This window comes from Ruegeria sp. B10, from assembly GCF_056539825.1.
On sequence record NZ_JBQFVP010000006.1, the window covers coordinates 114697 to 227347 of the forward strand.

General features: G+C 58.4%; 110 protein-coding genes and 1 tRNA gene (1 of these 111 cut by a window edge). 36 read left to right on the forward strand and 75 right to left on the reverse strand.

Annotated features, from left to right (window positions below):
• Positions 1 to 46: 46 nt before the first annotated feature.
• Positions 47 to 688, forward strand: coding sequence for a TetR family transcriptional regulator C-terminal domain-containing protein (locus tag ACR0J4_RS10030; protein WP_170642954.1), 642 nt, complete (start codon positions 47 to 49; stop codon positions 686 to 688).
• A gap of 232 nt (positions 689 to 920) precedes the next feature.
• Here the strand turns inward: ACR0J4_RS10030 and ACR0J4_RS10035 are convergent, their stop codons facing one another.
• The 3 genes from ACR0J4_RS10035 to ACR0J4_RS10045 form a co-directional block, all read right to left on the reverse strand.
• Positions 921 to 1628 carry an IS6 family transposase gene (locus ACR0J4_RS10035; protein ID WP_170642955.1) on the reverse strand — a complete coding sequence of 236 codons (708 nt, stop codon included), beginning with the start codon at positions 1626 to 1628 and terminating at the stop codon, positions 921 to 923.
• Between the two features lie 103 nt (positions 1629 to 1731).
• Positions 1732 to 3123, reverse strand: coding sequence for a SpoIIE family protein phosphatase (locus ACR0J4_RS10040; protein ID WP_480668468.1), 1392 nt, complete (start codon positions 3121 to 3123; stop codon positions 1732 to 1734).
• Positions 3124 to 3223: 100 nt separating this feature from the next.
• On the reverse strand, positions 3224 to 3601 hold the full coding sequence (locus tag ACR0J4_RS10045; RefSeq protein ID WP_170642957.1) for a hypothetical protein: 378 nt from the start codon (positions 3599 to 3601) through the stop codon (positions 3224 to 3226).
• Between the two features lie 120 nt (positions 3602 to 3721).
• Here ACR0J4_RS10045 and ACR0J4_RS10050 point away from each other — a divergent pair, with 120 nt between their 5' ends.
• From ACR0J4_RS10050 to ACR0J4_RS10060, 3 genes are read left to right on the forward strand one after another with little or no spacing between them, the layout of a single operon-like run.
• On the forward strand, positions 3722 to 4276 hold the full coding sequence (locus tag ACR0J4_RS10050; protein ID WP_170642958.1) for a SiaB family protein kinase: 555 nt from the start codon (positions 3722 to 3724) through the stop codon (positions 4274 to 4276).
• Positions 4277 to 4286: 10 nt separating this feature from the next.
• Positions 4287 to 4676, forward strand: a complete 390-nt coding sequence (locus ACR0J4_RS10055; protein ID WP_170642959.1) for a DUF1987 domain-containing protein — start codon at positions 4287 to 4289, stop codon at positions 4674 to 4676.
• A complete protein-coding gene (locus tag ACR0J4_RS10060) occupies positions 4673 to 5731 on the forward strand; it encodes an adenylate/guanylate cyclase domain-containing protein (RefSeq protein WP_170642960.1) in 1059 nt (352 codons plus the stop codon). The genes ACR0J4_RS10055 and ACR0J4_RS10060 overlap by 4 nt, the downstream gene beginning before the upstream one ends.
• 505 nt (positions 5732 to 6236) lie before the next feature.
• On the opposite strand, the gene ACR0J4_RS10065 is transcribed toward ACR0J4_RS10060, so the two are convergent.
• The 4 genes from ACR0J4_RS10065 to ACR0J4_RS10080 are packed head-to-tail and all read right to left on the reverse strand — an operon-like array spanning position 6237 to position 10318.
• Positions 6237 to 7148, reverse strand: coding sequence for a glycosyltransferase family 4 protein (locus ACR0J4_RS10065; protein ID WP_170642961.1), 912 nt, complete (start codon positions 7146 to 7148; stop codon positions 6237 to 6239).
• Between the two features lie 13 nt (positions 7149 to 7161).
• Positions 7162 to 8148 carry a glycosyltransferase family 2 protein gene (locus tag ACR0J4_RS10070; RefSeq protein ID WP_170556230.1) on the reverse strand — a complete coding sequence of 329 codons (987 nt, stop codon included), beginning with the start codon at positions 8146 to 8148 and terminating at the stop codon, positions 7162 to 7164.
• Between the two features lie 20 nt (positions 8149 to 8168).
• Entirely contained in the window at positions 8169 to 9083 is a 915-nt protein-coding gene (locus tag ACR0J4_RS10075) for a glycosyltransferase (protein ID WP_170556231.1), read from the reverse strand.
• Positions 9080 to 10318, reverse strand: a complete 1239-nt coding sequence (locus tag ACR0J4_RS10080; protein ID WP_170747318.1) for an oligosaccharide flippase family protein — start codon at positions 10316 to 10318, stop codon at positions 9080 to 9082. Before ACR0J4_RS10080 ends, ACR0J4_RS10075 begins: the two co-directional genes overlap by 4 nt.
• Positions 10319 to 10512: 194 nt before the next feature.
• Here ACR0J4_RS10080 and ACR0J4_RS10085 point away from each other — a divergent pair, with 194 nt between their 5' ends.
• Positions 10513 to 11742 carry a polysaccharide biosynthesis/export family protein gene (locus tag ACR0J4_RS10085; RefSeq protein ID WP_170556233.1) on the forward strand — a complete coding sequence of 410 codons (1230 nt, stop codon included), beginning with the start codon at positions 10513 to 10515 and terminating at the stop codon, positions 11740 to 11742.
• Between the two features lies 1 nt (position 11743).
• Here the strand turns inward: ACR0J4_RS10085 and ACR0J4_RS10090 are convergent, their stop codons facing one another.
• From ACR0J4_RS10090 to ACR0J4_RS10105, 4 genes are read right to left on the reverse strand one after another with little or no spacing between them, the layout of a single operon-like run.
• Positions 11744 to 14281, reverse strand: a complete 2538-nt coding sequence (locus ACR0J4_RS10090; protein ID WP_170642963.1) for an ATP-binding protein — start codon at positions 14279 to 14281, stop codon at positions 11744 to 11746.
• A 45-nt stretch (positions 14282 to 14326) separates the two neighbouring features.
• Positions 14327 to 14938, reverse strand: coding sequence for a putative pterin-binding protein (locus ACR0J4_RS10095; RefSeq protein WP_480668473.1), 612 nt, complete (start codon positions 14936 to 14938; stop codon positions 14327 to 14329).
• On the reverse strand, positions 14935 to 15816 hold the full coding sequence (locus ACR0J4_RS10100) for a UTP--glucose-1-phosphate uridylyltransferase (RefSeq protein ID WP_170556236.1): 882 nt from the start codon (positions 15814 to 15816) through the stop codon (positions 14935 to 14937). The genes ACR0J4_RS10095 and ACR0J4_RS10100 overlap by 4 nt, the downstream gene beginning before the upstream one ends.
• Positions 15817 to 15836: 20 nt before the next feature.
• Positions 15837 to 17210 (reverse strand): WecB/TagA/CpsF family glycosyltransferase, encoded by a 1374-nt coding sequence (locus ACR0J4_RS10105; RefSeq protein WP_170642964.1) that lies wholly within the window; start codon positions 17208 to 17210, stop codon positions 15837 to 15839.
• Between the two features lie 252 nt (positions 17211 to 17462).
• Between ACR0J4_RS10105 and ACR0J4_RS10110 the strand changes: the two genes are divergently transcribed.
• The 3 genes from ACR0J4_RS10110 to ACR0J4_RS10120 all read left to right on the forward strand — a co-directional run bounded on the left by ACR0J4_RS10110 (position 17463) and on the right by ACR0J4_RS10120 (position 20980).
• On the forward strand, positions 17463 to 18077 hold the full coding sequence (locus ACR0J4_RS10110; RefSeq protein ID WP_170642965.1) for a response regulator transcription factor: 615 nt from the start codon (positions 17463 to 17465) through the stop codon (positions 18075 to 18077).
• 267 nt (positions 18078 to 18344) lie between these two features.
• Positions 18345 to 19673 (forward strand): GumC domain-containing protein, encoded by a 1329-nt coding sequence (locus ACR0J4_RS10115; RefSeq protein WP_480668476.1) that lies wholly within the window; start codon positions 18345 to 18347, stop codon positions 19671 to 19673.
• Positions 19670 to 20980, forward strand: a complete 1311-nt coding sequence (locus tag ACR0J4_RS10120) for an O-antigen ligase domain-containing protein (protein WP_170642967.1) — start codon at positions 19670 to 19672, stop codon at positions 20978 to 20980. Before ACR0J4_RS10115 ends, ACR0J4_RS10120 begins: the two co-directional genes overlap by 4 nt.
• A gap of 444 nt (positions 20981 to 21424) precedes the next feature.
• Here ACR0J4_RS10120 and ACR0J4_RS10125 read toward each other — a convergent pair whose 3' ends face one another.
• The 5 genes from ACR0J4_RS10125 to ACR0J4_RS10145 form a co-directional block, all read right to left on the reverse strand.
• Entirely contained in the window at positions 21425 to 22315 is an 891-nt protein-coding gene (locus tag ACR0J4_RS10125) for a DUF2950 family protein (RefSeq protein ID WP_170642968.1), read from the reverse strand.
• A 1-nt stretch (position 22316) separates the two neighbouring features.
• Entirely contained in the window at positions 22317 to 23618 is a 1302-nt protein-coding gene (locus ACR0J4_RS10130) for a DUF3300 domain-containing protein (RefSeq protein WP_170642969.1), read from the reverse strand.
• A gap of 264 nt (positions 23619 to 23882) precedes the next feature.
• On the reverse strand, positions 23883 to 25361 hold the full coding sequence (gene terL / locus ACR0J4_RS10135) for a phage terminase large subunit (RefSeq protein ID WP_170642970.1): 1479 nt from the start codon (positions 25359 to 25361) through the stop codon (positions 23883 to 23885).
• Positions 25348 to 25779: a DUF5681 domain-containing protein gene (locus ACR0J4_RS10140; RefSeq protein ID WP_170642874.1), complete on the reverse strand. Its 432-nt coding sequence runs from the start codon at positions 25777 to 25779 to the stop codon at positions 25348 to 25350. Before ACR0J4_RS10140 ends, terL begins: the two co-directional genes overlap by 14 nt.
• Complete coding sequence (locus ACR0J4_RS10145) at positions 25772 to 27166, reverse strand: site-specific DNA-methyltransferase (protein ID WP_480668479.1); 1395 nt, start codon at positions 27164 to 27166, stop codon at positions 25772 to 25774. The genes ACR0J4_RS10140 and ACR0J4_RS10145 overlap by 8 nt, the downstream gene beginning before the upstream one ends.
• Before the next feature lie 448 nt (positions 27167 to 27614).
• Between ACR0J4_RS10145 and ACR0J4_RS10150 the strand changes: the two genes are divergently transcribed.
• The 3 genes from ACR0J4_RS10150 to ACR0J4_RS10160 are packed head-to-tail and all read left to right on the forward strand — an operon-like array spanning position 27615 to position 29934.
• Positions 27615 to 27845, forward strand: a complete 231-nt coding sequence (locus tag ACR0J4_RS10150) for a DUF3489 domain-containing protein (protein WP_170461155.1) — start codon at positions 27615 to 27617, stop codon at positions 27843 to 27845.
• Positions 27842 to 28258: a DUF2924 domain-containing protein gene (locus tag ACR0J4_RS10155; protein WP_170461153.1), complete on the forward strand. Its 417-nt coding sequence runs from the start codon at positions 27842 to 27844 to the stop codon at positions 28256 to 28258. Before ACR0J4_RS10150 ends, ACR0J4_RS10155 begins: the two co-directional genes overlap by 4 nt.
• Positions 28255 to 29934 (forward strand): recombinase family protein, encoded by a 1680-nt coding sequence (locus ACR0J4_RS10160; RefSeq protein ID WP_170642971.1) that lies wholly within the window; start codon positions 28255 to 28257, stop codon positions 29932 to 29934. The genes ACR0J4_RS10155 and ACR0J4_RS10160 overlap by 4 nt, the downstream gene beginning before the upstream one ends.
• 375 nt (positions 29935 to 30309) lie before the next feature.
• Here ACR0J4_RS10160 and ACR0J4_RS10165 read toward each other — a convergent pair.
• Positions 30310 to 30399, reverse strand: a tRNA-Ser gene (locus ACR0J4_RS10165).
• A gap of 202 nt (positions 30400 to 30601) precedes the next feature.
• On the opposite strand from ACR0J4_RS10165, the gene ACR0J4_RS10170 reads away from it, so the two are divergent.
• Genes ACR0J4_RS10170 through ACR0J4_RS10205 form a run of 8 tightly spaced genes read left to right on the forward strand, consistent with a single transcriptional unit; the run spans position 30602 to position 38185 of the window.
• Entirely contained in the window at positions 30602 to 31921 is a 1320-nt protein-coding gene (locus tag ACR0J4_RS10170) for an SPOR domain-containing protein (RefSeq protein ID WP_170642972.1), read from the forward strand.
• Between the two features lie 16 nt (positions 31922 to 31937).
• Positions 31938 to 33104, forward strand: coding sequence for a D-alanyl-D-alanine carboxypeptidase family protein (locus tag ACR0J4_RS10175; RefSeq protein ID WP_170642973.1), 1167 nt, complete (start codon positions 31938 to 31940; stop codon positions 33102 to 33104).
• On the forward strand, positions 33101 to 33727 hold the full coding sequence (gene tmk, locus ACR0J4_RS10180) for a dTMP kinase (RefSeq protein WP_170642974.1): 627 nt from the start codon (positions 33101 to 33103) through the stop codon (positions 33725 to 33727). The genes ACR0J4_RS10175 and tmk overlap by 4 nt, the downstream gene beginning before the upstream one ends.
• Positions 33728 to 33730: 3 nt before the next feature.
• On the forward strand, positions 33731 to 34852 hold the full coding sequence (locus ACR0J4_RS10185; protein ID WP_170642975.1) for a DNA polymerase III subunit delta': 1122 nt from the start codon (positions 33731 to 33733) through the stop codon (positions 34850 to 34852).
• Positions 34849 to 35655 carry a TatD family hydrolase gene (locus ACR0J4_RS10190; protein WP_170642976.1) on the forward strand — a complete coding sequence of 269 codons (807 nt, stop codon included), beginning with the start codon at positions 34849 to 34851 and terminating at the stop codon, positions 35653 to 35655. Before ACR0J4_RS10185 ends, ACR0J4_RS10190 begins: the two co-directional genes overlap by 4 nt.
• Positions 35652 to 36449, forward strand: a complete 798-nt coding sequence (locus ACR0J4_RS10195; RefSeq protein WP_170554385.1) for an MBL fold metallo-hydrolase — start codon at positions 35652 to 35654, stop codon at positions 36447 to 36449. Before ACR0J4_RS10190 ends, ACR0J4_RS10195 begins: the two co-directional genes overlap by 4 nt.
• Positions 36450 to 36494: 45 nt before the next feature.
• Positions 36495 to 37427: an AEC family transporter gene (locus ACR0J4_RS10200; protein WP_170642977.1), complete on the forward strand. Its 933-nt coding sequence runs from the start codon at positions 36495 to 36497 to the stop codon at positions 37425 to 37427.
• A gap of 8 nt (positions 37428 to 37435) precedes the next feature.
• On the forward strand, positions 37436 to 38185 hold the full coding sequence (locus tag ACR0J4_RS10205) for a CbiX/SirB N-terminal domain-containing protein (protein ID WP_480668484.1): 750 nt from the start codon (positions 37436 to 37438) through the stop codon (positions 38183 to 38185).
• A gap of 2 nt (positions 38186 to 38187) precedes the next feature.
• Here ACR0J4_RS10205 and ACR0J4_RS10210 read toward each other — a convergent pair whose 3' ends face one another.
• The 5 genes from ACR0J4_RS10210 to ACR0J4_RS10230 all read right to left on the reverse strand — a co-directional run bounded on the left by ACR0J4_RS10210 (position 38188) and on the right by ACR0J4_RS10230 (position 42547).
• Positions 38188 to 39180 (reverse strand): GGDEF domain-containing protein, encoded by a 993-nt coding sequence (locus ACR0J4_RS10210; RefSeq protein WP_170642978.1) that lies wholly within the window; start codon positions 39178 to 39180, stop codon positions 38188 to 38190.
• The gene (locus ACR0J4_RS10215; RefSeq protein ID WP_170642979.1) at positions 39177 to 39764 is read right to left on the reverse strand and encodes a heme NO-binding domain-containing protein; all 588 of its coding nucleotides are present in this window, start codon (positions 39762 to 39764) and stop codon (positions 39177 to 39179) included. Before ACR0J4_RS10215 ends, ACR0J4_RS10210 begins: the two co-directional genes overlap by 4 nt.
• A gap of 106 nt (positions 39765 to 39870) precedes the next feature.
• Entirely contained in the window at positions 39871 to 41430 is a 1560-nt protein-coding gene (locus ACR0J4_RS10220; RefSeq protein ID WP_170642980.1) for a trimethylamine methyltransferase family protein, read from the reverse strand.
• 122 nt (positions 41431 to 41552) lie between these two features.
• Complete coding sequence (locus tag ACR0J4_RS10225) at positions 41553 to 42245, reverse strand: HAD family hydrolase (protein ID WP_170554372.1); 693 nt, start codon at positions 42243 to 42245, stop codon at positions 41553 to 41555.
• 17 nt (positions 42246 to 42262) lie between these two features.
• Entirely contained in the window at positions 42263 to 42547 is a 285-nt protein-coding gene (locus ACR0J4_RS10230) for a DUF3572 domain-containing protein (RefSeq protein WP_170642981.1), read from the reverse strand.
• Between the two features lie 89 nt (positions 42548 to 42636).
• On the opposite strand from ACR0J4_RS10230, the gene ACR0J4_RS10235 reads away from it, so the two are divergent.
• Positions 42637 to 44034, forward strand: coding sequence for a diguanylate cyclase (locus ACR0J4_RS10235; protein WP_170642982.1), 1398 nt, complete (start codon positions 42637 to 42639; stop codon positions 44032 to 44034).
• A 5-nt stretch (positions 44035 to 44039) separates the two neighbouring features.
• Here ACR0J4_RS10235 and ACR0J4_RS10240 read toward each other — a convergent pair whose 3' ends face one another.
• From ACR0J4_RS10240 to ACR0J4_RS10255, 4 genes are read right to left on the reverse strand one after another with little or no spacing between them, the layout of a single operon-like run.
• A complete protein-coding gene (locus ACR0J4_RS10240) occupies positions 44040 to 44513 on the reverse strand; it encodes a periplasmic heavy metal sensor (RefSeq protein WP_170642983.1) in 474 nt (157 codons plus the stop codon).
• Positions 44510 to 44863 carry a hypothetical protein gene (locus ACR0J4_RS10245; RefSeq protein ID WP_170554357.1) on the reverse strand — a complete coding sequence of 118 codons (354 nt, stop codon included), beginning with the start codon at positions 44861 to 44863 and terminating at the stop codon, positions 44510 to 44512. Before ACR0J4_RS10245 ends, ACR0J4_RS10240 begins: the two co-directional genes overlap by 4 nt.
• Positions 44856 to 45470 (reverse strand): RNA polymerase sigma factor, encoded by a 615-nt coding sequence (locus ACR0J4_RS10250; RefSeq protein WP_480668489.1) that lies wholly within the window; start codon positions 45468 to 45470, stop codon positions 44856 to 44858. Before ACR0J4_RS10250 ends, ACR0J4_RS10245 begins: the two co-directional genes overlap by 8 nt.
• Positions 45471 to 45476: 6 nt before the next feature.
• Entirely contained in the window at positions 45477 to 45944 is a 468-nt protein-coding gene (locus tag ACR0J4_RS10255; RefSeq protein WP_170642985.1) for an EF-hand domain-containing protein, read from the reverse strand.
• Between the two features lie 213 nt (positions 45945 to 46157).
• On the opposite strand from ACR0J4_RS10255, the gene ACR0J4_RS10260 reads away from it, so the two are divergent.
• Both ACR0J4_RS10260 and ACR0J4_RS10265 read left to right on the forward strand, forming a co-directional pair.
• The gene (locus ACR0J4_RS10260) at positions 46158 to 46553 is read left to right on the forward strand and encodes a DUF983 domain-containing protein (RefSeq protein ID WP_170642986.1); all 396 of its coding nucleotides are present in this window, start codon (positions 46158 to 46160) and stop codon (positions 46551 to 46553) included.
• On the forward strand, positions 46514 to 47251 hold the full coding sequence (locus ACR0J4_RS10265) for an NUDIX hydrolase (RefSeq protein ID WP_170554351.1): 738 nt from the start codon (positions 46514 to 46516) through the stop codon (positions 47249 to 47251). Before ACR0J4_RS10260 ends, ACR0J4_RS10265 begins: the two co-directional genes overlap by 40 nt.
• 8 nt (positions 47252 to 47259) lie before the next feature.
• On the opposite strand, the gene ACR0J4_RS10270 is transcribed toward ACR0J4_RS10265, so the two are convergent.
• The 31 genes from ACR0J4_RS10270 to ACR0J4_RS10420 form a co-directional block, all read right to left on the reverse strand.
• The gene (locus tag ACR0J4_RS10270) at positions 47260 to 48927 is read right to left on the reverse strand and encodes a ribonuclease J (RefSeq protein WP_170642987.1); all 1668 of its coding nucleotides are present in this window, start codon (positions 48925 to 48927) and stop codon (positions 47260 to 47262) included.
• Positions 48924 to 49703, reverse strand: coding sequence for a type III pantothenate kinase (locus ACR0J4_RS10275; RefSeq protein WP_170642988.1), 780 nt, complete (start codon positions 49701 to 49703; stop codon positions 48924 to 48926). Before ACR0J4_RS10275 ends, ACR0J4_RS10270 begins: the two co-directional genes overlap by 4 nt.
• Positions 49704 to 49714: 11 nt before the next feature.
• Positions 49715 to 50464, reverse strand: coding sequence for a biotin--[acetyl-CoA-carboxylase] ligase (locus ACR0J4_RS10280; protein ID WP_170642989.1), 750 nt, complete (start codon positions 50462 to 50464; stop codon positions 49715 to 49717).
• A gap of 54 nt (positions 50465 to 50518) precedes the next feature.
• A complete protein-coding gene (gene nuoN, locus ACR0J4_RS10285; protein ID WP_170642990.1) occupies positions 50519 to 51961 on the reverse strand; it encodes an NADH-quinone oxidoreductase subunit NuoN in 1443 nt (480 codons plus the stop codon).
• A 15-nt stretch (positions 51962 to 51976) separates the two neighbouring features.
• On the reverse strand, positions 51977 to 53521 hold the full coding sequence (locus ACR0J4_RS10290; protein ID WP_170554341.1) for an NADH-quinone oxidoreductase subunit M: 1545 nt from the start codon (positions 53519 to 53521) through the stop codon (positions 51977 to 51979).
• Positions 53521 to 55701, reverse strand: a complete 2181-nt coding sequence (nuoL, locus tag ACR0J4_RS10295; protein WP_170554339.1) for an NADH-quinone oxidoreductase subunit L — start codon at positions 55699 to 55701, stop codon at positions 53521 to 53523. The genes ACR0J4_RS10290 and nuoL overlap by 1 nt, the downstream gene beginning before the upstream one ends.
• Before the next feature lie 7 nt (positions 55702 to 55708).
• A complete protein-coding gene (nuoK, locus tag ACR0J4_RS10300) occupies positions 55709 to 56014 on the reverse strand; it encodes an NADH-quinone oxidoreductase subunit NuoK (protein WP_005984024.1) in 306 nt (101 codons plus the stop codon).
• A gap of 4 nt (positions 56015 to 56018) precedes the next feature.
• Positions 56019 to 56621, reverse strand: coding sequence for an NADH-quinone oxidoreductase subunit J (locus ACR0J4_RS10305; protein WP_170642991.1), 603 nt, complete (start codon positions 56619 to 56621; stop codon positions 56019 to 56021).
• Positions 56618 to 57028 carry a carboxymuconolactone decarboxylase family protein gene (locus ACR0J4_RS10310; RefSeq protein ID WP_170642992.1) on the reverse strand — a complete coding sequence of 137 codons (411 nt, stop codon included), beginning with the start codon at positions 57026 to 57028 and terminating at the stop codon, positions 56618 to 56620. Before ACR0J4_RS10310 ends, ACR0J4_RS10305 begins: the two co-directional genes overlap by 4 nt.
• Positions 57025 to 57519, reverse strand: a complete 495-nt coding sequence (nuoI, locus tag ACR0J4_RS10315) for an NADH-quinone oxidoreductase subunit NuoI (protein WP_039524264.1) — start codon at positions 57517 to 57519, stop codon at positions 57025 to 57027. Before nuoI ends, ACR0J4_RS10310 begins: the two co-directional genes overlap by 4 nt.
• A 1-nt stretch (position 57520) precedes the next feature.
• Positions 57521 to 58558, reverse strand: coding sequence for an NADH-quinone oxidoreductase subunit NuoH (gene nuoH / locus ACR0J4_RS10320; RefSeq protein WP_170554334.1), 1038 nt, complete (start codon positions 58556 to 58558; stop codon positions 57521 to 57523).
• A 45-nt stretch (positions 58559 to 58603) separates the two neighbouring features.
• Complete coding sequence (gene nuoG / locus ACR0J4_RS10325) at positions 58604 to 60619, reverse strand: NADH-quinone oxidoreductase subunit NuoG (RefSeq protein ID WP_170747316.1); 2016 nt, start codon at positions 60617 to 60619, stop codon at positions 58604 to 58606.
• A gap of 2 nt (positions 60620 to 60621) precedes the next feature.
• A complete protein-coding gene (locus ACR0J4_RS10330) occupies positions 60622 to 61026 on the reverse strand; it encodes a DUF5333 domain-containing protein (protein ID WP_419738285.1) in 405 nt (134 codons plus the stop codon).
• A 98-nt stretch (positions 61027 to 61124) separates the two neighbouring features.
• Complete coding sequence (locus ACR0J4_RS10335; protein ID WP_170554328.1) at positions 61125 to 61469, reverse strand: hypothetical protein; 345 nt, start codon at positions 61467 to 61469, stop codon at positions 61125 to 61127.
• Between the two features lie 80 nt (positions 61470 to 61549).
• Positions 61550 to 62056, reverse strand: coding sequence for a DUF3291 domain-containing protein (locus tag ACR0J4_RS10340; protein ID WP_170554326.1), 507 nt, complete (start codon positions 62054 to 62056; stop codon positions 61550 to 61552).
• Positions 62053 to 63351 (reverse strand): NADH-quinone oxidoreductase subunit NuoF, encoded by a 1299-nt coding sequence (gene nuoF, locus ACR0J4_RS10345; RefSeq protein WP_170554324.1) that lies wholly within the window; start codon positions 63349 to 63351, stop codon positions 62053 to 62055. The genes ACR0J4_RS10340 and nuoF overlap by 4 nt, the downstream gene beginning before the upstream one ends.
• Before the next feature lie 12 nt (positions 63352 to 63363).
• Positions 63364 to 63585 (reverse strand): DUF5337 domain-containing protein, encoded by a 222-nt coding sequence (locus ACR0J4_RS10350; RefSeq protein ID WP_170467891.1) that lies wholly within the window; start codon positions 63583 to 63585, stop codon positions 63364 to 63366.
• Positions 63586 to 63611: 26 nt separating this feature from the next.
• Entirely contained in the window at positions 63612 to 64718 is a 1107-nt protein-coding gene (gene nuoE, locus ACR0J4_RS10355; protein WP_170554322.1) for an NADH-quinone oxidoreductase subunit NuoE, read from the reverse strand.
• A complete protein-coding gene (locus ACR0J4_RS10360; RefSeq protein WP_170642996.1) occupies positions 64718 to 65941 on the reverse strand; it encodes an NADH-quinone oxidoreductase subunit D in 1224 nt (407 codons plus the stop codon). The genes nuoE and ACR0J4_RS10360 overlap by 1 nt, the downstream gene beginning before the upstream one ends.
• Positions 65941 to 66063 carry a hypothetical protein gene (locus ACR0J4_RS10365; protein WP_419738290.1) on the reverse strand — a complete coding sequence of 41 codons (123 nt, stop codon included), beginning with the start codon at positions 66061 to 66063 and terminating at the stop codon, positions 65941 to 65943. The genes ACR0J4_RS10360 and ACR0J4_RS10365 overlap by 1 nt, the downstream gene beginning before the upstream one ends.
• Before the next feature lies 1 nt (position 66064).
• A complete protein-coding gene (locus ACR0J4_RS10370; protein ID WP_170461080.1) occupies positions 66065 to 66238 on the reverse strand; it encodes a hypothetical protein in 174 nt (57 codons plus the stop codon).
• Positions 66239 to 66241: 3 nt separating this feature from the next.
• Positions 66242 to 66844: an NADH-quinone oxidoreductase subunit C gene (locus tag ACR0J4_RS10375; RefSeq protein WP_170375126.1), complete on the reverse strand. Its 603-nt coding sequence runs from the start codon at positions 66842 to 66844 to the stop codon at positions 66242 to 66244.
• Positions 66845 to 66856: 12 nt separating this feature from the next.
• Positions 66857 to 67390: a NuoB/complex I 20 kDa subunit family protein gene (locus ACR0J4_RS10380; RefSeq protein WP_037307875.1), complete on the reverse strand. Its 534-nt coding sequence runs from the start codon at positions 67388 to 67390 to the stop codon at positions 66857 to 66859.
• Complete coding sequence (locus tag ACR0J4_RS10385; protein WP_170375125.1) at positions 67381 to 67746, reverse strand: NADH-quinone oxidoreductase subunit A; 366 nt, start codon at positions 67744 to 67746, stop codon at positions 67381 to 67383. The genes ACR0J4_RS10380 and ACR0J4_RS10385 overlap by 10 nt, the downstream gene beginning before the upstream one ends.
• Before the next feature lie 186 nt (positions 67747 to 67932).
• On the reverse strand, positions 67933 to 68721 hold the full coding sequence (locus ACR0J4_RS10390; protein ID WP_170554318.1) for a crotonase/enoyl-CoA hydratase family protein: 789 nt from the start codon (positions 68719 to 68721) through the stop codon (positions 67933 to 67935).
• Position 68722: 1 nt separating this feature from the next.
• Positions 68723 to 69574, reverse strand: a complete 852-nt coding sequence (locus ACR0J4_RS10395) for a hydroxymethylglutaryl-CoA lyase (protein WP_170554316.1) — start codon at positions 69572 to 69574, stop codon at positions 68723 to 68725.
• A gap of 79 nt (positions 69575 to 69653) precedes the next feature.
• Positions 69654 to 71582 (reverse strand): acetyl-CoA carboxylase biotin carboxylase subunit, encoded by a 1929-nt coding sequence (locus tag ACR0J4_RS10400; RefSeq protein ID WP_170642997.1) that lies wholly within the window; start codon positions 71580 to 71582, stop codon positions 69654 to 69656.
• Positions 71583 to 71592: 10 nt separating this feature from the next.
• On the reverse strand, positions 71593 to 72261 hold the full coding sequence (locus ACR0J4_RS10405; protein ID WP_170642998.1) for a hypothetical protein: 669 nt from the start codon (positions 72259 to 72261) through the stop codon (positions 71593 to 71595).
• A gap of 2 nt (positions 72262 to 72263) precedes the next feature.
• Positions 72264 to 73868, reverse strand: coding sequence for a carboxyl transferase domain-containing protein (locus ACR0J4_RS10410; RefSeq protein ID WP_170642999.1), 1605 nt, complete (start codon positions 73866 to 73868; stop codon positions 72264 to 72266).
• A complete protein-coding gene (locus tag ACR0J4_RS10415; protein ID WP_170643000.1) occupies positions 73865 to 74341 on the reverse strand; it encodes a hypothetical protein in 477 nt (158 codons plus the stop codon). The genes ACR0J4_RS10410 and ACR0J4_RS10415 overlap by 4 nt, the downstream gene beginning before the upstream one ends.
• Positions 74338 to 75864 (reverse strand): AMP-binding protein, encoded by a 1527-nt coding sequence (locus ACR0J4_RS10420; RefSeq protein ID WP_170643001.1) that lies wholly within the window; start codon positions 75862 to 75864, stop codon positions 74338 to 74340. Before ACR0J4_RS10420 ends, ACR0J4_RS10415 begins: the two co-directional genes overlap by 4 nt.
• 137 nt (positions 75865 to 76001) lie before the next feature.
• On the opposite strand from ACR0J4_RS10420, the gene ACR0J4_RS10425 reads away from it, so the two are divergent.
• Complete coding sequence (locus ACR0J4_RS10425; RefSeq protein ID WP_170375109.1) at positions 76002 to 76607, forward strand: OmpW/AlkL family protein; 606 nt, start codon at positions 76002 to 76004, stop codon at positions 76605 to 76607.
• Between the two features lie 48 nt (positions 76608 to 76655).
• On the opposite strand, the gene ACR0J4_RS10430 is transcribed toward ACR0J4_RS10425, so the two are convergent.
• The 3 genes from ACR0J4_RS10430 to ACR0J4_RS10440 form a co-directional block, all read right to left on the reverse strand.
• A complete protein-coding gene (locus ACR0J4_RS10430; RefSeq protein WP_170375107.1) occupies positions 76656 to 77822 on the reverse strand; it encodes an isovaleryl-CoA dehydrogenase in 1167 nt (388 codons plus the stop codon).
• Between the two features lie 170 nt (positions 77823 to 77992).
• The gene (locus ACR0J4_RS10435) at positions 77993 to 79183 is read right to left on the reverse strand and encodes a DegT/DnrJ/EryC1/StrS family aminotransferase (RefSeq protein WP_170643002.1); all 1191 of its coding nucleotides are present in this window, start codon (positions 79181 to 79183) and stop codon (positions 77993 to 77995) included.
• Positions 79184 to 79222: 39 nt separating this feature from the next.
• Complete coding sequence (locus ACR0J4_RS10440) at positions 79223 to 79894, reverse strand: HAD-IA family hydrolase (protein ID WP_170643003.1); 672 nt, start codon at positions 79892 to 79894, stop codon at positions 79223 to 79225.
• A gap of 134 nt (positions 79895 to 80028) precedes the next feature.
• On the opposite strand from ACR0J4_RS10440, the gene glmU reads away from it, so the two are divergent.
• Genes glmU through ACR0J4_RS10460 form a run of 4 tightly spaced genes read left to right on the forward strand, consistent with a single transcriptional unit; the run spans position 80029 to position 84436 of the window.
• Entirely contained in the window at positions 80029 to 81381 is a 1353-nt protein-coding gene (gene glmU, locus ACR0J4_RS10445; RefSeq protein ID WP_170643004.1) for a bifunctional UDP-N-acetylglucosamine diphosphorylase/glucosamine-1-phosphate N-acetyltransferase GlmU, read from the forward strand.
• Between the two features lie 4 nt (positions 81382 to 81385).
• Positions 81386 to 83209: a glutamine--fructose-6-phosphate transaminase (isomerizing) gene (gene glmS / locus ACR0J4_RS10450; protein ID WP_170643005.1), complete on the forward strand. Its 1824-nt coding sequence runs from the start codon at positions 81386 to 81388 to the stop codon at positions 83207 to 83209.
• A gap of 3 nt (positions 83210 to 83212) precedes the next feature.
• On the forward strand, positions 83213 to 83755 hold the full coding sequence (locus ACR0J4_RS10455; protein WP_170554295.1) for a pyridoxamine 5'-phosphate oxidase family protein: 543 nt from the start codon (positions 83213 to 83215) through the stop codon (positions 83753 to 83755).
• Between the two features lie 3 nt (positions 83756 to 83758).
• The gene (locus ACR0J4_RS10460) at positions 83759 to 84436 is read left to right on the forward strand and encodes a DNA alkylation repair protein (RefSeq protein ID WP_170375096.1); all 678 of its coding nucleotides are present in this window, start codon (positions 83759 to 83761) and stop codon (positions 84434 to 84436) included.
• Here ACR0J4_RS10460 and ACR0J4_RS10465 read toward each other — a convergent pair.
• Complete coding sequence (locus ACR0J4_RS10465) at positions 84433 to 84867, reverse strand: hypothetical protein (protein WP_170375094.1); 435 nt, start codon at positions 84865 to 84867, stop codon at positions 84433 to 84435. The genes ACR0J4_RS10460 and ACR0J4_RS10465 overlap by 4 nt on opposite strands.
• A 90-nt stretch (positions 84868 to 84957) precedes the next feature.
• Here ACR0J4_RS10465 and moaA point away from each other — a divergent pair, with 90 nt between their 5' ends.
• Together moaA and ACR0J4_RS10475 are read left to right on the forward strand one after the other, a co-directional pair.
• Positions 84958 to 85965: a GTP 3',8-cyclase MoaA gene (gene moaA, locus ACR0J4_RS10470; RefSeq protein WP_170747315.1), complete on the forward strand. Its 1008-nt coding sequence runs from the start codon at positions 84958 to 84960 to the stop codon at positions 85963 to 85965.
• 1 nt (position 85966) lies between these two features.
• Entirely contained in the window at positions 85967 to 87289 is a 1323-nt protein-coding gene (locus ACR0J4_RS10475; protein WP_170643007.1) for a 3-deoxy-D-manno-octulosonic acid transferase, read from the forward strand.
• Positions 87290 to 87331: 42 nt separating this feature from the next.
• Here ACR0J4_RS10475 and ACR0J4_RS10480 read toward each other — a convergent pair whose 3' ends face one another.
• The 4 genes from ACR0J4_RS10480 to ACR0J4_RS10495 are packed head-to-tail and all read right to left on the reverse strand — an operon-like array spanning position 87332 to position 92691.
• Complete coding sequence (locus tag ACR0J4_RS10480; protein ID WP_170637115.1) at positions 87332 to 88495, reverse strand: M20 aminoacylase family protein; 1164 nt, start codon at positions 88493 to 88495, stop codon at positions 87332 to 87334.
• A 19-nt stretch (positions 88496 to 88514) separates the two neighbouring features.
• Entirely contained in the window at positions 88515 to 89681 is a 1167-nt protein-coding gene (locus ACR0J4_RS10485) for a M20 aminoacylase family protein (RefSeq protein WP_170643008.1), read from the reverse strand.
• A 17-nt stretch (positions 89682 to 89698) separates the two neighbouring features.
• Entirely contained in the window at positions 89699 to 90865 is a 1167-nt protein-coding gene (argE, locus tag ACR0J4_RS10490; RefSeq protein WP_170643009.1) for an acetylornithine deacetylase, read from the reverse strand.
• 5 nt (positions 90866 to 90870) lie between these two features.
• Positions 90871 to 92691, reverse strand: coding sequence for an ABC transporter ATP-binding protein (locus ACR0J4_RS10495; RefSeq protein ID WP_170643010.1), 1821 nt, complete (start codon positions 92689 to 92691; stop codon positions 90871 to 90873).
• Positions 92692 to 92977: 286 nt separating this feature from the next.
• On the opposite strand from ACR0J4_RS10495, the gene ACR0J4_RS10500 reads away from it, so the two are divergent.
• From ACR0J4_RS10500 to ACR0J4_RS10510, 3 genes are all read left to right on the forward strand, one after another.
• A complete protein-coding gene (locus ACR0J4_RS10500) occupies positions 92978 to 94684 on the forward strand; it encodes a peptide ABC transporter substrate-binding protein (RefSeq protein WP_170375081.1) in 1707 nt (568 codons plus the stop codon).
• A 96-nt stretch (positions 94685 to 94780) separates the two neighbouring features.
• Entirely contained in the window at positions 94781 to 95788 is a 1008-nt protein-coding gene (locus ACR0J4_RS10505) for an ABC transporter permease (RefSeq protein ID WP_170375080.1), read from the forward strand.
• Positions 95781 to 96761, forward strand: a complete 981-nt coding sequence (locus ACR0J4_RS10510; RefSeq protein WP_170375078.1) for an ABC transporter permease — start codon at positions 95781 to 95783, stop codon at positions 96759 to 96761. The genes ACR0J4_RS10505 and ACR0J4_RS10510 overlap by 8 nt, the downstream gene beginning before the upstream one ends.
• A 6-nt stretch (positions 96762 to 96767) precedes the next feature.
• Here ACR0J4_RS10510 and ACR0J4_RS10515 read toward each other — a convergent pair whose 3' ends face one another.
• The 6 genes from ACR0J4_RS10515 to ACR0J4_RS10540 all read right to left on the reverse strand — a co-directional run bounded on the left by ACR0J4_RS10515 (position 96768) and on the right by ACR0J4_RS10540 (position 103494).
• Positions 96768 to 97904, reverse strand: coding sequence for an MFS transporter (locus ACR0J4_RS10515; RefSeq protein ID WP_170643011.1), 1137 nt, complete (start codon positions 97902 to 97904; stop codon positions 96768 to 96770).
• 72 nt (positions 97905 to 97976) lie between these two features.
• A complete protein-coding gene (locus ACR0J4_RS10520) occupies positions 97977 to 99254 on the reverse strand; it encodes a DUF3422 domain-containing protein (protein WP_170747314.1) in 1278 nt (425 codons plus the stop codon).
• Between the two features lie 107 nt (positions 99255 to 99361).
• Positions 99362 to 99718, reverse strand: a complete 357-nt coding sequence (locus tag ACR0J4_RS10525; RefSeq protein ID WP_170554273.1) for a VOC family protein — start codon at positions 99716 to 99718, stop codon at positions 99362 to 99364.
• 159 nt (positions 99719 to 99877) lie between these two features.
• Positions 99878 to 101329, reverse strand: a complete 1452-nt coding sequence (locus tag ACR0J4_RS10530; RefSeq protein ID WP_170375069.1) for an NAD(P)(+) transhydrogenase (Re/Si-specific) subunit beta — start codon at positions 101327 to 101329, stop codon at positions 99878 to 99880.
• Between the two features lie 13 nt (positions 101330 to 101342).
• Positions 101343 to 102914, reverse strand: coding sequence for a Re/Si-specific NAD(P)(+) transhydrogenase subunit alpha (locus tag ACR0J4_RS10535; RefSeq protein WP_170643013.1), 1572 nt, complete (start codon positions 102912 to 102914; stop codon positions 101343 to 101345).
• A 130-nt stretch (positions 102915 to 103044) separates the two neighbouring features.
• Entirely contained in the window at positions 103045 to 103494 is a 450-nt protein-coding gene (locus ACR0J4_RS10540) for a methyltransferase family protein (protein ID WP_170467948.1), read from the reverse strand.
• A 193-nt stretch (positions 103495 to 103687) separates the two neighbouring features.
• Here ACR0J4_RS10540 and kynU point away from each other — a divergent pair, with 193 nt between their 5' ends.
• A complete protein-coding gene (gene kynU, locus ACR0J4_RS10545; protein WP_170643014.1) occupies positions 103688 to 104881 on the forward strand; it encodes a kynureninase in 1194 nt (397 codons plus the stop codon).
• Here the strand turns inward: kynU and ACR0J4_RS10550 are convergent.
• The gene (locus ACR0J4_RS10550; RefSeq protein WP_170643015.1) at positions 104874 to 105452 is read right to left on the reverse strand and encodes a TetR/AcrR family transcriptional regulator; all 579 of its coding nucleotides are present in this window, start codon (positions 105450 to 105452) and stop codon (positions 104874 to 104876) included. The two genes, kynU and ACR0J4_RS10550, sit on opposite strands and share 8 nt — an antisense overlap.
• Before the next feature lie 97 nt (positions 105453 to 105549).
• On the opposite strand from ACR0J4_RS10550, the gene ACR0J4_RS10555 reads away from it, so the two are divergent.
• On the forward strand, positions 105550 to 106014 hold the full coding sequence (locus ACR0J4_RS10555) for a (2Fe-2S)-binding protein (RefSeq protein WP_170643016.1): 465 nt from the start codon (positions 105550 to 105552) through the stop codon (positions 106012 to 106014).
• 3 nt (positions 106015 to 106017) lie between these two features.
• Complete coding sequence (locus tag ACR0J4_RS10560; RefSeq protein ID WP_170643017.1) at positions 106018 to 108258, forward strand: molybdopterin cofactor-binding domain-containing protein; 2241 nt, start codon at positions 106018 to 106020, stop codon at positions 108256 to 108258.
• 53 nt (positions 108259 to 108311) lie between these two features.
• Here ACR0J4_RS10560 and ACR0J4_RS10565 read toward each other — a convergent pair whose 3' ends face one another.
• The 3 genes from ACR0J4_RS10565 to ACR0J4_RS10575 form a co-directional block, all read right to left on the reverse strand.
• A complete protein-coding gene (locus ACR0J4_RS10565) occupies positions 108312 to 109091 on the reverse strand; it encodes a gamma-glutamyl-gamma-aminobutyrate hydrolase family protein (protein WP_170643018.1) in 780 nt (259 codons plus the stop codon).
• A 230-nt stretch (positions 109092 to 109321) separates the two neighbouring features.
• A complete protein-coding gene (locus ACR0J4_RS10570) occupies positions 109322 to 109747 on the reverse strand; it encodes a GlcG/HbpS family heme-binding protein (protein WP_170483737.1) in 426 nt (141 codons plus the stop codon).
• Between the two features lie 82 nt (positions 109748 to 109829).
• Positions 109830 to 111965 (reverse strand): malate synthase G, encoded by a 2136-nt coding sequence (locus ACR0J4_RS10575; RefSeq protein WP_170643019.1) that lies wholly within the window; start codon positions 111963 to 111965, stop codon positions 109830 to 109832.
• A 207-nt stretch (positions 111966 to 112172) separates the two neighbouring features.
• Between ACR0J4_RS10575 and pepN the strand changes: the two genes are divergently transcribed.
• Positions 112173 to 112651: the start of an aminopeptidase N gene (gene pepN, locus ACR0J4_RS10580; protein WP_170747313.1), read on the forward strand. 2074 nt of this gene lie beyond the right edge of the window; 479 of the gene's 2553 nt are visible here — the first part of the coding sequence; its start codon is at positions 112173 to 112175; the stop codon falls past the right edge of the window.

The following is a 112651-nucleotide window of genomic DNA, read 5'->3' on the forward strand; positions in this document are numbered from 1 at the left end:
AGAAGGCACCGCAAGACACTGAAAACAAACAGAGCCGCCTGATCCAATGACTGGAAGACGACAAGAAATACGCGAGCGAAACCGCCTTTCCCTGATCGAGGCAGTACTCGACTCGGTCGCAGAAAAAGGGATTTCCGAGACCTCCGTCAGCGAAATCATTCAACGCGCCGAGTTGTCCCGTGGCATGATTCATCTTCATTTCGGTGGCAAGGACAACTTGGTTGACGAAGCCGCCCGCTACTCATCCGAACAATACTACAACGGAATTTATGACTTATTGGAAAAGACCGGGCAAACCGGACAGGAACATATTGAGATGATTGTTCGGGGCGACTTAAGTGAAACCATTCTCAATAAGAAAAACGTTTCCATTTGGTACGCGTTTCGAGGCGAGGCCCGAAACAGAGCAGCAATCGCTGCGTTTTCAGATACCCGCGACGCTAAGCTTCGGAACCTAGTTTTCAACGCTTTCGCTCGAATTGCGAAAGAAGCCGGAACCGAACACCCTAATCAAGTTGCTAGGGACGCTACACACGGCACACTCGCCATGCTGGAAGGCATGTGGACCGATTACCTACTCCACCCGAATTCATTTGACCGCGACGAAGCGATGAGAATTGTTTTTCGTTTTCTGCGGGCGATGTTCCCTAAGCATTTTGACCTGAGCGGCGCTTTGTTGTCTGAGTAAAGCTTGAGACAGGTTTCCTATCTGGCTGCTTTAGAAGTGGACAATACCCATCTTCCAGTCAACATGATATCAGCGCACATTGGACGCAAAAAGTACAATTGAAGAAGCTGCCAAGTGCTGTCAGAAAAATTCTGAACCAGTCTCAGTTTGCTGCGAAAACCGCGCACCTATCTGCTGCTGGTGCTGTCAGACAAATTCGAACCAGTCTCAGTTTGCCGCGGAAACCGCGAGCCTACCCGGAACAAAGTTGACGCCACTCGGCGAGAGCGGCGGTGCGTGTCAGCTTGAATGTATCTCTGCTGCTTAGCGATCTTTCCTGGTTGAAGTGGTTGTATACGGAGGAATGGACGGAAGCGAATTTCTGCAAACTTCGCATGCGCCTGAAACGCTGCATCGCGCGTTCGCGTCGTCGAAACGGCAGGTGCGAATTCTCGACTCGGTTGTTGAGCCACCTGCCCGTCTGTTGTTTTTCGAGCGCGCCCATTTCTCTGAGCGCAGCCTTGTAGGAAGCGAAGCGATCTGTGACGATCTCTTCTGCGCAACCATGTCTCTTCATCAGTTTCTTGAGAAATTTCAGTGCTGCAGCCTTGTTTCGGCGCTTGGTGACAACTGCTTCCAGCACTTCACCTTCGTGATCAACAGCCCGCCACAGATAATGTCGCTTGCCATTCACCTTTACGAAAACCTCGTCCACGTGCCACTTCCATCTGGAGAACGCACGCAGTTGCTGACAACGCTTTCGTCGGATTTCAGCTGCAAACATTGGACCAAACCTGTTCCACCAATATCGGACTGTTTCGTGGCTCACGTCGATGCCTCGCTCGTGCAACAGATCTTCGACATTCCGAAGCGAGAGCGGAAATCGGATGTACAGCATCACCGCAAGGCGGATGATCTCAGGGCTGGTTTTGAAGTACTTGAAGGAGGCAGGTCTGGTCATTCCTAAATGCTATGCAACCGCCCTGCCCCGCTCAAGCAAAGTTCTTCTGACAAGACCGTTATGACGATAGTCTGGCGACCCTAAGTTTGCCGCAAAAAAAGACTTAGTCTATTTTTGACACAGGGCGAAAAGCAATCACTGTCAAGTCATCCATACGCTCTTCATTCTTCATATAGTCTAGGAACGCAGCGTCGATGGCCTTTAAAAGCTCTTCCGAATTTGACCAACTATCTTGTTCAACTATCGCCATTAATCTTTGAATACCGAAGGCTAAACGCTTTTTGCCACCCAATTGGTCGATTAGACCATCAGTGGAGATAACCAGGTCTGTGGCTTTGTCCAATTGGATTTTGTGCTCGACGAACTCTGGTTCATTTGGGGTGTCCACATACCCAATGCTCTGTCTGTCACCCCGGACTCGATCGACTCCGGCCGTCGATTTAACCAACAAAGACATATGCGCCCCTGCAAACTTAGCTATCCCTTTGCTTGAATCGATCTGGCAAATAGCGGCGTCCATGCCGTCATTGGAAGTCGCGAATTTAGTGTCCTGATTTAGGAGCGCGCGGGTCAAGTCGCTCAGCTTCGATAAAGCCGAAGCGGGACTGAGCGTATCGTTTTCAAAGTAAAGCCGCTCGAGAGTTGCGATTGCCAGCATGGTCATGAAGCCACCGGGGACGCCGTGCCCAGTACAGTCAATTACGGCGAGCGTCGAAATCCGACCTTCGGATCTAACCCAGTAGATGTCCCCGCCAACTATATCGCGAGGTTCCCATTTGACCGCAAAATCTGCAAAGGCCGTCTGGCACAAACTTGTCGTAGGCAACAAACCTTGCTGAATCCGCGTGGCATAGTTTACACTATCGACGATCTGGCGGTGACCATCACGGATTGCATTTACGCGCTCGACCTCCCGATCCAGCATAGAGTTATAGCTTTGAACAACCTTGCCAATCTCATCTTCCGACTGGTATGGAACCGTCTGCGGGTCATCGTATAGCTCGAACCGTTCAATGGCTTTCAACATTTGGCTGAGAGGCCTGTTGATAAGCCATAGAAATGCAGCAGCGCCTGCTAAGATCAACGCGAATCCTCCGAGAATTCCCAGAAGAACCACAACTCCCACTTCTGTTTGTAGCTCGTTGTTCAGGATCTCCTGATCAATTCGCGCCAACATCGTAGTCGGCCCTGCAACCGTCGGAACGGAAACGATGATATCCAAACCAGATTTTTTTATCCGGTCACAACCTATGGCAGGCCAGGAAGCCAGTGTTTCTGAGCTTCGCTCTAGCTTCTGTTCAGCGCAAATTACGTAAGGAAAACCCGAATAGACGGCCAGCAGGCTCTTCGCTTGGGTAAGGTTCCCTGCTTCAACCAATTCAGCCAACGGGCGCGCAATACGATTGGCAATCGTTGCCATTTCCGCGGCAACCTGATCCGTTTGAGCTTGCCTTTTGAATTCATAGTAGAAAAGAAGCACAACGGCATTCAACATACCCCCAATCAGGAGGGTCGTCAGAATATGCTTTAGAAAAATTCGCCGCTTTACAAAGTTCCTGAGTTTACGCACTAAACGCCTCTACAGTGTTAGGCATCTAGTTTCCGATGTTCTTCATCGCGGCCTGAAGAGCGCCACGGTTATTTACGATCATCTGTACAACCTTGTAGTCACCTGAAACTTCACGCACCAAGAAGTCTGCGGTCACTGTGTCGCCGCCTTCAGTTATCATTTCAGAGCAGACGAAATAGTCATTTCCCGCAGGAATAACCATGGGGTGAACGTTTGCAGGGTATACGGTTTCAATCGCGTTGGTGGTCGTGTCCAGATAAGTGTAGGCACCGTCGACCATAACGCCATCGACATGCGCGATCATGGCGGATTGAAGCTTTGCCTTAACCTCAGTCGGAATGTCGGCCGCTGCAGCCGGACCGGACAATAGTATCACAGCGACCACACAAAATAGCCTAATCATGCTAACCTCCACACTAGTAATCCTGCATAATTGATACACTAAAAATGCATAAATGTGTATCTTATGATATTAAGGCCTGGATTGAACTTGGTGCTACCCAAGCATGATCAAGGGGAACAAATGCTTGCAAGCGAAGTCTACGAACTACGTGCCAACCTGCGCGGACAAGGCGTTGTTTTTGCCTACAGCGGGTATGTAACCGAGGGTATTCTTAGTGGTGTTGGCGATGCATTGAAGCAGAAGTTGGTGTCAGAAGATGCGGACACCAAAACGCTTCGCAGCGTATTCGCGGTGTTTGTAGAGCAAATGCAGAATATCATCAGATATTCGGTTGAACGGCTGCCTGCTGACGGTGAGGCTGAGGTGCTGGACATAAGTTACGGCATCCTGACCATCGGGAACGAAGCTGGCAACTATGTCGTTCATGCTGGGAATCTGATCCTCTTAAACGACGTCGATACCATGCGAAGCCGTCTCTCAGAACTGCGTGATATGAGTCGAGATGAACTCAAGGCCGCGTATAAGGACCAGCTCCGATCCGAAGCCGTCTCTGTCGGCAACAGCGCGGGCATCGGGTTAATCGAAATTGCGCGCCGAGCGTCAAGACCAATCGAGTTTGATTTTATGCGAATTGACGACAAGCACGCGTTTTTCGCACTCAAAGCAACGGTTTAAGAGGGGACTTATGCAAAATATTGAAATCCCGGCAACAAACCGTACTCCGACGGTGGCGTTTGATTTTGACGCGGGCCACCTCAGGCTGATTGGAGAGTCCTATCCAGAGGACGTTACGACCTTCTTCAACCCCTTGTTTGATGCTCTGAAAAGGTGGTTGTCAGAAGGTTCAAGTCGTGACTGTCGCTTTGATTTCGAACTCATTTATTTCAACTCCTCCAGCGCTAAGGCGATTATGATGCTAATGGAGCTTTTGGACTCCGCCGCAAAGGCGGGGAAAAACGTCGAAGTTTGCTGGTTTCATGATCCCGAAGACGAAACCATGGAAGAGCTTGGCGAAGAGTTTGGAGAAGATCTGAAGTACGCAAAATTCACGCTGAAGAAGTTGTTCGTTAGATGACCATCGACGATCTTTTCGCCCGAGAGAAAGAGGCTTTAGAAGTCGCGGAAGCAACTTTGAACCGCGGTCAATTCTCTAATTTAGAGACGCGTAACTCAATTAAAAACCTTATTGAAGAATACAGGAAACTGCTCCGAACTACGCGACGAATGATGCGATTGAGCGATCGTAACGAGCGGGAACTGAATGCATTGGCCGAAAATCAGCGCATCGCAACCGAGGAAGTTACCCGGAAAAACCAAGAGCTTGAGGCGTTGTCAGGAAAGCTCGCAAAATACCTATCGCCACAAGTCTATAATTCAATCTTTTCCGGTCGGCAGGAAGTTAAGCTCGCCAGTCAGCGGAAGAAACTGACAGTGTTTTTCTCGGACGTAGCTGGGTTCACAGAGCTCACAGATCAGATGGAGTCGGAGGACTTAACGCAACTTCTGAACAGTTACCTGACCGAGATGGCACAAGTCGCTCTGGCCCACGGCGCGACAATAGATAAATTCATCGGTGACGCGATCCTCGTCTTCTTTGGCGATCCAGAGACTAATGGGGTGCGGGAAGATGCCTTAGCGTGCGTGAGAATGGCAATCGCAATGCGAGACAGGCTGACCGAACTGCAAGCCGAATGGAGGCATCAGGGAATATGGCAACAGTTGCAATGTCGGATTGGTATCAACACAGGCTTCTGTACGGTGGGAAACTTTGGAAGTGAAGACCGTATGGACTACACCATTATTGGTGGGGCTGTGAACGTTGCCTCAAGGCTCGAGCACCATGCCGACGAAGGGGAGATTTTGATTTCTTACGAGACTTGGGCTCACGTCAACGAAGAAATAGAGACCGAAGAGGTTGGGCCCATCCGGGTTAAGGGGGTAGCTCAACCCGTCATTACGTATCGTGTCTTGGGTCGAAAGGGGGCGAAATCACGCCCCGAAGAGGTTACGTACAGGAAGCCGAACTTTCAGTTGTTTTTCGACCCAAACTCCATGACATCTGACGAGCGCGCCGAGAGCGCGGAAATATTGAAATCAGCGCTTGCATCAATCCGCGGCTACGATGCCTGAGATGTGAGTGGATTGGCTTAAAAGTTGCACCGATTATAACACTTCGAACCTCACGTACACAAAGCTTTTTGGGCCGCTGCAAGTTAGCATTGTGGAAACTTTCTAAAAAGAGACTTCCAATCAGCCATTTGGTAGTATGAGGACTCCCAAGTGATCGGCTTCAAATCGGTCAAGTTCTTAGTACGGATAAACTAAAATAGCTGATTGAACTCAGAGCCATCGTTCACCGCCGGGCAATAGGTTAAAGTCAACTGAGTGTCTGCATCGGGTTCGAAGCAGACGCACGACAAATTTGACTGAACGACCGCTAAGCGGACATAGCTGCCGTCCACTTAGCACAAGGCAATGACCGCTCGCAGTCCAAAGAGGGCACCAAAATGTACTGCGCTAAGTAAGCTCGCGCACAAAACGCAAAGCTGGACTCAGGCAATTTCTTTGAAATCACAATTGATTTTGCAGCGAATGGCTCGGCAAAAACGCAAAAGATCCAGTGTCAAATTTTGATTCAGCTGCTTTTCTCAATAGTGTTGGAAAACAGAAAATTATTGATCGCAAGTCGCCAATCATAAGGGTCAAGGTTGCAGAATGAAACTCTCGTATCTCCTTCACGGTCACGTAACCCATCAACTTTACTGGCGATCACATTGCGCTTCGCGGCAAGCGCTTCGTCCAGCACAAGTCCATAAGCCTCCCAACGCGAGGGAATCGCAATGATATCGACGGCTTGATAAGCCTTTGCTGGATCTTTGGCATGACCCCTAAATTCGATGCGCGGGTCACCCTCTGCCAACGCCTCAAGGTATGAACGCTGACCGCCTTCGCCAAAGATCAACAAGCGCGCCTCCGGCGTTCGGGTTGACCGAAAACCCTGGATCAGGATGTCGAACCCTTTCTGCTGTTCCAAACGCCCGATGGCACCAATTGTGGTCCTTGACTTGGGAGGTATCGCCTTTCGTGACAAGCGCTCAAGATCAACGGTTGGAGGAATGACGATCAGCTTTTCCGAAGTAGCCAGGCGTCGTTCCTTCATCCAGTCCGACTGCGCATGGCTGACCGCGACCACCTGATCGAAGAAGGAATAGATCACCCTCAGCATTGCAAAGAACCGACGTTTGTGTGGGACATTCAGAGTGGTGAATGCCCGGGTGTAACTGTGTTCGACATGGACCAGTCGAGTGTCCAGATGCATTGCGCGAAGCGCCGAGAACGCGGGTAAGCTTCTCCAGCTTGGTACGACGTGGGACACGATGACATCCGCATTCAGTTTGCCCCAAGAAAATGCAGTCCGTTTGACCTTCAACACCTTTTGATCGACCGTTTTGGACAGATCTGATTGCGCCAAAAGATGGTCGAGCATCCGCATCACGCCGCCCGCTGTCGTGTCGTCCACCAGGTGGAGTATCTTTTTCTGTTCCATGATGACGCCTCTCTCAGATCGATTGCAGTTTGGATTTCATTTGTCCCAGCCGGGTGATCGGGCCGGGTCCAAACGTTTTCAACACAAGGGCTGCGGCGAAAGTGCTGAACGATTTCATAGGTTCCTCAAACACTGGGCGGAGGCTTTCCTGGACGCTGCGTGCAAACAACTCCCAAGCTTTGTCCCGATCGAGGTTGGTGATAGCCCGCCGCGCCAGATAGCGCAGCTGATAAGCACGGGACGAGGGTTCGTGCCGGGCAAAGAATTCAGGGTTCAGCGGGCGCAGCTTCGCGACCATCCTCTCCCACGCTTCCAACTGGCGATCTAAAGCCGCCGAAAGCCCGCCTGCATTGATCCGGTAGTGGGTCAGCAGCCCCGGAACACCTTCGATCTGCCAATCGGTCTTCAACATCAGCCGCATCCAGCATTCGATATCTTCGGACTGCCGGAAGGTCTCATCGAAGACCCAATCCCGCTCGGTTTCAAAGCTCGGGCGGTAGGCCAAAGCCTCCAGCACTGTCTTTCGAACAACGGCCGCCGATCCGTTGCCGATCGGGTTGCGGTTCAGAACATGTGCTGCGGTCACATTCTTCAGGCGGGGTGCTTGTTTGATCCCCATCATGCACCCCGCTTCGTCGATCAAGGCACTGCCGGAGTAACTAACCCCCACGTCCGGTTCGGCCTTGAGATGGTGAACATGAGCCGCCAGCTTCTCGGGCATCCACAGATCGTCGGCGTCGCAAAAGCCGACTAATTTACCCCGCGCGGCAGCGATGCCGGTATTTCTGGCCCCCGCCAGCCCGCGATTGGCTTGCCCCACAAGTCGTACGCGCGGGTCGCATTGGTGCGTGCGGGCAATCCCGGCGGTCGCGTCCTGCGATCCGTCATCGACGATGATGATTTCGAAATCGTCATAGGTTTGCGCCTGCAACGAGGCGAGCGTTTCGGCCAAGGTTGCTTCGGCGTTGTAGGCGGGTACGACGATGGATGCTGTGGGCATGGTGATCTCCTTCAGAATTCTCATGAAAACAACGCGCGTTTGATCGCTTGCGGCAGGATCGGGGCCAGTGCGGCCCCTGCTGCGGTGGGCAGTCCTCGGCGCAGGGGCAGCAGGAAACTGCGCGCATGCAGACTCAAGCCTTTGCCTGTGTAAGACAGCGCCTGACCCTGATGCCCCAACCGCAACGCCCGGCGGGCGAGATAGCGCAGATAGACGGCCTCGGACGACCGCGACGGGAACACGCCATATGATGCGGCTGATTTGACCGCGTAGGCCCGCCCAGCGCGCATTGCGTTCAAGTCCGAGGACAAGCCCCCGACGCTGGTGCGATACCAGACTTGGAACTGATCGACCCCTTTGATGGTGAAACCTTCACCTGCGAGGCGGATCAACAGCTCCAAGTCTTCGTTGTGCACCGTGCTCGTGTCCAACCCGCCAACTGCGCGGAAGACTTCACGACGGATTGAAAGGTTGGACATGGTGCAGACAGGATTCTCAGCCAACAGGTCCTGAATGGTCAGCGTTGCACTTGGAACGGTCGAGCATGTCTGAGAATCTCCGGGCTGATCGGTGAAGAACCGGATTTGCCCAAAAACTGCATCCGTCGACGCGGGTTGGAAGGCTCCGTCTAGCTGCGCCAGCTTGTCCATGTGCCACAGATCATCCGCATCGCAGAACGCCAGTATGTCACCCCTGGCCAGCTCGGCACCATAGTTGCGAGCGGCACTTGGGCCATCGAAAGGGCTGCTCGCGACCCGGATACGGGGGTCTTGCGCGACGTGGTCCAGCACGATGGACAGGCACGCGCTTGAGGGACGGTCGCCAACGCAGATCGCCTCCCAATTCGTGAAGCTTTGTGTGCGAATGCTGGTCAGCGTGTCGACGATTGTGTCTGCGTCGGTGTGAAATGGTACGATGATGGCAAAGCGGGTCATTGGTAGCCGAACCTTTCTGTTGTTTTGTGATCCCGTGGCAACAACACCCAAGAGGCGGTCAGCATCAGGGTAGTACTGGTCAGCAGGTATCCGATCGCCACTGGCATCAGCCCGAACGGCGCCATGATCGCGGTGTTGAGGATCAGTGCGAATGCAAGGGCCGCGCTGACCCGCAGCTCGGTAATCGCGCGGTTTTCGGACCGCAGCCAGCCCGCCACGGCGGACCAGATGACGCTGGGCAACGCGGCAAGGCACAAGACCGAGACTACCGGCGAAATCTGTTGCCACTCGGCCCCCAGCAGCAGCGGCACATAGACCGGCGCAAGCGCCGCTTGCAGCAAAACCAGCGGGCTCAGCACCAGGAGGGACGTGCCGAGCCCGTGACGCAACGCCTTGGTTTTGTCCGGGGCTGCGCAAAGATGTGGGAAAAGAACGATTGAAAAGGCTTGCGTGAACGATGTCGCCAAGCCCAGCCCGGCGTTGAAAGCCATGAAATAGATGCCAAGACTCTCGGCCCCCAACATCGCGCCGACGACAAGCTTGTCGCCCTGCAGTCGCAGAACTTTGACGATCTCGACCCCCAGAACAGCCCAGCCGAAGCCAACAAAGGGGCGAAGGGCAGCAAATCCTTGTTTGGTGTCCGACGCCCAAGGGCGGAGGCGGCGCACTAGGACCAGCCAGATCGGTGCAGCCAGCAAGCGAGGCAGCACCAAAGCTAGCGGCGTGGCCCAGAGCAGCGCCAGTAGCGCCGCCATGACATTCGCTCCAACCACCTGCCCTCCGGCAATGGCGGCGGTCTGCTGCAGCTTGCCCTCACGCATCGCAAGCGAGGCCTGTACTAGACCGGCGGGCATGAACAGGTACTCTCCGGCCAGAATGGCGAGCAGCAGCGCCAGCATCTCGTGCCCTATCGCGTAGAGGAACGCAGCGATAGCCAGCTGCAGCGAAAACAGCGTCCCGCACCAGACCCAGAAAATACGATGCGCGGTGTTGCAGCGCTGTTCCAACTCGGCCTGCGGGGCTTGGATGATCCTCTGCCCCACACCGTTTTCGGTCAGCGCCTTGAGTATATCCCCCGCTGCAAGAGCAGCAGCAGCCAGACCGATCGCCTCGGGGCTGAGGCTGCGGGCCAAAACAACAACGACCACAAGACGCGACGCCTTTGCAGCCACTTCGGACACCGCATAGGCCAGCAAGTGCCGCAAGAAACCGGAATGTGCCAATCGCTGAGTCATGTCGTCAAATGTCCAAAACAGTGTTGGGATCAGTTCTAATTAGCCGCGACATCCCTGTCCCAGACGCGGGCGGACAGTTGGTCGAACCATCCGGTGAGCGACCTATCCGAATGGGATAAACGGCAATCCCGATGCCGGTCTGACGCACACCAAGACACTGCTGTAGTTGTGGACGCAGTTCAGGAGAGTTCAAAATGACACGACATTTCAAAGTATTGGTATTGGGAGCCGTCAGTGCGATTGCTCTGTCGGGTTGCAGCAGCATGAAAACCCCGCGCAACATCGAACCCGTCGCAAAAGGCGACAGTTATCAAGCGCAGTACCGTGCCCCCTCGCGGCGCCGGGCAAGTGGGCCCTTGCTGCAAGCGGAACATATGAATGGGCGCGCCTGTATGCCTCAGACCAGAGATCAGGGCGCAAGCGCCTTTGCCAAATGGTCTCAGCCCGTGCTTAGCGCTCTGCAGGGCGAAAAGCTTTCGCGCAATGACATGGTGCAGATCACCATCGACGGTGATGAGCTTCTCAGCGACACCTATGTTGTGTCCCGCGATGGCGATCTGAAGCTGCCCTACCTGCCGCCGGTGCGCGCGCAGGGCAGAACGACCGAGCAGGTGGAGCGGGATGTCGCCCGCGTTCTGGTGGCGGCGCAGTTCTACGACAACACCCCGCGTGTCACGGCGCGCATCAGCGATTTCGCCTCGGTCACTGTCGGCGTGAAAGGCGCAGTGTTCGAACCCCACTCGGTCGAGATCGGAGGCACTCCCGGCGACGCGCTGGATCGAGGGCGTCAGGGTGTGCTGGGGGCCTCGACCGAGGCGCGCAACTTGTCTGTCGCCATTCGCGCCGCCGGAGGGGTGCGCCCGGATGCGGATCTGTCAGCGGTCGAGCTGCACCGGCAAGGCACGATCTACCGGATGAACCTACGCGGCGTGTTCGAAGGTTCAGACCCGACCGACATCATGCTGCTGACCGGGGATCAGATCGTGGTCAACAGCCGAGGGTGTTTCCAGGATGATCTGATGCGTCCCAGCCCGATCAGCCCGCCCGGCGTGACGCTTTATATGTCCAACCTTACGCAACCTGCCACAGGTAACGCAGAGTCGGCCATCGGACGCGACGTACGTGAAGTTCCTTATGGCACGCGCTACCTGCAGGCCGTAGTCGATACCAATTGCGTCGGCGGGGCCAAGACGACCAACGCCAATCGCAGTGCGGTCCTGTTCACCCGCAACCCGATGACCGGGAACTCGATCGTCATTGAACGCAATATCGAAAAGCTGCTGCGACGTGGGGATCGGGATGACTATGACCCCTATGTTCTGCCGGGTGATGCGATTGCCTGCTACGACAGCAAAGTGACCGGCTTGACCGAGGTCGCCCGCGCGGTTGGTATCGTCGGCGCAGCGGCACTGCTAGCCCCCTAAATCAATCCCGAGCGGGCGATGCTTTCGCCCGCTCCCAAGCGGTAGAAACTGCGGCGAGTTTGTCAGTGATGTCTTTGTGTTCTTTGACCGCAGTCTCTACTGCAATTAAAGCCTCTCGAAACTCTTCCGCGCCGAAGGTCGCTGCACTGCCAGCCAGTTTGTGACAAACCTGAGCGACTTGGGTCAAATCTGACTGGTCAAAAGCCCCGGTTTCGAGCTGTTCAGCGAACTCATCCCCTTCGGCAATAAACTTGGCATACAGACGGGCAAAGACCTCGGCCCCGAGGCTGTCTTTCAGGTCCGCCAACGGGTCAGGCTGCGTGCTTTGCAAAACCCGCGCTTCGGTGCGCGTAACTACCGAAAGCGCCTTGCGCAGGGCGTCAAGCGAGATCGGTTTGCCAATGAAAGCCGTCATACCGGCGGCGCGAAAGGTCTCGACCGCGTCTGGCAGGACATTGGCCGACACCGCGATAATCGGTACATCTGCCGACCGCCCCTGACCGTTACGAATATGGCGGACGGCGGTTGGCCCATCCATCACCGGCATGCTGATATCCATCAGGATCGCGTCGAACCTCTGACTGCTGGCCTTGTCGACGCCAACCTTCCCGTTCTCCGCCGTAGTTACACGGTGACCGTCCAACGCCAGCATGTTGCAGATGACCTCGAGGTTGATCTCGTTGTCTTCGACCACCAACAAGCTCAGCGGGAGAGCGGTCTCGGTATTGATCTGAGCAGCTTCTAGCAGTTGGTCGCGCGCTGACGGCTGTAACGGTATCCGCAGCCAAAAAACGCTTCCTTCGCCCAATGTGCTTTCCGCCCCGACCTCGCCCTCCATGGCCTGCGCGAACCTACGGGCAATTCCCAGGCCAAGCCCAGTTCCTCCGACCGTGCGACCGATAGAGGGATCGCTGGTGTAGAAGTCATCAAAAATGGCGTCGATCTCATCATCGGCGATGCCAACCCCGGTGTCGATCACACGCACTTCGAAGACATGTGCCTTACTCTGATCTGCCGGTTCACATCTTTCGACCTCGATCGACACACGGCCATTTTCGGTAAACTTGATTGCATTACCGACAAGGTTCAACAGAATTTGCCGCAACCTTTGCGCATCAGTCGCGACATGCGGATAGGCACCTCCTACCCATTGCCACGAGATTGAGTTGCCGCGCGAGGCCGCATTGCCGCTTTGACCATCCACCAGGTCCTGCAGCATCGCGTTCAGGTCGGTTGGCTCGTGCGCGATTGACAGCTTGCCGGCCTCGAACCGAGCAATATCCAGCACCGCATCCACATGATTTTGCAGAACCTGGCCCGATATCTCCATGTTGCGGACAAACTGAGACTGCTGTTTAGTCGTGCGTGTATTCTTGAGAAGGGTGAGGTTGCCCAGCAGCCCGTTTAACGGGGTTCTGATCTCATGGCTCATTACAGTCAGAAAATCCGACTTGGCCTTTTCCCCGGCAAGGGCACGGTCGCGGGCCGAGACAAGCTCTTTCTGATCCGCAACGCTTTGTGAGATATCGCGGACGAAACCGATTACGATTTCCTCGTCTCCGGCCTGGGCGGATTGCAACGCAAGTTCGACGGGAAAGACCTCACCATTCTTGCGCATCGCCTCAAGCTGGACGCGACCTTTGCCGACGACGTGGCGGTCTCCTCCGCTCTGCATCCGCTCCATGCCTTGGTTGTGGGCCTCGCGTAGATGCGAAGGCACAATCAATTCACCGATCGAATGCCCTTTGGCCTCTGCCTCGGAATACCCGAAAATTGCTTGTGCAGCCGCGTTGAACTCCAGCACTGTGCCGGCGGCGTTCACCACGATCACGGCATCCAATGAGGTCGAAAGGATCGTATTCATGCGTTGGTTTGCCTGCTGAATCGCCTGCCCCCGCCGATCAGCTTTGCGGTTGACCACCAAGAGGTATGCGCTGACCGCAGTCAGCGTCAGAAATAACCCACCGGACAAAACGGCCAGTTGAAACAGGCTGAGCGCGGTTTCCTCACGGCGCTGATCCGACTGGCTTGCAAAGTACGAGATCGCCGAGAGCGAAAGTTCGCGCACCCGCGGAGCGATCCCCTGCGCACCGTCATAGAGATTTGACAGCCCAGCAATCAGGCCTGGGTCCTCAGCGTCGATTGTAGGCACCGAGGCCTTCAGATAGGCGGAGACGTCGTTCAGAGGTTCAGCGAATTTCGGGTCACTTCGCAGCGTTTCAAACAAACGCGAGGTGTCAAGAATGTCGATACGACTATACAAAAGATCGAAACGGCGGCGGACAAGGTCCAGGTTTTCAAGACTTGGCCCAGCATCCGATACACCCGCCTCAAGCGCGTTGAGGTAGAACAGGAACTCGACCTCGACCTGCGTTAGCGTCCATTGCACGTTATCTGTCCGAGCTGACTGCCGGTCGCGCAGGTCGGATATCACCTTGGCGGACAGCAACAAAACCAAAGCAAGGGCACCCAGAACGGCGATGCCGATGAGCCCGAAAGCCCACCGGCGCCGCGAGTGGTTTTGGAAATTTCTTGTCAATGTCTGGCCCGTATCGCCCACTTCATACCGAATTGTAACCCCACGCTATTTAACGATTTCCAACCTGTCGAGTTGCCAAATACTGCGAGAGTAAATCACCTCTGTCTGGTACTTGGTATCACTGTCATAGGGATATACGATCCAAAGCGGACCTTTCTGTCGCCGGGACATCGCTGCACCGTCCATCTCATAGGCGACAATCGGGTCCTTTGCCGAGATCGACTCCACAGGGATCTCAACCGCGTAGTCGTTGATCGCCGTCGCCCGGATCGTCTCGCCCTCTGCTCCGATCCGTTCCAGCAAGACAGACAGGGGCACGCCAACAAAGCTGGTCTCGCCTTCAGTCCAGATCGTCGATGTTTCAAAACTTCGCTGCGGCATCGCCTTCAACATTTCCATATCGAACTGCGCCGCCCCGTCGGGCCCGGTCTGTGCGGTATTGCCAGAAATGGTCAGCACGACCTCTCCTGCCGGGGTCGCCAAATCTTCGGCTTTCGCAGACGTCAGGCAAAAAGTGAACACCGCTGTGAGGATCGCAAAAACCAGACGCATCTTAGTCTCCATTCCTTTGGCCTTAAGAAACCAGAAAGTGGTCCACAGCGACAGATGGGCATGGGGATACGCGCCTATCCGAAAGGATAGGTGCGCAGGTCTCATGCGGCTGCAGACAGCAGGTTCATGCGCTGATGCAACATGGATTTGAACCCCTCCCGCAACTCCACACGTTGCAACGCAAAGACGGTGGTTGCTTCAAGATAACCGGCGACCGACCCACAATCGAAGCGCTCTCCCTCAAACGCGAACCCGTGGCATCCGGTCCTTTCGATATCCGCCGCAATCGCATCGGTCAGTTGGATCTCCTTGCCCACGCCGGGTACTAATCCTTCCAGCTGATCGAAAATCGACGGGTGCAGCAGATACCGCCCGACAATGCCAAACTCTGACGGAGCCTGATCGGACGAGGGCTTTTCGACCAACCCTTTCAGATGCTGCACCTGCCCTGTCCTATGCTTGATATCGACCACGCCGTAGGCACTAATCCGGTCGTATGGAACCTCTTCGGTCGCGATCATGTGTCTGCCTTCAAAGTTCTGGACCATTTGCGCCAGGACCGGACGCTGCGCATGGATCACATCATCTGGCAGGATCACCGCGAAGGGTTCATCACCGACAATGTCACGTGCCAGAGAGACTGCGTGGCCCAGACCGCGCGGGCTGTCTTGTTGGACAAAACTGCATGTCTCATCCTCAAGGTTCGTGCTGCGCAAACGGTTCAGCAGGGTGGTTTTGCCGCCATCCTTCAGTTTGCGCTCAAGCCCCGAGTTCCGCCCGAAATACGTCTCCAGCGCGGATTGGCCGGTTGAGGTGATGAAGATGAATTCATCAATCCCGGCGGCACGGGCCTCGTCCACCGCATATTGGATCAAGGGACGGTCGATCAGCGGCAACATCTCCTTGGTCACCGATTTGGTGGCGGGCAAAAACCTTGTGCCCAGACCCGCGACCGGGAATACAGCTTTGCGAATACGTGTCATTTCAATGCTCCTAGGTTTGATCAGTAAGCACCGCGACCCGACACGACGGCACGTGCGGTCAATGCGATGAGGATGAGATTCAAAAGGGGCGAGCGGGAGCGGACATAGGCCGTATCCAGCTCAATCATGCGGTCAAAACCGATGCCTGCACGGCCCGAAACCTGCCAGAGGCCCGTGATACCGGGACGCACCTGAAGGCGCTCAAGTGCTTGTTCGGGATAGGCTGCAACCTCTTCAGGCAAAGCCGGGCGCGGGCCGACCAGCGACATATCCCCTTTCAGCACGTTGAAGATTTGCGGCAGTTCATCCAGCGAGCACCGGCGCAGAGCTTTCCCGACACGGGTGATGCGTGGATCATTTTTGGCTTTGAAGCACACGCCCTCACGATCTGACTGGGTGAGCAGATCCGCACGCCGCGCTTCGGCGTCCTGCGTCATCGAGCGGAACTTGTACATCGTAAAGGGCACGCCGTTTCGACCGATCCGTGTCTGCCGAAAAAAGGCGGGGCCGCGACTGTCCAATCGCACCAATGCGGCGATTACGGCCATGGGCAGGGCCAGAAGAGACAGCGCGACCACCGCCAAAGTGAGGTCCAGCAGGCGACATGCTGAGATCTTGGGAACAGAATTGTGCGCGGCACGCCCAAGGAATTCGAAATTGCCCAATAGATATCTGCGGGCCATGCGACGGGGCTCCATCGCCAACCGCCATGCCCACTCCATCCGGAAGCGCCGAACAATGCGCGGTGCCCGGCGCACGTTGCCAGCCAGGAAATCAAACAAAGCACCCACGCCCAGCGCGATACAAGGATCAAGCCGGTGGCGGTTCTGCGTGATCCACAGCTCCTGCAGCGGGACGCCCATCGCGACCAACAGGATGTCCGCGCCGGACTGGTTGATATCGTCGATCGCCTCATCAACCCGCGCGGCCCCCGCGTAGCCATCGCGGGTACCAGCCACGGCCAAATCGGGGAACATGTGCTGCAACCGCGCCGCCGCTGCCTGAGCTGTTCCGGGACGTCCCCCCAACAGGTAGACCGACTGCCCAAGGCACGCCGCGCGTTTCAGCAGTTTGGGCACAAAGTCCGTACCGTTCAGGTTCTCGGCCAACGGGACGCCTTGCAACTTTGCCGCGACCTCTACTCCAATACCGTCAGGTAGGATCATATCTGCCCGGGCCAATGCTGCTCGATAGGTATGGTTACGGGCCCGTATGTTTGCGCAATGTGCGTTCAGGAAAAATACCGTCCGGCGCGTCCCATCCAGCAGTTTTGAGATCACCTGTCCGGATTGGGCATTCACAATTGGCAAACCCAAAATCTCGGTCTTTTTCAGAGGTGGTATGGGTGTTGGCTGCGCGCCTTTGTAAATATCTTGGACTGACAGGAACTGCATGGAACTCTCCGATCAACGATGACAATCTGTGGCTTCAGACTGCCAATGTGATCCTGCAACCGATAGGCGAGCATCCGGAGAGGGATCGGAGAATAGGTCTATTCAAGCGACCCCGCAGCACATAGCGTGGTGGAAACGGCCCGCTGACCTATCCGATTGGATATTCACCTGTCCGTCAGGAAGGCTTCATGCCATGGGTTCAATGATTTATTAACGCATTTGGGTGTGGTTGGGGGCAGACGGAGATTTGAGATGAAAGTTCTTATTGCTGACGACCACGAGCTTATTTTGGACACGCTCGTTGCCTTCATAGATGCCGCAGGCGGGATCGAGGTAGAGACCGCGCCGGATTTCCCGGGCGCGAAGACTCTGATTGAGAACGACGGAGCCTTTGATCTGGTCCTTCTGGACCTGAACATGCCCGGCATGAACGGGTTGGCCGGACTTGAAACCTGCATCGCTTTGGACGGTGCCCAGCATGTGGCCTTGTTTACCGGCGACACCTCGCGCGATCTGGCGCAACGCGCGCTGGAACTTGGCGCGGCCGGTTTCGTCCCAAAGACTCTACCTGCCAAATCCCTGGTTAACGCGATCCGCTTTATGGCGATGGGCGAGCAATACCTTCCTGCGGGTTTCATGAACGTGGAGCAGCCAGAAGACTCCCACCCTATGGCTCAAAAACTCACAGAGCGAGAGCGGCAAGTCCTCAAAGGGCTGACTGAGGGCAAATCCAACAAGGAAATCGCCCGCGATCTGGATCTGTCAGAGCCGACGATCAAACTGCATATGAAGACTTTGTACCGCAAAGTTGGTGTCAGCAATCGAACCCAGGCCGCCTTGGCCGCGCGCGAGGCGGGGTTGTTCTAAGCGTGACTATCCAAAGGGATAGGGGGCGCTCCCAATCCCCTCGGCCCCTAGCCTGCTGAGCGAATGATCAGCGATCAGATGCGGTATATCACCCTTGCAAGAAAGGGTTTTTCCATGCCGCAACAGATTTCGAACTCCTCTGATTCCACGCGCGACATGCAATTTCTGCATTGGGTGCGCATTTCCCGATCCAATTTTAGAACGCTGGGGTGGCGTCGCATCTTAAAGGGTGGGCGCCTTAGCGATCTAGGCCGCCTGCCCCGTTACGTGGCACTGTTCCTTCTGGGTGCGAGTTGCATCTGGGCCCCGATCAGCGGATATCTGGCAACCGCGCCAGTCAAATACACCTCACACGCATCGCTTATCCTGCCAGGGTCTGGCGCTTCGGCGTCGGTGAACCTGGCCGATATCGGTCAGGCATCCTCATACGCGAATTCTGCCTTTGCCAACGGTTCGATCAGCCCGACCGAGACGTATAAACGTTTGTTGTCGGCCGATCGCATCCTCGATGCGGCAGCCAAGGCGGTAGAGGCTGACCGAGATGCGTTTGGCAAGCCGCGGGTTCAACTGGTCGATCAAACCAGCCTGATCCATATCGAGCTTCGAGCGGCCTCTCCGGCTGACGCTCAGCAATATGGTGACGCCCTAGTGGCGGCTTTTTTCGCCGAAATTGACGCTCTGCGCGCCGATGAAATTGCCACCCGTGAGGCCAGCAATACGGGCGCGATCGAAGACTACACGCGCGCAATTCAGGCCACACGGGCCGAAATCAAACAGCTGCAGTCGCAAAGCGGCCTAGTATCAGTCGCGCAATACCAAGAGCAGGTCGCTGCAAATGACCGTGCAAAGCAGGAGTTGCGTACGCAGGAGAGCGAGCTGGCACGCCAATCGGAACGTGTCGCCGCGCTTCAAGTCGCGTTGGATCTGCCCTCTGATGCAGCGGCGGCAACGCTGAAACTCTATGCTGATGCGCAGTACCTATCGTTGCTTGAGGACGTGTCGGCGGGGGCTGCAAAGCTGGCGCAAGCTGACGCGACCTATGGATCGCGCCATCCGATCTACGTGAATGCCCAAAACGACTATGAAGGGGCGCGTTCAGTTGCGTTACAACGCGCGACGCAGGTGACGGGCTTGACGGCCGAGCAGCTCGGTGGACTGGATCGCGCGCCGGAAGGGCAACGGGCGCAGTTGCTCAGCGAGTTGGTGCGCGAGGATGCCTTGCGTGCGGGATTGGAAGAACATTTCGCGACGCTGCGCGCACAAGTTCGTCTGGAAACTCTGCGCTTGTCAGACCTCGCCCCCATCGCCGCTGAATTGGAGGACCGGCAGAGAGATTTCGCAGTGGCAGAAGCCGTGTTCGCCTCTGCCATCGCTCGGTCCGAGTCGAAAAAAACCGATGTCTACGCCTCCTACCCGTTGATCCAAATGTTGGAAAACCCGTCGCTTCCGACCCGCCCGACTTCACCGAACAAGAAGATCTCGATTGCCGCCGGGATCGCCGCAAGCTTTATGCTGCTAATGGGTTTGGTGCTGGCATGGGTCCGGAACCCGCTGATCTCAAAGCTGCTGAAAGACCAGAGAGAGGCCGCAGTTTGACGCGTGTAGCCCCTCAAACCCCGGTCGAAAAGATCGTCTGGTACACGCTGATCTGGACTTGGCCGTTCTACGGGCTCGGTGCGCTCTATGTTGTCGGTCCAGTGCTGGGTTGGATGTTGGCTGCGATGGCCGGATTGTCACTTTACCTTGGCCCGGCGATCCGCTCGGACATGCGCGCAACCGGCCCCGTCCCCGCCTTGGTCTGGATCTGGAGCGTTGGCATGCTGGTTATGCTGGTCTCACTTTGGGCAGGCCACGCGGATTGGAACCTCGGCACCATCAAAACGATCAAGTCGAGCATCGGTTGGGCCAAGGGTTGGGCGCTGATCCCGTTGTTTATCCTTGCCGGGTCGGTCTTGCCCATCCGACGCGAGGTGCTAGTCAGAGGACAATGCGTACTGGGCCTTTGGACCTTGTGCCTTCTGCCGTTGCTAGTCGTCGCCCCCTATGCCGGACTGCCGCATCTGCTTTTTACGTCTCCGTTGAAAGCAGTTGGCGGCCCAGGGCCTGAGTATTTCTCGGTCTACCTGTACACAATCGACCCGGCCAGCAGCACGCCGCGTTGGCAGTTCTTTGCGCCCTGGTCACCATTTGCGTCCCTGTTGGGCGTCTGCATGGTCTTGTTTGCTCTCGAAGAAAAGCACCACACATGGAAATTCATCGGCTTGGCCGCCGGAGTTTTGATGATCCTGATGTCGAAGTCCCGCATGGGCTTGGTCGGATTGGTGGTCTGCTCACTGTCACCCCGCCTATTGCCACTTGTCGCCCGCAGCTTGGGGTGGATTCTAATGTCTGCAGTCACCACCACCGTAGCCGTTTGGGGCGCAGTCTTTGTCGAATTCGGCAACCGAGCACTTTACAGCTTCAAATCCGCGCGCGCCGATAGTACCCGCGTACGCGAAACTCTGCAGCGTATCGCGTATGAGCGGTGGCAATCGGATGCGATGGTTTTCGGGCACGGCACAATCAGACCCGGAGCGCATCTCGTTGAGTACATGCCGATCGGCAGCCATCACACCTGGTACGGGTTGCTATTCGTCAAAGGGCTGGCCGGATTTGCCGCGTTCCTCATCCCTTTCCTCGTTCATTTCTGGGTCGTCACCTTGGACGCCATAAAGTCGGAACGCGGGAGGCTACCGCTCGGGCTGTTGCTCACTGTTCTCCTGCTGACTTTTGGAGAGAACGTCGAAATCCAAACCTATCTCCTCTGGCCGACCTTACTGATGCTCGGATTGCATTTGCGAGAGGTCAAATCAGTGTGTCTGGGAAGCGGATTCGCCGCTAGGATTGTTGCGATACCAGCGTAGTGTCAGACGTCATTCTTTTGGGTTGGTTCAATTACCACTCTCGAGAACGAATGGTAGAGATTTTCAGGTGAAGACTTTCATGTCTTTTTTCGGTGAACTTGCTGTCGATCTGAAATCTGCATCTCAAAGTTCATCAACGACAGTTTGGTTCTTCAGCCAACTACTGAGATCGGATATCTGGTAGTCTGCTTTGGGCTCAAAGCGGTCATTCGGTAATTTCAGATGAAACACCGCTCTGCGAACTACCCGATCATTCAGTTTAAACGTGTTAAGGCCGAAGAATGGATCAAACCGTAAGATGGGCAATTTGCTCGCAGTCACAATGTGTGTTGCAACAGCGATCCAAGCTGAATCTGTAACCATCGAACTAAAGCTTGTTACACGAAGTGCAATTAGTGGCCTCAGCAAAGCAGCAGAGCTTAAACGCCACTATCAATCCAAACATTACTCGACCGGTGACCAATTGGTGTCTGGATCATAGGCAGTAATTTCAGCGGCAATACTGAGTGTTTCCGGGCCAAAATCTGCCTCGTAGACTATGCCGTTTTCGCCTACCAGAAAAGAATAGATGCCTGTTTCTCCGTAATCTGCCGGTATTGCGAGTAAGGCATGTCCTGCAACGAAGAAATCCCCGACGAAATAGGTGTAGGCGCCCCCCGGAGCGTTAGGGCCCTGCTCTTGCAGGATTGTGTAATAATAGCCAAGAAACGGTTCGGCTTCATAGTCAGCCTGACCATCACTCCAGCCCGAAGCTGCGGCGCGGGCGAGCGCTGCGCCGACAAAGCTGTCTTTACCAGGCCAGAAGAGTCCGTTTTGCTCTTCGGGATCAGAAATGATCGTCTGAGCGAATTCCATAACGCCATCCCCGTTATGGTCCACAAGCCGGAATGCTGCCTGAAGGTCAACATAGGCCTCAAGCAATTCGATCACTTCCAACTCATTCAAGCCAATTTCGCGGGCTGAAAGTTCCTCGATCCCAGCCTCCAGGTCAAAGCGCCAACCGTCCTCTTTACGCAGAATTGGGATAGGAAAAGGCCAACCGTCTTCACCCAGAAGAAGTACAACGCCATCGTCCTCAGGCCGGAAACGATACCCCTCGGCATACATGCCAAGCACTTCCTGCCTTCTTTCTTGATCTTTCGCCGGATCACCCGTTCCAACCAGATCCTCGGCTTCAGGCCCGAAAATTTCGATCAGCTTGCTTTGATCATTAGCCTTCAACGCATCAACAAAAGCATCCAGTGCGATTTGCGGCGTATCAAAGCTGGCTCCGTCAGAGAAGGCCGGGCTTGAAGTCCCGGAGAGCAACAAAATTGTAAATACTAATCTACGCATCTTACCGTCTCCGCGCGCCTTTAGCGGCGTGTCCACGCTTGGACGCGCTTTGAGTTCTGCTACCGGACGCTTTTTTCTCCATCACTTGCCCTTTGGATGCCCTAGGCTTGCCTTGTGTCGATGCGGCTTTCTTCGCCTGCGGCTTTTTAGAGGTCTGCGGTCGTTGTGCGACTGGCTTTTTCGTTGCATCTGGACGTTTGGTACGATCAATGGCCTGTTGCTTTGCTGCGGCCTTGTCCCGATTAGCGTCGCCCCGGTTCGCTAAAGCCCCGCCTGCTACAGCCCCAGCACTGGCACCAACCACAGCTGCGGCCGCCCCGCGGTCCCGGCTAATATCTGCAGCGCCAGATTCTCGGCTCAACTTTGCACGCAGTTCATCTGTGCGACCATCAGGACGGTTAACCGGCAAGTCGCCACGACCACCTTCAGGTCTTTTATGGTCCGCTATTTTCTTCCGGGCCTCCTGTTGCCGGTCAGGATCGGGGTTCCATCCGATATCCGTTCGGTCACCTAAATCTATATCATTGCCGATATTGACGTTGCCATCGACGTCTATTTCGATGTTTGGATTTCTATAAATCGGACCACCGCCCCAACCACCGCAATTTCTGCACCCCCAGTAGTCGTACCAATCATCGTCGTCGTCAAAAATTTCGTCGATCAAGGCAACAGCACCAAAAGTCAGTAGTGCCGCGCCCACAACATCCCCGGTTGACGGGCCAGTATAAACTGTCTCGGGATTGTATTGTGGGACGTATACCGTTTCGGGTTCTGTCGGTGCAATTACTACTGTGTCGTCATCAGACACTTCGACAGTTTGCTCGGGACCTGAAACAAGTGCGCCGCTGTCAATTGCCTGATCCCGCATGACCTGTACCGCATCCATCACATCATCGGACTGAGCCAACATGGCTGTGCCGACTGTCTCGGTCCAGTCGATATGGGTGGCCATCTGACCAACAACTTCGGGAAAAGCCGTCGCCAACACGCTGACAGAAGGATCCCATCCCATTGCTTCGATTTCCGGCTCAAGTTCAACGGTGTCGCGGTCGGCGTTATCCAGCAAATACCGTTCAGCCTTAACAATTTCCAATGGCTGGGTGGCCGCGACAAATATCTGTATGAGTAACGTGTCGGGATACAGAGCAACCGGGGCGACCAATGTCTGCAACTCAGCGTCAGTTAGCAAGCTGGACGAGGTCGCTGAGTTATCGTCTTTTGCCGCTAAATCCTCGGACGACTCTTGCGCTAACGCGAAAGTAGATACGCAAATACCCAATGCAATTAAAGGAAACCTAAACATATTGCGATCCTTCGATTTCTTAAAGGATCACCTAAGACTGCGATTCTGGCAACCGATCAGTCAAATAGACGGTTGTGGGATAATAGTGGCCCCCAAACCAAGTTTGAGCGAGTGTTCGCTTTGGGCTCGAAGCAGTCATCCGACAGCTTTAGTCAAAGGACTGTTTTGCGGATGCAAGCGGTCATTGGGGCCGCTTGCGGGATAGATAGAGGTAACCAACTTTGAAGCAGGGCTCGATGCGTCTTAAAGCTCAACTCCGAGATTCTACCGCCGTCTGATCCGCTCGCGACGGCGCTCGCGACGTTCGATGTTTATCTGATGATCATGGCCTAGCGCCCGATAAAACCCCACTCCCTTGGACCAGTTCACAAAGTGGGCAAAGCTGTCGACCTGATCGTCGTTGCGTCCGCGTGGAAAGGATTGAAGCTCTCGTTTGAATACCGGCAGCCAGGGTGCATCTGCAGGTAGATAAACCTTGCCCTCTTCGACAGGACCGCAAGCGGACTGGAACCGGGTTTCCTTGTCCTTGTCGGGTTTAATGCGTTCGTAGCGCCGACGGTCATCACGAAACAGCTCGTCCAAAAGAGGTTTGCCTGAGGCCGCATCTTCGATCAGGACACGATCGGGATCCCAACGGCCGACAAGTTGCAGTGCCTTGGCTTTTAGGTCTGGGTAGTCTACCTGCCCGCGCCAGACGTCGATAAGATACCACGCATTTTCGCGGAACCCCCAGGTTGTACAGACAGAGAAATCAGACCGGGGGTCTGCCGACATGCCCGTATCCCAGCTCTGAACCACCAGTTGGAACCAGCGGCGATCTTCGATGGTCTCGTAGGTGCCAAACCACTCCCAGCGCAAGGGCGACCCGTCGGGAGCAATGGGGTTCTGCTGATACTGGCAATTGAACACGGCCGCGCCCATTTCGCGACGCTTGGTATCCAGCGTTTGCTGATCCAAACGGGACGGGCACAGGAGATCACCCGGTTTGCGGCGCATGACCCTTCCACGCCCAAGAGGAACCACCTCATGGTCTTCGGCGATGGCAGGCAGATTCAGATGCCGATAGGTCCCGCGTTCGAGCAGATAACCCGGCGGATCCATCTCGTGCAACCGTTGCGCAACCATAACCACGCGCCCTTCGGCCGGATTGTCGAAGCGCGACAACAAGGTCCCCTCAATGAACTCCTGCGCCTTGACCAGCTCGGCTTCGGAGCCGGCATCTCCGGCTTTCAGCAGGTCATCGATGATGATGTAGTCAGCGCCATGACCGGTGACAGAACTTCCAATGGAGACAGCCTTACGGCTGCCTCCCTTTGTGGTGCGGATTTCTTCTGAGGTGTTGCCCTTTCTAGCCAAGACCGTTTCAGGGAACATTTCCCGGTACCAGCGCGCAGACATGATCCGACGACAATCTTCGGAATGTTTGCGCGCCAGATCCAACCCATAGCTGGCAACGATGATCTTGGCGCTGGGGTTATGACCGAGAAGATAAGCGACATATGCAACGGCCACGGTGACCGATTTCAGGCACCGGGGCGGAATGTTGATAATCAACCGCTTGTTCTCGCCGACGCGTACGTTGTCCAACTCATGGCACATAGCACGCACATGCCAGGCCGGATCAAAGCCGCGGTCAACCCCCTGGTGCAGCGTGCCAAACACACGCCACACGAAGGGAAAGAAATTGTCCCGGCAAACCTCGCGAGCGGCTTGCACGACGATTTTTGGATCAGGAGTCGTCATCTTCCGCCTCCTCGTTTGCCAGATCACCGTCACCGTCCAGTTGGCTGGAAAAGAAATCCCGGAGGATGTCGTAGTCGACAGCGTCCGGCTCAACCGCACGGACGCTTTCTTGCGCGTCCAATTCACTTGCGTTGAACAGATCTGTGTCCAGCTTAAGCAGCGCCATCAACAACTTCGTGTCGCCCTTCAACGCGCCTGCCGTGAACCGCTTGGCAATTGCCTCCGCCTTGGAAATCCGGATTTCGTGGCTGCCTTCGCGAACCGTAATCTTGGTTTCCAATTCGCGTTTCAAGCTGGCATTCACCCCTTTGGCACCTTTCGGCCGCCCTTTCGGATTGCCAGAGCGGCCTTTCTTGAACCGGGTCGCTTTGGGCGGTTTGCCGTAGCCCACTTCGTAATCTTTCGTATCGTCAGACATGATCCGCCTCCTGCTTCGAGGTGGTGTCGCTGGCCGCAGAACGCGCATGGAACGTCAGGCCTGTCACCGCATGCACGGCGTTCTCACCAGTCATCTCCTGCCAACGTCGGATAGCGACATCGACATAAACCGGGTCGAGCTCAATCAGCCGCGCCCGGCGCCCGGTTTTCTCAGCCGCCAGCAAAGTCGCGCCGGACCCGCCAAAGGCGTCCAGCACGACGTCGCCGCGGTGGCTCACATCCATGATGGCATCTGCAACCAGAGCTGTCGGCTTCACCGTGGGATGATCCGCGAGATCCGCCTCGCGCCCTGCCCCAAAGCTGTTCACACCGGCGTAATCCCAGACGTTGGTCCGGTTGCGCCCGTGTTTGCCCAGCTCGACGTTGTTGATGTGCGGCGCACCAGGCTTCTTGAAAATGCAAATCAGCTCATGCTTTGAGCGATAAAGGCTGCCCATGCCTCCGTTCGTCTTGTTCCAGACGCAGAGATTGATGAGGTCCAATCCAGCTGCTTTGCCCGCCGTAATCAGTTCTTCGATATGACGCCAATCCATGCAGATCATCGCGATGCCTCCGTCCGGCAGGCAGTCAAACAAACGATTAATCACGCTTGTGAGAAAGCCACGGAATTCGCTGTCCGACATTTCTCCTGACGCCATGGCAAACTCGCGGTGTTCGGCGCTATTGCCGGACCGCACATGCCCATTGACCGGCACGTTGTAAGGCGGATCGGAGAAGACTATCTGCGGGGTCTCGCCTTCCAGCAAGGTGTCGTAGCTCTGGGCTTGAAGGGCGTCCCCGCAGAAAATGCGATGATCTCCGAGAACCCAGAGGTCGCCCGGCTCCGTGACTACGGGTGCCGCAGGGTCCGGCGTCTCAACAGTTTCCGCTACAGATTCCGTCACCTCACCGACGCTGTCGACAATGATGTCGATCTCCGGTGTTTCGAACCCTGTGATGTCCAGATCAAAGTTCAACTCGCCATCAAGGCTGAGGTCCATCAGCTCGGCAAATTCGATCTGCAACGCCGCTTCATTCCAGTCCGACAATTCCGCCAGCTTATTGTCCGCAATGCGCAGAGCGCGCACTTCCGCTTCTGACAAATGATCCGCGACAACAGTCGGCACGGACGTCAACCCCAGGGCCTTGGCGGCTTCATAGCGGCCATGACCCGCGATGATTGTGCCCGAACCATCCAACAGGATCGGAGTGACAAAGCCAAACTGGGCCACCGATGCTTTCAGTTTGTCGACATTCTTGGCCGCGTGCACGCGGTTGTTGTTGGCGTAGGGCTTGATCTGGCTGATCTGGGATTGGATAACTTTTTCGGCCATCCAGATAGGCGTATTGGACGCCCGAACGTCGCTGTGTGTGTTTTTGGCAGGCATAACCGCCTCCTTTTGCGTGACGCCGCGCGGACGTCGAGATGGAGGGATCGCGCTGGAAAATCGGAGAGAGCACAAATCGCAACTCCCCGGACCAATTGATCCGAGACGTTGCTCCTTTGAATGCTCTCTGCGGAAACCTGTGTTTCCAATGAGTGCTGCCTGCGGGAGCAGTTTCCCGCCCTGATAGTCCGGGCGATTAGGTCGAATGTAGGTGCCATCAATACGAGACGCAACCCCCCAAACTAAAAGTAACCAATTAAGATTGTTGACGAATAATCGGGGGTACGGCAGCAACGCCCGGCATAACACAGCCCTCTTCGGATAGCCCAAGAAAGAGCTGGACTGTTGCCGTCAACCACGCATCACTGAACCCACGCCCGAGCCATTCGGGCGCTCCTCGGTACCGGGGTTCGGCATCTCGCTGACCCAAGATCAGAGGAGACAGTTAATGTCCAAACGGAAGCAAACCAAAATTGACAAGGTTCAAGCTTTGTTGCGTCGCCCGAGCGGCGCCAGCCTTGAGGCGCTCTGCAAAGCAACGGGGTGGCAGCCTCATTCGGTCCGAGCGGCTCTAAGCGGCCTGCGGAAAAAAGGCGTCACAATTGAAAGGCGGGCATCCGACAAACCAAATGGAGCATCCACATATCATCTGGCGGCGGGAACTGGAGAAGTGTCATGACCAAGACGAGCGATGTTGCCGATCTCGCCGCCATGGGTCGATCGGATCTGGTCACGCTTTGGCAGCAACTGTTTGATCAGCCCGCCCCCGCCATGCTCAGCCAACCCTTCCTGCGCCGTTTTATCGCCTTTGAGATGCAGTCCCGCCGTCATGGCGGGCTACCCCGGCAGGTCAAAGCAACGCTGGAAAAGGGTTCCGAGAAAAAACCCCGGCCAGCCTGCCCTGCTCTTAAACCCGGCGGGCGCCTTCTGCGCGAGTGGAATAGCGTGACCCATGTGGTCGACGTTACAGAAGACGGCTTCACTTGGAACGGTCGGTCCTATCGCTCACTCTCGGCCATCGCCCGAAAAATTACCGGCGCGCATTGGTCAGGGCCGCGTTTCTTCGGGCTCTCCGGAAAGATCGCTAAATGAGCCCGCGCCGTAAAATCCGATGCGCCATCTATACGCGCAAGTCGTCAGAGGATGGGTTGGACCAGGACTTCAATTCACTAGATGCGCAATATGAAGCCTGCGCGGCCTATGTCGCCAGCCAGCGACATGAAGGCTGGACCCTACTGCCCGGGCGCTACGATGACGGTGGCCTGTCGGGCGGCACCCTAGAGCGCCCCGCCCTTCAGCGCCTTCTTGAAGAGATCGATGCCGGGCGTATTGACATGGTGGTGGTCTACAAGATTGACCGGCTGACCCGGTCGCTTGCCGACTTCTCGCAGCTGGTCGAACGGCTGGAAAAGGCGAACTGTTCTTTTGTGTCCGTCACACAAGCATTCAATACCTCCTCATCCATGGGTCGGTTGACCCTGAATGTGCTGTTGTCCTTTGCTCAGTTTGAACGGGAAGTCACCGCCGAACGTATTCGCGACAAGATTGCAGCGTCGAAGAAGAAGGGGCTTTGGATGGGTGGCAACCTGCCTCTGGGCTATGATCGCCACCCCGATCCGAAGGCAAGAACGCTGGTGGTGAATGAAGAGGAGGCCAGAACGGTCCGGCATCTCTTTGGGCTTTATGACGAGCTTGGTTGCCTGCGCAAAGTAGAAGAACGGGCAAAGGCAGAAGACCTGCGGTCAAAACGGGTTGTTCGGACAGATGGCAGTGTGAAGGGGGATTGTCCGCTGTCACGGGGTCAAATCTATTACCTGCTGCGCAATCCGGTCTATCTCGGAAAAATCCGCCACAAGGATAAGATCTGGGACGGACAACATCCGGCGATCATCGATCAGGACATCTGGGACCGGGTGCAGGAAAAAATGCGACAGGCCTCCAACCGCTCGCGGGCACGCGGCGACTCCGATGCGCGCCAACACTCCACTGACCCCGGGGCCTGGCTCACCGGTCTGCTGTATGACGAAACTGGTGATCGGTTGACGCCGACCCACACCACGCGCAAAGGCCGACGGTTGCGCTACTATATCTCCAATCGACTGATCTCAGGCGGCAAGGATATCTCTGGCTGGCGACTGCCCGGCCCTGCGCTGGAAAACGCGGTCATTGATGTCATCGTCAGACATTTGCAAGACGCCGCCGCGGCGCACCAAATACTGGCGCAGCCGGAGGCCGGGTCAGCCGAGGCAGTTCAGACTTCAGTTGCGGATTTAGTAACCCGGCTTCTAGGCCATGGCTGTCAGATCGGCGCTGCTCTTCTGGCCAAAGGCAAACTTGCACGAGGACAGATCGACCTCGAATTTAACCCCAAAACTCTGGCAAGCGTACTTGGCATCGCGGCCGATCATCTGCACCCGGATCTCACCCACGTCACCGCATCTTTCGATCTGCGCCGCCGCGGCGTCGAGGCCAAGGTCATCGCCGGAGACATGGCACCCCAACCTGATCCCCACCTCCGGTCCATGCTGATCCGCGCACATGGCTGGGCTCGTGATCTGAAGGCCGGAGTTCAACTGATGGAGATTGCCCGCCGCGAAAGCGTCCCTGACGCCTTCATCCGCACCCGTGCTCAGCTCGCCTTTCTCTCACCAAAAATTCAAACGGCGATTCTCGACGGGACCCAGCCGCCCGAACTCACACTCAAGCGTCTGGTCAGCGTGACCCACCCACTTGAATGGTCCGAACAGGAACGCCTGTTCGGCTTCTGACATCTCCAGCTCCTGCGTCCCTGATAAAGGGCTCACCCTCCCTGATACGGCGGAACAACTCCCTGTTCCCGCGATAAAATTCCCTGTTCCACCTTTTAGGGAATTTGCAGCATAAACCTCTGAAAAACATACAGTTCTGATAGGAGAAATGACGGAAATCAGTCCCGGTTTGCGAAAATTCCCTGTAAATTGCAGGTTATCAGGGAAATCCAGCCCAAAGCGACCCCGCTAAAATGCGACACTGAGACTTGGGCCTGAATTGCGCTCTGAGTGTACGGTCTGCTTCGTCTCTGATTGAAAGCGCATGCGCCAACTCGCGGGAATTGCGGCACAATTCCGGGTCAGAAAACACAACTGAAGTGAGACAGGTATGAGTGGCGGGGAGACAGGGATTCGAACCCTGGGGACGCTCTCACGCCCAACGGTTTTCAAGACCGCCGCATTCGACCACTCTGCCACCTCCCCGTCGAAAGCAGGGTCTAAGGCCAACTGAAATCAGAGGCAAGTCGAAATCGGGAAATCTTGCCGAAGCCCAACCAGCGGACTTTCCATAGAACCATACCCACGTTATGATCCGCATGAAAGACCGCAGCAGACTGGCGCGAAGAACCGGCTGGCTGACGGTGGGGCTCGGGGAACGAGGCCCCTTCAGGCAAGGGATGACAAAATGAAGCGAGCGACTGAGATCCGCCCAGGGCCAAAACGGCTGGCGTGCTTGGCTGTAGCCTTGGTGGTGTTGTCGGGTTGTGAGGAAACGCTGGCAACCGCAGAAAAACCCGACGAAAATACCAGCAAGAACGAACTTTTCCCGCAATCCTCCGGCGACGCACAGCGCGATGTCGAGGCACCGGACGTGTTCCAATTGACCGAGGCCGGACTGTGGGACGGCCGCCCCTCGCTGGGCGGGATCTGGGTGGCTCACCCGGATGTGACTCAGCCCGAGCGGGTGATCATCAAGAATGCCTCGAACAACAAATCCGTAACCGGCGCTTTGTTCCGACGTGAACGCAACCTGCCCGGCCCCGCCTTGCAAGTGTCATCTGCAGCGGCGGAGCAATTGGGTATCCTTGCTGGCGCGCCAACCAAGATCAACGTGGTGGCCCTGCGGCGAGAAACCGTTGAGGTGGCGCCGCCCGAACCCGAGGTCGCTGACGTCGAGACCGCCCCGGAAGCAAGCACCGAGACCGCCGCCGCCGGTGACGTGGCCGAGGTTGATGCATCCGAAGCCACCTCTGGTACGGAAAAACCGGCTAAGCGCAAATGGTGGCAGAAAAAAGCCCCTGCCGCAGCGGCGACTGCAGGCGCTGTGGGCGCAGCCGCTGTTGCCTCAGACGCAGCCGAAGAGGGGGCCGAGGCCGCCATAACTAGTGACGTGGCCGAAGTTGATGTGCCCGAAGCTACCTCCGAGACGAAAAAACCGGCCAAGCGCAAATGGTGGCAGAAGAAAGAACCCACCGCCGCGGCGACCGCAGGCGCTGTAGGCGCAGCCGCTGTTGCCTCGGACGCAGCCGTGGATGGCGCCGAGGCCGCCGTCGAGGCCACCGAAGAGATATCGGCGGCCAGCACGTCTCCGGCTTTGACCGATGCACCGGTGGTTGCGCCTGCGGAAAAACCGACCAAGCGCAAGTGGTGGCAGAAAAAAGATCCCAACGCGATCACCGAAACTACGCTTGACCCGATCGAAGGGGCCGCAGCCGCTATCGACGCCGCAGAGCCGACGCCTGTCGCCGCGACGGCCGCCACGACATCTTCACTTTCGAAACCCTTTGTTCAGGTTGGTACGTTTGGTGTTCAGTCCAATGCAAACAGCGCCGCCGCCAAGATCCGCAGAAACGGCATGTCGGCCGAGGTGCGAGAGTTAAAGACCGAAGACAACACCGTCTGGCGCGTGCTGGTCGGACCCGCCGCCACTCGCGCCGAGCGCAAGGCCATCCAGAACGACGTGAAAGATCTGGGCTTTGGCGATGCGTTCACTGTGGCCAACTAAGAACAGGAGACACCTTATGCTATCCGCATTGCGAACATCCGTTTTCACCCTCGGGATAGCTGTTCTGGCCCTGCCCGCCCACGCGTTCGACACCTCGGCGCGCGCGGCATATGTAATGGATCAGACCACAGGTACCGTGCTTCTTTCCAAAGACGCCGATCAGCCGCTTCCGCCCGCATCCATGTCCAAGCTCATGACGCTATATGTCGCGTTCGAAGCGCTACGTGATGGGCGTTTGACGCTGCAGGAAACCCTGCCTGTCTCGGAACATGCCATGAGCTATGGCGGCTCGACCATGTTCCTGAACACGCAGGACCGTGTAACCGTCGAGGATCTGATACGCGGCATTATCGTACTGTCCGGCAATGACGCTTGTGTGGTGATCGCCGAGGCGCTTAGCCCCGATGGGACCGAGGCCGGATTTGCCCGCTATATGACCCAGCGCGCGCAGCAGATGGGGATGAACAACTCGAACTTTGCCAACTCCAACGGCTGGCCCGCTGCCGGGCATATGATGTCCGTGCATGATCTGGCCGTCCTCGCAGATCGGCTGATCACGGATTTTCCCGAATATTACCCTCTGTTCGCTGAAGAAGAATTCGAGTTTGACGGGCGCGCGCCTTCTAACAAGCGCAACCGCAACCCTCTGCTACGGCTGAACATTGGGGCCGACGGCCTAAAAACCGGCCACACGCAAGAGGCCGGCTACGGCCTTGTCGGATCGGCCAAACAAGGCGATCGCCGGGTGATCTTCGTTCTCACCGGCCTAGACAGTACCGCTCAGCGGGCAGAGGAGGCTGAGTCCGTGGTTAACTGGTCGTTTCGAAATTTTGTCGAGAGGACAGTTGCCACCGAAGAAGCGCCAATAGCCGAAGCCAAGCTGTGGATGGGTGAGAAAAAGACCGTGGGTCTGGTGCCCGACGGCGACCTGAATGTTTTGTTCCCGGTTCTGGGCACCCAGATTATCGAGGCCGAGGTTGTCTATGACGGCCCCGTCAACGCACCCGTTGCCAAGGGCCAGCAACTGGCCGAGCTGGTGATCAAGCCCGAAGGTTTGCCCGAAATCCGCCGCCCTCTGTTCGCGGCCGAGGATGTCCCGCTGGGCGGTTTCATGGTGCGAATGATGACCGTTGGCGGGATTGTCCTGAAAGACGTTATCAATAACCCGCTGGAGTCGATGTGACGCAACGCGGGTTATTCCTGACCTTTGAAGGCATAGACGGATCAGGCAAATCAACTCAGGCCCGGATGCTGGCCGAGTCTCTCCGCAATGTGGGCCATCAGGTCGTGCTGACGCGCGAACCCGGCGGGTCACCGGGGGCAGAAGAAATCCGCCGCCTTGTACTGGAAGGCGACCCTGACCGGTGGTCGGCGGAAACCGAGCTGTTGCTGTTCACCGCCGCCCGTCGCGATCATCTGGAACGAACAATCGAACCGGCCTTGGCCGCGGGTAAGGTGGTGATCTGCGACCGCTTCGCCGACAGCACAAGGATGTATCAGGGCCTGTCTCGTGGGAACCTGCGGGCGGTTGTCGATCAGCTCCATGACCTTATGATCGGGCGCGAGCCGGACATGACCTTGCTGATCGACATGGATCCGGAGACAGGCCTGTCTCGTGCCAAAGGGCGACAGGGCACCGAGGAGCGATTCGAAGATTTCGGTCCTGCCCTGCAAAAACAGATGCGCGCCGGTTTTCTGGCGCTGGCTGATGAGTTTTCCGACCGGTTTCGCGTCATCGATGGCAATCGCGACATGGACACTGTCGCACAGGATGTGAGAGATATCGTCGAGGCAGCCTTGCGATAGACGATGAGCGACGACATCCCAACCCCAGATCAAGCGCCCGGAGCGCCGCATCCGCGTGAGACCGCGCGGCTGTTCGGGCAGGACACGGCCGAGCAAGCATTTCTAAGCGCCTACAACTCGGACCGGCTGCACCATGGCTGGCTTCTGACCGGCCCGCGTGGCGTCGGCAAGGCCACGTTAGCATGGCGGATCGCGCGGTTTCTGCTCGCCACCCCTCCGGCGGATGACGGAGGGCTGTTCGGCGCGCCTCCGCCCCCGCAAACGCTGGAGATCGACCCGGATCATCCGGTAACGCATCGCATATTTGCTGGCGCAGAACCGGGGCTGGCGGCGATCACCCGGTCGCTGAATGATCAGGGGCGTCTCCGGAATGAGATCGTGGTGGATGACATCCGCAAGCTGGGCAAGTTCTTCGGCCTGTCCTCGGCAGATGGCGGGCGGCGAGTGGTCATTGTGGACGCGGCTGATGAAATGAACGTCAGCGCCGCGAATGCCCTTCTGAAAATGCTTGAGGAGCCACCGGCGCGCACCACGTTACTGCTGATCTCGCACCAACCCTCGCGCCTGTTGCCGACCATCCGGTCACGTTGCCGCACCTTGCGTCTCTCACCGCTGGGTCCTGAGGATATGCAGACCGCTTTGGTACAGACCGGGGCGGAGGTTCCCAGCCAAACCGATCACCTTGCCGCTCTGGCCGCTGGGTCGGTGGGCGACGCGGTCCGTCTCATCAATCTGGGCGGGCTTGAGATCTATGCCGAGTTGATCGCTATTCTGGGCACCCTGCCCCGAATGGACCGTCAGCGCGCCCTTAAGCTGGCCGAAGCCGCCGCCCAGCGCGGCGCAGCCGAGCGTTTCGAGCTGTTGCTGACCCTAATCGACGTGGCACTATCCCGTCTGGCGATGACAGGAGCAACGGGCGCAGCCCCCTCGCCTGAAGCCGCGCCCAATGAGGCGGAAATTCTGACCCGGCTTTCGGCCTCCCCCCATCAGGCCCGCAACTGGGCCGAGGTGGCGGCAACGATCACTGCCCGCGCACGTCATGGTCAGGCGGTGAACCTTGACCCTGCCGCGTTGGTCCTAGATACGATGTTCAAGATACAAGAAACCTCCGGTCAGAGCAGATGAGCAACATCCCCCAGATCACCGATAGCCATTGCCATCTAGACTTCCCCGATTTCGAAGGGCAACTGGACCAAATCATCACCAATGCAGCCGAGGCCGGTGTGACCCGCATGGTCACTATCTGCACCCGCCTGCGCAATGAACCCAGCGTGCGCGCAATCGCCGAGGCTCATGCACCGATCTTCTATGCCGCCGGCACCCACCCGATGAGCGCGGCGGACGAGCCGATGGCCACGGTCGATGAACTGGTCGCATTGGCGCAGCACCCCAAATTCGTGGGCATCGGCGAGACCGGGTTGGACTATCACTACACCGCCGACAGCGCCGAGGTGCAAAAGCAATCCCTACGCATTCATATTGAGGCGGCCCAACGCACCGGCCTGCCTCTGATCATCCACGCCCGCGCAGCCGATGACGATATGGCGCGCATTCTGGCCGAGGAATACCGCAACGCGCCCTATTCCTGCGTGATGCACTGTTTTTCATCCTCGGCCGAGTTGGCAAAAGCTGCCCTTGACCTTGGGTTCTACCTGTCTATGTCCGGAATTGCCACTTTCCCCAAAAGTCAGGAGCTGCGCGATATCTTCTCAATCGCTCCGGTAGATCGCATTCTGGTCGAAACCGACGCCCCCTATCTTGCTCCGCCCCCATACCGGGGCAAACGCAATGAACCCGCTTATACCGCGCACACCGCCCGCAAAGGGGCCGAGGTATTCGGCATGGATTACGCAGATTTCGCCGCCCAGACACAGGTAAACTTTGACCGCCTGTTCTCAAAAGCGGCACAGTATAAGGCCGCCGCATGACACAGCTGCGCTGCACCATTTTGGGCTGCGGGTCCTCGGGCGGCGTACCGCGCCTTGGTGGGCATTGGGGCGATTGCGACCCCGAGAACCCAAAAAATATCCGCCGCCGCTGCTCGATGCTGGTCGAAAGAGACGGGCCGGAGGGTACGACCTCGGTCCTGATCGACACCTCGCCGGATATGCGCAGCCAGCTTCTGGATACAGGAACCGGGCGGCTCGACGGGGTGGTCTATACTCATTCTCACGCCGATCACGTGCACGGCCTTGATGATCTGAGAATGATCGTCTTCAACATGAAGACCCGTGTGCCGGTCTGGGCGGATGGCGACACCCAGAATGCACTGCTGGGGCGCTTCGGATATGCGTTCATCCAGCCCGAGGGCTCTCCGTACCCACCGATTCTGGAGCTTAAATCTATTGACGGCCCGTTCGAGGTCGACGGCCCCGGAGGTCCGATCCCCCTGCGCCCGTTCCGCGTGAACCATGGATCAATCGACGCGCTAGGGTTTCGGATGGGCAAGCTAGCCTATCTGCCCGATGTCGCCGAAATCTATGACGATGCATGGGTTGAGATGGAAGGCCTGGATTGTCTGGTCATCGACGCCCTGCGCCGCGCGCCGCACCCTACCCATGCGCATCTGGAAAAAACGCTGGGGTGGATTGAGAAACTTCAGCCCAAGCGCGCCGTTCTGACCAATATGCATATCGACCTGGACTATGCGACGGTCGAGGCCGAAACCGCCGGCCATATCACCCCCGCCTTTGACGGGATGGTGATCGAGCAAGCGCTGTAAGGCCCTGCCTTTTGCGGCACACATATCGCCAAAACCGGGGGCGATATGCTTCAAAGCCTGATTGACGTCATCCTACCGGTCTTTCTGGTGATTGGCGCGGGCTATGCCGCGACCCGTTCGGGCTATTTCAAGGAGGTGCATGTCGACGGGTTGATGCGCTTCACGCAGGGCTTTGCTATTCCCTGCCTCTTGTTTCTCGCCATCGCCCATCTGGATCTCAGCGCTAGTTTCGACCCTCGACTTCTGGTCAGTTTCTATTCCGCAGCCGCACTTTGTTTTACTGCGGGGCTGTTTGGGGCACGGCTGATCTTTGGCCGTGATTGGGAAGACTGCGTCGCCATCGGCTTTTGCTGCCTGTTTTCGAACTCGGTCCTTCTGGGCCTGCCCATTACCGAACGCGCCTATGGCCCCGAAAGCCTGACGGGCAATTACGCGATCATCGCCTTCCACTCACCGTTCTGCTACGGCGTCGGGATCACTGTGATGGAGATCGTGCGCAATCGCGGCCATGGTGGCACAAAAATGGTGCGCTCGGTTCTGTCTGCGATGTTCAAGAACGCGTTGATCCTTGGTATCGCGCTTGGCTTTGTCGTCAATCTGTCCGGGCTGGTCATTCCACAAGTGGTGGATGAGGCGCTGGAACTCGTGACTCGTGCCGCCTTGCCCGGCGCGTTGTTCGCGCTGGGTGGCGTGCTTGTGAAATACAAACCCGAAGGGGATCTGCGCACGATCGCCTATGTTTGCGGGATTTCTCTGATGTTGCACCCAAGCCTCGTGTGGCTGTTCGGAACATCCGCAGGGCTGCCGCAAGACCTGTTCCGCTCCGGAGTGCTGAACGCAGCGATGGCCCCAGGTTTCAACGCCTATATTTTCGCCAACATGTACGGGCGCGCCAAGAGGGTCGCGGCCTCGTCAGTGCTGATCGGAACCGCCACCTCAATCCTAACCGTCTGGCTTTGGCTGACACTTTTGGGCTAACACCCGCCTTGACACAGAGAACCGGCGACACACTTACCGCTCAGGAACAGGAGGCCGGAATGCCGCACGCCATCATCGTTGCCCATGGTCAACCCTCAGACCCGAAGCCAGCTGAGGCATCTCTGGCCACGTTCGCCGCTGAGGTGAACGCGCTCGCGTCCGATGTGTCGGTCCATTCTGCCACGCTGGCCAATCCCGGCGCACTTGAGGAGGTGATGGACAGCCTGCCCCACGACCCGGTGATTTACCCTTTGTTCATGGCCAAGGGCTGGTTTGTCACCAGCGCTCTGCCAAAACGTATCGGGGATCGCAACTTGCGCATTCTTGACCCGTTGGGCACCGACCCCATGCTTCCCGATCTTGTCAGCGACGCGTTGAAATCGGCACTGAAGGCAAAAGACTGGAGCGCGGCTGCTTCTGATCTGATCATCGCCGCCCACGGTTCGGGCCGGAGCAGAAACCCATCAGCCGTCGCCAAGGATTTTGCCGAGCAGCTGTCGCGGAGAATGACGTTCCGCTCGATTCGTGTTGGATTTGTCGAGGAACCTCCGTCGATTTCCGATGCTGCCAATGGAGCGTCGGAGCAGTCAATCTGCCTGCCGTTCTTCGCCTGTCGCGGAGGTCACGTGCTTGAAGATGTCCCAGAAGAGCTGGACAAAGCGCAATTCCGAGGCACCGTTCTGCCGGTGATCGGCGAATTACCCCCGATACAGCGCCAAATCGCAGACACTCTGCAAGCGGCGTTTTCCAAGGCCTGATCTCAGGATTGCGCCTTGAGCAGCGTGGAAAAGAGCCGGTGGCAGGATCGACCCTCTCGCTTGGCCTGATACAGCGCGAGGTCCGACGCCTGCAAAACATCTTCGGCCCTCGGATTGTCAAAATGCGTAGACAAGGCTGTGCCGATACTTGCGGAGATACAGCAATCCTTGTCCTGAAACCTCATCGGTTGGTTCAGCCTTTCGATCAACCGGTCTGCGATCGTCGAAAGTCTGTCCGTGTTGGAAAAGCCTTGGAAGATGATGACGAACTCATCCCCACCGATTCGTGCCACCGTGTCGTCGTCTCGGGTTTCTTCGATCATGATCCGGGCAGCCTGCTGCAAGACGAAATCCCCTGCGGCATGTCCTAGCAGGTCGTTCACAGATTTGAAGTAGTCCAGATCAATTTGCATCACCGCAAACGGCGCTTTCGACGCGGTCATCTGCCCTAGAAGGCTGTCCATTGCGCGCCGGTTTTTTACTCCGGTCAGGGTGTCGGTATAAGCCTGCTCCTCTGCCGCGAGCATTGCGCCCTGCAGCCTAAGGTTTAGCGACCGAGACGCATCCATTGCGGCCGATTTCGCCTCAACCAGATAGAGAAGTTCGATAGCCAGATCAGTGCCGGAAAAATCAGCGCTGGTCAAAGCATAGTCCCGCACCGCGTCGAGGATCGAGATACCGAAGGACAGGTTGATAACCGCCCCTTCCCCGCCCGGAAGCGGTGCAACCAGCCCCTTGAGGGCAGTGCGCGGCTCATCATGAAATCGCAGGTTCAGGTTCGCACCGGCCAAAGCCATAAGCGCCGGTAAAGTTGTCACCGCGCGAGGGCGAACCATCTCAAAAACATCCAGGAAACTTTTCCCATCCATGACCCGGTCCGGGCGCAACTTCTGCAATGTCGGACCGACGCGGAGGATGCGACCGTTCTGGTCAACCAGCAGAAACATCGGACACAGGGTTTTCAGCAGTTCTGCAAGATCATCCATCCGCGTCATGCGCCCCGCGCTCCCAGATCGAATTGCCGTCCCTCGGCAAACGAGCTTTCGACAAGCAGGATCGAGATCACCTCAGCCTCGCCCTTCTGCCCGTCATGCGACAACATCACCAAAGCACCGTAATCATCTGCCATCGCACGCAAAACACCGACCATTGCGCTGGCATATCCGGGCAGCCCGGGCCCACAGATAAGCTGGAATTCGGTCTGCGAAAGCTCTTGCAATTCGAGGGCCGGAAGAGACAGATCGGAAACAGCCAACCGCACCCGATCCGCCAGATCATCAAGGGAATGGAGGAATTCGACATAAGTCACGCCGCCAAATCGCAACAGGCGGCGCAGCCCTTCGGTATTGGGATGTGAGACCAGATAGGTTCCTACGTCTTCAAGAATCTCGGGTCGCGGCCGGGCGAGCTCCGTACTGAGCGCATCCAGCAGAGAGGCCGTGATCGCGTCATCGTAGGTCAACATGGCCTCAAACTCGGAAAACCCCAATCCGGCCGAATCTGTCACGCGCTGCCAGCACGGCCGCCCGTAGGTTGCGCATACAAACGACTGTATTGCCCGATTGATCAGACCATGCATCAGATGCCTCAGATTGGTTGCATCCGTACTGTGGCCTGACAATCCTTAACAAATAGCCAAGAACCGCTGCTGATCAGCGGAAAGACCTCTTAGTATCATAGCGATATCAAAAATCCGTCGGTGCCCCGCCTTCGGCTTTACGGCGGGTGACGAACTCGGCCAAGTCCTCGCGAATACCCTCGTCCAGAGGGGGTGCTTCGAAACTTCCGATGATCTCTTTGAACATGTGATGCGCGCGTTCCGCGGTCCAAATACCACCTGCGATCTCCCATCCTTCGTAGTTCTTCCAGTCACTCAGAAACGGTTGATAGAAAGCGGTCGTGTAACGGTCCTGAGTGTGCTGAATGCCAAAAAAATGCCCGTCATTGCCGACCGCACGAATCGCGTCGAGGGCGATCTCATCCGGGCCGGTCGCGGTGAGATCAGGATTCATATAACGTTGAATTTGCTGGAGGATTTCGCAATCCATGATGAACTTTTCAGGACTTGCGATCAACCCGCCCTCAAGCCATCCCGCCGCGTGATAGACCATGTTGGTCCCCGACTGCACCGACGCCCAGAGCGAGTTTGACGTCTCCCACACCGACTGCCCATCCGGCACATTCGCCGCACAGACGCCTGACGATCGCATCGGCAGACCATAGAAGCGCGCCATCTGGCCCGTCATCTGAGTGGCCCGCATATACTCTGGCGTCCCGAAAGCCGGGGCCCCGGATTTCATATCCACGTTCGAGGTAAAGGTTCCAATCACGCAGGGAATCCCCGGGCGCACATATTGGAACAGAGCGATAGCACAGAGCGCTTCGGCCAGAGATTGCGCCACCGCGCCAGCGATTGTGACTGGGGCCATCGCTCCGGCCAAGGTAAATGGCGTGACAACGATAGCTTGCCCGCGCCGCGCCAGACGCAGGCAGCCGTCGATCATCGGGTGGTCGTGCTTCAGCGGCGAGGTCGAGTTGATGTTGGTATACATCCGCGGCGTGGCTTCGAACTCTTCATGGCTCAATCCGCCCGCGATGCGGACCATCTCCATCACGTCTTCAACCCGCTCTTTACCCAGTGAATAGGCGTGCATCGCCTTATCCGTCAGGGTCAGCTTGTCATAGAGCACATCCAGATGGCGGATGCTGGCGTGAATATCGACCGGCTCAACCGGGTAGCCGCCGGCAAAATGGATGCAGTTAAAGTACTGTGTCAGCTTCAGCAGGTTACGGCACATCTCGCGGTTGCCGGGAACTTTGGTTCCGATCTCCATATCCCAGTAGTTCGGAGGGGAGGAGACGTTGCCGAACAGGATGTTCCGCCCACCAATCTCGATCGTCCGGTCGGGATTGCGCGGAGTGATCGTGAAACGGCTCGGGGCTTTTGCCACCATCTCCATCACGAAATCACGGTCCATCCGTACGTTGTCACCGTCTATCTTACAGCCTGCCTCACGCAAGATTCCGATCGCTTCTTCGTTATAGAACTCGACCCCGATCTCTTCGAGAATTCGCATGGCACCGTCGTGGATTGCCTCGATCCCGTCCTGATCCAGAGGCTCGGTTGGCGCATCGATATTGACTGGAGGGTTCCACGGCATCTGATCAATAGCCGCACTTCCCCGGCGCTCGGCAGCGCCCGCGCGCCCTCCGCTACGACGTCTGCGCGATTTGGTTCCGGCCATGTTCGTCTCCCCGCCAGTTGCCTGCTCTCAAGCAAGCCCGGGAAAGTGGGAACAGGCCGTTCCATCTGCGACAGTTTTTGTCGCTTACGAGCCTTGAACCGCCGGAAACGGGTTCTGCAGGTCTAGTTATCCGCCAACCAAGCCGGGATATGACCAATATCGGGCAAGACCACATCCGCCATCGGCGCAAGAACGTCGGCTTTGGCGAGACCGGTGAGGACTCCGATCGTAGTCATCCCTGCCGCCCGCCCGGCCTGCAGATCGTGCAGGCTATCGCCGACCATGGCGATGCGATCCGGCTGCACGCCGATATGCGCGGCGAAGGCCAGCAATTGGCCTGGGCCGGGTTTGAACCCATGACCACTGTCATAGCCGGCAATAAAGTCGAAATGGTCTTTGACGCCTACCGACTCCAGATGCTGAAGCGCCGGGTGTTCGCTGTCATTTGTGGCGACCCCCAGCTTGAGGCCGGCCTGTTTCAACGCATCCAGGAACGGCCCTAAAGGCACCGCCTGAGCTTGCGGCGCGGCTGCGGCCTCGGCATTCATCAACTCGATCAAGGCGTCACGCGGCATGCCATCGACATGCGGCAACAGGGCTTCTGCGATTTCCTCAACGGTTCCCGCAATCACGACGCTATCAGGAGAATAGGTCTCGGTCTCAAGGTCGAAGCCGATGATCCGACCCAGCTCCGCCGCACGGTCCGAGTCGTTCTCGGCCAAGCTCAACAACATGGTCCGTCCGAATGTGCCCCAGGTGTTGGCGAAGTCAAACAGTGTGCCGTCCTTGTCGAACACGATCGCATCTATTGGCATGAAAAGCTCCTGCAGAGTCAGGTCCAGTGAACGTCGGAACCACCCGACAACACCGCTTGCGCATGAGCGGGTTGGTCATACGGCACCGCCGCCGCGTCACAAAATGCCATGATCCACGAATCGTCAAGCATCAGGAAATCCAGAACCGAGGCTAGAAAGTCGGGCTCAATCGCCCTGTCGCGCAGATCATTCACCGCGGCACCGGTCGAGCTCAGGAAAATGGGCAAAAGCTCCTCATTCCCAACCAGCCAACCGAGGGCATTCAGGGCAAGAGTTTGGGCGGAATCTTCGGAAATCGACATAAACTGGCCTTAGTCCCCTGTCTTGGAAAGGGTTTGTTAACCAGACTCATAAACACTTTGTTCACGCATGCAATCAATGGTGAGCGACTATGTCCGTGCAGGGAACCATCCTTGTTTTAGATGGGGTATCTACAAACCGCATTATGCTGAAGGTTCAGCTGACGGCGGCGTGGTACCACGTGGTGCAAGGTGAGAAATTGGAAGGCCTCACCGCGCTCTTGCGGCGTGTGCGGCCTGATCTCGTGTTGACCGCACAAACGCTGCCCGACGGCACAGCGGCGGATGTCAAAAGCCTGATCGCGGAAAACCCGGCCTTAGGCGACGTGCCCGTCGTGGCCCTGACCGCCCAGAATGACAAGCAAGCTCGATTGCGAGCTTTGGCGGATGGTCTGGATGATGTTTTGACCCACCCGTTCAAGGATACACTGCTGCTCGCCCGTATCCGTAGCCTATTGCGCGCACGAGCTGACACGCAGGACCTGCAATTGCGCGAGGACCCCCAGTCTCTTGGCCTGGCCGAGCCAGACACTCCGCTCATTGCAGCCCCCAAACGGGCCCGCGTTGCGGTTCTTGCACAAACGCCGCGCAACGGCGCGCTTTGGCAAAAAGCCCTTTCCGTGCAGTCCCGCTACGCTCTGAACTCGCACCACCAATCGGATCTTCAGGCCTTGCTCTCGGGCCCCGTCCCGGATGCAATCGTGGTCGAGCTAGATGCAGACCGGTCCGCGCTGAACATCCTGGTCGACCTCAGATCGCGCGGCGCCACTCGCCATACGGTCCTAATCGGCGTGCTGAATGACAACAACGCCACACGCGCGTCCGAGGTGCTGGACCGAGGGGCAGATGCCGTCTGTCTCGGCGGGTTCTGCGCAGACGAGATCGTCTTGCGGCTGGACAACCAGATTGCCCGCAAAAGCCGAATGGATCAGATGCGAGACTCGCTAAAGAAAGAGATCGCTGAATCGTGGATCGACCCTCTGACCGGGTTGCAGAACCGCCGCTATGCCATGCGCGCCATCCAGCAGATTGCGCAGCAATCGGCACAGACTGGGCGGGGTTTTGCCCTGATGCTGGCCGATCTGGATCATTTCAAGGCGATCAATGACGAATACGGTCACGCCAGTGGTGATTGCGTGCTGACTCAAGCGGCGGCACGGATGCAACAGGCTGTCGGTAAGGCCGGATTCGTCGCGCGTATCGGCGGAGAGGAATTCATGATCGCCGTTCCCAATATCTCGCGCGCCAAGGCGCTGACGATCGCAAGCACCCTGTGCGAGGCGATCTGCGCAGTACCTTTCCGCCTGCCCGATCAGCGCACACCGATTTCCGTAACCATAAGTGTGGGTCTGAAAATGTCTGCTCCGGCCTACCTTTCACAAAACGAGGCCGAACCTGTCGAGCAGTTGATCAAATCCGCAGACAAAGCGCTCTACGCGGCCAAACAGGCCGGACGCAACCAAGTGCAGATCAGGCAAAACGCTGCCTGATCGCCTCAGTGCTTTTTCTTGTGACCACGCGGGCCGCGTTTGACGACTTCTTCCAGACGGGTCGCATAGGTCTGACGCTCCTCGTCGCTCATTTGTGTGACCAGAACCAACCATTTCTCTTGAAGCGCCGCCTGCAAGTCCGCGGTCGCCTGCGCCTGCTGCTGCAGCAATCGTGTGACGGATTCGGGATCGAAGGGAACGACCCGCAACGCCTCAGTCACAACCATGAAGTCCTGAGATCGCCCCTTGGCCCCTTTGCCGTGCAGGCCGGATAGCTCTCCCCTCAGGGATTTGCGGTCCTCTTTTGGCAAGGCACGGTACAATGCGGGCCCAAAGCCCGGCGGTGCCTTGGCGTGATCGCTATTCTTCAGCCGCAATACGCTGCCGACAGCGACCCCGATGATCAACAGGTTGATCGCCAGAGAGAGAGTCAGAACGATCGGCATCCAACGGCGCTTCGGTTTTGGATCAGTGCTCATTCCGTACTCTCCAGAAAACTGGTGTCAAATCCAAGGTCGGCCGCCAGAACGCTGCCATCCGTTGTGCCGAACAGGCCGACCGTATCCGGCAGAACGGCAGGTGCAAAAAACCCAATGAAAATCCCGGTGACGCTGGCGGCAGCCAGACCGCTAAAGCCCTGCCATCCACCGATATTCTCCAGAAGGCGTGACCACAGGGACCGTTCAGGGCGCGCGTGTTTCGCCAATCGCCTTAGCCGAGTGGTCTCAGCGTCTGTCTGGATACGCACGGCAAGATCATCCGGCAACTCGGGTCGGTCCTTGCGCGCCTGAGCAAACAGGTTTTCCAGTTCCATGTCGTCATCAGCCATCGTCATACCCCAGTTCTTCCCGCCGACCGGCCAATATGGCCGACAAAGCCCGCTTTCCACGCGCAGTCAAGCTCTCAACCGCTTCTACCGATAGGCCCATGACCCCGGCAATCTCGGGGTTGGACAGTTCCTCAATATGCCTCAACACGACGGCCTGTCGCTGTCGGTCGGGCAATTGCATAAGCGCGACCTGCAAAGCATCATGACGCGCCGTATCTTGCATTTTCTCAACCACGCTGGCCGCGTTGTCGGGCGGCTCAGCCTCCTCGGGGAGCTGCTCCGGTGTCTTTTTGCGCTTGCGGTCTAGACACAAGTTCAGCGTCACGCGATAGAGCCAGGTTGACACTTTGGCCGAGCCCGGCACCCATTTGGGTGCCATCTGCCACAGCCGCATCATGGCATCCTGTGTCACATCCTCGGCCTCGGCCCGATTCCCCAGCATGCGCAGAGAAACCGAATAGCAACGCGGGCCCAGCCGGTCCGTCAGGATCCGCGCGGCCCCAGCGTCGCCATCGGCAAACATCCTCAGCAACCTATCGTCACTAAGGTCGTTCGCGGGGGACGCACCACCCCGGGCGTCTTGAGGGGGGGGGGGCAGGTCCTCCATCCTGCATCAGCTATCGTCAGCGTCCGATTTCTGGCGCTTCTTGTGATGCTTGCCCATCTTGTCTTTTGCATCGGCAAATTCCTGTTCCGAGATACCGCCGCTGCTATCCGCGTCGATCCGATCAAACATCTTGTCAGCCCGGCGCGGTTTGGGCAACTCATCGGTGCTGAGAACCCCATCGCCATTCGCGTCATGTTTCTCGAACATCTTGGTCACGCGATCATTGGCCTTCTGCTGGGCCGCAGCCTGCATCTCCTCAAGGCTTATCTGTCCATCGCCGTTAGTATCAGCCTTTGTGAAGCGCTGTGCGCGATGAGCCTGCATCTCTTCTTTCGTGATCTGACCATCCGCATTGGCGTCCAGTTCCTGAAACGAGACAGGCTCACGATCCTTTGGGCCTGCTGCCAGGGCCGACGTACCTGTGATCGCCACTGCCGACAGAACGATTGCCGGGATGAATTTCGAGTTCTTCATATCGGTTTCCCCATATTGGCGCGACCTGATTGCCGCTGCTCATATCCATTCAAACGCGGCACCAGCGGGTTTCCGTCGAAAAAAGTTTAGCGAAGGATCAGCAGGTCACGAACGCTTGCCCTACCCAAGCGATGCAAAGCGACGCACCCCCCTTTTCTATTGCGGCAAACAGGCCCATTATCCGCCAAAGATAGATGCGCGAGTTACATTATCATGGATCAAACGATCACCCCCGCAGTGGAAGAAGAGCGCGAAACATGGCCAGCTTTGGTCAAAGGCTTTCGTTGCAAATGCCCGAGATGTGGCGAAGGCAAGCTGTTGCACAGCTACCTCAAGGTTAACGACAGCTGCTCAAATTGCGGTCAAGAGCTGTTTCACCACCGCGCAGATGACGGCCCCGCCTATCTGACGATTCTGCTGGTCGGGCACTTGCTGGCGCCTGCTTTGCATGTGTCATACGTGCATTGGCGTCCGGATCCGTGGACCATGGCCATCGGATTTTCCATCGGCTGCATAGCGCTGTCGCTGTTCCTGCTGCCCCGCCTGAAAGGGGCTGTCGTGGCTTATCAATGGGCTCGGCGCATGCATGGGTTCGAGAAAGCCGCGTGACCGTCGACAAGACCGCCATCCGCAACGCCGCCACGGTCATCGTATTGCGGGACCGTTACACCGCGCCTTCGATCCTGATGGGGCAACGCGGGGCCAAAGCGGCGTTCATGCCGAACAAATTCGTGTTTCCCGGCGGCGCGGTCGACCCCGAGGATGCGAGCATCCCACTGGCCGCCCCGCTGCCCCAACTCTGCTATGATCGCTTGGCCGAGCAGGCCGAGGCTGACCTGCAACAGGCGCTTGCCGTCGCAGCAATTCGAGAGTTGTGGGAGGAAACCGGGATGGTCCTTGGCCAACCCGGTGAATGGGACGGCGACGCTCCGGCCGATTGGGCCAGCTTTGCAGCTTTGGGCTACAAACCCTCGGCCGACGCGCTGCAATTCGTGTTCCGGGCCGTTACCCCTCCGGGTCGGCCCAGACGGTTTGATGCCCGGTTCTTTCTGGTCGATGCACAGGCAATTCACGGCGATCTGGACGATTTCAGCCGCGCCTCGGATGAGCTGTCGCACCTGCAATGGGTCAAACTGGACGAAGTCCGCAACTTCGACCTGCCCTTCATCACCGAGGTCGTGCTGGCCGAGATCACGGCCCGGGTCACTGACCCGAAACCGCCATCCTCTGTCCCGTTCTTTCTGAACAATGATGAGGCCAGCCTGTTCCAAAGGCTCATGGGGTACCCCATGCCCGAGGTTGACTGACCCCAACCTTATTTCATGCGGCTGATCACAACCGTGACTTCGGGCTTTTTACCGATCTCTGCCTTAGCCGTCTGACGCACGATCCGACGCATGGCCTCTTCCAGCTTGTCATCGTCGCGCAGGGTTTTGGCCTCAGCCCGCATCAGGAACTGGTTCAGGTCTTCCTCAAGCACCTCAACAAGCGCCGCGCGAGAGGTTCCGATCTCCGGCAGGCCCATCGTATCGCACCATGGCTCACCCAGAGGCTCGTCCTCTTCATCCAGAATGACGGTCACAGTCACGTGGCCGTTCAGCGCCATGCGGATACGGTCGCGCACAACCCCGTCCAATGCTCCGACCTTGACCGTGCCATCCAGATAGGTCCGCCCGGTCTCAACGTAGTCGACAACCTTGGGCGCATTGCCGGTCAGATCCAGCATGGTGCCGTTAACGGCTAGAACACCCGTGCGTCCACCAGCCTCAGCCAGCTTGGCATGTTCGCGCAGGTGGCGGTGTTCGCCATGCATCGGGATCACCATCTGCGGGTCGATCAACCCATGGACTTTCTCAAGATCCGGCCGGTTGGCATGGCCCGAAACGTGATATAGGCCCGAGCTGTCATCCACCACATCCACGCCCTTTTCGCTGAGCTGGTTGATGATGAAAATCACCCCGCGCTCGTTGCCGGGAATGGTCTTCGAGGAGAACAGGAACAGGTCGCCCTCTTTCAACTCGACGCCGCGGTACTTGCCACGAGCCAGCTGTGCGCTGGCGGCGCGGCGTTCGCCCTGGCTACCGGTTACAATCAGCATCAGGTTCTGACGTGGAAGCTCTACAGCCTCTTCGGCGCTGATCACTTTGGGAAAATCAGACAGGATGCCGGTTTCCGTTGCAGCCTCGATCATCCGGCGCATGGCCCGGCCCAAAAGCACGACCGAACGCCCGGCCCGCTGGCCAGCCTCGGCCAAGGTCTTAACCCGCGCGACGTTCGAGGCGAATGTGGTCGCCACGACCATACCTTCAGCGCTTTCGACAAGCTTGGTGATCTCGGGTCCGACCTCGGACTCTGAGCGTCCGGGGTGGTTTGAGAACACATTTGTGCTGTCACAGACTAGGGCCTTCACGCCGGTTTTGGCGACCTCGGCCCAAAGGTCGGGATCAAACGGTTCGCCCACCACCGGGTTTGTATCCAGTTTGAAATCCCCCGAATGCACGATCCGCCCTTCGGGCGTGTCGATCACCAGCGCGGCGCTTTCGGGGATCGAGTGCGATACTGGCAGGAAGCCAACGGTGAAAGGCCCGGCCGAGACCTGCTCGGGCCAAGCCGAGGCAGTGAGCACAGCATCTTCAGGGTGGCCGTGTTCTTCCATCTTCCGACGGGCGATATTGGCGGTGAAAGCGCGCGCATAGATCGGTGCACCCAGCGCCTCGTAGCAATGCGCAACGGCGCCCACGTGGTCTTCGTGCGCGTGGGTGACAAAAACCGCCTCAAGCCGGTCGGCGCGTTCCTTTAGCCATGAGATATCGGCATGGATCAGGTCCACCCCCGGCGTGGTATCCATGTCAGGGAAGGTCACACCCAGATCGACGAGGATCAGGCGTTCCTTGCCCGGCGCGCCGTAGCCATACACATAGGCATTCATGCCGATTTCACCGGCCCCGCCCAACGGCAGGTAGATCAGTCTTTCGCTGCTCATGTTGAGCCATTTTCCTTGTTATAGCGATGGATCACGGTCAGCCCGTGCATCGTCAGATCATCTTCGATTGCGTCGAACCCCACGTCGGCCTGATCGAACAAGGGTGCGAGCCCTCCGGTTCCAACGACTTTCATCGGCATTCCGTATTCGGTCTTGATGCGGGCGATCAGCCCCTCGATCAGACCGGAATAGCCCCAATACACGCCCGATTGGATACAGCCAACCGTATTCGTACCAATCACCTTTTCCGGGCGGGTAATGTCGATATGTGGCAGGGCGGCGGCCCCTTGGTGCAGTGCCTCAAGGCTCAGGTTTACGCCCGGCGCAATGATGCCTCCGACATAGGCCCCATCAGAGGCGACGACATCAAAGTTGGTCGCGGTTCCGAAATCGACAACCACAACGTCTCCGCCATGACGGTCAAACGCCCCCACCGCATTGGCGAGGCGATCAGGCCCCGGCACCGTGCCTTCGTCAATGCGTGGTGCGACCGGCAACAGGCAATCCGGTTTGCCCACAACCAGCGGACGGCAGCCAAAAAACCGATCCGCAAAGATGCGCAGGTTAAACACCACGCGCGGCACGGTCGAGGCAATGATTACGTCGGTAATGTCAGCCTCGATACCGTAGTGTTTCACCAGCGTGGAATACCAGGTGAAATAGGCATCCGCCGTGCGCGAGTGATGGGTCGAGGTGCGCAGGGTACACAGGAAACTCTCACCATCCCAGATCGAGAAAACGGTATTTGTATTGCCGCAGTCGATGGCCAGAAGCATCTGAGCCCCCTTCAGAAAAACACGTCCGCCGCAGGAATGCTCACACGGCCTTTGGCGGTGTTTAGGACAAGGTTGCCCCCCACGTCTACCGTTTCGAAGGTACCAACCGTTTCCGACGTAGCGGTACGGGCGGTAATGACCTCACCCAGCCGCGCTGCGCGGGCCAACCATGCCGTGCGGATCGGTTCAAAGCCGTAAGTGACGAATTGGGTTTCATAGCCGGCATAGGCGATGGCGAGTTCGGTCAAAAAATCCTCAGGCGTGACATGCGCACCGGTTTCCGAAAGCAGAGAAACCGGGCGAACGGCACCCGGCTCAACCGCGCCTGCGCCAGGGGCTTCGGTCAGATTGACGCCGATCCCAATCGACAGATGTGAAACTCCGCGCCCCTGCCCCGTGCTTTCCAGCAATATCCCCGCAAGCTTGCCGCCGTTCAGCAAAACATCATTGGGCCATTTTAGCGACAAACCTGACGCTCTGCCGGTCACAGCGACACAGGCATCGAACAAGGCCAAAGCCGCTACGAAGCTGCGCAGAGCCGCACTCTCCGGATCACCTTGAGGGCGCATCAGAAGGGTCGAGGCCAAATTGCCCTTGGGATTGGCCCAAGCCCGCCCTCGCCTGCCGCGCGCTGCGGTCTGGTGATGTGCCATGATCCACACGGGGCCTTGCGCCGTGGGTGCAAGACGCGCGGCTTCGTTCAGCGTGCTGTCCACCTCTTGCAAAATGTGCAGGCCGTACCCGTCAGGCCAACTGCTCATGTCAGTAAGGCCCACTTGCGGGGTTGCGCAGTTGCATCGTGTTGGCGGCTTTCATCAATTGACAAGCGTGGCTGCGGCAGCTGCTGCTGCACCCTCGACACCAAACTGGTAGAACACACCGATCAGCATCAAAGCCGCCGATCCCATCAAGGCCACCCACAATACAGGGTTTGAGCGAGTTTCGATGGGCTCTTCGTTCTCGGCGCCGAAATACATGTAGAAGACGATCCGCAGATAGTAGAACGCACCGATGACCGAGGCGATTGCCGACACGATCACCAACCCAGTCAGACCCGCGCTGACACCCGCCTGCCAAACGCCGAACTTGGCAAAGAATCCAAGCATGGGCGGTACACCCGCCAAGCTGAACATGAGGATCAGAACGGCCAGAGCCTTTCCCGGATCGCGCTTGGAATACTGCCGCAAGGCGTCGATGTCGGTGACCGGTTTGCCGTCGCGCTCCATCATCAAAATGAACGCGAAGGTGCCGATATTCATCGTTACATAGATCGCCAGATACATCAGCATAGCTTTCACGCCCAGCTCAGTTCCTGCGGCCAGACCGATCAGCGCATAGCCCATATGGGCGATCGAAGAAAACGCCATCAGACGTTTGATGTCGCGCTGCCCAATCGCGGCAACCGCACCGAGCAGCATGGACAGAACCGACAGCAACACGATCACCTGCTGCCAGTCCTTCACGATGCCGCCAAACGCGTCGTGCAGCAGGCGCGCAAACAGCGCCATGGCAGCCACTTTCGGAGCGGTCGCAAAGAAGGCTGTGATCGGGGTCGGAGACCCTTCGTACACGTCCGGGGTCCACATGTGGAAGGGCACGGCCGAAACCTTGAAGGCCAGACCCGAGATCAGGAAGATCAGACCAAAGAGTAGACCGATCGAGACGTCTCCGGCCTGAACGGTGGCGATGATGCCCGAGAACAGCGTGGTGCCGGTAAAACCGTAGACCAACGACGCGCCATAGAGCAGCAGGCCCGAGCTAAGCGCACCCAGAACGAAGTATTTCAGACCGGCCTCGGTCGATTTCGCACTGTCCCGACGCAGCGCCGCCACGACATAGAGCGACAAGGATTGAAGCTCCAACCCCATGTAAAGCGACATCAGATCGCCCGCACTGACCATCATCATCATCCCGACTGCAGCCAATGCGACCAGCACAGGGTACTCAAACCGCAGCAGGTTGCGGCGGGCCATGTAGTCCTGGCTCATGACCAGAACGGTAGCGGCGGAAAGTAAGATCGCAACCTTGGAAAAACGCGCAAAGCCGTCATCCACGAACATTCCATTGAACGCCACGTTGGTCCCGTCACCATTACTAGAGATCCAAATCGCCAGAAGCGCCATCAGACCTGCCGTGGACCAGACCAATGCCGGAGCCAGTTCGTCCTTCTTGGTGTAAACGGCCCCGATAAGAGCAGCCATCGCATATACGGCCAGAACGATCTCTGGCAGGATTATCGTCAGATCAGCTTGGATCATGTCTCCAAAGCTCCCTTAATGCGAAGCGGCTGTTTGGGTCGCAGCCTCAGCCGCGGCCAGAGCCGTGTCATAGTTCGAAATCAATGCAGCGGTCGAGTTGCCGATCACATCGGTCACCAGCGACGGATAGACGCCCAGCAGGATGGTCATCACGATGAGCGGCGCAAAGATCAGCCGCTCACGCGAGCTCATGTCCGTCATCGCCTTCAGGCTTTCCTTGATCAGATCGCCGAACACGACCCGACGGTAGAGCCAAAGCGCATAGCCTGCCGAGAATATCACGCCGGTCGCGGCCACTGCGGTTACCCAGGTGTTGACCTGGAATGCGCCCATCAGGGTCAGGAACTCGCCGATGAAGCCCGAGGTGCCTGGCAGGCCTACATTGGCCATGGTGAACAGCATGAAGACCAACGCGTAGGCGGGCATCCGGATTACCAGACCTCCGTATGCGTCGATATCCCGCGTGTGCATCCGGTCGTAGATCACGCCGACGCACAAGAACAGCGCCGCAGAGATAAACCCGTGGCTGAGCATCTGGAAGATCGCGCCATCAATACCCTGCTGGTTCGCCGCGAAAATCCCCATGGTCACAAAGCCCATATGCGCGACCGATGAGTATGCGATCAGCTTCTTCATATCCTCCTGCACCAGCGCCACGAGCGAGGTGTAGACAACGGCGATGGCTGACATCCACAGAACCAGATCGGTCATCACCGCCGAGCCAACCGGGAACATCGGCAGGCTGAAGCGTAGGAAGCCATAGCCGCCCATTTTCAACAGGATCGCCGCGAGCACGACCGAACCCGCCGTCGGGGCCTGCACGTGCGCGTCCGGCAACCAGGTATGCACCGGCCACATCGGCATCTTCACCGCGAAGGATGCAAAGAATGCCAGGAACATTAGCGTCTGCATCCCGCCGACGATGTAGACGCCCATCACGCTAAAGCTTTCGGACGAGAACTGATGGGTCATCAGCGCCTCGATATCCGTAGTGCCAGCATCCGCGTACATCGCAACCATCGCCACCAGCATCAGCACCGAGCCGAGAAAGGTATAGAGAAAGAACTTGAAGCTGGCGTAGATGCGATCCTTACCGCCCCAAATGCCGATGATCAGGAACATCGGGATCAGGCCTGCCTCGAAGAACAGGTAGAACAGCACCAGATCCAGCGCCATGAACACGCCCAGCATCAGCGTTTCCAGCAGTAGGAACGAGATCATGTATTCCTTGACCCGTTCGGTCACGTTCCAGCTGGCCAGAATGGTCAGGGGCATGATGAAGGTAGTCAGCAACACGAACAGCACGCTGATGCCATCGACGCCCATCTTGTACTTTAGACCCATCAGCCACTCACCCTCTTCCACCATCTGGAAGCCGGTGTTCGAAGGATCAAAGCCCGTGTAGATGCCAATCGACACAAGGAAGGTAACAGTGGTCGCCAACAGCGCCACCCACTTGGCATTCCGCTGCGCCGCCGCATCATTTCCGTGCAGGAACAGAGCCAGAATACCCGCAGCAATGGCCGGAATGAAGGTCACGATCGAGAGGATATTGTCCATTACTGCGCCCCTCCGCCGATCGACATCCAGGTCACAAGGGCCGCGATGCCCAGCACCATCCAGAAGGCATAGGTAAAGATGTACCCGGTCTGCGCCTTGCCTGCGAGGCGGGTGAAGAAGGGAACAACGCCCATTGCTACTCCGTTCAGGAAGCCATCAATTGTGTTGCCATCGCCGCGCTTCCACAGAAGGCGGCCAAGGGCCAGAGTGGGTTTGACGAAGACCGCATCATAGATCTCGTCAAAGTACCATTTGTTCAGCAGGAACAGGTAAAGCGGGCGCTGGTTTGCAGCCAGACGCGCGGGCAGCGACGTGTTTACGATATAGAACCAGTAGGCCACGACAAACCCAAGCAGCATCGCCACGAAAGGCGATACCTTAACCCATTTCGGGACGGCATGGGCGTCATCCAGCACGGTATTGTCCGGTGCGATATACAAAGCGCCCTCACCCGGTTCGCCCGCGAAGACATAGTGATGATCTCCGTGGCCGTCTTTCTTGCCATGCGCCTCATCTGCATGATCATCCCCGTGCGCCTCATCCGAGTGGGCATCGGCATGATCGTCACCGTGATGCTCTTCGGCGGTACCATCGGCAACATGCTCGGCATGGGTCGCTTCGTCATGACCTTCACCATGCGCTGAGGCCTCGGCCACCGGGATCCCGTAGAACTTCCCGACCTTGTCCGTGTGACCGAAGAAGTTGCTGTACCAGATCATCCCTGCAAAAACCGCGCCCAGCGACAGAACACCCAGAGGGATCAGCATCACCTTCGGGCTTTCATGCGCGTGTTCATGGGTATGTTTGTCCCCACGCGGCTCGCCATAGAAGGTCAGGAAAATCAGACGCCAGCTGTAGAACGAGGTGAAGACCGCAGCGATAACCAGCATCCAGAAGGCATAGCCCGTGCCGCCCGCAAAGGCGCTTTCAATGATTGCATCCTTTGACAGGAACCCGGCAAAGCCGAAGGTGGTCAGCGGGATACCGACACCCGTGATGGCCAGCGTTCCGATCATCATCGCCCAGAACGTATAGGGAATTTTCTTCCGCAGCCCGCCGTATTCGGTCATTTCCTGCTCGTGATGCATCGCATGGATCACCGAACCAGCCCCGAGGAACAAAAGCGCCTTGAAGAAAGCGTGCGTCAGCAGGTGGAACATCGCCGCCGAGTACATGCCGACGCCTGCGGCCACGAACATATAGCCCAGCTGCGAACAGGTCGAATAGGCGATGACGCGCTTGATGTCGGTCTGCACCAGACCCACGGTCGCCGCAAAAAACGCAGTCGAGGCCCCAAGGAAGGTGATGAAACCGGTCGCACCTGGCGCGAACTCCATCAGCGGCGACATGCGGCAGACAAGGAAGACACCCGCCGTAACCATCGTCGCGGCGTGGATCAAGGCCGATACAGGCGTCGGGCCTTCCATCGCGTCCGGCAACCATGTGTGCAGGATCAACTGCGCCGATTTCCCCATCGCGCCGATGAACAGAAGGACACAGATCACCTCAACCGCGTTCCACTCACCCCAGAGAAAGCTGAGTTGCATTTCCGACAGGTCTGAGGCCGAGGCAAAAATATCCGAGAAGTTGATGCTGTCAGTCAGCAGGAAGATCGCGAAAATCCCCAGCGCAAAGCCGAAATCGCCAACCCGGTTGACGATAAACGCCTTCATGGCCGCCGCATTGGCGCTGGACTTGCGATAATAGAAACCGATCAGCAGGTATGAGGCGACGCCCACGCCCTCCCAGCCGAAGAACATCTGTACCAGATTGTCGGCAGTCACCAGCATCAGCATCGCGAAGGTGAAGAAGGACAGATAGGCAAAGAAGCGCGGCTTATAGCTTTCGCCCTCGCGCCATTGCGGGTCGTGATCCATGTAGCCGAATGAATAGAGGTGCACGAGCGCCGAAACCGTCGTCACCACGATCAGCATAATCGCGGTCAGGCGGTCCAGACGAATAGCCCAGCTTGTCGAGAGTGAGCCGCTCTCGATCCAGCGCAGGATTTCGATCTGTTGGGTCTGACCGTCAAAGGCCAGGAACACGATCCACGACAGCAGACAGGCCAGAAACAACAGGCCCGTCGCGGTCCACATGGCGGCTTTCTCACCGATGAACCGCCAGCCGAACCCGCAGATCAGAGCGCCCACGAGCGGGGCAAAGAGGATGGTGGTTTCCATAGTTCTCTTAGCCCTTCATCATATTGACGTCTTCAACCGCGATGGTGCCACGGTTGCGGAAGAAGCAGACCAGAATGGCCAGACCAATCGCCGCCTCCGCCGCCGCAACGGTCAGCACGAACAGCGTGAACACCTGCCCGACCAGATCGCCGAGGAAGCTGGAAAACGCCACAAGGTTGATATTCACCGCCAGCAGCATCAACTCGATGCTCATCAGCAGAATGATGACATTCTTGCGGTTCAGGAAGAGACCGAAGATGCCGATGACAAACAGCGTCGCCGCGACCGTAAGATAGTGTTCAAGTCCGATCATCTTCTCAAAGTCCCTGCCCCGGTTTCACGTCCTTCAACTCCATCGCCTTGGCCGGGTCGCGCATCATCTGGCCGACGATGTCCTGACGCTTGATGTCCTGACGGTGGCGCAAAGTCAGCACGATGGCGCCGATCATCGCCACCAGCAGGATCAAGCCCGCCAGTTGGAACAGAAGGAAGTATTGATCGTAAAGGATGACACCCAGCGCTTCGGTGTTGTGGCGGTCGCTCGGAACCGGTTGAGCCAGATTGGCCTCAACGCCTTGCGCGCTGTCCCACGCTCCGAACGCCATGATGAACTGCATCAGGATCACCAGACCAATCAACAGAGCCAGCGGCATGTACCGCGCCATTTCGGCCTTCAACTCGGCAAAGTCCACGTCCAGCATCATCACCACGAACAGGAACAGCACCGCAACCGCACCCACGTAGACGATGATCAACAGCATCGCCACGAACTCGGCCCCCAGCAGTACGAACAGCCCAGCCGAGGATAGGAAGGACAGGATCAGCCACAGCACCGAGTGCACCGGCTGACGGCTGATCACCGTGAACAGCCCGCCCGTGATGGCGCTTATGGCAAACAGATAGAAGGCAAAGACGGTCATTGATCCTCATCCTCGTTGTCGCCCAGGACCTCTTGCGCCAGATCCAGCGCGCGGGTCATGGCCGGGATGCCAGCAAAGACCGACATCTGACCGATCGTTTCCACGATCTCTTGTTTCTTTGCGCCCGCCTCAAGCGCATGGCGCACCGTCTGTCGCACGGCCGAGTCCGCCTGCGCGCCCTGACAAGTCAGCCCGGCCAGCGTCAGCAGCAGACGCGTCTTGGCATCCAGCCCGTCCTTGTTGACGGTGTTGCCGAACATCATTTCCATGACCTCTTTGGGCATGGTCGGCCATAGGTTCTCAAACCCCTTGGGCGAGAAATTCTCCATCGCCGGATTCATCGCCTTGGCCATGTCCTGCGCCTGCTTCATCATCAGTTCAAAGGGATTTGTCGGCGTGTCACTCATCTGTACGGTGCATCCATTTCCAGATTACGGGCGATTTCAGCTTCCCAGCGTTCACCGTTGTCGAGCAGTTTTTCCTTGTCGTAAAACAGCTCTTCCCTTGTTTCCGTGGCGAATTCGAAGTTCGGGCCTTCGACAATTGCATCGACCGGGCAGGCCTCCTGGCAGAAGCCGCAATAGATGCATTTCGTCATGTCGATGTCGTAGCGCGTGGTGCGACGGCTGCCGTCTTCGCGCGGTTCGGCGTCGATTGTTATGGCTTGCGCCGGACAAATCGCCTCGCAAAGTTTGCAGGCGATGCAGCGTTCCTCGCCGTTTGGATATCGGCGCAAGGCGTGCTCGCCGCGGAACCGAGGCGACAGAGGGCCCTTTTCATGCGGATAATTCACGGTGGCCTTGGGCGCGAAGAAGTATTTTAGCCCCAGCTTCATGCCGACCCAGAAGTCTTGCAGCAGGAAGTACTTGGCAGCGCGGGTGTAGTCGATTTGAGTCATATCAGCCTCCTACGCTCCAACGCGCAAACGCGCCCCAGAACCAGTCGAATTTTGCCGCGAAGGCCACGAAAACCACCCAGGCCAGCGAGAACGGCAGAAACACTTTCCAACCCAGACGCATCAACTGGTCATAGCGGTAACGGGGCGTGATCGCCTTGACCATCGCGAAGAGGAAGAAGAAGAACGCCATCTTGGCAACCATCCACAGCACTCCATCCGGCAGGCCCGGGATCGGTGATAGCCAGCCGCCGAAAAACAGCAGCGTGGTCAGCGCGCACATTAGGAAGATGGCGATGTACTCGCCCGCCATGAACAGCAGGAAGGGCGTGGCCGAGTATTCGACCTGATAGCCTGCGACCAGTTCCGACTCCGCCTCGGGCAGGTCGAACGGTGGGCGGTTTGTTTCGGCAAGTGCCGAGATGAAGAACAGGAAGACCATCGGGAAATGCGGCAGCCAGTACCAACTAAAGAAGCCAAACGAGCCATCCTGTGCGCGGACGATGTCGCCAAAGTTCATCGAACCCGTCGAGATGATCACGCCGATGATAATCAGACCGATTGACACTTCATAAGAGATCATCTGCGCCGCAGAGCGCAAAGAGCCGAGGAACGGGTACTTTGAGTTCGACGCCCAACCGCCCATAATCACACCGTAAACCTCCAACGAGGATACGGCGAAGACATAGAGGATCGCCACGTTCAGATCTGACAAAACCCAGCCGTCGTTGAATGGGATCACGGCCCAGGCGATCATTGCCAGGACGAACGACGTTAGCGGAGCCAAGATGAACACGGTGCGGTCCGCGCCTGCCGGGATGACGACCTCTTTGACCACATATTTCAGCGCGTCGGCCACCGATTGCAGCAGACCATAAGCGCCCACCACATTGGGGCCACGGCGCATCTGAACAGCGGCCCAGATCTTGCGGTCACCATAGACAAGGAACAACAGCGAGATCATCACAAAGGCCACGACAGCGAGAACCTGCGCCAGGATGATCAGGGCGATGCCGCCCGGTGTGTTAAAGAAGTCAGCCATTGGTCCTCACACCGTGGGTCGTCGGGGATATCTCTGCGGGACGGATCATTCTGCGGCCATCCTGTCTGTGTTTTTCGCCTGCGCCGACAGCTCGGCCATCAGTTGCGAGGCGCGCGCGATCGGGTTGGTCAGGTAGAAATCCTTGACCGCATTGCGGAAACTCGCCTTGCCCAGTACGCCAGCCTCAAGCGGCTGCACCTCATTCTCGATCACCTCGTCGATACGCGCCAGATGCGGTACCGCCTCGATCAACGCGGATCGCAATTGCGCCAAAGAGTCGAAAGGCAACGTCGCACCCAAATCGGTCGAGAGCGCACGCAAGATGGCCCAGTTTTCCTTGGCCTCACCCGGCGCAAAGCCAGCCCGCATGGCCAGCTGAGGGCGGCCTTCGGTGTTCACGAACAACCCGTTTTCCTCGGTATAGGCGGCAGCGGGCAGGATCACATCAGCGCGGTGTGCGCCACGGTCGCCATGGCTGCCTTGATAGATGACGAATGCGCCGTCACCGATCTCGACCTCATCCGCGCCGAGGTTATAGATCACATCAGACGCGCTGATCGCGCCCATACCACCCGCGTTGGTGGCATCCACATCCATCGCGCCCACACGCGCGGCGGCGGTATGCAAGATGATCAGCCCACTTTCGGTATTGTTTGCAACGGTTTGCGCGGCGGCCAGAACAGCGGCACCATCTGCCTCTTGCAGCGCGCCTTGCCCTACAATGACCAAAGAACGTTTTGCTTTGATCTCATCATCGCCGCCCATGTCGACAACCTTTTGCAACGCGGCACGGTCATCGCCCATGTGGTGGTATTCATAGGTCAGATCGGCCGCCGGGCCGACCAGAGCAACCTCGGCCCCGTGCGCCCAAGCCTTGCGGATGCGGGCATTCAGAACCGGAGCCTCATCGCGCGGATTGGTGCCGATCAGCAGAATGCGCTCGGCCATGTCGATATCTTCGATCGCGGCGGTCCCGGCATAGGCTCCGCGGTTGCCCGCGGGCAGCTTGGCCCCGTCCGTGCGGCATTCGACAACGCCGCCCTGCCCTTCGATCATCTGTTTCAGCGCAAAGATCGCCTCAACCGGGGCAAGATCACCAATGAGACCTGCCGGTTTTTCGGCCCCTTTCAGCGCTTCAGCGGCTTTGGTCAGCGCCTTAGGCCACGAGGCTGGACGCAGCTTTCCGTTTTCGCGCACATACGGACGGTCCAGACGCTGACGGCGCAACCCGTCCCAGACGAACCGGGTCTTGTCGCTGATCCATTCCTCGTTCACGCCGTCATGGTTACGCGGCAGGAACCGCATCACTTCACGCCCTTTGGTATCCACGCGGATGTTCGAGCCCAAAGCATCCATGACGTCAATGCTCTCGGTCTTGGTCAGCTCCCACGGGCGCGCGGTGAAGGCATAGGGTTTCGAGGTCAGCGCCCCCACGGGGCACAGATCAATGATGTTACCCTGCAGGTTCGAGTGCAGCGTCTGGTTCAGGTATGAGGTGATCTCAGCATCCTCGCCCCGCCCCGTCTGACCCATCTGAGTGATGCCGGCGACCTCAGTCGTGAAGCGCACGCAGCGCGTACAGCTGATGCAACGAGTCATCGCGGTGCCGACCAGCGGCCCCAAATCCAGATCGTCAACGGCGCGCTTGGCTTCCTTGAAGCGCGAGCCAGACACACCATAGGCCATCGCCTGATCCTGTAGATCGCATTCACCGCCTTGGTCACAGATCGGACAATCCAGCGGGTGGTTGATCAGGAGAAACTCCATCACCCCTTCGCGGGCCTTCTTGACCATGGGTGAGTTCGTCTTGACCTGAGGCGGCTGCCCCTCCGGCCCCGGCCGCAGATCCCGCACCTGCATCGCGCAAGAGGCCGCAGGTTTCGGAGGGCCGCCCACGACCTCAACCAGACACATCCGGCAATTCCCCGCAATCGAAAGACGTTCGTGGTAGCAGAAGCGCGGCACCTCAACCCCGGCCTCTTCACAGGCCTGGATCAGGGTCATGGCACCATCGACTTCGATTTCCTGCCCGTCGATATTGATCTTGCGGAGGTCAGACATCGTCAGTTCGCCCTCAAATAAACGCCGATGGCGCTGTTTCTGTCGATTTCCTTCCGTCCCAAAGTGCAGAAGGAATTCGGGTTCTCGTAGGTCACCCCGTTGGAGGCCAGATAGGCCTCGCCCTTGGCGCGCATCCGGTCTTTTTCGGCGTCGGATTCGACATAGGCCCGGATCTCTTGGTCCGAGTAGCCAAGGCTGTTCGCCTCGGACCGCAGCCCCCACATCACGTTGATCGCTTTCAGCTTCCGCCCGCTGATCGAGGGGCAATAGTCCGAAATCTCTTTCGCGACAGCAATGTAATACAGCTCATTGTCGATCTGTTTCACCTCACGCAGAGGCGGCTTGGCCTCGGCGATCGCTGGGATCATCAGCGCAAGACCGATGGCAAGTGTTTTCGCATAAGACATGACAGGTCCTTCCTTCTTGGATCGACCAAGATGGGTGTCGCCCTGTCTGCTATGCAATAACAGACCGCTGGCCCTGCCGTGATATGCGGAAAACAGCCTCATGGTCTTTGGCAGGTTCCCGCAAAAGTCAGTTTGTCGTCGCTGATGCGCAGGTTCTGCGGTTCGGTATCCGGGCCAACCTTCCACACGATACGCGACGAGCCGAAGTTCTGGATGCAGAATTTCGTGCCCTCGAACCGGCCAGCCTCACGCGCGCCGTCAAGCGAGGCTGACACGTTGTTCACGACAACGGTGAACTCGGTCGGGGTGTTGCGCTTGTCGACCGACTTGGCCTTGGCGCGGAAAAACTGCCCGTCAAACAGCACACGGTCCTTGGACGAGGTGACGGTGCAAGCCGAGATCAGCACAAGCCCTGCAAGGCCAGCTAAGGTTGAAAATTTCATAGTCTTCACATTGTTTATTCCTGTCAGATGGCTGGCATCTGGGCGGCTGCGCGCGCAATCAGAATGGTGTGTCATCCCGCTCACTCCGCTGCGACCTGAGCGCAACGATTGTCGCGCCACTTGCTTGCTTGTTTCAAATCCGCCCATCCAAAGGCGTGTTCACTTGGACCTTCCTGGCGCAGACACTCTAGCCGCGCCATGGCTTCATCCAGATCCGGCTGGTGCCCTGCGGGCACCCACCACATGACGAAATGCTGATCCCCCAGCAGTTCAAACCACTCCTGACGGCGGTCATAAAACTGTTTGTGTATGGTGCCCCAGACAAATGTCTCAAGGCTCGCGACATCTTCCCAGACCGTCAGGTTGGCAACAAATTGAGGATCGCCCCCAATTGCGTTTTCCGTATTCCCGGTTCCCGGTTCGCCCGAGCCTTCCATCATCCATACAAAGCCCGGCATCCGCTTGCCCAAGCCGTTGACCTTGTCGAGATTGGCCATGAACTCAGCCACCCGAGGGTCATCCGTCGGAGCAAGCAGGCGGCCAATATTCAGTTCGGCCAGATGATATCCGTCGGGCTGCCTGATCATTCCGCTGCCATAGCCCCCATGCGGCCTGATTTCTGCGCCTTGATGCGGTCCTCGATCTCTTCGCGGAAGTTGCGGATCAGGCCCTGGATCGGCCAGGCCGCCGCATCGCCCAAGGCGCAGATCGTGTGGCCTTCGACCTGTTTGGTCACGTCAAACAGCATGTCGATCTCTTCCAGCTCCGCCTCGCCGCGCACAAGGCGGTCCATCACGCGCATCATCCAGCCGGTGCCTTCTCGACAAGGCGTACACTGGCCGCAGCTTTCGTGCTTGTAGAATTTCGACAACCGCCAGATCGCCTTGATTATGTCGGTGGACTTGTCCATCACGATCACCGCTGCCGTCCCAAGGCCCGAGCCCAGTTCACCACGCAAATAGTCGAAATCCATGATCGCATCGCGCATGTTTTCACCGCGCACGCACGGAACGGACGATCCACCCGGAATGACGGCCAATAGGTTATCCCAGCCGCCACGAATGCCTTCGCAATGGGTTTCGATCAGCTGCTCGAACGGGATCGACATCGCCTCTTCGACGACGCAAGGGTTGTTCACATGGCCCGAGATTGCAAACAGCTTGGTGCCCGCATTATTCTGACGACCAAAGCCCGCGAACCAATCCGCGCCCCGGCGCAGGATGGTCGGTACAACGGCGATGGACTCCACGTTGTTCACCGTGGTCGGGCAACCATAGAGGCCAGCCCCCGCCGGGAACGGAGGCTTCATGCGTGGCATGCCCTTCTTGCCCTCAAGGCTTTCGATAAGCGCAGTTTCTTCGCCGCAGATGTAAGCGCCCGCGCCGTGATGCAGGAAGATGTCGAAATCCCAGCCCGAACCAGCCGCGTTCTTGCCCAACAGCCCGGCGTCATAAGCCTCATCAATCGCGGCCTGCAGCGCCTCACGCTCGCGGATATATTCGCCGCGCAGGTAGATATAGCAGGTGTGCGCATTCATCGCGAAAGAGGCAATCAGGCAGCCTTCGATCAGCGTATGTGGATCGTGGCGCATGATCTCACGGTCTTTGCAGGTACCCGGCTCGGATTCGTCCGCATTCACGACCAGATAAGACGGGCGCCCGTCGCTCTCTTTTGGCATGAACGACCATTTCAGGCCAGTTGGGAAGCCCGCGCCACCGCGCCCACGCAGGCCCGAGTCTTTCATCGTCTGGATGATCCAATCCCGGCCCTTTTCGATCAGGCCAGCGGTGCCATCCCAATGCCCTCGGGCCTGCGCGCCGCGCAGAGTACGCTCGTGCATCCCGTAGATATTGGTAAAGATCCGGTCCTGATCCTTCAGCATCGCGTGTTACCCTCAGCTGTCCTGACGCATGCGCCAGAGTTGAAATATGTTGACGCCTGCATAGATGAACCCGGCCAAAGCGGCGAAATCAAATAGCAGCGCATAGCGCCCCGGCATTCCAATTGCAGGGCCAATGAACAAAGTCATGCCAAGCCAAACCACCATCGTCACGGCGATGACGATGCCTATATGACGGCCCTTGCGGGCTATGGCTTGTTCTTTGTCCTTGTCCATCTCGTCCTTGAGCCCTTGCAGGGCGTTTAGTCTTCGTAAGTGCCGTCTTCCTTGGCACGTTTGGCGAATTCGGTCTCATCCCCAACGGCCAGCTTGGCCGCTTGCTCAATCCAGCCATCGCGTTCGATCCGGCCCTTGAACTTCAATCGCGCATCCACCCAGGCCACGTGCCCAGGCGTCCAGGCCGCGATCTGATCATAGTGGAAAAAGCCCAGATCGTTCAGCGTCTCTTCCAGCTTTGGCCCCACACCTTTGAGCATCTTGAGGTCATCCGGCAGGCCCCCACGCGCCTCAGTCAGCGTTCGGGGTTTATCTTCTTCGACTTCTTTCGCTTTGGCCTCAGCGGCCTGTTTCACGGCAGGTTTCGGTGGCTCAGGCGCTTTCGGCGGTTTCGCTGCCGCCGAGGCTCCGGCCTGTTTGCCGTCTTTCCCCAGCCAGGGCGTGAGGATCGGAACCTCGGTCCCGTCGATCCGCTTGACCGTATCGCCCAGTTCGGCCGCCAAGGCCACGCTGGCATTGTGTTCTGGCTTTCCAGCCTCATGTTCCGTCAGGCTGCTGAGGCCTTTCAAAGGCTCAGCGGCATAACGCCCGTTCTGAGGGCCGGGCGTGGGAACTTTACCTGCTGCCAGATCGTCAACGATCTTGCCAAAGCTCTCGGCGGTCAGGTCTTCGTAGTAATCCTTGCCAATCTGCGCCATCGGAGCATTCGTACAGGACCCGAGGCATTCCACCTCTTCCCAGCTCAGCTTGCCATCGGCGGATAGCACGTGTGGCTTGGCTGCGATCTTTTCCTTGCAGACCGCAATAAGATCCTCGGCACCGCAAATCATGCATGAGGTCGTGCCACACACCTGAATATGCGCCACAGAGCCGACCGGCTGCAGTTGGAACATGAAGTAGAACGAGGCGACCTCGAGCACGCGAATATAGGCCATGCCCAGCATGTCGGCGACGGATTCAATTGCCGGGCGGGACAGCCAGCCCTCCTGCTCTTGCGCGCGCCAAAGCAGAGGGATCACCGCACTGGCTTGGCGGCCCTCAGGGTATTTGGTGATCTGCGCTTCGGCCCATTTCTGGTTGGCAGCGGTGAAGGCAAAGCTATCAGGTTGTTCGGGATGAAGACGGCGGAGCATTAGCGGTCAATCTCTCCAAATACGACGTCCATGGTGCCGATGATGGCGGCGACGTCAGCCAGTTGGTGGCCTTTGGCGACGTGATCCATGGCTTGCAGATGCAGGAATCCCGGTGCGCGGAGTTTGGCGCGGTAGGGTTTATTGGTGCCGTCGGCGACAAGATAGACGCCGAACTCGCCCTTGGGGGCCTCGACGGCGGCATAAACCTCACCCGCAGGGACGTGGAAGCCTTCGGTGTAAAGCTTGAAGTGATGGATCAGGCTCTCCATCGAGGTCTTCATGTCCGAGCGTTTCGGCGGGGTGATCTTGCCACGCGCCAGAACGTCGCCCGGGCATTCGCGGATTTTGGCGATGGCCTGACGGATTATCAGCAGTGACTGGCGCATCTCTTCCATGCGGCAGAGGTAACGGTCATAGCAGTCGCCATTCTTGCCGACGGGGATCTGGAACTCGAACTCGTCATAGCATTCGTAGGGCTGCGCGCGGCGCAGGTCCCATGCCAGACCTGATCCACGGACCATCACGCCCGAGAAACCGTATTTCTGAATGTCATCCTCGGTCACGACGCCAATATCGGCGTTGCGTTGCTTGAAGATGCGGTTTTCGGTCAACAACCCGTCAATGTCGTCGAGAACGGCGGGGAATTCGTGGCTCCATGTCTCGATATCATCCAACAGTTCGGGCGGGAGGTCCTGATGGACGCCGCCGGGGCGGAAATAGGCGGCGTGCAGGCGGGCACCACAGGCGCGCTCATAGAACACCATCAGCTTTTCGCGTTCTTCAAAACCCCACAGCGGCGGGGTCAGAGCGCCTACATCCATCGCTTGCGTGGTCACGTTCAGCAGATGGTTCAGAATACGCCCAATCTCAGAATACAGAACCCGGATCAACGAGCCACGGCGCGGCACTTCCACGTCAGTCAATTTCTCAATCGCCAGACACCAAGCATGTTCCTGGTTCATCGGCGCCACGTAATCCAGACGGTCGAAATACGGCAGGTTCTGCAGATACGTCCGGCTTTCCATCAGCTTTTCGGTGCCACGGTGCAGCAAGCCGATATGCGGATCGCAGCGTTCGACGATCTCTCCGTCCAGCTCAAGCACCAAACGCAAAACTCCATGTGCGGCAGGGTGTTGCGGGCCGAAGTTGATGTTGAAGTTTCGGATTTTCTGCTCGCCGCTCAGCGCGTCCGTGCTGCCGTCATCATATCTTGAGCCGTCCATCACCGCCCCCGCTTTTTCTTCGCGTCCGCGCGCACCCGGACCTTCTCGGCCTCAGCTGCCTTGGCTGCGGCGCCGGCAAGCAGCACCCCAAGAGCGCCCAAAATGATCAGTTCCCCCAGCATCTCAGCGACGCTCCATCTCTTGCAGCTTCATGGCCATGATCCACAAAAGGATCAGCGTTCCAATCGGGATGACACAGGCAAACGCCCAGAACTTCTCGATCCCGAAATGCGGCAGCAGTTTCAGCATCGGGATGATCGTGGCGATCGTGAAAGCGATCCAGATCAGGAACTCCATGGCTTACGACTCCTGTTTTTCATCCCCTGGAAGAATGTAGTTGGCACCTTCCCATGGGGACATGAAATCAAACTGACGGTATTCCTGCACGAGGCTGACGGGTTCATATACCACGCGTTTCTGCGCTTCGTCATAGCGGACCTCGGTGTAGCCTGTGGTCGGGAAATCCTTACGCAGCGGGTAGCCGCGGAACCCGTAGTCGGTCAGGATGCGCCGCAGGTCCGGATGGCCCGAGAACAAGATGCCGAACATGTCGAAAACCTCACGCTCGAACCAGTTGGCCGAGGGATGCGTATCGACGATCGAGGGCACCATGTCCTCTTCCCTTATGGAAACCCGCAGGCGAATGCGCTGGTTCTGGTACATCGACAGGAAGTGATAGACCACGTCGAACCGCTTCGCCCGTTCGGGGTAGTCTACGCCCGTGATATCAACCAGCGTTGAGAACTGGCAGGAGCGGTCGCTTTTGAGGAATTCGATGAATTCCACAAGGTTTGACGGCGCCACATCCACATTCAGCTCACCATGCGTGACATCCCAAGACAACACACAGTCGGACCGTTTCAGCTCCAGATGCGTACCGAGTTCTTTGAGTGCTTCGCTCATCCGCCCTCTCCCTTAGCGCACGATCGTGCCGGTACGGCGGATTTTGCGTTGCAACTGCATCAAGCCGTACAGCAGCGCCTCGGCGGTCGGAGGGCAGCCGGGGACGTAGATATCCACCGGAACGATACGGTCACAGCCGCGAACAACCGAATAAGAATAGTGGTAGTAGCCGCCACCATTGGCGCAGGACCCCATCGAGATCACGTAGCGCGGCTCTGGCATCTGGTCGTAGACCTTACGCAGCGCAGGAGCCATCTTGTTGGTCAGCGTACCGGCCACGATCATCACATCAGACTGGCGCGGCGAGGCACGCGGCGCGATGCCAAACCGTTCCGCGTCATAGCGCGGCATCGAGGTGTGCATCATCTCAACCGCGCAACAGGCCAAACCGAAGGTCATCCAATGCAAGCTGCCCGTCCGCGCCCAATTGATGATGTCTTCGGTCGAGGTCAGCAGGAAACCTTTGTCCTGCAGCTCGGCATTGAGGGCCTGGGTGGCGACTTCTTTGTCGACGCCGGCGGTATTTGCACCCGTCATCACTCCCATTCCAAGGCCCCCTTCTTCCATTCATAGGCAAAGCCGATGGTCAAAACGCCCAAGAAGACCATCATCGACCAGAATCCCACATCGCTGATGTCCTTGAAGCCCACGGCCCAAGGGAACAGGAAAGCAATTTCGAGGTCGAAAATGATGAAGAGGATCGAAACCAGATAGAAGCGCACATCGAACTTCATCCGAGCGTCATCAAACGCGTTGAAGCCGCATTCATAGGCGCTTACTTTTTCGGGATCGGGGTTGCGAACTGCCAGAACGACAGCTGCCAGAATCAGGACAATTCCCAGGCCGATGGCTACGGCCAGAAACACCAGAATAGGGAGATACTCCCGCAGCAGGTCTTCCACGTCTAGCTCCTTTCCTGCGCATCCCCTTTCGGAGGGCGCCGTCAATTGGCGTGTTGACTCGACTTTCTCTAGCCCCGCGCGGTCAGAGGGTCAACCGAACACAAGCGCGCACCACGTCATTCATCCCCTTGACAGACCTTCGGGAATCACCCGGATTTCGCATCAGCGGACAATAGACGTCCCAAGTTAAACTTTGTTATTCCACTTGGGGTTACGTTTTTCAAAGAAAGCTTCGATGCCTTCGCGTGCTTCAGGCGTCTCCCATCGGGCGACCAACGCTTGGATGGTATGGTCAATCACACTGTCGTCAAGACGCGGACCGAGGTTTTGAACCAAGGCCTTAGCCGACGCCACAGCCCCCGGCGCACAGGACAGGTAGGGGGTGATTTCATCCTCGACAGCGCGCATCAGCTCATCACTTGGCACCGCTTTTGCCAAAAGGCCAAGCTCCACCGCCTCTGCCGCGTCAAACAAACGCGCCGACATGAAAACACGCCGCGCGCGGGCCTCACCCATTCGCGCGATCACGTAAGGCCCAATCGTCGCTGGGATCAAGCCCAACCGGGTCTCGGTCAGGCCCATTTTCAGGGTGTCAACGCCCACCGCGACGTCGCAGACCGAAGCAAGCCCAACTCCACCGCCAAACGCGTTGCCTTGCAATGCACCAATCAGAGGTTTTGGCATCTCGTTCAGCGCCTTAAGCATTTCCGCCAGTTTGCGCGCCTCGGTAAATCGGGTCTCGGCATCCGCAGCCATCTGATCGCGCATCCACCCCAGATCGCCCCCGGCGCAGAAGCTTTTGCCGGAGCCGGTCAGCACAACAACACGCACCGCCTCATCGCAGCCCAGCTGCGCCGCTGCCTGGGTTAATTCGCTGATCATCAGCGCCGACATGGCGTTGTGCTTTTCGGCTCGCGACAGGGTCAGCGTCGCGACACCCCGGTCATCCGCGACGACCGCAATTGTTTCAAACATGTCAGCCCCTCATGGCCTGCGTAATCTGCGCGGCTTCGTCCAAAACTGCTGCGTCCAGACCGGTCTCATATCCCAGCCGCTCCAGATGGGCAGCGACGGCCTCAGTCGCCACATTGCCAGCTGCGCCGGGTGCATAAGGGCATCCACCCAAGCCACCGACCGCAGCGTCAAACACCCGCACGCCCAGCGCGAGCGAGGCATCAATATTGTCCATCGCGCGCCCATTGGTGTTGTGGAAATGGCCCGCAAGCCGGGTAACGGGCACCCTGTCGCGCACTGCCAGCAGCATATGCGCGATCTTGTCCGGGGTTCCCTGCCCGATCGTATCGCCCAGCGAAATCTCATAGCAACCATGCGCGAACAGAGCGTCCGCGACCTCTGCCACTTTTTCGGGTGGGGTCGGACCGTCATAGGGGCAATCGGTCACGCATGAGACATAGCCCCGGACCGGCAGGTCGATATGGCGCGCAGCCTCAAGGATCGGTACGAACCGTTCGATGGATTCCGCGATGGTCGCGTTGATGTTGGCTTTTGAGAACCCCTCGGAGGCTGATGCAAACACTGCGATCTCATCCGCTTTGGCCGCCAGCGCGTCTTCATAGCCGCGCATGTTCGGCGTCAACGCCGCATAACGCACGCCCTCGGCCCGTTTGATTCCAGCCAGAACCGCGCCGCTTCCTGCCATCTGGGGCACCCATTTAGGGGACACGAAACTGGCAACCTCAATTCGGTTGAACCCGGCGCGGCTCAGGCAATCGACCAGCGCCACCTTCTCGGCCACCGGAATCTCGCGCTTTTCGTTCTGAAGCCCATCCCTTGGCCCGACCTCGAATATCTCTACTCGTTCTTTCATCAGTGCATCCCTCCCCGGCTTCTTTTCGTTTTAAATTCGGATGGCCCGACTGTGCCACGCAATGCACGGACCGAACAGATCAATCCTCGGCCAAGCGAACAAGGGCCGCCCCGGCCTCAACCTGCGCACCTGCGTCTGCCAACACCTCGGCCACCACACCATCGCGGGCAGCGAGCAGTGAATGCTCCATCTTCATGGCTTCCAGAATCGCCAGCCGGTCGCCCTCTTTCACGGCCTGCCCAGCCGAGGCGAAGACGGCCTTGACCAGTCCCGGCATCGGCGCCTCGATCACATTGGTATCTCCTGCAGCGCTGGCATCGCGATCCAAGGGGTCAACGATTTCGAACATCTGCCCATAGTCTTCAAACACCGTGACCTGAGGCCCAGAGACGGCGACATTGGGCATGCGTTGTCCATCAATGGTCCAGCCACCATTGCGCTGCGCAACCACCTGCGCGCCATTCACAGTCCAGACCTGCCGATGCGGGCTTTCGACCTGAACATCCAGATCAATGACCTCTCCGTCGCGCATCAGCTGCACTGCCCGGCGCAACGGTCCCCACAGGGTGAAGCCAGCCTCTGAGGTCGTCTCTGTTAGCCCCAGCGCTGTCATCGCCGCGGCCACAACCGAGGCATTGGTCGTGCCTGACGTCCTTACCAGATCCTCCAGATCGCGCCCGATCAGACCCGTATCCACGTCGCCCGAGGCAAACCCACCATGGCGAGTCAGAGCGCCAAGGAAGGCCAGATTGGTCACCGTCCCGGCAACCTCGGTTTGACGCAGGGCGCGATGCAGGCTCTCAAGCGCGACCGCGCGAGTCGGACCATGCACGACGACCTTGGCGATCATCGGATCATACCAGGGGCTGATCGTATCCCCCGCCCGCACACCACTATCCGCGCGGCATTCAAGCGGAAACCGCAGATGGGTCAGAGTTCCCGTTGCGGGCAAAAAGCCCTTGGGCACATCCTCGGCATAGAGCCGCGCCTCAAACGCGTGACCATTGATCGACAGGTCGTTCTGCTGCTTCGGAAGGCTTTCTCCCGCTGCTACGCGCAACTGCCATTCGACCAGATCAACGCCCGTAATCGACTCAGTCACCGGATGTTCAACCTGCAGTCGCGTGTTCATCTCCATGAACCAGAAGCGATCCGGCCGCAGCCCTTCGGACGCGTCGACAATGAACTCAACCGTCCCGGCACCTTTGTAGCCGATTGCCTCTGCCGCACGCACACCGGCCTGCCCCATCGCCTCGCGCATCTCAGCCGTCATCCCGGGGGCCGGAGCCTCTTCGATCACCTTCTGATGCCGCCGTTGAAGCGAGCAGTCCCGTTCAAACAGATGCACCGCATGGGTGCCGTCGCCGAAAACTTGAACCTCGATATGCCGAGGTTTGGCTACGAATTTTTCAACCAGAACCGCGTCATTGCCAAAGGCGGTCCTAGCCTCACCGCGCGCGCTGTCCAGAGCGTCTGAGAAAGCTTCGGGAGTCTCGACCAACCGCATACCTTTGCCGCCGCCGCCTGCAACCGCCTTGATCAGCACGGGATAGCCAATGGCCGCGGCTGCCTCGGCCAGATGAGCGGGGTCCTGATTGTCACCGTGATATCCGGGCACAACGGGAACGCCTGCCTCCTCCATCAAAGCCTTGGCCGCATCCTTAAGACCCATCTTACGGATCGCATCCGCCGAGGGACCAATGAATGTCAGCCCTGCGGCCTCAACCGCATCCACAAAATCCGGGTTCTCGGACAGAAACCCATAGCCGGGATGGATCGCCTGCGCCCCGGTCTCGAGCGCCGCCTGGATGATCACATCCCCCTTTAGATAGCTTTCAGCCGGAGCGGCCCCGCCGATATTCACCGCCTCATCTGCCATCTGCACATGCTTCGCCGTGGCATCCGCATCCGAATAGACAGCAACACAGGACACACCCATTTTCTGAGCGGTTTCAATGACCCGACAAGCAATCTCGCCACGGTTTGCGATTAGGATTTTATTGAACATCTGGGAGCCCCTACCACCAAGAACCGCTTTTTTCGTCTTGCAGATGCGCCCTGACATAGTCAGGCAGCGGCCACGCATCGCGGTCCATTCCGCTGATTTTACCAAGATGACCATCACGATAGGCGTGATAGTAGAGCTCGGGATGAATTGTGATTTCGATCTCGGCCAATGCCCGTTCTACTTTAACCTTGGTACGATCAATTTCGTCAGCCAGCTTTGCCTCATCGCTTTTCCCCGACAAAATACGCGGAAGCGATATGTCACCTAAGACTCTTTTGCCCACGGACATTGCTGCCGCCAAAACGAGGTTTCCGACCAGCCCGCCAACAATATCGACTGCCGAATTCAGACCAAAGCTCCAGCTCAGCCAGCCCCGTTTTCCCTTCTTTGCCGCGAGTTCAGCACGCATCCGATCGAATTCGCGTGCAAATACCACACGAAACTCACGTGCAAATCGTGTCCGGCTAAAGTCATCTCGACCTGCTAAAATCCGAATGACTGGGCGCACGAAGTAGCCGCCATTTGACCGATCTACGAACTCCTCAAAATCAAACAAGAAAAAATAGTCCTCAGGATCCCGAGAGTTGTGGACCAAATAGACCGAGATTTCGGCCCGTGTGGTCAAATCGGGGATTTTGAGTTCCGGGATTGTGTCCCAAAGTTTTTTCTTCAGGTCCATGGTCACATCCTGAACACGCCGAAACGTGTTTCCTCGATCGGGGCGTTCAGAGCGGCGCTCAATGACAATGCCAGGACATCGCGCGATTTGCGTGGGTCGATGATGCCATCATCCCACAACCGAGCAGAGGCATAGAGCGGATGAGACTGCTCCTCGAACATATCCAAAGTCGGACGTTTGAATTCGGCCTCTTCCTCGGCGGACCACGTCCCACCCTGCCGCTCGATCCCGTCACGCTTGACGGTGGCCAGAACGCCTGCCGCCTGCTCTCCGCCCATCACGGAAATCCTTGAGTTCGGCCAAGTCCACAGGAACCGAGGCTGATAGGCGCGACCGGCCATGCCATAGTTCCCGGCCCCGAAGGACCCTCCGACCAGCATTGTGATCTTCGGCACCGAGGTTGTTGCCACCGCCGTCACCATCTTGGCCCCATGCCGCGCGATGCCTTCGTTTTCGTACTTACGACCGACCATAAAGCCAGTGATGTTCTGCAGGAACACCAGCGGGATGCGACGCTGAGAACATAGCTCAACAAAATGCGCGCCCTTCTGCGCGGCCTCGGAAAACAGCACGCCATTGTTGGCGATGATCCCGACGGGGCAGCCTTTGACATGGGCAAAGCCAGTTACCAGCGTCTCGCCAAAGCGCGGCTTGAACTCATCGAACCGAGAGCCATCGACCAGACGCGCGATCACCTCGCGGATGTCGTAGGGCGTGCGCAGGTCAGCGGGAACAACGCCGAGGATTTCCTCGGGGTCATAAGCTGGGTCCTCCGGGCTGGCCCAATCGACCGTCTGCGGTGTGCGTAGGTTCAACGAGCCGACAGCCCGACGTGCCAAAGCCAGCGCGTGGGCGTCATCCTCGGCCAGATAGTCCGCCACGCCGGACAGGCGGGTATGGACATCGCCGCCGCCCAGATCTTCGGAACTCACAACCTCGCCAGTTGCCGCTTTCACCAGAGGCGGCCCGGCCAGAAAGATCGTACCCTGTTCTTTCACGATGATGGTCACGTCCGACATCGCGGGCACATAGGCCCCACCCGCAGTACAAGAGCCCATCACCACAGCGATCTGAGCAATCCCCTTCGCGCTCATCCGCGCTTGGTTATAGAAGATACGGCCAAAGTGGTCGCGGTCAGGGAAGACCTCATCCTGATTAGGCAGGTTCGCACCGCCGCTATCCACCAAATAAATACAGGGCAGATGGTTCTCCTCGGCAATCTCCTGCGCGCGGAGGTGTTTTTTGACAGTCATTGGATAGTATGTGCCGCCCTTCACGGTGGCGTCGTTGCATACCACCATGACCTCGCGCCCCTGTACCCGGCCAATGCCCGCGATGACCCCGGCGCAGGGCGCGGCGTCGCCATACATACCATGAGCCGCCGTCGCGCCGATCTCTAGAAACGGAGACCCTGGATCGAGCAGGTTCGCCACCCTGCGTCTGGGAAGCATCTTGCCCCGAGAGACGTGCCGCGCGCGAGATTTCTCGCCACCGCCCATTCGAGCGGCTTCTGCGGCAGTTGAAATTTGCGCCAACGCTTCGAGATGGGCGGAGCGGTTTGCATTGAAGCCCTCAGAGGCGGGCATGGCTTTGGACGTTAGTTTCATTTGGCTACCTCATCGGCTAGTCTTTGCAGGTGCCGCCACTCCACCCAACGTCCTGCATTCAAATACATCTTGCACCACGTATCCGAGGGAATTTCTTCTCTAGGAGATGCATCGCAAACATCGAACTCCTCTTGGACTAACCGGAGGTACTTGCGTTCATAGTTTCGAGCTCCCCAGCCGGACCCTCCAATGCTTTCCGGCAAATTGGATTCTATCTCTTTCCAGATTCCACTGACATGTTCAGAAAGCTCTACCAAACATTGAACTCGATCTTCTTCAACGCGTCCGATTGTGCAGTATTCGACTGCAGTGCTCACACAATTGGTGTCCATCGTCATACCGTTCTCGGGTTGACTTAAAAATGCACACCCGTTGAACCATTTCAAAACACTAATCGGTTTGTCCGTACTTTCTGCATGCGCAGTGCAAACGCTAGACAAAACTAAGGAAAGTGCGCAGATCAAGTTTTTCATAATGGGACCTCCCCAGCGGCCCGCGCCTTCAGTTCCTTCCGGATGACCTTCCCCGTCACGGTCATCGGAAGCTCCTCCAAAAACGTCACCTCCCGCGGATAGGAATACTGCGCCAGACGGTCCTTGACCCACTCCTGCAACTCCGGCCCTGAGGCCTCGGCCCCGGGTTTCAACACCACATAGGCCTTCACGATCTCGGTCCGCAGTGGGTCGGGTTTGCCGACCACGCCGACCGTTGCCACAGCAGGGTGGGTCAGCAAGCAATCTTCAATCTCGGCGGGGCCGATGCGGTACCCGGCGGAGGTGATCACGTCATCATCGCGCCCGACGAAGCGCAGGTAGTCGCCCTCCCACACACCTCGGTCTCCGGTGATCAGCCAATCCCCCCGGAACTTCTCAGCCGTGGCCTCGGGCCGGTTCCAGTATTCAAGCAGCATCGAGGCCGAGCCGCGCCGGATTGCCACGTCACCCTCGTCCGTCGTGGGTGTTCCGTCCTCATCAATCACCGCTACCTTATGGCCCGGAACCGGTTTGCCGATAAAGCCGGGACGCACCGGGAAATCCTCGACACAGGACGAGACGACCATGTTGCATTCGGTCTGGCCGTAGAACTCGTTGATCGTCAGTCCAAAGGCCTGTTGACCCCACGCCAGCATCTCGGCGCCCAGAGGCTCACCCCCTGACGCGACCGAACGCAGGCCGGGGATGCTCTGATCCGCCGCTTTCAGCATCCGCAGCGCGGTCGGAGGGAAGAACACGTTGCGCACGCCGCCACGCGCGATCACATCGGCACAGGCTTCGGGGGTGAATTTGTCCAGCCGTGAGGCCACCACTGGGATGCCCAGCGCGAGGCCCGGCATCAGGACATCGAACAGCCCTCCAATCCAGGCCCAATCCGCCGGAGTCCAAAGGCAATCCCCCGCGCGCAGGTGATTGTGACTGATCGAAACGCCGGGTAGATGACCGGTCAGCACGCGGTGCCCGTGCAGAGCACCCTTAGGGCTGCCGGTCGTACCCGAAGTATAGATCAGCACGGCGGGGTCTTCGGGGCCGGTATCCGCAAAGGGCAGCTCTGGGCCGGGTTGGGCGACCTCAGGGGCGATTATAGGCTCGGCCAGATCACCCAGCAGCACCGCGCCCTCGGCATCTGTCAGAACGATCCCTGCCCCGGCATCCGCCACACGGGAGCGCAGCGCGTCTTGTTTGAACAGCTTGAATAGAGGCACCGAAATCGCACCGATCTTCCAGATCGCAAGATGCGCCGCCGCACACCAAGGAGACTGGCTGAGCAGAACGCCAACCCGGTCACCGGTCTGAACCTTGGGCAAGAGTGCCTGCGCAAGCCCATCGGCCATCTCGTGCAGTTGACCGTAAGTTACCGGCCGCTCCTCGCCCTCGGTCGGATCGACCAAGGCGACCTGTTCGGGCGGATGGTTCAGACACTGGCGCGCCATGTTCAGCCGATCGGGGACATCCCAGCCACCCGCCGAGCGCAAACCCGGTATGCGCAGATCGCCTGACATCAAAATTTTCCTTTATTTTCGGGACCTGCAGTTATGTCACACTTGCCGGGTGCGCTCACGCAAATTTGACTCAGATCAGAGAGCGCAGGCAGCGCCCGTGCAAAACAGCGGTCATCAACTGAACCAAAGGCAGAACAATGACCAATAAACTCGCCGCTTTGACCCTCTCCACCGCGCTGGTCGCGCTGGCTGGCCCCGCACTCGCCCAATCGCAAGGTGACTGGACCGTTGGTTTCGGTGTCGGCTACCTGGACCCTAAATCTGACAACGGAACGCTGGCCGGTTTTGACGCCGAGGTCGACGACGACACCCGTCCGATCTTTACCGTCGAATACTTCATCCGGGACAACCTGGGTATCGAATTGCTGGCCTCCACGCCGTTTGAACACGATATCACCTTGGGAGGCAGCACCGACGCCGGCAGCACCAAGCACCTGCCCCCCACCTTGTCGCTGAACTACCACTTCCCGACCAACAGCGCTTGGAAGCCCTATGTCGGCGCAGGCCTCAACTACACTATCTTCTTTGAAGAAAGCTCTCCGCTGGGCGACCTGGAACTGGACAACTCGTTCGGTTTGTCGCTTCAGGCTGGTTTGGATTATCAGATCACTGAACAAGGCGCTGTCCGTTTGAACGTGCGTTGGTTCGATATCGACTCGGACGTCAAACTGAACGGTGCTGATATCGGTACCGCGGAAATCGATCCTTGGCTGGTCGGCGTATCCTACGTCCATCGCTTCTGATCCTTTGATCGAAACGCCCCGCAGTTCCCTCGGCTGCGGGGCGCTTTCTTACCCAAGCATTTCGCCCATCAATTCGCGCCCGATCAGCATGCGGCGGATTTCGCTGGTCCCGGCCCCGATCTCCATCAGCTTGGCATCCCGGAAGATCCGGCTGACCGGAGCGTCTGACAGGAACCCCGCCCCTCCCATCGCCTGAACGGCCTGATGCGCCTGCGTCATTGCCGCCTCAGAAGCATAGAGACAGCACGCCGCCGCGTCCTGACGGGTCACATCCCCCCGGTCGCAGGCCTTGGCGACCTCATACACGTAAGCCCGGGCCGAGTTCATCGCGGTGTACATATCCGCGATCTTGCCCTGCATCAGTTGGAACATGCCGATGGGTTTCCCGAACTGCTTGCGCTCGGCCAGATAGGGCATGATTTCATCCAGACATGCGGCCATGATGCCGGTTCCGATCCCGGCCAGCACGACACGTTCGTAGTCGAGGCCGGACATCAGAACGGCAACACCCTTGCCCTCTTCGCCCAGAACATTCTCGAACGGTACTTCTACGTCTTCAAAGATCAGTTCTGCGGTGTTGGACCCACGCATCCCAAGCTTGTCGAAATGGGGTGAGGTCGAGAATCCCGTCATCTCTTTCTCGATCAGAAACGCGGTGATCCCTTTCGATCCCGCATCCGGGTCGGTTTTAGCGTAGACCACCAGAGTATCCGCGTCCGGCCCGTTGGTGATCCAGTACTTGTTCCCGTTCAGGCGGTAGTGATCATTGCGCTTCTCGGCGCGCAGCTTCATCGACACCACATCTGATCCCGCCGAGGGTTCGGACATCGCCAGAGCGCCCACATGTTCGCCCGAGATCAGGCGTGGGAGGTATTTTTGTTTTTGCTCTTCCGTGCCGTTCAGCTTGATCTGGTTCACGCAGAGGTTCGAATGCGCGCCATAGGATAGCGAGACCGAGGCCGAGGCCCGTGCGATCTCCTCAATCGCGATCGTGTGCGCCAGATAGGACATGCCAGCGCCACCATATTCCTCGGGCACGGTCACGCCCAAAAGGCCCAGCGCGCCCATCTCGGTCCAAAGCTCATTGGGGAACGCGTTCGATGCATCGACCTCAGCCGCCATCGGCTTGACCCGCTCCTGCGCCCAACGATGCACCATCTCGCGCAGCGCATTCACGTCCTCGCCCAGATCGAATTGCATACTCGCCATGAACATTGACGCTCTCCTCTCAGCATTAATGAACAAGTGTTCAATAACTGGATACCAGCGAATCTGCGGCGGGTCAATCATTCCGGGTACGCCGGTTCCAACACGCAAAACGCCGCCCGAACCGGGGCGGCGTATCCCAAAAAATCAAGCGTGCGCTGCAGGCGCACTCAATTAGATTAAGATTGGTAGACGGCTCCGACCTCAGCCCGGATGATACGGGCTATTAACTGGCAGTCTTCCAGCGAAAAGGTCAGGGGCACGCGCATATCCATGATCCCCGCCAGAACCCGGTCCGAAGCAGGCATCCGCTCACTCTCGGCATAGCGCCAACTGTCATAGCGTGAGGTAAACCCGATGGGCTCGGCACCGCCGAACCATTTCAGCTCTACCCCGCGGCTGGCGCAGCGGCTGATCACCTCAGCAATCCGCTCAGGGAGCCAGTCGAGCAACAGGAACTGGATTGACGACCCCACATAAGTCTCTGCCTCGGGACGCTCGACCATCGTCAGGCCGGGCGTTCCCCGCAGACCGTCTTCAATGGCCTGATAGCGCTCGTTCCACCGGCCAACCTGCCGATCCAAATCCCTTAGCTGAGGGCGCAAAATCGCAGCGCGCAGGTTGTCCATACGGCCCGAAACGTTCGGCGTGGTGTATTTTATCCGCTCGAACACCTCTGGCCCCGGCGCAGCCAGATGTCGTTCATAGAGCATATAGGACCCCGACAACATCGTGGCTTTGGCCGCAAGCTCCTCATCATCGGTGACCAGCAGACCACCCTCGCCCGAATTAACATGCTTATAGGTCTGACACGAATAACACCCAACGGCCCCTTGCCGACCCGAGAGCTGCCCGCGCCACGCGGCCCCCATCGTATGGGCGCAATCCTCGATCACGACAACGCCTGCCGCATCGCAGAGCTGCATCAACCGATCCATGTCGCACAGATGGCCACGCATATGGCTGAGCATCAGAACTCGCGCCTGATCCAGCTTGGCCTCCAGATCCTCCAGATCAATGGTCAGACCTTCGGTCACGCCAACAAAAACCGGCTTGGCCCCGACCGAAGCAATTGCCCCCGGCACAGGGGCCAGAGTAAACGCGTTGGTCAGCACCGGCTCGCCGGGCTGCACACCCACGGCCCGCAAGGCGGTCGCCAAAGCATAGCCACCCGACGATACGGCAAGACAATACTTCGCCCCCATCTGGGCTGCGAATTCCTGCTCCAGCAGCGCGGTCTCGCCCAATTCGCCAGGCACGACGTTGTAGCGATGAAGACGCCCGTGTCGCAGAACGGTCAGAGCGGCCTCGACCGCCTCGTCCGGGATGGGTTCTTGCTGGGTGAAGCTGCCAGTGAATGTCTCAGTCATGGCCTAGTTCTGGGGCTCCATCCGGTCTGGGTCAAGGGATCAAGCCGCCGCACCGATCAAGTCGGCCACAAGATCGGGCAGATCGTCGAAATGATGCAGCAAGGCTTCAGGTTCCAAAGCGGCCATATCGTCGCCTGAGGGGCCGAACGTGACCAGAACCGAGGGCACCCCGGCCGCCTTCGCGGTATTGCGGTCGGTATCAGAATCCCCGATCAGAACGCACAGGCCCGGATGCCCACCTGCACGCCGCGCGGCCTCGCGCAGAGGCTCGGGGTCGGGTTTGCGCACCGGTAGAGTGTCCGCACCAACCAACGAGGCGAAGTGATCCAGCACCCCCATCTGACTGAGCAATTGATGCGCCAGACGTTCGGGCTTGTTGGTGCAGATCCCAACGCCATAACCTGCGGTTTTCAGGGTCTCGACCGCCTCCAAAGCACCGGGGTAGAACTGCGTGTGGGTGTCGATGTCCTGCGCATAGGCCTCCAGCAAGACCGGATAATATGCGTCAACCGTGCCTTCATCATAGGCCCCAACGCGCTTCAATCCGTGCGTCAGCATCATCCGCCCGCCGCGTACGGCGATGCCAGCATCCTGTCCGTGAACCAGAACATCGCCATGCCCCATCTCGCGAAAACAATGGTTTGCGGCGGCCAGCAAATCGCCCGATGTATCCGCCAAAGTGCCGTCCAGATCGAAGATGACCGTGCGCATTGCGCCTCCTTGCTCGGCAGATTTCCGCCATGTCCTGTTGCAATCGGCAATCTAGTTTGATGGCCGAACGGCTTGCGCCTTTGCCCTCAGCGGATAAAACGGACGGCAACAAAACACAAAGAGAAAACGATTTCATGACCACTGCCCTTGTCATCCTTGCCGCCGGGAAAGGCACCAGGATGAATTCGGACATCCCAAAAGTCCTGCACCCGATCGCTCAGGTTCCGATGCTGGTTCACGCCATGCGCGCCGGTTCGGTGCTGTCGCCTGAGCGCACCGTGATCGTTACGGGCCACGGGTCCGAAGCCGTCGCCAAAATCGCACAGGCCGAGGACGAGAACGCGCAGATCGCCGTGCAAGAGGAGCAACTGGGAACCGCGCATGCAGTCGCGCAGGCCCGCGATGCGCTGGAGGGGTTTGATGGCGATGTCGTGGTTCTCTACGGCGACACGCCCTTCCTTCAACCCGACACACTCGAGCGGATGATTGAAGCGCGCGCGCAGAATGATCTGGTGATTCTGGGCTTTGAAGCCGCCGACCCATCACGCTACGGCCGCCTGGTGATGAACGGCGAAACGTTGGAGCGGATCGTCGAGTTCAAAGATGCCTCGGATGAAGAACGCGCGATCACCTTCTGCAACTCGGGTCTGTTGGCCTGCAACGCGGAAACCTTGATGTCCCTTATTGATGCGGTCAGCAACGACAACGCCTCCGGCGAATACTACCTAACGGATGTGGTCGAAATCGCCCGCTCCCGCGATTTGAGCGTGACAGCGGTCGCCTGCAATGAGGCGCAGACGCTGGGCGTGAACTCTCGCGCAGATCTGGCCGCGGCGGATTCGGTGTTTCAGAACCAAGCACGGGCAGAGTTGCTGGATTTGGGGGTCACGCTGATGGCCCCGGAAACCGTCTACCTTGCTGCCGATACAGTCATCGGGCGCGATACAGTGATCGAACCGAATGTGGTCTTCGGCCCCGGCGTGACTGTCGAAAGCGGCGCAACGATCCGGGCGTTTTCGCATCTGGAAGGCTGCCATGTCAGCCGAGGGGCCATCATAGGCCCCTACGCCCGCTTGCGCCCCGGCACGGAACTGGCAGAAAACGCACGCATCGGCAATTTCGTCGAGATCAAGAATGCCGAGATCGCCGAGGGCGCAAAGGTTAATCACCTCAGCTATATCGGGGATGCCTCGGTTGGTGCGGGTTCGAATATCGGGGCGGGCACGATCACCTGTAATTATGACGGCGTGATGAAGCACAAGACGACGATTGGAGAGGGTGTCTTTATTGGCTCCAACACCATGCTCGTAGCCCCCGTTAGCGTAGGCGATGGCGCAATGACGGCAACCGGTACGGTCGTGACCAAAGACGTGGAAGCCGAGGCACTGGCCGTCGCGCGCGCCAAGCAGGAGAACAAGCCCGGCTATGCGCGCAAATTGTTTGATATGTTAAAGGCGAAAAAGGCTCGCCGCGATAAAGAGGCCTGAGTTTATGTGTGGAATTGTTGGTGTTCTGGGACAGCATGAAGCCGCTCCCATTTTGGTCGAAGCCCTGAAACGGCTGGAATATCGCGGCTATGACAGCGCCGGGATTGCGACTGTCAACGATGGCGCGTTGGGGCGCCGACGGGCCGTGGGCAAGCTGGTGAACTTGAGCGACCTTCTGGTCCACGATCCTTTGCCCGGCAAATCCGGGATTGGGCACACCCGCTGGGCGACGCACGGCGCGCCGTCGGTCACCAACGCGCATCCACACAAAGCTGGGTCCGTCGCCGTCGTCCACAACGGCATCGTCGAAAACTACCGCGAGCTGCGTGCCGAACTGGCCGGACACGGCGTGGATTTCGTGACTGAGACCGACACTGAAACCGTGGCCCTAATGGCCGCGCATTACCTGAATACCGGTCTGCCACCTGTTGAAGCGGCCTTCAAGACCATCGACCAGCTGGAAGGCGCATTTGCGCTAGCCTTCCTGTTCGACGGTCAGGACGACCTGATCGTGGCCGCGCGCAAAGGCTCTCCGCTGGCGATCGGCCATGGAGAGGGTGAGATGTATGTGGGTTCAGATGCGATTGCCCTGGCTCCGCTGACAAACAAGATCACCTATCTTGAAGAAGGCGACCGCGCCGTTCTGACCCGCACTTCGCTGGAGATACGCACCGAGGCCGGTGAACTGGCCAATCGCGAGATGCGCAAGATCAAGCTGGATACGGCCCGCGCCGACAAGGGCGAACACAAGCACTTCATGGCCAAGGAAATCGCCGAGCAACCGGTGGTCGTGGCCGAGGCGATCCGCTCATACCTGCCCACCGGCGGTGACCGCGTGGTCCTGCCTGAGACCGATCTGGATTTCACCAAGCTGGACCGCCTGACCATGGTCGCCTGCGGCACGGCCTTCTATGCCTGCCTGACAGCGAAATACTGGTTCGAGCAGTTGGCGAAAATGCCGGTCGAGGTCGATATCGCCAGCGAATTCCGCTATCGCGAACCTCCGATCACCGACCGCACGCTGGCCTTGTTCGTAAGCCAATCAGGCGAGACCGCCGATACGCTGGCTGCGCTGCGCTATTGCGAGGGTAAGGCCGACAAGATCGTTTCGGTGGTCAATGTTCCCGAAAGCTCAATTGCGCGGGAAAGCGATATTGCCCTGCCCATCCACGCAGGGGTTGAGATCGGCGTCGCCTCGACCAAGGCCTTCACTTGCCAGCTGAGCGTGCTGCTGATGCTGGCGCTGAAAGCTGCGGCAGATCGTGGAACCCTGAGCGATGAAGAATTGGCCGATCACGCCTCCGCCCTGCGCGGCTTGCCCTCGGCCCTGAACGCCGCTTTGGATCAGAACCGCGCCATCCGCAAATCCGCCCAGCGCCTGTCCGAGGCGCGTGACGTGCTGTTCCTGGGCCGTGGCCTAATGTACCCGCTGGCGATGGAAGGCGCGCTGAAACTGAAGGAAATCAGCTACATCCATGCCGAAGGCTATGCGTCGGGTGAATTGAAACACGGCCCCATCGCGCTGATCGACAAGCACATGCCGGTGGTGGTCATGGCCCCGCGCGACGCCGTTTTCGACAAGACCGTCTCGAATATGCAAGAGGTGATGGCACGCAAGGGCAAGGTTATCCTTGTCTCGGATGATGACGGCATCGTTGAGGCTGGTGATGATGTTTGGAGCACGATCCGCATGCCCCATATCCACACGAACCTAACCCCGATCCTCTACTCGGTTCCGGCGCAGTTGCTAGCCTATCACACAGCTGTCGCCAAGGGGACGGATGTGGACCAGCCGCGCAACCTCGCGAAATCTGTGACTGTGGAGTAAGACATGGCCAAGCAATTCCCCCATCTGGACGACACGCATCAAAAATTCATCGCCGACCAGCACATGTTTTTTGTGGGCAGCGCCGGGGTTGAGGGGCGGGTCAATATCTCACCCAAAGGCATGGATTCACTGCGTATTCTGGGGCCAAACCGGATTGCCTGGATGAACCTGACCGGCAGCGGGAATGAAACCGCCGGGCATCTGCTTGAGGTCAACCGGATGACTCTGATGTGGTGCTCCTTCACCACCCGCCCGCTGATCCTGCGCACCTATGGCACCGCACGCACCCTGCATGCGGGGGATGACGGCTGGGACGAACTGGCAGGCTACTTCCCCAACCACCGCAGCGCGCGGCAGATCTATGACCTCAGCATCGATCTGGTGCAGACCTCCTGCGGCTATGCGGTTCCGTTCATGGAATTCCAGTCGGATCGCGACACGATGCAAAAATGGGTCGACGGCAAATCGGACGATGATATCCGCGCTTATTGGGTCGAGAAGAACCAGCAGACGATTGACGGCAAACCCACCGGCGTTCCGGTCTAGACCATGCTTGCCCCCTATCTGGATCAGATCAAGGCACATGCCGATGCCGAGCGCGCGGAACAGGTCGCAGCCTATCACAAGGTCGAGCGTCCCTATCTGGGCGTCGCGGTCCCGGTGCTCAACGATCTGACCAAAGCCTGGCGCAAGGATTTATCGGTTTTGGAACGCGTCACCCTCGCGGATGCGCTCTGGCAGACCAACATCCATGAGGCGCGCGTCGCGGCCTCCAAACTGCTGACACAAGCGCGGATTCGCCCGGATGAAGATGTCTGGGCTTTGTTGCAAAGCTGGGTGCCCGATTTCGACGCATGGGCCATCGCCGACCACGCCTGCACCGCCATCCAGAAACGCCTGAGCGCCGATCCAGTGCGGCTGGATCAGGTTGAAACTTGGACCGCATCAGACCACATGTGGACCCGCCGAGCTGCTCTGGTCTCGACCCTGCCTTGGACCAAACAGAACCATCCCAAGCCCGAAGATCTGGCGCGCCGCGATCGAATCCTCGGTTGGGCTGCGGGCTATGTGCCCGACCGCAACTGGTTCATTCAGAAATCCATTGCGTGGTGGCTGCGGGAACTCTCCAAACATGATCCCAACCGGGTCGCGGCTTTTCTGGAAACGCATGGCGACGCGATGAAACCCTTTGCCCGGCGTGAGGCCGGAAAATACCTGAAGGGTTAGTTGGCGTAGACCTCGACCTCGACCAACTGATCAAACGGCACCAGCAACGCCCGCATGGCATCTAGTGACAAACGGCTGCCACTCGTCTCGGGCCCCGAGGCCGGAACCAGAGTGATATAAGCCTGCGCGCCGGTTTTCGGCACAACAACCCGCGCGGTCACCTCGGAATCGACCAAGGGTGTCTGCATCCAGCGGCCCGGAGTCGATGGATCGCCCAACCCGGCAATGGTCGTCTTGGCACCCGTCCAGTTCGCTGTCGCGGTTGCAGGCTGGATATAGGCTGAGCTTTCCGCCTCCGCAGGTGCGGTCTCCACTGCAGCAGGCGTTACCTCTGCCGCCGCTTCATCGCGCCCCAACAAACGATCCGTCGTCGAACGCACGGTATCGCACCCGACCAGCAAAACGCAGGATATCACAAGCAGTTCTCTCATACTCCGAACCTACTACCGCTCAAGCAGCTGTACCAGACCAAAGCACAGTTCACTCTTGTCGCGGGCCTATTCCAGCTTTACCTATACCGCATGACTGCTCCGCTTATTGATCCTTTCGCCCGTGCCATCACCTATCTGCGCGTCTCGGTAACCGACCGCTGCGACTTTCGCTGTGTCTATTGCATGTCCGAGAACATGACCTTTCTGCCCAAGAAAGAGCTTCTGACGCTGGAAGAGCTGGACCGCATGTGTTCCACCTTTGTGAATATGGGCGTTGAGAAACTGCGCATCACCGGTGGTGAACCGCTCGTGCGTCGCAATATCATGACGTTCTTCAACTCCATGACCCGTCATCTGGAAAGCGGCGCGCTGAAAGAGCTGACGCTGACAACCAATGGCTCGCAGCTCGCGCGATTTGCCGATGATCTGTACGCGGCGGGTGTGCGGCGGGTGAATATCTCGCTGGACACGCTGGATGAGGACAAATTCGCAGCCGTTACGCGGTGGGGGCGTCTGAAACAGGTTGTGAACGGGATTGATGCGGCGCAAAAGGCGGGCCTGCGGGTCAAGATCAACGCGGTGGCTCTGAAGGGCTTCAACGAACCCGAATTGCCCCAGATCACCGAATGGTGTGCTGAACGCGACATGGACCTGACCTGGATCGAAGTCATGCCAATGGGCGACATCGGCAACGAGGACCGGTTGGACCAGTACTGGTCGCTGAAAGATGTGCGCAAGGAATACGAAAACCACTACGGTGTGACCGATCTGGCCGAACGCTCCGGAGGTCCAGCGCGCTATGTCCGGCTTGAAGAAACTGGCCAGAAGATCGGCTTTATCACCCCGCTGTCACATAATTTCTGCGAAAGTTGCAACCGCGTGCGCCTGACCTGCACCGGTGAGCTTTACATGTGCCTGGGTCAAGAAGACATGGCCGACCTACGCGCCCCGCTGCGCGATCACCCGGACACGGAAAAACCCTTGGAAGAGGCGATCCGCGCTGCGATCAACCTAAAGCCCAAAGGCCATGATTTCGACTATTCCCGTCAGGCCGTCGATGGCCAGATGAGCCGCCACATGAGCCACACAGGCGGCTGACATGCCCGGCTCTGACGTTCGTCCGACGCTGCTGTACAAGCTGTACTGCGGCGTCACCTTTCTCGCGCAGCCCTTGGCCTGGACGACCGTGCGCAAAAAGCTGCAGGATGCCGAGGTTTCGCACAAGCGCCAACAGGAGCGATTGGGCTATGCCAGCCTCGACCGCCCCGCTGGACAATTGATCTGGTTTCACGCCGCAAGCGTCGGCGAAAGCCTCTCGGTCCTCAGCCTGATCCACCGGCTTGGCGAGCGCCTGCCGCGAACCGAGTTCCTGATCACCTCCGGCACGCCCACGTCAGCCGCGCTGATTGCCAAGCGACTACCCCCTCGCACTCGACATCAGTTTCCACCCTTGGACAGCGCCGGGCCTGTGCGACGGTTTCTGGATCACTGGACGCCAAATGCTGCCATATTCGTAGAAAGCGAGATCTGGCCCCGCCTGATCGTCGAAACGGCTGGACGCGGCACACCTTTGAGTCTCCTGAACGCACGCTTATCCGACAAGTCCGTGGCGGGGTGGCAAAAGCGCCCCGATACAGCGCGCTTCATCCTGGACCATTTCGCGCTGTTTCTGACGCAGAATGACAAAACGGCCAAGAACCTGATCGCCATCGGAGCGGACCCACAGCGCGTCCAACCCGGCACCAACCTTAAGGCGATGTCAGACCCTCTGCCGGTGGATCAAGCCACTCTGGCGGATATCCAAGGCCAGATCGGCGATCGACCAGTCTGGATCGCCAGTTCGACCCATGCAGGCGAAGAGGAAACAGTTCTGGCCGCCCATAACGCCTTGCTGAAGCACTACCCAGACTTGCTGCTACTGCTGATACCGCGGCACCCGGAACGGCGCGAGGAAGTCGCAACCCTCCTGACCAAAGCCGAACTCACATCGGTCTTCCGAACCAAGACCGACTCGATCACCAATGAGACAAAGGTCTACGTAGCTGATACCCTTGGCGAAACCGGCACATGGTACGCGCTTTGCCCGATTGTCTTTCTCGGCGGGTCTCTTAATGAGATCGGCGGCCACAACCCTTTTGAACCAGCTCAAGCCGGGGCTGCGGTCATAACCGGTCCGGGCTACTTCAATTTTGCCGAGACTTTCGCACCCCTGATCGAAACCGGCGGGGCCGTTCAGGTCGAAACTGCAGAAGATCTGGAGAAAGCCGTCAACAACTGGCTGTCAGACGATGCGGCGCTGACCCAAGCCCGCACCGCCGCCCGCGCCTGCGTCTCAACCCAAAAAGACGCGTTGCAAAACGTGATTAAGACGCTTTGCACCACACTCAGCCTAGAGCCGAAGGATCCTTCTTCATCTGGCTGAAAATATCCCGGGGGAGTGGGGGCAGAGCCCCCACCCTCTCCATCAGGCCGCAGGCATCCGCTGTTCTACAATCTCGGCCCACCAGCTGCACCCGGCTGGAATGGCCTCATCGTTGAAATTGTACTCGGGGTGATGGACCATGGCCGTGTCGCCATTGCCCACCAAGATATAGGCCCCAGGACGTTCTTCCAGCATGAAGGCAAAATCCTCGCCGCCCATGACCAGAGGAGCCTCTTCGCAAGCACCAGACACGGAGCGCGCGACGTCAGCCGCAAACTCGGTCTGCTCATCGCTGTTCACCATAACCGGATAACCGCGGATATAGGTCACGTCCGCCGTGCCACCAAAGGTCGCTGCCAGGCCGTTGCAAATCTCGTTGATTCGCTTCTCGGCCAGATCACGCATCTCCTTGCTCATGGTGCGCACGGTGCCTTTGATCTGAACCGATTGCGGGATCACGTTGAACGCCTTCGACGAGGTCTCGAACGAGGTCACCGACACAACCACCTGATCGACCGGGTCGGCATTGCGCGAGGCGATCGTCTGCAACGCCAGCACCGCCTGTGCTGTCATAACTGTGGTATCGACCGTCTCCTGCGGTTTCGCCGCATGACCGCCGCGCCCTTCAAACGTGATGTCGAACTGATCGGTCGCTGCAAAGAACGACCCTGGACGGATCGAGAAGCTGCCCACTGGTTTGCCCGGCCAATTGTGCATCCCGTAGACCTCCTGAATATTCCAGCGGTCCATCATGCCGTCTTCACACATTTCGCGACCACCGCCGCCGCCTTCTTCGGCGGGCTGGAAGATCACTACGACGGTGCCATCGAAATTGCGGGTCTCCGACAAGTACTTTGCCGCCCCAAGCAGCATCGCGGTATGGCCATCATGGCCGCAAGCGTGCATCGCGCCCGGCGTTTTCGAGGCATAGTCCAGCCCCGTCGCCTCGAGGATCGGCAGAGCATCCATATCCGCGCGCAGACCGATCACTTTGCCATTGCTGTCCGACTTGCCCTTGATCACACCGACAACGCCCGTGCGGCCAATACCGGTGACGACCTCATCGCAGCCGAACTCTGTCAGCTTTTCGGCCACCAGAGCGCTGGTGCGGTGGGTTTCAAACAGGATTTCGGGGTTTTCGTGCAGGTCGCGTCGCCACGTGGTGATCTCGTCCTGCAGTTCCGCAAAGCGGTTTTTGACTGGCATATCTTGTCTCTCTCCTAAATCATTCGGCCGGCATCCGGCGTTCGACCATTTCAGCGAACCAGCTGCAGCCGGCGGGTATGGCGTCATCATCGAAATTGTATTCCGGGTGGTGACACATTGCGGTGTCTCCGTTCCCTAGAAAGATGTAGGCTCCGGGCCGTTCTTCAAGCATGTAGGCGAAATCTTCCGACGGCATGATCGGGTCGGTACCATCGTTCACCTTTCCAGCCACGGCTGCGGCGGCCTCGGCGGCATAGCTGGTCTCGGCCTCGGAATTCACCGTCACCGGATAGCCTGGGGTCCATTCTACTATAGCGGACGCGTCAAAAGCCGAGGCCGTATCTTCGGCAATCCGGCGAACACGCTGTTCCGCGATCGCGCGGTACTCGGGGTCAAGCGTTCGCACCGTGCCTTTCAGACGGACCGTATGCGCAATGACGTTTGAGGCCACGCTGTCCGTCTCGAACGTACCCACCGTCAGAACAACTCGTTTGATCGGATCGACAGTACGGGCCACAACGGATTGCAAAGAAACAACAATATGCGATGCGACAAGCGTTGTATCCACCGCCTCATGCGGGGCGGCCGCGTGGCCACCCTTGCCGGTGACGGTAATTTCGAACTCGTCCGACGAGGCCAGCAGGGCTCCGGGCCGGATCGCAAATTCACCAACCGGCAGGCCAGGCATGTTGTGCATGCCGTAGACTTCCTGAATGCCCCAGCGCTCCATCAACCCGTCCTGACACATGGCGAGACCTCCGGCGCCGCCCTCCTCGGCCGGTTGAAAGATCAGCACGGCGGTGCCATCGAAATTCCGCGTCTCGGCCAGGTATTGCGCAGCCCCAAGCAGCATCGAGGTATGCCCGTCGTGCCCACAGGCATGCATCTTGCCCGGAACGGTCGAGGCATAATCCAGACCCGTCGCCTCTTCGATCGGCAGGGCGTCCATATCTGCCCGCAATCCAATCACCCGCCCCTTGGTGTCCGAGCGGCCCTTGATCACGGCCACGACACCTGTCTGGGCGACGCCCTCGGTGATGTCATCGACACCGAAGGCCTTCAGCCGCTCAACAACAAAACCGGCGGTCTCGTGGACGTCATACATCAGTTCGGGATGAGCATGCAGATGGCGGCGCCACTTGGTAATCTCTGCCTGCATTTCGGCCAGTCTGTTTTTCACCGGCATTTTGGACCTCCTTGGGATCAGGTGGACAGTTTTTCGACCAACCGCTGCATGAACGCATGGCCTGCTTCGAACTGCGCGACTGAGATGAACTCGTTCGGTTGATGCGCCTGCGCAATGTCCCCAGGGCCGCAAATGACGGCAGAATAGCCTGCTTCCTGAAACTGCCCCGCCTCGGTGCCATAGCTGACCACATGGCTGGCATTATCGCCGGTCAGGGCGCGTACCAGAGCTTCGGCCTCGCCATCCTTTTCGGGGACCAAGCCCGGGATCGAGAAATTCTCCGAGATTTCGATCCGCGTTTCGGGGTGAACGGCTTGCATCCGCGCTTCAACCGCGCGCACCTGTTCGAAATAGGCATCGCGCCAAGCGGCTTTGCTCTCATCCGGCACCGTGCGGAAATCCAGCATGAAGTGGCAATCCTTGGCGGTGATATTATGCGCAGTGCCGCCTTCGATCATGCCCACATGGACCGTGGTCCAGGGCGGATCGAATACCGTTGCCGTTTCGCTGGGCGTGGCCGCCTGATTGCGGGTGTTCTGTTCGTTCGCCCAATTGATCAGCGGAGCAGCCTCCATGATGGCATTCACGCCTGTGTGCATGATCGAGCTATGAACCTCGAACCCGACCATATGCGTGTCATAGCCGAAACCGCCCTTGTGGCCGGTGACGGCCTGCATTGTCGAAGGCTCGCCCACGATTACGGCCGAGCCTTTTGGCAGCACTTTGTTCATCGCCTCAATCATTGGCGGAGCGCCAGTGCATCCGACCTCTTCATCGAAGCTCAGTGCCAGTTGCAAAGGACGCTTGAGGCCTGCATTGCGCGCTTCGACCAGTGCCCAGATCGCGAGCGCGTCAAAGCCCTTCATGTCGCAGGTGCCGCGTCCGTAATACTTCCCGTCCTTCTCAGTGACGGTGAACGGATCCGTATCCCAGGGCTGCCCGTCAACCGGAACGACATCGGTGTGACCCGAGAGGACAACGCCCCCCTCTTCCCACGGGCCGACATGCGCAAAGATCGCCGCCTTGTTCGGCTGATCCGGGTCCGGCCAGCGATGGGCTTCGATACCGTGTTCGTTCAGGTAACCTTCGACCCAGTCCACCAGCGGCAAGTTTGTGTCACGGCTTACAGTCGGGAATGAGATCAGTTTGGTCATGATCTCAAGCGGCGTCAGACGCTGTAGCATATTTGTTAGTACCCGCTATCCGTAGTCAGGATGAAATGGCCCGGCTCAATCTCTTTGTAGTTAGACGGTTCTGGCGCGTATCCGATTGGATGAATAGGTGACGGGATCGGTTTGAAATTCAAGTCTTTTTCCGATTTTCGTTTGTTCGGGTCCGCGATTGGAACCGCCTTCATCAGCGCCTGCGTATACGGGTGCTGCGGGTTCTCGAACACCCGCGCGCGCGGTCCAAGTTCGACAATCCGGCCCAGATACATCACGCCCACATGGTGGCTGACCCGCTCGACAACGGCCATGTCGTGACTGATGAACAGGTAAGACAAGCTCAACTCGGATTGCAGCTCCATCATCAGGTTCAGCACCTGCGCCTGCACCGACACGTCCAGCGCCGAGACCGCCTCATCCGCGATGATCAGTTTCGGGTTTAAGGCCAACGCGCGGGCGATTGCGATACGTTGGCGCTGACCGCCGGACATCTCATGCGGGAAACGGCGCATGAAGCTGCGCGGCAGTTGCACCTTATCGAACAGCTGCGCCACGCGATCCTGCAGTTCCGACCCCGAGGCCACGCCGTAGTTGCGCATGGGTTCGGCCACTTGGTCGATCAACTGCATCTGCGGATTGAGCGAGGCAAACGGGTCCTGAAAGATCATCTGCATATCCAGCCGCGCCTTGCGTAGACCGGATTGGTCCAGCTTCATGATATCGACGCCGTCCAGATTGACCTCACCAGCCATCGGCTCGACCAATCGCAGGATCGAGCGCCCGGCCGAGGACTTGCCGCAACCCGACTCGCCCACAAGGCTGAGCGTCTGGCCTTTGTTCAGCGTGAACGAGACATCTTCGACCGCGTGAACGTTTGAGATCGTCCGGCGCAGCAAGCCGCCTTTGACAGGGAAACGCGTGGTCAGGTTCTTGACCGTCAGCAGTGTTTCTTCCGTGCCGGGAATCGGAGCGATGTTCTGCCCTTCGACACCCAACAGTTTCATCGGTTCCGGCGCGGCCTTCCCCTGCATCTCACCCAGTTTCGGCACCGCGGCCAGAAGGGCCTTAGTGTAGTCATGTTGCGGATTTTCGAAAATTTCGGTGACCGGGCCCTCTTCGACCTTGTTGCCACGGAACATGACGACAACGCGGTCGGCCATCTGTGCCACCACGGCCATGTCATGGGTGATGAACATAACTGCAGTGCCCGTTTCGCGTTTCAAACGGTCCATCAGGGCCAAAATCTCAGCCTGAATGGTCACGTCCAATGCGGTCGTCGGTTCGTCCGCGATCAGCAGACGTGGCTCGCACGCCATCGCCATTGCGATCACCACGCGCTGGCGCATGCCCCCTGAAAGCTCGTGCGGGTACTGCTTCAACCGGCGCTCGGGTTCGGGGATTCGCACCTGGCGCAGCAGCTCCAAAGCCCGCTCTTCAGCCTGCGCCTTGGACATGTCCTTGTGAATGCGCAGTCCTTCGGTCAGTTGCCGACCAACGGTGAAAACTGGGTTCAGGGCGGTCATCGGCTCCTGAAAGATCATTCCGATCTCATTGCCGCGAATCTGTTTCATCAGATCCTGATCGGCATCGGCCAGGTCCATCTCGGCCCCGTCGCGGCGGTCAAACAGAAGCTCGCCTCCGGCGATTTCGCCTCCGCCGAACTCGACAAGACGCATCAGAGACAGCGATGAAACCGACTTGCCCGAGCCCGATTCGCCAACAATACAAACCGTTTCGCCCGGATTTACCTCGAACGAGACGTCCTCAACGCCCACGACCGGGCCGTCTTTCGTCTGAAACTCCACCCTCAGTTTTTTGATCTGGGCAATTGGTTGATCCAGCACGCGCGCGCTCCCTTTTGGGTCGTTTTGTTTTTATGGATGCCGAACGCTAAGGCGGCGAGCCAGGAAAAGTCAAACGCAATGCACGATTTCGTGACGGCAAGGCTTGCAATTTTCCTAAGTTCTGTTTCGATACCCGCGTAACCGACAACCAGCGAAGGCAGAAATCGCGTTGCGCGAAATGCAATTGCTATTTCTAACAATGCCTTAGCCAATAGTCGGCAACGCCAAATCCGCAGGCATTGCGGAGATAATCGAGACACGCAAGTGTCCAATTCGGGAGTGACTTATGAAGATCAAAACCCTTTTGCTTGGTGCGATTGCAAGCACGGCGATGGCCCCAGCGGCTTTTGCCGAGCGCGGATCGGACGGCAATGTCAGCATCATTTATTGGCAGGCTCCGTCAATTATGAACCCGTTTCTATCGGGTGGCACAAAAGATGTTGAGGCAGCCTCGCTGGTTATTGAACCACTTGCACGCTACGACCAAGACGGGAACATGGTGCCTTATCTGGCCGCTGAAATCCCGACCGTTGAAAATGGCGGCGTCAGCGAAGACCTGACCACCATCACCTGGAAGATTGCGCCTGGCCTCACATGGTCGGACGGTACTCCGTTCACCTCGGCCGACGTGGTGTTTACCGCAAACTACTGCATGGACCCCGAAGGCGGTTGTGCACAGGTGACCAAGTTTGAAGGCGTCACCGATGTCGAAGCTGTCGATGACCTAACCGTTAAGGTAACGTTTGACGCACCGACCCCCTTCCCCTACGGACCGTTCGTGGGTGGTGAAAGCCCGATCATTCAGGCGGCTCAGTTCGCTGACTGCATGGGCGCAAAAGCCCCTGAATGTACAGATCAGAACTTCAACCCGATCGGCACCGGCCCATTTGTCGTCACCGAGTTCAAGCCGAACGACGTGATCACATTTGCCGCCAATGACAACTACCGTGACCCGGCCAAGCCGGCATTTGCCAGCGTGACCTTCAAAGGTGGCGGCGACGCAACAGCGGCAGGTCGTGCGGTTATGGAAACTGGCGAGTTTGACTACGCATGGAACCTGCAGCTGGCCCCTGAGGTCATTGCGCAGATGCAGGAAGGTGGCAAAGGTACTCCGGTCGCCGGCTTTGGCCCGCTGGTCGAACGTATCATGCTGAACCAGACCAACCCTTCGCCCGACCTGCCGGAAGGCGAGCGCTCGACAGCCGCGCATCCGCACCCATTCCTGCAGGACCCGGCCGTCTACAAAGCCATGTCCATGGCAATTGACCGCCCGCTGCTGGTTGAGATCGGCTACGGTCAGGCTGGCAAAGTGACCTGTAACTGGGTTCCGGCTCCGGCTGCGTTTAGCTCGACCTCGATGAGCTGTGACACGCAGGATATCGAAGGCGCCAAGAAGCTGCTGGATGACGCAGGCATCGTTGATACCGATGGCGACGGCATTCGTGAAAAAGACGGTGTGCCGCTGAAAATCGTCTACCAGACCTCGACCAACGCTGTGCGTCAGGACTTCCAGGCGCTAATCAAGGAATGGTGGAGCCAGATCGGCATTGAGTCCGAACTGCGCAACATCAACGCATCGGTCTTTTTCGGTGGTGACCCGGGTTCACCTGACACCTTCCAGAAGTTCTATGCCGACGTTGAGATGTACGCCAATACCTTCAACGGTACCGACCCGCAGTCCTATCTGGGCAACGGTCTGTGCGACAAGGCACCGAAGCCTGAGTCGCAGTGGCAGGGTGAGAACATCAGCCGCTTCTGCAACGAAGAGTTTGACGCCTTGCACGCCAAACTGGCTGAAACCGCGGGCTTGGAAGCCCGAGCCGAGATCGCCAAGCAGCTGAACGACATCATGGTTCAAAACGGCGGCATGATCCCGCTGGTGCACCGTGGTCGCCTGTCGGCGCATGCAAACACCTTGGGTGGTGTTGTCCTTAACGTTTGGGACAGCGAGCTGTGGAACATTGCGGACTGGTACCGCAAGACCGGTTCCTAAGCGTTAATCTTGCAATATCGCGCCCCGATCTTTATCGGGGCGCGGTCATTTGCAGACCACTCCAACAAAAAGACGCATCAACAAAGGCGCCTTTGAATGCTCAACTTTACCATCAGACGACTGGTGCTGGCCGTACCCACGCTGCTGTTCATCAGCCTCGTCATCTTCCTGCTGCTCGAGCTTGCCCCAGGCGACCCGATGGCACAGGTTCCCCTCACCGTCCCCCCCGAAGTCAAAGAGAAGATGCGCGAGGCGTTAGGCCTTGGCCAGCCGATGCATATCCGGTTCTGGAAATGGATCGTGCAGTTCTTCTGGATCGAGCCGCAGGTTCTGATCGACCATATGTTTGGCACCACTTTCTCGGAAGGTGACCTGCGTGTGATTTCGTGGCAGACCCGCTCGCCTGTCATGGACATCGTCGTTCAGCGTATCCCGCAGACTCTGTGGGTTGTTGGCACCGCCTATGTGGTCGCCATTCTGATCGCCCTGCCCATCGGCATCTATTCCGCATACCGACAGTATTCCTGGTTCGACCAGATGGGCACATTCGTTTCGATGGTCGGCTTCTCGGTCCCGCCCTTCTTCTCGGGCGTGCTGGTGATCGTGATCTTCTCGGTCCAGCTGGGCTGGTTCCCATCGATCTATGACACGACTCACGTGGTGAATAGCTGGGATAGCTTCGTCGTGCAGCTCAAGCAGATGATCATGCCCGTCATGGTTCTGGCGTTGCAAATCACCGCGCAACTGAGCCGCTTCATGCGCGCCTCGATGCTGGACAACCTCAACCAAGACTACGTTCGTACCGCCCGCGCCAAAGGGCTGAGCGAATACACGGTTGTGATGGTTCACGTCCTGCGCAATTCGATGATCCCGGTGGTTACCGTTATTGCGCTGGGTATTCCGGCCATCTTCGGCGGCGCAATCATCACCGAGCAGGTTTTCAAGGTGAACGGAATCGGCCAGTTGCTGATCGGCGCGATCCAAGCCAATGACCTGCCGATGGTGCAGACGCTGACCTTCATCTTTGCCGTGTTGATCGTTCTGTTCAACCTGATTGCTGACGTGCTCTACGGCATTCTGGACCCGAGGATTCGCTATGACTGATACTGACAAATCAGACACGCTGGTCCCCGACGAAGGACTGGCCCCCGCCTCAACCGCGCTGCCGACCGCAGGCGTGATGGATGACCTGGCCACACCACCCCGCAGTCAGTGGCGCGATGTGTGGGATCAGTTCAAAACGCACAAAGGCGCGATGATCGGGGCGATCCTATTCATCTTCATCGTCGCCGGTGTGTATCTGGGGCCGTACCTCTGGAGCATAGATCCAACCCAGATCGACATCCGGTCACGCAATCAGGGCCCAAGTTGGGCACATCCTTTCGGCACCGATCAGCTGGGCCGGGATATTCTGGCGCGAATGATGTCGGGTGGTCAGACCTCGGTCTCGGTGGGCATCACCGCTATGTTGCTGGCGCTGTTTCTCGGGTCTTTCATCGGTGTGATCGCAGGCTTCTTCAAACGCCTCGACGGACCGCTGATGCGACTGACCGATCTGTTCCTCGCACTCCCCCTTCTGCCCCTGTTGCTGGTCATGATGCTGCTGTTCCGCGAGCCTCTGTCCGCCGCATTCGGGCTGGAGCGTGGGATTTTCATCCTGATCGTTTGCGCCATCGGCATCACCTCGTGGATGCCCACGGCGCGGATCGTGCGCGGTGACGTGCTGGCCATCAAAGAGCGTGAATTCGTTCTGGCTGCACGCTCCATCGGCACCAGCAACCGGCAGATCATCACGCGGCACATCCTGCCGAACGTGCTGTCTCCGATCATGGTGTCGGCGACGCTGGGGATTGCGACGGCGATCATCACCGAAAGCGCGCTGTCCTTCCTCGGGCTCGGCTTCCCGCCGGATTTCCCGACCTGGGGCCGCCTGCTGTTTGATGGCGTCGATTATCTGCAGCAATACCCCGAGCGTGTGTTCTGGCCCGGCCTAGCGATCTCGCTGACTGTTCTCAGCGTGAACTATCTGGGCGATGGCTTGCGAGACGCGCTGGATCCGCGCATTCGCGGCCGGTGACAAAACTCAGTCGGCGCGCTTCAGCGCGCCGGCACAGACCACGATCAGCACCGCAAGCGGCAGCAATACACCAAATGCCATCCGCAGCGACAACAATTCGGCCAGAAACCCGATCAGAGGCGGTCCGATCAACAGTCCCCCATATCCGAGCGTTGCGACACTGGCGATGGCCTGTCCCGGTGGGGTGTTTGGGTCGTTGGCTGCGCGGCTGAACGCCAAGGGCATGATCACCGCATAACCGACCCCCATAAGCGTGAACCCGACCAACGCCAATGGCGCAGCACCGGCGGACACCACGCAGAACACCCCTATCGCAGCAAAGACACCGCCGCCCCTCGCTGCTGCGACCGGGCCTACGCGCGCGATGAGGAAGCCGCCTGCCAAACGACACACCACCATTGCGACCGAAAAAACCGCATAACCCAAGGCTGCGACACTCTCAGCGGCCCCAGTAACGTCGCGCAGGAAAAGGGCGCTCCAATCTGCGACCGCACCTTCCCCCAACGCACCGCATAGCGCGGTGAAACCAACGAGGATCAACACCCCGGACGGGAATGCAAACACGGCACCTTGAGACTGTTCCGCGCGGCGCGACGTCCATTGTACCCAGGACATAGCCAAGGCCAGTGCCACCACAACGCCTCCCGCAACAAGGAAATGCTGCAGAACGGTCGCATCCCACTGAACCGCTGTAAATCCACTTACCGCCCCGAGGCCGGCACCCAGGCTCCACATCGCATGAAATGAAGACATGAGCGGTTTGTCGTAAGCCTGCTCTACCTCGGCAGCCCATGCGTTCATCGCCACGTCCATTGAGCCATGAAAGGCACCAAACAGAAACAGGAACGCCGCAAGCATGGTGAAGCTGTCGGCCAGCGCCAGCAAAACCAGCGAAAAGGTGTACAGAACCGCGATGATCCGCGTGATCGACACGGCTCCAAACCGGTCGGTCAATCGTCCGGTCACTGGAAAGGAACAGACAGCGCCCGCAGCCATGAATAGAAGGCCAAACCCAAGCTCTTCGTGGCTGAGGTTCAGATGATCGCGCACTGCCGGGATGCGAGAGGCCCAGATACCGAACAGGGCACCATTCAGCGCGAACATCGCGGTGACGGCGCGCCACGCAGCAACGACACTGATCATATTAAAGCTCCGCTTGTTTGATGCGCTTCGCCGGCTACTAGTACAACGCTACCAAACAGAGGCAAGCGCCGCTCACTCCAGCCGACGCCGAATTCTGCGGACGCCCACCCAAACGGCCAGAATGACCGGAACCGTGACCAAGGCCGTCAACATTCCCTTACTGATCCCCGCGGACGTCAGAGGATAAAGCAGATAGCTGACCAGCGAGACGGCGTAGTAGCTGATGGCAACCACCGACAACCCCTCCACCGTGCGCTGCAGCCGCAGGGCCTGATCGGCGCGGCGGTCCATGCTTTCCAGCAAGGCCTGATTCTGCGCGCTGCGTTCCACGTCCACACGTGTTCTCAGAAGATCTCCGGCGCGGATGGCCCGGTCGGACAGGGCCTGTAGGCGCAGTTCCGTCGACTTCACGGTCCGCATCGCAGGGTCATAGCGGCGCATCATGAAATCGGCAAAGGTCTGCCCCCCCATGAACCGCTCTTCCCGCAAGACTTTGACGCGCTGGTTAACGATGGCCTCATAGGCGCCCGTGGCCCCAAACCGAAAGGAACAGCGTGCCGAGATCGTCTCCAACTCGGTCGAGGTTTTCAGCAGTTGCGGTAGCATATCATCGGGATGTTTGCCGCCATCGGTCATCTCGCCCATCAGCGCGGTCAGCTTCTGATCCAACTCGCCGATGCGCGGGGTCAGCGATTTGACCCGCGCAAACCCAAGCATAGACATTGCTTTGTAGGTCTCGATCTCGCACAGGCGCTGGATGATACGTCCAACCCGGCGCTCTCCGGTTCCATCCGAGACGAACAGCGCGAACCGCATATGCCCTGCCGGGTCGATACGAAAATCGCTGGCGCAGATCGCAGCATCGTCCAAAACGCGGGACACAGCAAGGCTTTCGGGTTCGAACCAATCCGGTAGCAAGTTCCGGACGACGTCATCCTCTGGACGCGGAACAACCCGTAGCAACGCAGACGTGATCCTTTGGCCGGGACTGGCCATCATCCAATCCGGCGGGAAGACTTCGAAATCGGCGGGGTTGAACGCCCGCTCACTCACGTTCTGAGAGATCGCGGTAAAGGTTACGAACTCAGTGTGTTGCTCCCACTTGAGCCAATAGCGTCCGATCTGCCCCGCATAGTGGGTCGCGTCGGGCTGAGGGTTCGGCGCGCCGTGGCGATCCAGCAGATTGATCAAATGCGCAATGTCGTCCTGCCGATCCCCTCCTTGCGACGTGCCGGGCTTCTTGATCGCCAGAAAGGCAACCGTGCATGGAACCTGCGCCACCGGAAAAGGTCGGGCGTGCAGTTCATTGGCAAGCCGATAGCGTAAAGGGTGGTCATCGATTGGCGTCATGCGGGGCTCCGATTCATCCGACACACTATACGGCACACCCAAAATACATCAATTCCCATTTTATTTCAGATACTTACAAGAATGCGACGGTATACATTCCAGCCAATTCATTGATTTGGCTGCCATAGCTCGATGGGATTGCCTTCGGGATCATGAATACGGGCGAATTTACCCACCTCGCCATCCCAATCCGGATTGGTTTCGACGGTGATCCCTGCGTCCTGTAGCTGGCGTGTCAAAGCGGCCAAATCATCAACCCTGAAATTGATCATCCACTGCTGCTCGCTTCGGCCAAAATACGCGGTATCCTGGGCGAAGGGTGCAAAGACCGTATAGCCTTCGGCCTGCTTCCAAGGGACCGGATCGTAGTGGTTTACCCCCAGGTGCATTTCATACCATTCGCTCAGCGCCTTGGGGTTCTTCGCGCGAAAAAAGACCCCGCCGATTCCGTTTACTTTCTCCATGACCTTGCTCCCACAAAGTACCCTTCAGACCTAAAATAGCATATCAAGCCTGCTTCATCTGGCTGCAATACTCTGGAGGCGCGAAGGCCAAGCCCGCTTCAAAGTAGAAAAGAAAAGGGCGCCCGCAGGCGCCCTTTGCAATTGAATTGTGCGTTTTGATCACTCGATCATCGGCAGTAGCTTGTCCAGCGACTGCTTGGCGTCGCCATAGAACATGCGCGTGTTCTCTTTGAAGAACAGCGGGTTCTCGATGCCCGAATAGCCGGTGCCCTGACCGCGCTTCGACACAAAGACCTGCTTGGCCTTCCAGCACTCCAGAACCGGCATCCCGGCGATGGGGCTGTTGGGATCTTCCTGTGCCGCTGGGTTCACGATGTCGTTCGAGCCGATGACGATGGCCACATCCGTGTCCGGGAAATCATCATTGATCTCGTCCATCTCCAGCACGATGTCATACGGCACTTTCGCCTCGGCCAGCAGCACGTTCATGTGGCCCGGCAGGCGTCCAGCAACGGGGTGGATCGCAAAGCGCACCTCTTTGCCCTTGGCGCGCAGCTTGCGGACCAGCTCGGACACCGACTGCTGTGCCTGAGCAACAGCCATGCCGTAACCCGGGATAATGACAATGCTATCCGCATCGTTCAGCGCAGCCGCCACACCGTCCGCCTCAATCGCGATTTGTTCGCCTTCGACAGCCATCTGCTCACCCTGCGGGCCACCGAAGCCGCCCAGGATCACGCTGACAAAGTGACGGTTCATCGCCTTACACATGATGTAGGACAAGATCGCACCCGACGAGCCAACCAGAGCGCCGACAACGATCAGCAGGTCGTTGCCAAGGCTAAAGCCAATCGCCGCAGCCGCCCAACCCGAATACGAGTTCAGCATCGACACAACCACGGGCATGTCAGCACCACCGATCCCCATGATCAGGTGATAGCCGATGAACAGCGCCGCCAGTGTCATCAGGAACAGCGGGAACAACCCACCCGAGCTGGTGTACCAGATCAGACAGATCAGCGAGAGACCCGCAGCCGCCGCGTTCAGCATATGACCACCGGGCAGTTTGGTCGCCGCCGAGGTCACTTTTCCGGCCAGCTTGCCATAGGCCACGACAGAGCCGGTAAAGGTGATCGCACCGATGAAGATGCCCAGGAACAGCTCAACATGCAGGATCGCCAGTTCCGCCGGGGTCTTCTTGGCGATCAGCTTTGCGAATGCACCAAGGTCGGACAGGTCCGCCTGACCCGCGCTATCTTTGATCGCCATGACCTGAGCCACGTTTCCGATCTCGAAATGCGCGTTGAAGCCGACGAACACGGCCGCAAGACCGACCAGCGAGTGCATCGCAGCGACCAGCTGCGGCATCTCGGTCATCTGGACGCGCTGCGCCACGTATTGACCGATCAGACCACCGCCGATGATCAGCAGAATGGACAGCAGCCATAGGCCTGAACCCGGACCGACAAGCGTGGCAAAAACCGCCAGCGCCATACCAACGATACCATACCAGACCGCGCGCTTGGCGCTTTCCTGGTTCGAAAGGCCGCCGAGCGACAGGATGAAAAGGACAGCCGCAACAACGTAAGCGGCAGAAGTGAAGCCAATCATATGCCCGACCTCCTTAGGATTTCTGGAACATGGCGAGCATGCGCCGGGTTACGAGGAAGCCGCCGAAGATATTGATCCCGGCCATGAACACGGACAATGCCGCCAGCAGAATAACCAGGAACGACCCGGACCCAATCTGCATCAACGCCCCAACGATAATGATCGACGAGATCGCGTTGGTGATCGCCATCAGCGGTGTGTGCAAGCTGTGCGCGACGCCCCAGATCACCTGGAAGCCCACGAAGATCGCCAACACAAAGACGATGAAGTGCTGCATGAAGCTTGCCGGAGCGATCAGCCCCACCAGCAACATCAGCGCGCCACCAACACCCAGCAGCGTGAACTGCTGCTTGGTCTGCGCCTTGAAGGCTGCGATTTCCTGCGCCTTTTTCTCTTCCGGGGTCAGTTCCTTGACCTCGGGTTTCTTCTGCGCCGCAATCGCCTGCACCTTGGGCGGTGGCGGTGGGAAGGTGATCTCACCCCCATGGGTCACGGTTGCACCGCGGATCACGTCATCTTCCATATCGTGATTGATCTGACCGTCCTTTTCGGGTGTCAGATCAGACATCATGTGACGGATGTTGGTCGCGTACAGAGAGGACGCCTGCGCCGCCATCCGGCTTGGGAAGTCGGTATAGCCGATGATGGTCACGCCATTGTCGGTCACGATCTTCTCATCCGCGACGGTCAGCTTACAGTTGCCGCCCTTTTCCGCCGCCAAATCGACGATGACCGAGCCCGGCTTCATCGCTTCGACCATATCCTTGGTCCAAAGCTCGGGCGCTTCGCGGTTCGGGATCAGCGCGGTGGTGATCACGATGTCCATCTCGGGCGCCAGCTCACGGAACTTGGCCAGCTGCGCTTCGCGGAACTCTTCCGACTGAACCGAGGCATAGCCGCCGGTGGCCGCGCCGTCCTGCTGGTCTTCTTCAAAGTCCAGATAGACAAACTCGGCCCCCATCGACTCGACCTGTTCGGCCACTTCGGGGCGCACGTCGAACGCATAGGTGATTGCACCGAGCGACGTGGACGTCCCAATCGCAGCAAGACCAGCCACACCGGCCCCCACGATCAGCACCTTTGCAGGCGGCACTTTACCGGCCGCCGTCACTTGACCGGTGAAGAACCGGCCAAAGTTGTTGCCGGCTTCGATTACCGCGCGGTACCCAGCGATGTTCGCCATCGAGGACAAAGCGTCCATCTTTTGCGCACGGGAAATACGCGGAACCATCTCCATCGCGATGACATTCGCGCCTTTGGACTTGGCAGCCTCCATCCCTTCTTCGTTCCCGGCCGGGTTGAAGAAAGAGATCAGCGTCTTGCCTTTGGTCAGACGCTTCAGCTCGGTCTCATTCGGCTGGCGCACCTTGGCGACGATATCCGCAGCTTTCCAAAGCGACGCCGCTGTTTTCATAACCTCGACACCGGCCTCTTCATAAGCCGCATCAGAAAAGCCTGCCGCAGCACCGGCACCCTTTTCGATCAGGCAGTCATAGCCCAGTTTTTGCAGCTGGCGCGCCGAGTCCGGCGTCATCGCCACCCGGTTCTCACCGTCAAAAACTTCTTTTGGCGTTCCTATCTTCAACGGAGAGCCTCCTTTACTTTCGATATGTTCGCGCGAGTTCTTTGCATCTTTCGTTCAATCCTCACCTACATTGCGAAAGATTATTTCGCAACTGCAGCATTCGTTACGTTGTGTCATTGGCAGCACACCTTCAAATCCAGCGTCGCGTCTTTTGCGCATAACGGGCGAAGTCAGCGCGAAATTTGCGGCGCAAGCGATCCTCTTCCGGCTCGATAAAGCGGCGTTCCAGGATCCAGACGAAAATCGGCACCAGAACCAGCGACAGCACCGCATCGAAACGCAGGATCAAACCGGTCAGGATAAGGACGTCTCCCAGATAGATTGGGTTCCGGCTGCGTTTGAAAATTCCGCTTTGCACCATGCTGGATGGGGTCTGGTGCGGCATTACCGTCGTTTGATGGCGGCGGAATTCGACAACCGCCAGAACAGCCAAAACAATACCGCCACCGATGAGCACGCCGCTTGCAAGATCAGTCATCCACCCTTCAAGGGACAGCCCAAAGGACAGGTGTTGCGCTTGAAACCACGCGAGGCAAGCCGCCCCCAGCAACCAGATCGGAGGGATGTCGATTTTCTGCATTCGCGCTGATTACCTGTCGATATCTCTCAAAGAAAGTGTCGTTTTCGACAGTTTGTCTACCGCTTTCCGACCTTAAGATCAAAACATCAAAAGGTCGCGGCAATTTATTTCGAAGATATGCATCGGTAGACAGCGCTTAGCGCATCCGATAGCCAACGGATATAACCAAAATAAACAACAGGGCCCAGCCGGAATGACCGACTTCAAAGCAACCAAAGCCATGTTCGAACTGCCCGAAGGCATTCTCTATCTTGACGGCAACTCTCTGGGTCCGTTGCCAAAGGCGGTTGATGCGCGTCTGCACCAGACGGCGACGCAGGAATGGGGGCAGATGCTGATTACCGGTTGGAACAAGGCCGGATGGATGGGATTGCCCACGGGTCTGGGGGATCGGATCGGATGCCTGATCGGGGCAGAGGCAGGCAGCGTTGTGGTGGGTGACACGCTGTCGATCAAAGTCTATCAGGCCGTTGCTTCGGCGTTGGAGCTGAACCCGAACCGCAAGGTTGTGCTGTCGGACAACGGCAATTTCCCATCCGATCTGTATATGGCGGACGGATTGCTGCGCTCGCTGGGCGCGGAGTACGAATTGCGCGTCGTCGCCCCGGAAGAGGTCGCTGAAAACATCACAGAAGAGGTCGCCGTTCTGATGCTGACCGAGGTCGACTATCGCACCGGCCGTATGCACGACATGAAAGCTCTGACCGAGTTGGCCCATGCCAACGGTGTGGTGACGGTTTGGGATCTGGCCCATTCTGCCGGTGCAATTCCGGTCGATCTGGCCGGGTGCAATGCCGATTTCGCGGTCGGATGCACATACAAATACCTCAACGGCGGCCCCGGCGCGCCCGCGTTCATCTACGTCGCCCCGCGCCTGTCCGACCGTGTCCGCCCCGCGCTTTCGGGATGGTTGGGGCACGAAGCACCTTTTGCCTTCGATCTCGACTATCGTCCCGGTTCGGGGATCGAGAGGATGCGGGTCGGCACCCCTCCGATCTTGCAAATGGCGGCGCTGTCTGCGGCGATGGATGTCTGGGACATGATCGAGATGGCCGATGTCCGGGCGAAATCCATCGCACTGACCGAGTTGTTCATTGCAAAGGTCGAGGCCACTTGCCCCGGCATAACCCTCGCCAGCCCACGCGATCCGGCGCAGCGTGGCAGTCAGGTCTCATTCCACTTTGCCGAAGGATATGCGGCCATGCAGGCGCTGATTGCCCGCGGCGTGATCGGAGATTTCCGCGCGCCGGACATCATGCGCTTTGGCTTCACGCCGCTTTATGTTGACGAGAACGACGTGGAACAGGCCGCAGATATTCTGGCGGACATCATCACCAACGACCTGTGGGACCAACCCGAGTACAAAATCCGCCAGCGGGTTACCTGACCTCGAGCCCGGCGCCCAGCAATTCCGCCAATTGCGAGATACGTTGCTCGAATTCAGCTGCGTTGGTTGCGGTCATCTTGACGCCCATCAGGGTCGCGGTGATGGTCTTCGCTGTCTCTTCCGGGCCGTTGGGTAGGTGGACGCGTCCGGCACTGTTTTCGCGGTGCAACCAGTCGGCATAAAGCGCGGTCATTTCCGCCTCACCCTCGGCCAAAATGTCCGAGGCGGTCGATTTGCTGGTATCCAGCATCTCGCGCCCGTGGGGAGAGGTCAGTATCTCAGCCAACCCCTTGATCTGGCCGTCAATCGCACGCGCCAAACGCTGGGACACGCTACCACTACCCGACAAGGCCCGCGATACGTTTGCGGTCTTCTCGGCGTAGTGCGCGCGCGTCAGGCTGCGGACAATCGCCTCTTTATTCTTGTAGTGCAAATAAACGGCCGGGCGCGACATACCCGCCCCTTTGGCGATATCGTCCATCGAGGTTTTGCGAAACCCATAGGCCGCGAACGCCTCAAGCGCCGACGCAAGAATGGCCTGTTGCCGCGGATCGTCCTGTTTTTCCGTCATGAAACCGATCTGACACTTTTCGTTTAATTTGTCAATTGACATACTGACACTTTCAGACAATTATGTCAGAAACCGCCACAGCTACGAGAGGTGTGCCATGGCAACCGCGCTGAAGATCAACGGCAAGCAACATCAGGTTGACCTGCCCGACGACGTCCCCCTGCTTTGGGTTCTCCGGGATGAGGTCGGCCTGACCGGAACCAAATTCGGTTGCGGTGTGGCCGCCTGTGGCGCTTGCACCGTGCATATCGATGGTGAGGCCGTGCGATCGTGTCAGGTGTCGCTGTCCGATGTCTGGGGCGATGTGACTACGATCGAAGGCATCGGTTCGCCCGAAGCGATAGCCGTGATCCAGCAGGCCTGGGTAGATCATCAGGTCGCGCAATGCGGCTACTGCCAGTCCGGGCAGATCATGCAGGCGGCGGCTTTGCTGGCCGAAAACCCCGCTCCAACCGACGCGGACATAGATGACGCGATGCAGGGCAACCTGTGCCGCTGTGGCACCTATCCCCGCATCCGCGCCGCGATCCAAGACGCCGCTGGCAAGTTGCAGGAGGCTTAAGAGATGGGCAAAGTTGGAAAAATTCTGCGCCGCACCTTCCTTATCGGCTCGGCCGCGATTGTCGGCGGTGTGGCCTTTGGTGCCTACTACGTCACCCGTCCCGCCCCAAACCCTCTGAAACCTGGCGAGGGTGAGGCCGCGCTTAACCCGTTCATTCTGATCGACCAGAATGGCGTGACATTGTTCGCCCCGCGTGCCGAAATGGGACAGGGCGTAAAGACGACCTGGGCTGCTTTGATCGCTGAAGAACTAGATGTCGATCTTGACCAGATCAACGTGCTGCACGGCCCTGCTGCGGCGGCGTATTACAATTCCGCGCTTGTTGGCGAAGGGCTGCCAAACAAGGGCTACGACATCTCGAACTTCCAGCACAATCTGGGTGAGGCGCTGGGTGTCCTCGGCAAAGCGCTGAGCCTTCAGGTCACCGGTGGCTCGACCTCGATGAAAGACGGGTTCGGGCGGATGCGGCAGGCCGGCGCGTCGGCCCGCGAGACACTGAAACGGGCAGCTGCCGACCGTCTGGAGGTTGACCCGTCGCAACTACAGACGGCCTCGGGGCATGTCATCGCGCCCAATGGCGACAAGATCGCCTATACCGACCTCGCAATGGATGCGGCCGGTCTAGAGCCGGTCGAGGTGCCTCTGCGTGACCCATCCCAATGGCGATATCTGGGCCAGACCCAACCGCGTCTGGACATGGTTAGCAAAGCCACAGGCACCGCTGAATTCGGCGTCGATGTCCGCCTGCCGGGTATGAAATTTGCAGCCGTGCGCATGAACCCCAAGCTGGGCGGCGCGATGGACGGCTATGACGACAGCGCCGCAAAAGACATGCCGGGGGTCGAACAGATCGTCGATCTAGGCACTGGCGTTGCGGTCATCGCCAACAACACATGGCTCGCCAATCAAGCGGTTGAGGCGATCGACGTGGACTGGGGGGATGCCCCCTACCCGCCGGAAACCGACGGCATATTCGCCAAGATCGCCGAAGCATTTGACGATGCACCGAACTCGACCATGCGCGACGACGGCGACGTGAGCGTCACACCCGAGGGCGCAACCGAAATCACCGCCGAATACCGCCTGCCCTATCTGGCGCACGCTACGATGGAGCCGATGAACGCCACCGCGCTTTTCACCGGAGACGCGCTGGAACTGTGGTGCGGCAATCAAGCGCCCACTCTGATCCAATTCCGCGTCGCCAATACCGCCGGTCTGGATACGGATGCGGTGCAGATCCACACCACCTATCTGGGCGGTGGGTTTGGTCGTCGTGGGGAACTGGATTTCGGCGAGATCGCTACCAAGGTCGCCATGGCGGTGCCCGGCACTCCGGTCCAGACGACCTGGAGCCGCGAAGAAGACATGCGCCACGACTACTACCGCCCTGGCGCGATCGCTCGGCTGCGCGGCGCTGTGAAGGATGGCAAAGCGGTGCTGATCGACGGCGCTGTTGCCTCGCAATCCTGTACGCAGCAAGCGGTCGAGCGCTATACCGGCATGCCCGGCGCAGGCCCTGACAAGGTTCTGGTCGAGGGCTTCTTCAACCAACCCTATGCGGTTCCGAACTACCGGATGAGCGGCCATATCGCGAAGCTCGACGTGCCTGTTGGCTTCTGGCGCTCGGTCGGCAACAGCCATAACGGCTTTTTCCATGAGACCTTCATGGATGAGATGGCCCACGCCGCAGGCCGCGACCCGCTGGAATTCCGACTGGAGTTGATGAAGACCGAACACGCCCCCTCGGCAGGTTGCCTTGAGGCCGTGAAAGAGATGTCTGGCTGGACGGGTCAAACTCCGGCTGGCGTCGGGCGCGGAGTGGCCTTTACCTACAGCTTTGGCACTCCGGTTGCGCAGGTGATCGAGGTGGTCGACGAAGACGGCACCATCCGCATCAACAAGGCGTGGATCGCCTGTGACATGGGTCTTGCGTTGGACCCAGAAAACGTCAAAGCGCAGATGTTCAGCGGGATGATGTACGGCCTGAGCGCCGCTTGCTACGGCGAGATCACCTTTGCCGAGGGCGAAGTCGAGCAGTTCAACTTCCCCGACTATGACGCACTTCGCATGCACACGGCTCCGCGGGTCGAAGTGCGCGTTCTCGAGACCAACCGCCATATGGGCGGCGCAGGTGAGCCCGGTACACCCCCCTCGATGCCGGCCTTAGGTAATGCGCTGTTTGATCTGACCGGAGAACGTGCACGAACCCTGCCGCTGATCAATCAGTTCGACCTACTGATTTGATCGCGACGCACCGGTCCGGCATCCCCTCCCGGCCGGACCGGTGCCTAAAAATTTTATGCTGTTTGTTGCAGAAACCGCGTGCTTGATCCAGCGGACCAGGCTTTGACGGCTGCGCCAAACGCCTCAAACAACGGGCGCGAGACCGGGTCATTTGCAGCATCCCACTCCGGGTGCCATTGGACTGAGAGGGTAAAGCCCGGCGCATCTTTGACATAAATCGCCTCGGGCGTGCCATCCGGTGCATGACCGTCGATCACAACATTCTGGCCTACGGCCTTGATCCCTTGACCGTGCAGCGTATTGGTCATCACTTCGCGCGCACCAAACAGCCGATGGAACACGCCGCCGTCGTTCAGAGTTACGACATGGCGCAGCGCAAACTTCTCCTCTAGCGTTCCATCAGGAGGCATCCGGTGGTTCTGCCGCCCCGGAAGGTCGCGGATCTCGGGATAGAGCGTACCGCCCATCGCAACGTTAACTTCTTGAAAACCTCTGCAAATTCCAAAGAAGGGTTGGCCGCGCTCAACACAGGCGCGTACCAGCGGCAAGGTAATCGCATCACGTGCCCGGTCGAAATCGCCATGCGCTTCGGTCGGCGGCTCACCATATTCCTCGGGGTGCACATTGGGGCGACCGCCCGTCAGAAGAAACCCGTCGCACGCGTCCAGCAATTCCTCGACCGAGACGTAACGTGGATCAGCCGGGATCAGCAGTGGCAAACACCCTGAAACATTCGCAACGGCATCCGAGTTCATGGCGCCACCGGCATGCGTCGGGTAGTTGTCATTCATCAAGTAAGAGTTGCCGATGATACCGACGACGGGTCGAGACATTCTGCTTTCCCAATTTGTTTCCTAAACGTGTGGAAAAGCTATCGGCAGGGACAACAGCGCGCAATAGCACAGGCCCTGTGTGTCAGCGCAAGTACGTGTTCAATGCCGCACATCTATTCAAACGATAGGACAGTGTGACAATCGGGCTCCCATTGCCCGCTAAACGGGCAATGCAAAAAGTCCAGTTTGGGTGAAAGAGCCTGCGCAGGCTCTCTCCATCTTCAAGGAAATCAGCTTTCGCCAACAAGGTTCGCGGCTTCGATCCCTGCCATCGCAGCAAGCACGTCATTGTCCGAGGTGTCGCCCGTCACGCCAACGGCGCCAATCACGGCCCCTTTCTTGTCGCGCAACAGCACACCGCCCGGCACCGGAACCACCTGCCCACCGTAGACGCCGTTCACCGCAGCCATGAAATAGGCCTGCGCTTCTGCCCGCTGCATCTGCGCCGTCCCGGCCATACCCAACATGACCGAGCCATAAGCCTTGCCCTGCGCAATCCCAAACCGTCCGGGGGCCGCGCCATCTTCACGCTCAAACGCAATAACATGACCGCCTGCATCCAGCACAACGACCGAAAGCGGTTTCAACTCCAACCGGCGCCCCTCTTCCAGAGCTTTGCGAATGATGGTACGCGCCTTGCGCAAGGAAATTGCCATCCCTGATCCCTTTCATCTGGCTAAAAATATCCTCGGGGAAGCGCGAGTGGGCAGACAGCCTCCTCGTTCCCGCCCTATCCACTTAACCCAAGCTGGCTTTCAACTCCAAACGGCGGGCATGCAGAACCGGCTCGGTATAGCCCGACGGTTGAACGCGCCCCTTGAACACCAGATCGCATGCCGCCTGAAATGCGATGCCATCAAAGCCGGGCGCCATCGGATGATAGGAAGCGTCACCTTCGTTCTGACGGTCCACAACGGCCGCCATCTTCTGCATCGCCTCCATCACCTGTTCTTCGCTGACAACACCGTGGTGCAGCCAGTTGGCCAGCGCTTGGCTGGAAATCCGACAGGTCGCACGGTCTTCCATCAAACCAATGTCGTTCAGGTCCGGCACTTTCGAGCATCCAACACCCTGATCAACCCAACGCACGACGTATCCGAGAATACCCTGCGCGTTGTTCTCGACCTCACGAGTGATTTCATCATCATTGAGGTTGCGTCCACCCAGCAGCGGAACGGTCAGCAAATCCTCCATCGTGCCGCGTGCCCCACCTGCGGCCAGTTCATCCTGACGGGCCAGAACGTCGACCTTTTGATAGTGCGTGGCATGCAAAGTCGCAGCGGTTGGCGAGGGAACCCACGCGCAAGTGGCGCCTGATTGCGGATGGCCTATCTTGGCCTCCAGCATATCGCCCATGCGATCGGGCATGGCCCACATACCTTTGCCGATCTGCGCCTTGCCTTTCAGGCCGCAGGCCAGACCGATATCGACGTTGCGATCCTCGTAGGACGCAATCCACGGCGTGTTTTTGATGTCGCCCTTGGGCAGCATCGGGCCTGCCTCCATAGAAGTGTGGATCTCATCCCCAGTCCGGTCAAGGAAGCCAGTGTTGATGAAGGCCACGCGCGATTTCGCGGCCCGGATACATTCCTTGAGGTTGGCCGAGGTGCGCCGTTCCTCATCCATGATACCCAGCTTCACGGTGTTGCGCGGCAGGCCGAGGATGTCTTCGACCATGTCGAAAATCTCGACCGAGAAGGCGACCTCTTCGGGTCCATGCATCTTTGGCTTCACCACATAGACCGACCCGGTGACTGAGTTGCCGCCGTCGCGCGCCAGATCATGCATGGCGATCAACGTCGTGCAGAGCGCATCCATGAGGCCCTCGCCGATCTCGTTGCCCTCGGCATCCAGAACGGCCGGGTTGGTCATCAGATGGCCCACATTGCGTACCAGCATCAGCGAGCGGCCTTTGAGGCGCCCCTCAGCGCCGTTCACGTCTGTGAAGTCAAGATCAGCCGCCAACCGGCGGGTAAATGTCTTGCCGGACTTGCTGACTTCTTCGGTCAGGTCACCCTTCATCAGACCCAGCCAGTTACCGTAGGCAACAACCTTGTCGGCTGCATCCACACAGGCCACGGAGTCCTCGCAATCCATGATCGTCGACAACGCGGACTCGAGCCGCAGGTCCGAGATGTTGGCCGGATCAGCAGCGCCAATCGCGCTGATTGGGTCGATCATGATCTGAATGTGAAGACCGTTGTTTTTCAACAGGATGAACTCGGGCTTTTCAGCGCCGCCGCCATGGCCCACAAAGCTGGAGGCGTCCTCCAGAGCAGGAACCAAAGCGCCGGCCTCAACGCTCAGCTTTGTGACGTCCGCCCAGGATCCACTGGCCAGTGGCACGGCATCGTCGAGAAACGCCTTGGCCCATGCAATGACACGCGCGCCGCGGGCAGCATCGTAGCCTCCACCCGCAGGCAAATCACCCATCGCATCCGTGCCATAGAGCGCGTCATACAAGCTGCCCCATCGGGCATTGGCGGCGTTCAAAGCAAAGCGCGCGTTGGTGATCGGTACAACCAGCTGAGGGCCCGGCGTAGCGGCGATCTCGGGGTCGACATTGGCGGTTTCGATCTGGAAGTCTTCGCCCTCTTCGACCAGATACCCGATCTCGTGCAGGAACGCTTGATAAGCATCGGCGTCGTGGTCCTGACCTTTGCGATCCAGATGCCATGCATCCAATTGGTCCTGAATCTCTTTGCGTTTGGCAAGGAAGGCGCGGTTCTTGGGACCCAGTTCGGATACCATCCGCGACAGGCCATTCCAGAAGGTCTCGGCGGTGACACCGGTGCCGGGCAAAGCCTGACCTTCGATGAATGCGACCAGAACCGGATCGACCTGAAGTCCGCTGCGTGTCTGTCTGCTGGCCATTATCTTCCTCTCCCACGAATGTACGCCACTGTATGCCGCTAGCATGTAGAGCGAAAGTTTCCGATAGGCAACGTATGCCGCTACGTTCTGGTAAGAAAATCTTACCAAAATGGCTAATCACCGTCACTGATAGCGGATATAGGCGGCTTGCAGCCCTGCCGCGATGCCCCTAACGTCGCCCTCGACCCAAGTTTTGCGAGGCCCCCGATGCGCGACGCCGCCCCCACCACAATCTATCTGAAAGACTACACCCCGTTCGGGTATCTGGTGGACAACGTGCATCTGACATTTGATCTGGCAGCAAATGCCACCCGCGTCACATCCCGCATCGCCTTTCGTCCGAATCCAGAGGCCAGCGATCGCACCTTTTTCCTGTATGGAGAGCAACTGAAGCTGATCCGCGCCTCCATCGACGGTGCCGACGTATCCCCCTCCCTCACGCCTGAGGGGCTGACGGTTGCCGCCCCCGACGCCCCCTTTGTCTGGGAGGCGGAGGTTGAGATCGACCCCGGCAATAACAGCGCGCTTGAAGGGCTCTATATGTCGAATGGCATGTATTGCACCCAGTGCGAGGCCGAAGGGTTCCGCAAGATCACCTACTACCCGGACCGCCCCGACGTGATGTCGACCTTCACGGTACGCATAAATGGCGACCTTCCGGCGCTGCTGTCCAACGGCAACCCATC

Bases quoted from the DNA above. Each gene is read 5' to 3' on its own strand.
- ACR0J4_RS10070 (WP_170556230.1), bottom strand. From the start codon at position 8,148: ATGCCCACAGCATCCATCGTCGTACCCGCCTACAACGCCGAAGCAACC.
- ACR0J4_RS10510 (WP_170375078.1), top strand. From the start codon at position 95,781: ATGACTGATACTGACAAATCAGACACGCTGGTCCCCGACGAAGGACTG.
- ACR0J4_RS10040 (WP_480668468.1), bottom strand. From the start codon at position 3,123: ATGTTGAATGCCGTTGTGCTTCTTTTCTACTATGAATTCAAAAGGCAA.
- ACR0J4_RS10290 (WP_170554341.1), bottom strand. From the start codon at position 53,521: ATGGACAATATCCTCTCGATCGTGACCTTCATTCCGGCCATTGCTGCG.
- ACR0J4_RS10140 (WP_170642874.1), bottom strand. From the start codon at position 25,779: ATGTCTGACGATACGAAAGATTACGAAGTGGGCTACGGCAAACCGCCC.
- ACR0J4_RS10435 (WP_170643002.1), bottom strand. From the start codon at position 79,183: ATGACTGAGACATTCACTGGCAGCTTCACCCAGCAAGAACCCATCCCG.
- ACR0J4_RS10030 (WP_170642954.1), top strand. From the start codon at position 47: ATGACTGGAAGACGACAAGAAATACGCGAGCGAAACCGCCTTTCCCTG.
- ACR0J4_RS10525 (WP_170554273.1), bottom strand. From the start codon at position 99,718: ATGGAGAAAGTAAACGGAATCGGCGGGGTCTTTTTTCGCGCGAAGAAC.
- ACR0J4_RS10050 (WP_170642958.1), top strand. From the start codon at position 3,722: ATGCTTGCAAGCGAAGTCTACGAACTACGTGCCAACCTGCGCGGACAA.
- ACR0J4_RS10265 (WP_170554351.1), top strand. From the start codon at position 46,514: ATGGGCTCGGCGCATGCATGGGTTCGAGAAAGCCGCGTGACCGTCGAC.
- ACR0J4_RS10555 (WP_170643016.1), top strand. From the start codon at position 105,550: ATGGCAACCGCGCTGAAGATCAACGGCAAGCAACATCAGGTTGACCTG.
- ACR0J4_RS10200 (WP_170642977.1), top strand. From the start codon at position 36,495: ATGCTTCAAAGCCTGATTGACGTCATCCTACCGGTCTTTCTGGTGATT.
- ACR0J4_RS10245 (WP_170554357.1), bottom strand. From the start codon at position 44,863: ATGGCTGATGACGACATGGAACTGGAAAACCTGTTTGCTCAGGCGCGC.
- ACR0J4_RS10270 (WP_170642987.1), bottom strand. From the start codon at position 48,927: ATGAGCAGCGAAAGACTGATCTACCTGCCGTTGGGCGGGGCCGGTGAA.
- ACR0J4_RS10415 (WP_170643000.1), bottom strand. From the start codon at position 74,341: ATGAAAAACTTGATCTGCGCACTTTCCTTAGTTTTGTCTAGCGTTTGC.
- ACR0J4_RS10515 (WP_170643011.1), bottom strand. From the start codon at position 97,904: ATGATCAGTGTCGTTGCTGCGTGGCGCGCCGTCACCGCGATGTTCGCG.
- ACR0J4_RS10235 (WP_170642982.1), top strand. From the start codon at position 42,637: ATGTCCGTGCAGGGAACCATCCTTGTTTTAGATGGGGTATCTACAAAC.
- ACR0J4_RS10370 (WP_170461080.1), bottom strand. From the start codon at position 66,238: ATGGAGTTCCTGATCTGGATCGCTTTCACGATCGCCACGATCATCCCG.
- ACR0J4_RS10365 (WP_419738290.1), bottom strand. From the start codon at position 66,063: ATGCTGGGGGAACTGATCATTTTGGGCGCTCTTGGGGTGCTGCTTGCC.
- ACR0J4_RS10485 (WP_170643008.1), bottom strand. From the start codon at position 89,681: ATGCCGGTGAAAAACAGACTGGCCGAAATGCAGGCAGAGATTACCAAG.
- ACR0J4_RS10215 (WP_170642979.1), bottom strand. From the start codon at position 39,764: ATGCATGGTCTGATCAATCGGGCAATACAGTCGTTTGTATGCGCAACC.
- ACR0J4_RS10550 (WP_170643015.1), bottom strand. From the start codon at position 105,452: ATGACGGAAAAACAGGACGATCCGCGGCAACAGGCCATTCTTGCGTCG.
- ACR0J4_RS10150 (WP_170461155.1), top strand. From the start codon at position 27,615: ATGTCCAAACGGAAGCAAACCAAAATTGACAAGGTTCAAGCTTTGTTG.
- ACR0J4_RS10060 (WP_170642960.1), top strand. From the start codon at position 4,673: ATGACCATCGACGATCTTTTCGCCCGAGAGAAAGAGGCTTTAGAAGTC.
- ACR0J4_RS10250 (WP_480668489.1), bottom strand. From the start codon at position 45,470: ATGGAGGACCTGCCCCCCCCCCCTCAAGACGCCCGGGGTGGTGCGTCC.
- ACR0J4_RS10350 (WP_170467891.1), bottom strand. From the start codon at position 63,585: ATGGACAAGGACAAAGAACAAGCCATAGCCCGCAAGGGCCGTCATATA.
- nuoK (WP_005984024.1), bottom strand. From the start codon at position 56,014: ATGATCGGACTTGAACACTATCTTACGGTCGCGGCGACGCTGTTTGTC.
- nuoH (WP_170554334.1), bottom strand. From the start codon at position 58,558: ATGGCTGACTTCTTTAACACACCGGGCGGCATCGCCCTGATCATCCTG.
- ACR0J4_RS10330 (WP_419738285.1), bottom strand. From the start codon at position 61,026: ATGTCTTATGCGAAAACACTTGCCATCGGTCTTGCGCTGATGATCCCA.
- ACR0J4_RS10100 (WP_170556236.1), bottom strand. From the start codon at position 15,816: ATGACACGTATTCGCAAAGCTGTATTCCCGGTCGCGGGTCTGGGCACA.
- ACR0J4_RS10160 (WP_170642971.1), top strand. From the start codon at position 28,255: ATGAGCCCGCGCCGTAAAATCCGATGCGCCATCTATACGCGCAAGTCG.
- ACR0J4_RS10190 (WP_170642976.1), top strand. From the start codon at position 34,849: ATGAGCAACATCCCCCAGATCACCGATAGCCATTGCCATCTAGACTTC.
- ACR0J4_RS10280 (WP_170642989.1), bottom strand. From the start codon at position 50,464: ATGAGCAGTTGGCCTGACGGGTACGGCCTGCACATTTTGCAAGAGGTG.
- ACR0J4_RS10110 (WP_170642965.1), top strand. From the start codon at position 17,463: ATGAAAGTTCTTATTGCTGACGACCACGAGCTTATTTTGGACACGCTC.
- ACR0J4_RS10225 (WP_170554372.1), bottom strand. From the start codon at position 42,245: ATGCCAATAGATGCGATCGTGTTCGACAAGGACGGCACACTGTTTGAC.
- ACR0J4_RS10440 (WP_170643003.1), bottom strand. From the start codon at position 79,894: ATGCGCACGGTCATCTTCGATCTGGACGGCACTTTGGCGGATACATCG.
- ACR0J4_RS10210 (WP_170642978.1), bottom strand. From the start codon at position 39,180: ATGACGCGGATGGATGATCTTGCAGAACTGCTGAAAACCCTGTGTCCG.
- kynU (WP_170643014.1), top strand. From the start codon at position 103,688: ATGACCGACTTCAAAGCAACCAAAGCCATGTTCGAACTGCCCGAAGGC.
- ACR0J4_RS10075 (WP_170556231.1), bottom strand. From the start codon at position 9,083: ATGACCCGCTTTGCCATCATCGTACCATTTCACACCGACGCAGACACA.
- ACR0J4_RS10430 (WP_170375107.1), bottom strand. From the start codon at position 77,822: ATGTTCATGGCGAGTATGCAATTCGATCTGGGCGAGGACGTGAATGCG.
- ACR0J4_RS10175 (WP_170642973.1), top strand. From the start codon at position 31,938: ATGCTATCCGCATTGCGAACATCCGTTTTCACCCTCGGGATAGCTGTT.
- ACR0J4_RS10380 (WP_037307875.1), bottom strand. From the start codon at position 67,390: ATGGGAGTGATGACGGGTGCAAATACCGCCGGCGTCGACAAAGAAGTC.
- ACR0J4_RS10540 (WP_170467948.1), bottom strand. From the start codon at position 103,494: ATGCAGAAAATCGACATCCCTCCGATCTGGTTGCTGGGGGCGGCTTGC.
- ACR0J4_RS10530 (WP_170375069.1), bottom strand. From the start codon at position 101,329: ATGATTGGCTTCACTTCTGCCGCTTACGTTGTTGCGGCTGTCCTTTTC.
- terL (WP_170642970.1), bottom strand. From the start codon at position 25,361: ATGACGACTCCTGATCCAAAAATCGTCGTGCAAGCCGCTCGCGAGGTT.
- ACR0J4_RS10575 (WP_170643019.1), bottom strand. From the start codon at position 111,965: ATGGCCAGCAGACAGACACGCAGCGGACTTCAGGTCGATCCGGTTCTG.
- ACR0J4_RS10420 (WP_170643001.1), bottom strand. From the start codon at position 75,864: ATGTCAGGCGATCTGCGCATACCGGGTTTGCGCTCGGCGGGTGGCTGG.
- ACR0J4_RS10255 (WP_170642985.1), bottom strand. From the start codon at position 45,944: ATGAAGAACTCGAAATTCATCCCGGCAATCGTTCTGTCGGCAGTGGCG.
- ACR0J4_RS10130 (WP_170642969.1), bottom strand. From the start codon at position 23,618: ATGTTTAGGTTTCCTTTAATTGCATTGGGTATTTGCGTATCTACTTTC.
- ACR0J4_RS10340 (WP_170554326.1), bottom strand. From the start codon at position 62,056: ATGATCAGGCAGCCCGACGGATATCATCTGGCCGAACTGAATATTGGC.
- ACR0J4_RS10425 (WP_170375109.1), top strand. From the start codon at position 76,002: ATGACCAATAAACTCGCCGCTTTGACCCTCTCCACCGCGCTGGTCGCG.
- ACR0J4_RS10460 (WP_170375096.1), top strand. From the start codon at position 83,759: ATGCTTGCCCCCTATCTGGATCAGATCAAGGCACATGCCGATGCCGAG.
- ACR0J4_RS10220 (WP_170642980.1), bottom strand. From the start codon at position 41,430: ATGGCCGGAACCAAATCGCGCAGACGTCGTAGCGGAGGGCGCGCGGGC.
- ACR0J4_RS10195 (WP_170554385.1), top strand. From the start codon at position 35,652: ATGACACAGCTGCGCTGCACCATTTTGGGCTGCGGGTCCTCGGGCGGC.
- ACR0J4_RS10095 (WP_480668473.1), bottom strand. From the start codon at position 14,938: ATGAGACCTGCGCACCTATCCTTTCGGATAGGCGCGTATCCCCATGCC.
- nuoG (WP_170747316.1), bottom strand. From the start codon at position 60,619: ATGTCTGACCTCCGCAAGATCAATATCGACGGGCAGGAAATCGAAGTC.
- ACR0J4_RS10155 (WP_170461153.1), top strand. From the start codon at position 27,842: ATGACCAAGACGAGCGATGTTGCCGATCTCGCCGCCATGGGTCGATCG.
- ACR0J4_RS10240 (WP_170642983.1), bottom strand. From the start codon at position 44,513: ATGAGCACTGATCCAAAACCGAAGCGCCGTTGGATGCCGATCGTTCTG.
- ACR0J4_RS10560 (WP_170643017.1), top strand. From the start codon at position 106,018: ATGGGCAAAGTTGGAAAAATTCTGCGCCGCACCTTCCTTATCGGCTCG.
- ACR0J4_RS10145 (WP_480668479.1), bottom strand. From the start codon at position 27,166: ATGCCTGCCAAAAACACACACAGCGACGTTCGGGCGTCCAATACGCCT.
- ACR0J4_RS10055 (WP_170642959.1), top strand. From the start codon at position 4,287: ATGCAAAATATTGAAATCCCGGCAACAAACCGTACTCCGACGGTGGCG.
- glmU (WP_170643004.1), top strand. From the start codon at position 80,029: ATGACCACTGCCCTTGTCATCCTTGCCGCCGGGAAAGGCACCAGGATG.
- ACR0J4_RS10375 (WP_170375126.1), bottom strand. From the start codon at position 66,844: ATGAGCGAAGCACTCAAAGAACTCGGTACGCATCTGGAGCTGAAACGG.
- ACR0J4_RS10480 (WP_170637115.1), bottom strand. From the start codon at position 88,495: ATGCCAGTCAAAAACCGCTTTGCGGAACTGCAGGACGAGATCACCACG.
- ACR0J4_RS10505 (WP_170375080.1), top strand. From the start codon at position 94,781: ATGCTCAACTTTACCATCAGACGACTGGTGCTGGCCGTACCCACGCTG.
- ACR0J4_RS10410 (WP_170642999.1), bottom strand. From the start codon at position 73,868: ATGAAACTAACGTCCAAAGCCATGCCCGCCTCTGAGGGCTTCAATGCA.
- ACR0J4_RS10395 (WP_170554316.1), bottom strand. From the start codon at position 69,574: ATGAAAGAACGAGTAGAGATATTCGAGGTCGGGCCAAGGGATGGGCTT.
- ACR0J4_RS10085 (WP_170556233.1), top strand. From the start codon at position 10,513: ATGACACGACATTTCAAAGTATTGGTATTGGGAGCCGTCAGTGCGATT.
- argE (WP_170643009.1), bottom strand. From the start codon at position 90,865: ATGCTACAGCGTCTGACGCCGCTTGAGATCATGACCAAACTGATCTCA.
- ACR0J4_RS10570 (WP_170483737.1), bottom strand. From the start codon at position 109,747: ATGGCAATTTCCTTGCGCAAGGCGCGTACCATCATTCGCAAAGCTCTG.
- ACR0J4_RS10080 (WP_170747318.1), bottom strand. From the start codon at position 10,318: ATGACTCAGCGATTGGCACATTCCGGTTTCTTGCGGCACTTGCTGGCC.
- ACR0J4_RS10520 (WP_170747314.1), bottom strand. From the start codon at position 99,254: ATGACGCCAATCGATGACCACCCTTTACGCTATCGGCTTGCCAATGAA.
- ACR0J4_RS10275 (WP_170642988.1), bottom strand. From the start codon at position 49,703: ATGCTTCTGGCCATCGACTGCGGCAATACAAATACCGTTTTCTCGATC.
- ACR0J4_RS10105 (WP_170642964.1), bottom strand. From the start codon at position 17,210: ATGCAGTTCCTGTCAGTCCAAGATATTTACAAAGGCGCGCAGCCAACA.
- ACR0J4_RS10310 (WP_170642992.1), bottom strand. From the start codon at position 57,028: ATGAGTGACACGCCGACAAATCCCTTTGAACTGATGATGAAGCAGGCG.
- ACR0J4_RS10035 (WP_170642955.1), bottom strand. From the start codon at position 1,628: ATGACCAGACCTGCCTCCTTCAAGTACTTCAAAACCAGCCCTGAGATC.
- ACR0J4_RS10335 (WP_170554328.1), bottom strand. From the start codon at position 61,469: ATGAAATTTTCAACCTTAGCTGGCCTTGCAGGGCTTGTGCTGATCTCG.
- nuoE (WP_170554322.1), bottom strand. From the start codon at position 64,718: ATGCTCCGCCGTCTTCATCCCGAACAACCTGATAGCTTTGCCTTCACC.
- glmS (WP_170643005.1), top strand. From the start codon at position 81,386: ATGTGTGGAATTGTTGGTGTTCTGGGACAGCATGAAGCCGCTCCCATT.
- ACR0J4_RS10565 (WP_170643018.1), bottom strand. From the start codon at position 109,091: ATGTCTCGACCCGTCGTCGGTATCATCGGCAACTCTTACTTGATGAAT.
- nuoN (WP_170642990.1), bottom strand. From the start codon at position 51,961: ATGATCCAAGCTGATCTGACGATAATCCTGCCAGAGATCGTTCTGGCC.
- nuoL (WP_170554339.1), bottom strand. From the start codon at position 55,701: ATGGAAACCACCATCCTCTTTGCCCCGCTCGTGGGCGCTCTGATCTGC.
- ACR0J4_RS10045 (WP_170642957.1), bottom strand. From the start codon at position 3,601: ATGATTAGGCTATTTTGTGTGGTCGCTGTGATACTATTGTCCGGTCCG.
- ACR0J4_RS10360 (WP_170642996.1), bottom strand. From the start codon at position 65,941: ATGGACGGCTCAAGATATGATGACGGCAGCACGGACGCGCTGAGCGGC.
- ACR0J4_RS10455 (WP_170554295.1), top strand. From the start codon at position 83,213: ATGGCCAAGCAATTCCCCCATCTGGACGACACGCATCAAAAATTCATC.
- ACR0J4_RS10230 (WP_170642981.1), bottom strand. From the start codon at position 42,547: ATGTCGATTTCCGAAGATTCCGCCCAAACTCTTGCCCTGAATGCCCTC.
- ACR0J4_RS10260 (WP_170642986.1), top strand. From the start codon at position 46,158: ATGGATCAAACGATCACCCCCGCAGTGGAAGAAGAGCGCGAAACATGG.
- ACR0J4_RS10400 (WP_170642997.1), bottom strand. From the start codon at position 71,582: ATGTTCAATAAAATCCTAATCGCAAACCGTGGCGAGATTGCTTGTCGG.
- ACR0J4_RS10185 (WP_170642975.1), top strand. From the start codon at position 33,731: ATGAGCGACGACATCCCAACCCCAGATCAAGCGCCCGGAGCGCCGCAT.
- moaA (WP_170747315.1), top strand. From the start codon at position 84,958: ATGACTGCTCCGCTTATTGATCCTTTCGCCCGTGCCATCACCTATCTG.
- ACR0J4_RS10170 (WP_170642972.1), top strand. From the start codon at position 30,602: ATGAAGCGAGCGACTGAGATCCGCCCAGGGCCAAAACGGCTGGCGTGC.
- ACR0J4_RS10125 (WP_170642968.1), bottom strand. From the start codon at position 22,315: ATGCGTAGATTAGTATTTACAATTTTGTTGCTCTCCGGGACTTCAAGC.
- ACR0J4_RS10305 (WP_170642991.1), bottom strand. From the start codon at position 56,621: ATGACCGTCTTTGCCTTCTATCTGTTTGCCATAAGCGCCATCACGGGC.
- ACR0J4_RS10405 (WP_170642998.1), bottom strand. From the start codon at position 72,261: ATGGACCTGAAGAAAAAACTTTGGGACACAATCCCGGAACTCAAAATC.
- nuoF (WP_170554324.1), bottom strand. From the start codon at position 63,351: ATGCTGAAGGATCAGGACCGGATCTTTACCAATATCTACGGGATGCAC.
- ACR0J4_RS10500 (WP_170375081.1), top strand. From the start codon at position 92,978: ATGAAGATCAAAACCCTTTTGCTTGGTGCGATTGCAAGCACGGCGATG.
- nuoI (WP_039524264.1), bottom strand. From the start codon at position 57,519: ATGACTCAAATCGACTACACCCGCGCTGCCAAGTACTTCCTGCTGCAA.
- ACR0J4_RS10065 (WP_170642961.1), bottom strand. From the start codon at position 7,148: ATGGAACAGAAAAAGATACTCCACCTGGTGGACGACACGACAGCGGGC.
- ACR0J4_RS10390 (WP_170554318.1), bottom strand. From the start codon at position 68,721: ATGTTTGAAACAATTGCGGTCGTCGCGGATGACCGGGGTGTCGCGACG.
- ACR0J4_RS10475 (WP_170643007.1), top strand. From the start codon at position 85,967: ATGCCCGGCTCTGACGTTCGTCCGACGCTGCTGTACAAGCTGTACTGC.
- ACR0J4_RS10465 (WP_170375094.1), bottom strand. From the start codon at position 84,867: ATGAGAGAACTGCTTGTGATATCCTGCGTTTTGCTGGTCGGGTGCGAT.